The sequence below is a fragment of the Shinella kummerowiae genome, from assembly GCF_009827055.1.
GTDB classification, from domain to species: domain Bacteria; phylum Pseudomonadota; class Alphaproteobacteria; order Rhizobiales; family Rhizobiaceae; genus Shinella; species Shinella kummerowiae.
Map to the genome: position 1 here is coordinate 1 of NZ_WUMK01000009.1, position 110,552 is coordinate 110,552.

Annotated in this window: 113 protein-coding genes and 2 tRNA genes (1 of these 115 running past the window's edge); 58 read left to right on the plus strand and 57 right to left on the minus strand. The window is 64.0% G+C overall.

The window, feature by feature from the left end:
• Positions 1 to 108: 108 nt before the first annotated feature.
• The gene (locus GR138_RS22125) at positions 109 to 993 is read right to left on the minus strand and encodes a branched-chain amino acid aminotransferase (protein WP_160861443.1); all 885 of its coding nucleotides are present in this window, start codon (positions 991 to 993) and stop codon (positions 109 to 111) included.
• Positions 994 to 1,176: 183 nt separating this feature from the next.
• Here GR138_RS22125 and GR138_RS22130 point away from each other — a divergent pair, with 183 nt between their 5' ends.
• From GR138_RS22130 to tam, 3 genes are all read left to right on the plus strand, one after another.
• Positions 1,177 to 2,217, plus strand: coding sequence for a zinc-dependent alcohol dehydrogenase family protein (locus GR138_RS22130; RefSeq protein WP_160861444.1), 1,041 nt, complete (start codon positions 1,177 to 1,179; stop codon positions 2,215 to 2,217).
• An 88-nt stretch (positions 2,218 to 2,305) separates the two neighbouring features.
• Positions 2,306 to 2,956, plus strand: a complete 651-nt coding sequence (locus GR138_RS22135; protein WP_069059459.1) for a haloacid dehalogenase type II — start codon at positions 2,306 to 2,308, stop codon at positions 2,954 to 2,956.
• Positions 2,957 to 2,965: 9 nt separating this feature from the next.
• Positions 2,966 to 3,739, plus strand: coding sequence for a trans-aconitate 2-methyltransferase (gene tam / locus GR138_RS22140; RefSeq protein ID WP_160861445.1), 774 nt, complete (start codon positions 2,966 to 2,968; stop codon positions 3,737 to 3,739).
• A gap of 4 nt (positions 3,740 to 3,743) precedes the next feature.
• Here tam and GR138_RS22145 read toward each other — a convergent pair whose 3' ends face one another.
• Positions 3,744 to 4,637: a LysR family transcriptional regulator gene (locus GR138_RS22145; protein WP_160861446.1), complete on the minus strand. Its 894-nt coding sequence runs from the start codon at positions 4,635 to 4,637 to the stop codon at positions 3,744 to 3,746.
• A gap of 145 nt (positions 4,638 to 4,782) precedes the next feature.
• On the opposite strand from GR138_RS22145, the gene GR138_RS22150 reads away from it, so the two are divergent.
• The 3 genes from GR138_RS22150 to GR138_RS22160 all read left to right on the plus strand — a co-directional run bounded on the left by GR138_RS22150 (position 4,783) and on the right by GR138_RS22160 (position 8,341).
• Positions 4,783 to 5,976: an MFS transporter gene (locus GR138_RS22150; protein ID WP_160861447.1), complete on the plus strand. Its 1,194-nt coding sequence runs from the start codon at positions 4,783 to 4,785 to the stop codon at positions 5,974 to 5,976.
• Between the two features lie 65 nt (positions 5,977 to 6,041).
• Positions 6,042 to 6,875: an aldo/keto reductase gene (locus tag GR138_RS22155; protein WP_160861448.1), complete on the plus strand. Its 834-nt coding sequence runs from the start codon at positions 6,042 to 6,044 to the stop codon at positions 6,873 to 6,875.
• 311 nt (positions 6,876 to 7,186) lie between these two features.
• Positions 7,187 to 8,341, plus strand: coding sequence for an MFS transporter (locus tag GR138_RS22160; RefSeq protein WP_160861449.1), 1,155 nt, complete (start codon positions 7,187 to 7,189; stop codon positions 8,339 to 8,341).
• A gap of 14 nt (positions 8,342 to 8,355) precedes the next feature.
• On the opposite strand, the gene GR138_RS22165 is transcribed toward GR138_RS22160, so the two are convergent.
• Positions 8,356 to 8,748 carry a hypothetical protein gene (locus tag GR138_RS22165; RefSeq protein WP_069061469.1) on the minus strand — a complete coding sequence of 131 codons (393 nt, stop codon included), beginning with the start codon at positions 8,746 to 8,748 and terminating at the stop codon, positions 8,356 to 8,358.
• A gap of 246 nt (positions 8,749 to 8,994) precedes the next feature.
• Between GR138_RS22165 and GR138_RS22170 the strand changes: the two genes are divergently transcribed.
• Entirely contained in the window at positions 8,995 to 10,557 is a 1,563-nt protein-coding gene (locus GR138_RS22170) for a helicase HerA-like domain-containing protein (protein WP_160861723.1), read from the plus strand.
• A 260-nt stretch (positions 10,558 to 10,817) separates the two neighbouring features.
• Here GR138_RS22170 and GR138_RS22175 read toward each other — a convergent pair whose 3' ends face one another.
• A complete protein-coding gene (locus GR138_RS22175; protein WP_160861450.1) occupies positions 10,818 to 10,994 on the minus strand; it encodes a hypothetical protein in 177 nt (58 codons plus the stop codon).
• Positions 10,995 to 11,249: 255 nt separating this feature from the next.
• Here GR138_RS22175 and GR138_RS22180 point away from each other — a divergent pair, with 255 nt between their 5' ends.
• Positions 11,250 to 13,124 carry a HAMP domain-containing methyl-accepting chemotaxis protein gene (locus tag GR138_RS22180; protein WP_160861451.1) on the plus strand — a complete coding sequence of 625 codons (1,875 nt, stop codon included), beginning with the start codon at positions 11,250 to 11,252 and terminating at the stop codon, positions 13,122 to 13,124.
• Positions 13,125 to 13,242: 118 nt separating this feature from the next.
• On the opposite strand, the gene GR138_RS22185 is transcribed toward GR138_RS22180, so the two are convergent.
• Positions 13,243 to 13,665, minus strand: a complete 423-nt coding sequence (locus GR138_RS22185) for an organic hydroperoxide resistance protein (RefSeq protein ID WP_160861452.1) — start codon at positions 13,663 to 13,665, stop codon at positions 13,243 to 13,245.
• A gap of 118 nt (positions 13,666 to 13,783) precedes the next feature.
• Here GR138_RS22185 and GR138_RS22190 point away from each other — a divergent pair, with 118 nt between their 5' ends.
• From GR138_RS22190 to GR138_RS22200, 3 genes are all read left to right on the plus strand, one after another.
• Positions 13,784 to 14,275 carry a MarR family winged helix-turn-helix transcriptional regulator gene (locus GR138_RS22190; RefSeq protein ID WP_160861453.1) on the plus strand — a complete coding sequence of 164 codons (492 nt, stop codon included), beginning with the start codon at positions 13,784 to 13,786 and terminating at the stop codon, positions 14,273 to 14,275.
• A gap of 101 nt (positions 14,276 to 14,376) precedes the next feature.
• A complete protein-coding gene (locus GR138_RS22195; RefSeq protein WP_160861454.1) occupies positions 14,377 to 16,302 on the plus strand; it encodes a sensor histidine kinase in 1,926 nt (641 codons plus the stop codon).
• Positions 16,299 to 16,676, plus strand: coding sequence for a response regulator (locus tag GR138_RS22200; RefSeq protein ID WP_160861455.1), 378 nt, complete (start codon positions 16,299 to 16,301; stop codon positions 16,674 to 16,676). The genes GR138_RS22195 and GR138_RS22200 overlap by 4 nt, the downstream gene beginning before the upstream one ends.
• 8 nt (positions 16,677 to 16,684) lie before the next feature.
• Here the strand turns inward: GR138_RS22200 and GR138_RS22205 are convergent, their stop codons facing one another.
• The gene (locus tag GR138_RS22205; protein WP_202402777.1) at positions 16,685 to 17,461 is read right to left on the minus strand and encodes a L,D-transpeptidase; all 777 of its coding nucleotides are present in this window, start codon (positions 17,459 to 17,461) and stop codon (positions 16,685 to 16,687) included.
• Between the two features lie 237 nt (positions 17,462 to 17,698).
• Between GR138_RS22205 and GR138_RS22210 the strand changes: the two genes are divergently transcribed.
• The 4 genes from GR138_RS22210 to GR138_RS22225 all read left to right on the plus strand — a co-directional run bounded on the left by GR138_RS22210 (position 17,699) and on the right by GR138_RS22225 (position 22,763).
• The gene (locus GR138_RS22210) at positions 17,699 to 19,096 is read left to right on the plus strand and encodes a methylmalonyl-CoA mutase family protein (protein WP_160861456.1); all 1,398 of its coding nucleotides are present in this window, start codon (positions 17,699 to 17,701) and stop codon (positions 19,094 to 19,096) included.
• A gap of 85 nt (positions 19,097 to 19,181) precedes the next feature.
• The gene (gene scpA, locus GR138_RS22215; RefSeq protein ID WP_160861457.1) at positions 19,182 to 21,314 is read left to right on the plus strand and encodes a methylmalonyl-CoA mutase; all 2,133 of its coding nucleotides are present in this window, start codon (positions 19,182 to 19,184) and stop codon (positions 21,312 to 21,314) included.
• A 191-nt stretch (positions 21,315 to 21,505) separates the two neighbouring features.
• Positions 21,506 to 22,465 (plus strand): glutathione S-transferase family protein, encoded by a 960-nt coding sequence (locus GR138_RS22220; RefSeq protein WP_160861458.1) that lies wholly within the window; start codon positions 21,506 to 21,508, stop codon positions 22,463 to 22,465.
• Between the two features lie 46 nt (positions 22,466 to 22,511).
• On the plus strand, positions 22,512 to 22,763 hold the full coding sequence (locus GR138_RS22225; RefSeq protein ID WP_160861459.1) for a hypothetical protein: 252 nt from the start codon (positions 22,512 to 22,514) through the stop codon (positions 22,761 to 22,763).
• A gap of 10 nt (positions 22,764 to 22,773) precedes the next feature.
• On the opposite strand, the gene GR138_RS22230 is transcribed toward GR138_RS22225, so the two are convergent.
• From GR138_RS22230 to GR138_RS22250, 5 genes are all read right to left on the minus strand, one after another.
• A complete protein-coding gene (locus GR138_RS22230) occupies positions 22,774 to 24,399 on the minus strand; it encodes a cisplatin damage response ATP-dependent DNA ligase (protein ID WP_160861460.1) in 1,626 nt (541 codons plus the stop codon).
• Positions 24,396 to 24,650: a hypothetical protein gene (locus GR138_RS22235; protein ID WP_160861461.1), complete on the minus strand. Its 255-nt coding sequence runs from the start codon at positions 24,648 to 24,650 to the stop codon at positions 24,396 to 24,398. The genes GR138_RS22230 and GR138_RS22235 overlap by 4 nt, the downstream gene beginning before the upstream one ends.
• Positions 24,650 to 25,660: a ligase-associated DNA damage response exonuclease gene (locus GR138_RS22240; protein ID WP_160861725.1), complete on the minus strand. Its 1,011-nt coding sequence runs from the start codon at positions 25,658 to 25,660 to the stop codon at positions 24,650 to 24,652. The genes GR138_RS22235 and GR138_RS22240 overlap by 1 nt, the downstream gene beginning before the upstream one ends.
• A 229-nt stretch (positions 25,661 to 25,889) precedes the next feature.
• Entirely contained in the window at positions 25,890 to 26,336 is a 447-nt protein-coding gene (locus tag GR138_RS22245) for a MarR family winged helix-turn-helix transcriptional regulator (protein ID WP_160861462.1), read from the minus strand.
• Positions 26,337 to 26,399: 63 nt separating this feature from the next.
• Positions 26,400 to 28,700: a putative bifunctional diguanylate cyclase/phosphodiesterase gene (locus GR138_RS22250; RefSeq protein ID WP_160861463.1), complete on the minus strand. Its 2,301-nt coding sequence runs from the start codon at positions 28,698 to 28,700 to the stop codon at positions 26,400 to 26,402.
• 233 nt (positions 28,701 to 28,933) lie between these two features.
• Here GR138_RS22250 and GR138_RS22255 point away from each other — a divergent pair, with 233 nt between their 5' ends.
• Positions 28,934 to 30,304, plus strand: a complete 1,371-nt coding sequence (locus tag GR138_RS22255) for a TIGR03808 family TAT-translocated repetitive protein (RefSeq protein WP_160861464.1) — start codon at positions 28,934 to 28,936, stop codon at positions 30,302 to 30,304.
• Between the two features lie 98 nt (positions 30,305 to 30,402).
• On the opposite strand, the gene GR138_RS22260 is transcribed toward GR138_RS22255, so the two are convergent.
• The 3 genes from GR138_RS22260 to GR138_RS22270 all read right to left on the minus strand — a co-directional run bounded on the left by GR138_RS22260 (position 30,403) and on the right by GR138_RS22270 (position 32,750).
• Positions 30,403 to 30,903, minus strand: coding sequence for a copper chaperone PCu(A)C (locus tag GR138_RS22260; RefSeq protein WP_160861465.1), 501 nt, complete (start codon positions 30,901 to 30,903; stop codon positions 30,403 to 30,405).
• Positions 30,904 to 30,925: 22 nt separating this feature from the next.
• Positions 30,926 to 32,305 carry a PepSY-associated TM helix domain-containing protein gene (locus GR138_RS22265; RefSeq protein ID WP_420853709.1) on the minus strand — a complete coding sequence of 460 codons (1,380 nt, stop codon included), beginning with the start codon at positions 32,303 to 32,305 and terminating at the stop codon, positions 30,926 to 30,928.
• A gap of 73 nt (positions 32,306 to 32,378) precedes the next feature.
• Entirely contained in the window at positions 32,379 to 32,750 is a 372-nt protein-coding gene (locus tag GR138_RS22270; protein ID WP_160861467.1) for a hypothetical protein, read from the minus strand.
• 269 nt (positions 32,751 to 33,019) lie between these two features.
• Between GR138_RS22270 and GR138_RS22275 the strand changes: the two genes are divergently transcribed.
• Positions 33,020 to 33,679 (plus strand): glutathione S-transferase family protein, encoded by a 660-nt coding sequence (locus tag GR138_RS22275; protein WP_160861468.1) that lies wholly within the window; start codon positions 33,020 to 33,022, stop codon positions 33,677 to 33,679.
• On the opposite strand, the gene GR138_RS22280 is transcribed toward GR138_RS22275, so the two are convergent.
• A complete protein-coding gene (locus GR138_RS22280) occupies positions 33,663 to 34,580 on the minus strand; it encodes a LysR substrate-binding domain-containing protein (protein WP_160861469.1) in 918 nt (305 codons plus the stop codon). The genes GR138_RS22275 and GR138_RS22280 overlap by 17 nt on opposite strands.
• A gap of 103 nt (positions 34,581 to 34,683) precedes the next feature.
• Here GR138_RS22280 and GR138_RS22285 point away from each other — a divergent pair, with 103 nt between their 5' ends.
• The 3 genes from GR138_RS22285 to GR138_RS22295 all read left to right on the plus strand — a co-directional run bounded on the left by GR138_RS22285 (position 34,684) and on the right by GR138_RS22295 (position 36,128).
• A complete protein-coding gene (locus GR138_RS22285; RefSeq protein WP_160861470.1) occupies positions 34,684 to 34,890 on the plus strand; it encodes a hypothetical protein in 207 nt (68 codons plus the stop codon).
• A gap of 55 nt (positions 34,891 to 34,945) precedes the next feature.
• On the plus strand, positions 34,946 to 35,290 hold the full coding sequence (locus GR138_RS22290; protein WP_338091139.1) for an MmcQ/YjbR family DNA-binding protein: 345 nt from the start codon (positions 34,946 to 34,948) through the stop codon (positions 35,288 to 35,290).
• Positions 35,291 to 35,390: 100 nt separating this feature from the next.
• On the plus strand, positions 35,391 to 36,128 hold the full coding sequence (locus GR138_RS22295) for a DUF4198 domain-containing protein (protein WP_160861471.1): 738 nt from the start codon (positions 35,391 to 35,393) through the stop codon (positions 36,126 to 36,128).
• A gap of 218 nt (positions 36,129 to 36,346) precedes the next feature.
• Here the strand turns inward: GR138_RS22295 and GR138_RS22300 are convergent, their stop codons facing one another.
• Complete coding sequence (locus tag GR138_RS22300) at positions 36,347 to 36,742, minus strand: VOC family protein (RefSeq protein ID WP_160861472.1); 396 nt, start codon at positions 36,740 to 36,742, stop codon at positions 36,347 to 36,349.
• 96 nt (positions 36,743 to 36,838) lie between these two features.
• Positions 36,839 to 37,204: a DUF4406 domain-containing protein gene (locus GR138_RS22305; RefSeq protein ID WP_160861473.1), complete on the minus strand. Its 366-nt coding sequence runs from the start codon at positions 37,202 to 37,204 to the stop codon at positions 36,839 to 36,841.
• Positions 37,205 to 37,302: 98 nt separating this feature from the next.
• Here GR138_RS22305 and GR138_RS22310 point away from each other — a divergent pair, with 98 nt between their 5' ends.
• Positions 37,303 to 38,058 carry a DeoR/GlpR family DNA-binding transcription regulator gene (locus GR138_RS22310; protein ID WP_160861474.1) on the plus strand — a complete coding sequence of 252 codons (756 nt, stop codon included), beginning with the start codon at positions 37,303 to 37,305 and terminating at the stop codon, positions 38,056 to 38,058.
• On the opposite strand, the gene GR138_RS22315 is transcribed toward GR138_RS22310, so the two are convergent.
• The 3 genes from GR138_RS22315 to GR138_RS22325 are packed head-to-tail and all read right to left on the minus strand — an operon-like array spanning position 38,059 to position 39,681.
• Positions 38,059 to 38,379 (minus strand): HigA family addiction module antitoxin, encoded by a 321-nt coding sequence (locus GR138_RS22315; RefSeq protein ID WP_069059493.1) that lies wholly within the window; start codon positions 38,377 to 38,379, stop codon positions 38,059 to 38,061.
• The gene (locus tag GR138_RS22320; RefSeq protein WP_160861475.1) at positions 38,351 to 38,635 is read right to left on the minus strand and encodes a type II toxin-antitoxin system RelE/ParE family toxin; all 285 of its coding nucleotides are present in this window, start codon (positions 38,633 to 38,635) and stop codon (positions 38,351 to 38,353) included. Before GR138_RS22320 ends, GR138_RS22315 begins: the two co-directional genes overlap by 29 nt.
• A gap of 38 nt (positions 38,636 to 38,673) precedes the next feature.
• The gene (locus GR138_RS22325) at positions 38,674 to 39,681 is read right to left on the minus strand and encodes an asparaginase (protein WP_160861476.1); all 1,008 of its coding nucleotides are present in this window, start codon (positions 39,679 to 39,681) and stop codon (positions 38,674 to 38,676) included.
• 83 nt (positions 39,682 to 39,764) lie between these two features.
• Here GR138_RS22325 and GR138_RS22330 point away from each other — a divergent pair, with 83 nt between their 5' ends.
• Together GR138_RS22330 and GR138_RS22335 are read left to right on the plus strand one after the other, a co-directional pair.
• A complete protein-coding gene (locus GR138_RS22330; protein WP_160861477.1) occupies positions 39,765 to 40,502 on the plus strand; it encodes a DUF3750 domain-containing protein in 738 nt (245 codons plus the stop codon).
• Positions 40,503 to 40,608: 106 nt separating this feature from the next.
• Positions 40,609 to 41,034, plus strand: a complete 426-nt coding sequence (locus GR138_RS22335; RefSeq protein ID WP_160861478.1) for a GFA family protein — start codon at positions 40,609 to 40,611, stop codon at positions 41,032 to 41,034.
• Positions 41,035 to 41,055: 21 nt separating this feature from the next.
• Here the strand turns inward: GR138_RS22335 and GR138_RS22340 are convergent, their stop codons facing one another.
• Positions 41,056 to 41,922 (minus strand): sigma-70 family RNA polymerase sigma factor, encoded by an 867-nt coding sequence (locus GR138_RS22340; protein ID WP_160861479.1) that lies wholly within the window; start codon positions 41,920 to 41,922, stop codon positions 41,056 to 41,058.
• A gap of 106 nt (positions 41,923 to 42,028) precedes the next feature.
• Here GR138_RS22340 and GR138_RS22345 point away from each other — a divergent pair, with 106 nt between their 5' ends.
• The 4 genes from GR138_RS22345 (at position 42,029) to GR138_RS30895 (ending at position 45,599) form a co-directional block, all read left to right on the plus strand.
• Entirely contained in the window at positions 42,029 to 42,487 is a 459-nt protein-coding gene (locus GR138_RS22345; protein ID WP_160861480.1) for a carboxymuconolactone decarboxylase family protein, read from the plus strand.
• A 121-nt stretch (positions 42,488 to 42,608) separates the two neighbouring features.
• Complete coding sequence (locus GR138_RS22350; RefSeq protein ID WP_160861481.1) at positions 42,609 to 42,935, plus strand: hypothetical protein; 327 nt, start codon at positions 42,609 to 42,611, stop codon at positions 42,933 to 42,935.
• A gap of 138 nt (positions 42,936 to 43,073) precedes the next feature.
• Positions 43,074 to 44,510, plus strand: coding sequence for an MFS transporter (locus GR138_RS22355; protein ID WP_160861482.1), 1,437 nt, complete (start codon positions 43,074 to 43,076; stop codon positions 44,508 to 44,510).
• Between the two features lie 114 nt (positions 44,511 to 44,624).
• Positions 44,625 to 45,599 carry a diguanylate cyclase gene (locus GR138_RS30895; RefSeq protein WP_160861483.1) on the plus strand — a complete coding sequence of 325 codons (975 nt, stop codon included), beginning with the start codon at positions 44,625 to 44,627 and terminating at the stop codon, positions 45,597 to 45,599.
• A 5-nt stretch (positions 45,600 to 45,604) separates the two neighbouring features.
• On the opposite strand, the gene GR138_RS22365 is transcribed toward GR138_RS30895, so the two are convergent.
• Positions 45,605 to 46,606, minus strand: coding sequence for an NAD(P)H-quinone oxidoreductase (locus GR138_RS22365; RefSeq protein WP_160861484.1), 1,002 nt, complete (start codon positions 46,604 to 46,606; stop codon positions 45,605 to 45,607).
• Positions 46,607 to 46,928: 322 nt separating this feature from the next.
• Between GR138_RS22365 and GR138_RS22370 the strand changes: the two genes are divergently transcribed.
• The gene (locus GR138_RS22370) at positions 46,929 to 47,186 is read left to right on the plus strand and encodes a DUF1344 domain-containing protein (RefSeq protein ID WP_160861485.1); all 258 of its coding nucleotides are present in this window, start codon (positions 46,929 to 46,931) and stop codon (positions 47,184 to 47,186) included.
• A 39-nt stretch (positions 47,187 to 47,225) separates the two neighbouring features.
• On the opposite strand, the gene GR138_RS22375 is transcribed toward GR138_RS22370, so the two are convergent.
• The 4 genes from GR138_RS22375 to GR138_RS22390 all read right to left on the minus strand — a co-directional run bounded on the left by GR138_RS22375 (position 47,226) and on the right by GR138_RS22390 (position 50,544).
• On the minus strand, positions 47,226 to 49,040 hold the full coding sequence (locus GR138_RS22375) for a bifunctional diguanylate cyclase/phosphodiesterase (RefSeq protein ID WP_160861486.1): 1,815 nt from the start codon (positions 49,038 to 49,040) through the stop codon (positions 47,226 to 47,228).
• A 122-nt stretch (positions 49,041 to 49,162) separates the two neighbouring features.
• On the minus strand, positions 49,163 to 49,600 hold the full coding sequence (locus GR138_RS22380) for an EamA family transporter (protein ID WP_160861487.1): 438 nt from the start codon (positions 49,598 to 49,600) through the stop codon (positions 49,163 to 49,165).
• The gene (crcB, locus tag GR138_RS22385; RefSeq protein WP_160861488.1) at positions 49,597 to 49,986 is read right to left on the minus strand and encodes a fluoride efflux transporter CrcB; all 390 of its coding nucleotides are present in this window, start codon (positions 49,984 to 49,986) and stop codon (positions 49,597 to 49,599) included. The genes GR138_RS22380 and crcB overlap by 4 nt, the downstream gene beginning before the upstream one ends.
• 9 nt (positions 49,987 to 49,995) lie before the next feature.
• Complete coding sequence (locus GR138_RS22390) at positions 49,996 to 50,544, minus strand: HdeD family acid-resistance protein (RefSeq protein ID WP_160861489.1); 549 nt, start codon at positions 50,542 to 50,544, stop codon at positions 49,996 to 49,998.
• 149 nt (positions 50,545 to 50,693) lie between these two features.
• On the opposite strand from GR138_RS22390, the gene betI reads away from it, so the two are divergent.
• The 5 genes from betI (at position 50,694) to GR138_RS22415 (ending at position 56,519) form a co-directional block, all read left to right on the plus strand.
• A complete protein-coding gene (gene betI, locus GR138_RS22395) occupies positions 50,694 to 51,317 on the plus strand; it encodes a transcriptional regulator BetI (RefSeq protein WP_160861490.1) in 624 nt (207 codons plus the stop codon).
• Positions 51,318 to 51,372: 55 nt separating this feature from the next.
• Positions 51,373 to 52,902, plus strand: coding sequence for a choline-sulfatase (betC, locus tag GR138_RS22400; RefSeq protein WP_160861491.1), 1,530 nt, complete (start codon positions 51,373 to 51,375; stop codon positions 52,900 to 52,902).
• 1 nt (position 52,903) lies between these two features.
• A complete protein-coding gene (gene betB, locus GR138_RS22405; RefSeq protein WP_160861492.1) occupies positions 52,904 to 54,367 on the plus strand; it encodes a betaine-aldehyde dehydrogenase in 1,464 nt (487 codons plus the stop codon).
• Between the two features lie 159 nt (positions 54,368 to 54,526).
• Entirely contained in the window at positions 54,527 to 56,179 is a 1,653-nt protein-coding gene (betA, locus tag GR138_RS22410) for a choline dehydrogenase (RefSeq protein WP_160861493.1), read from the plus strand.
• A 61-nt stretch (positions 56,180 to 56,240) separates the two neighbouring features.
• Complete coding sequence (locus tag GR138_RS22415; protein ID WP_160861494.1) at positions 56,241 to 56,519, plus strand: hypothetical protein; 279 nt, start codon at positions 56,241 to 56,243, stop codon at positions 56,517 to 56,519.
• A gap of 66 nt (positions 56,520 to 56,585) precedes the next feature.
• On the opposite strand, the gene GR138_RS22420 is transcribed toward GR138_RS22415, so the two are convergent.
• Positions 56,586 to 57,704 carry a calcium-binding protein gene (locus GR138_RS22420; RefSeq protein ID WP_246200628.1) on the minus strand — a complete coding sequence of 373 codons (1,119 nt, stop codon included), beginning with the start codon at positions 57,702 to 57,704 and terminating at the stop codon, positions 56,586 to 56,588.
• 265 nt (positions 57,705 to 57,969) lie between these two features.
• Between GR138_RS22420 and GR138_RS22425 the strand changes: the two genes are divergently transcribed.
• Genes GR138_RS22425 through cysN form a run of 3 tightly spaced genes read left to right on the plus strand, consistent with a single transcriptional unit; the run spans position 57,970 to position 61,200 of the window.
• Positions 57,970 to 58,719, plus strand: a complete 750-nt coding sequence (locus GR138_RS22425) for a phosphoadenylyl-sulfate reductase (RefSeq protein WP_160861495.1) — start codon at positions 57,970 to 57,972, stop codon at positions 58,717 to 58,719.
• A gap of 47 nt (positions 58,720 to 58,766) precedes the next feature.
• A complete protein-coding gene (gene cysD, locus GR138_RS22430) occupies positions 58,767 to 59,720 on the plus strand; it encodes a sulfate adenylyltransferase subunit CysD (RefSeq protein ID WP_160861496.1) in 954 nt (317 codons plus the stop codon).
• Position 59,721: 1 nt separating this feature from the next.
• Complete coding sequence (gene cysN / locus GR138_RS22435) at positions 59,722 to 61,200, plus strand: sulfate adenylyltransferase subunit CysN (protein ID WP_160861497.1); 1,479 nt, start codon at positions 59,722 to 59,724, stop codon at positions 61,198 to 61,200.
• Positions 61,201 to 61,551: 351 nt separating this feature from the next.
• Here cysN and GR138_RS22440 read toward each other — a convergent pair whose 3' ends face one another.
• The 5 genes from GR138_RS22440 to GR138_RS22455 form a co-directional block, all read right to left on the minus strand.
• Entirely contained in the window at positions 61,552 to 64,299 is a 2,748-nt protein-coding gene (locus GR138_RS22440; RefSeq protein WP_160861498.1) for a patatin-like phospholipase family protein, read from the minus strand.
• A 199-nt stretch (positions 64,300 to 64,498) separates the two neighbouring features.
• Positions 64,499 to 64,636 (minus strand): hypothetical protein, encoded by a 138-nt coding sequence (locus GR138_RS30325; RefSeq protein WP_202402779.1) that lies wholly within the window; start codon positions 64,634 to 64,636, stop codon positions 64,499 to 64,501.
• A 66-nt stretch (positions 64,637 to 64,702) separates the two neighbouring features.
• A complete protein-coding gene (locus GR138_RS22445; RefSeq protein ID WP_202402780.1) occupies positions 64,703 to 66,019 on the minus strand; it encodes an HlyD family type I secretion periplasmic adaptor subunit in 1,317 nt (438 codons plus the stop codon).
• Positions 66,020 to 66,031: 12 nt separating this feature from the next.
• Entirely contained in the window at positions 66,032 to 67,768 is a 1,737-nt protein-coding gene (locus GR138_RS22450) for a type I secretion system permease/ATPase (RefSeq protein WP_160861499.1), read from the minus strand.
• A 206-nt stretch (positions 67,769 to 67,974) separates the two neighbouring features.
• Positions 67,975 to 68,496 carry an MgtC/SapB family protein gene (locus GR138_RS22455; protein WP_160861500.1) on the minus strand — a complete coding sequence of 174 codons (522 nt, stop codon included), beginning with the start codon at positions 68,494 to 68,496 and terminating at the stop codon, positions 67,975 to 67,977.
• Positions 68,497 to 68,653: 157 nt separating this feature from the next.
• Here GR138_RS22455 and GR138_RS22460 point away from each other — a divergent pair.
• Positions 68,654 to 68,730: transfer RNA gene (locus GR138_RS22460), tRNA-Pro, on the plus strand.
• 255 nt (positions 68,731 to 68,985) lie between these two features.
• Here the strand turns inward: GR138_RS22460 and GR138_RS22465 are convergent.
• Genes GR138_RS22465 through GR138_RS22485 form a run of 5 tightly spaced genes read right to left on the minus strand, consistent with a single transcriptional unit; the run spans position 68,986 to position 72,965 of the window.
• On the minus strand, positions 68,986 to 69,405 hold the full coding sequence (locus GR138_RS22465) for a nuclear transport factor 2 family protein (protein ID WP_246200630.1): 420 nt from the start codon (positions 69,403 to 69,405) through the stop codon (positions 68,986 to 68,988).
• A gap of 25 nt (positions 69,406 to 69,430) precedes the next feature.
• Positions 69,431 to 70,105, minus strand: coding sequence for a molybdate ABC transporter substrate-binding protein (gene modA / locus GR138_RS22470; protein ID WP_338091140.1), 675 nt, complete (start codon positions 70,103 to 70,105; stop codon positions 69,431 to 69,433).
• On the minus strand, positions 70,098 to 70,886 hold the full coding sequence (locus GR138_RS22475; RefSeq protein WP_160861501.1) for an ABC transporter ATP-binding protein: 789 nt from the start codon (positions 70,884 to 70,886) through the stop codon (positions 70,098 to 70,100). The genes modA and GR138_RS22475 overlap by 8 nt, the downstream gene beginning before the upstream one ends.
• Positions 70,876 to 71,910: a FecCD family ABC transporter permease gene (locus GR138_RS22480; RefSeq protein WP_160861502.1), complete on the minus strand. Its 1,035-nt coding sequence runs from the start codon at positions 71,908 to 71,910 to the stop codon at positions 70,876 to 70,878. The genes GR138_RS22475 and GR138_RS22480 overlap by 11 nt, the downstream gene beginning before the upstream one ends.
• Entirely contained in the window at positions 71,907 to 72,965 is a 1,059-nt protein-coding gene (locus tag GR138_RS22485; protein ID WP_202402781.1) for an ABC transporter substrate-binding protein, read from the minus strand. Before GR138_RS22485 ends, GR138_RS22480 begins: the two co-directional genes overlap by 4 nt.
• A gap of 211 nt (positions 72,966 to 73,176) precedes the next feature.
• On the opposite strand from GR138_RS22485, the gene GR138_RS22490 reads away from it, so the two are divergent.
• Positions 73,177 to 73,386 (plus strand): TOBE domain-containing protein, encoded by a 210-nt coding sequence (locus tag GR138_RS22490; protein WP_160861503.1) that lies wholly within the window; start codon positions 73,177 to 73,179, stop codon positions 73,384 to 73,386.
• A gap of 6 nt (positions 73,387 to 73,392) precedes the next feature.
• On the opposite strand, the gene GR138_RS22495 is transcribed toward GR138_RS22490, so the two are convergent.
• From GR138_RS22495 to GR138_RS22505, 3 genes are all read right to left on the minus strand, one after another.
• Entirely contained in the window at positions 73,393 to 73,884 is a 492-nt protein-coding gene (locus GR138_RS22495; RefSeq protein ID WP_160861504.1) for a GAF domain-containing protein, read from the minus strand.
• A 102-nt stretch (positions 73,885 to 73,986) separates the two neighbouring features.
• A complete protein-coding gene (locus GR138_RS22500; RefSeq protein WP_160861505.1) occupies positions 73,987 to 75,006 on the minus strand; it encodes a FecCD family ABC transporter permease in 1,020 nt (339 codons plus the stop codon).
• Complete coding sequence (locus tag GR138_RS22505) at positions 75,007 to 76,038, minus strand: iron ABC transporter substrate-binding protein (protein WP_160861506.1); 1,032 nt, start codon at positions 76,036 to 76,038, stop codon at positions 75,007 to 75,009. It abuts the gene before it with no gap.
• 236 nt (positions 76,039 to 76,274) lie between these two features.
• On the opposite strand from GR138_RS22505, the gene GR138_RS22510 reads away from it, so the two are divergent.
• Positions 76,275 to 76,742: an NUDIX hydrolase gene (locus GR138_RS22510; protein ID WP_160861507.1), complete on the plus strand. Its 468-nt coding sequence runs from the start codon at positions 76,275 to 76,277 to the stop codon at positions 76,740 to 76,742.
• Positions 76,743 to 76,750: 8 nt separating this feature from the next.
• On the plus strand, positions 76,751 to 77,980 hold the full coding sequence (locus GR138_RS22515) for a DUF2325 domain-containing protein (protein WP_160861508.1): 1,230 nt from the start codon (positions 76,751 to 76,753) through the stop codon (positions 77,978 to 77,980).
• A 6-nt stretch (positions 77,981 to 77,986) separates the two neighbouring features.
• Here the strand turns inward: GR138_RS22515 and GR138_RS22520 are convergent, their stop codons facing one another.
• From GR138_RS22520 to GR138_RS22530, 3 genes are read right to left on the minus strand one after another with little or no spacing between them, the layout of a single operon-like run.
• Positions 77,987 to 79,021, minus strand: a complete 1,035-nt coding sequence (locus GR138_RS22520) for an XdhC family protein (protein WP_160861509.1) — start codon at positions 79,019 to 79,021, stop codon at positions 77,987 to 77,989.
• Positions 79,022 to 79,036: 15 nt separating this feature from the next.
• Positions 79,037 to 81,799 carry a molybdopterin-dependent oxidoreductase gene (locus GR138_RS22525; RefSeq protein ID WP_160861510.1) on the minus strand — a complete coding sequence of 921 codons (2,763 nt, stop codon included), beginning with the start codon at positions 81,797 to 81,799 and terminating at the stop codon, positions 79,037 to 79,039.
• On the minus strand, positions 81,796 to 82,617 hold the full coding sequence (locus GR138_RS22530) for an FAD binding domain-containing protein (protein ID WP_160861511.1): 822 nt from the start codon (positions 82,615 to 82,617) through the stop codon (positions 81,796 to 81,798). Before GR138_RS22530 ends, GR138_RS22525 begins: the two co-directional genes overlap by 4 nt.
• A gap of 116 nt (positions 82,618 to 82,733) precedes the next feature.
• Between GR138_RS22530 and GR138_RS22535 the strand changes: the two genes are divergently transcribed.
• Complete coding sequence (locus tag GR138_RS22535) at positions 82,734 to 83,732, plus strand: LysR family transcriptional regulator (protein ID WP_160861512.1); 999 nt, start codon at positions 82,734 to 82,736, stop codon at positions 83,730 to 83,732.
• Positions 83,733 to 83,753: 21 nt separating this feature from the next.
• Here GR138_RS22535 and GR138_RS22540 read toward each other — a convergent pair whose 3' ends face one another.
• Positions 83,754 to 84,098 carry a gamma-glutamylcyclotransferase family protein gene (locus GR138_RS22540; RefSeq protein ID WP_160861513.1) on the minus strand — a complete coding sequence of 115 codons (345 nt, stop codon included), beginning with the start codon at positions 84,096 to 84,098 and terminating at the stop codon, positions 83,754 to 83,756.
• A 202-nt stretch (positions 84,099 to 84,300) separates the two neighbouring features.
• Here GR138_RS22540 and msrB point away from each other — a divergent pair, with 202 nt between their 5' ends.
• From msrB to GR138_RS22580, 8 genes are all read left to right on the plus strand, one after another.
• Positions 84,301 to 84,795: a peptide-methionine (R)-S-oxide reductase MsrB gene (gene msrB / locus GR138_RS22545; protein ID WP_246200632.1), complete on the plus strand. Its 495-nt coding sequence runs from the start codon at positions 84,301 to 84,303 to the stop codon at positions 84,793 to 84,795.
• Positions 84,796 to 84,844: 49 nt separating this feature from the next.
• Complete coding sequence (gene msrA, locus GR138_RS22550) at positions 84,845 to 85,540, plus strand: peptide-methionine (S)-S-oxide reductase MsrA (RefSeq protein ID WP_160861515.1); 696 nt, start codon at positions 84,845 to 84,847, stop codon at positions 85,538 to 85,540.
• Between the two features lie 257 nt (positions 85,541 to 85,797).
• Positions 85,798 to 87,006, plus strand: coding sequence for an MFS transporter (locus GR138_RS22555; RefSeq protein ID WP_160861516.1), 1,209 nt, complete (start codon positions 85,798 to 85,800; stop codon positions 87,004 to 87,006).
• A gap of 167 nt (positions 87,007 to 87,173) precedes the next feature.
• A complete protein-coding gene (locus GR138_RS22560; RefSeq protein ID WP_160861517.1) occupies positions 87,174 to 87,437 on the plus strand; it encodes a hypothetical protein in 264 nt (87 codons plus the stop codon).
• Positions 87,438 to 87,635: 198 nt separating this feature from the next.
• Positions 87,636 to 87,803, plus strand: coding sequence for a hypothetical protein (locus tag GR138_RS22565; RefSeq protein WP_160861518.1), 168 nt, complete (start codon positions 87,636 to 87,638; stop codon positions 87,801 to 87,803).
• Positions 87,800 to 87,985 (plus strand): hypothetical protein, encoded by a 186-nt coding sequence (locus tag GR138_RS22570; RefSeq protein WP_160861519.1) that lies wholly within the window; start codon positions 87,800 to 87,802, stop codon positions 87,983 to 87,985. The genes GR138_RS22565 and GR138_RS22570 overlap by 4 nt, the downstream gene beginning before the upstream one ends.
• Before the next feature lie 394 nt (positions 87,986 to 88,379).
• Positions 88,380 to 88,715, plus strand: a complete 336-nt coding sequence (locus GR138_RS22575; protein WP_160861520.1) for a hypothetical protein — start codon at positions 88,380 to 88,382, stop codon at positions 88,713 to 88,715.
• A 67-nt stretch (positions 88,716 to 88,782) separates the two neighbouring features.
• Entirely contained in the window at positions 88,783 to 89,529 is a 747-nt protein-coding gene (locus GR138_RS22580; RefSeq protein WP_160861521.1) for a class I SAM-dependent methyltransferase, read from the plus strand.
• A 39-nt stretch (positions 89,530 to 89,568) separates the two neighbouring features.
• On the opposite strand, the gene GR138_RS22585 is transcribed toward GR138_RS22580, so the two are convergent.
• The gene (locus GR138_RS22585; protein WP_160861522.1) at positions 89,569 to 90,273 is read right to left on the minus strand and encodes an SDR family oxidoreductase; all 705 of its coding nucleotides are present in this window, start codon (positions 90,271 to 90,273) and stop codon (positions 89,569 to 89,571) included.
• Positions 90,274 to 90,621: 348 nt separating this feature from the next.
• Between GR138_RS22585 and GR138_RS22590 the strand changes: the two genes are divergently transcribed.
• Positions 90,622 to 91,344, plus strand: a complete 723-nt coding sequence (locus GR138_RS22590) for a hypothetical protein (protein WP_160861523.1) — start codon at positions 90,622 to 90,624, stop codon at positions 91,342 to 91,344.
• Here the strand turns inward: GR138_RS22590 and GR138_RS22595 are convergent.
• Together GR138_RS22595 and GR138_RS22600 are read right to left on the minus strand one after the other, a co-directional pair.
• On the minus strand, positions 91,341 to 92,441 hold the full coding sequence (locus GR138_RS22595; protein ID WP_160861524.1) for a thioesterase domain-containing protein: 1,101 nt from the start codon (positions 92,439 to 92,441) through the stop codon (positions 91,341 to 91,343). The two genes, GR138_RS22590 and GR138_RS22595, sit on opposite strands and share 4 nt — an antisense overlap.
• Positions 92,442 to 92,689: 248 nt before the next feature.
• Positions 92,690 to 93,133 carry a DUF3597 domain-containing protein gene (locus tag GR138_RS22600; RefSeq protein WP_160861525.1) on the minus strand — a complete coding sequence of 148 codons (444 nt, stop codon included), beginning with the start codon at positions 93,131 to 93,133 and terminating at the stop codon, positions 92,690 to 92,692.
• Positions 93,134 to 93,445: 312 nt separating this feature from the next.
• On the opposite strand from GR138_RS22600, the gene GR138_RS30980 reads away from it, so the two are divergent.
• The gene (locus tag GR138_RS30980) at positions 93,446 to 93,661 is read left to right on the plus strand and encodes a DUF6538 domain-containing protein (protein WP_420853698.1); all 216 of its coding nucleotides are present in this window, start codon (positions 93,446 to 93,448) and stop codon (positions 93,659 to 93,661) included.
• Here GR138_RS30980 and GR138_RS22605 read toward each other — a convergent pair.
• From GR138_RS22605 to GR138_RS22615, 3 genes are all read right to left on the minus strand, one after another.
• Complete coding sequence (locus GR138_RS22605) at positions 93,629 to 94,324, minus strand: Abi-alpha family protein (protein ID WP_160861526.1); 696 nt, start codon at positions 94,322 to 94,324, stop codon at positions 93,629 to 93,631. The genes GR138_RS30980 and GR138_RS22605 overlap by 33 nt on opposite strands.
• Positions 94,324 to 94,977, minus strand: coding sequence for a DUF4145 domain-containing protein (locus tag GR138_RS22610; RefSeq protein ID WP_160861527.1), 654 nt, complete (start codon positions 94,975 to 94,977; stop codon positions 94,324 to 94,326). The genes GR138_RS22605 and GR138_RS22610 overlap by 1 nt, the downstream gene beginning before the upstream one ends.
• Positions 94,978 to 95,146: 169 nt before the next feature.
• A tRNA-Gln gene (locus GR138_RS22615) sits at positions 95,147 to 95,221 on the minus strand.
• A 228-nt stretch (positions 95,222 to 95,449) separates the two neighbouring features.
• Here GR138_RS22615 and GR138_RS22620 point away from each other — a divergent pair.
• Both GR138_RS22620 and GR138_RS22625 read left to right on the plus strand, forming a co-directional pair.
• Positions 95,450 to 95,746 carry a cupin domain-containing protein gene (locus GR138_RS22620; protein WP_160861528.1) on the plus strand — a complete coding sequence of 99 codons (297 nt, stop codon included), beginning with the start codon at positions 95,450 to 95,452 and terminating at the stop codon, positions 95,744 to 95,746.
• 5 nt (positions 95,747 to 95,751) lie between these two features.
• Positions 95,752 to 96,699, plus strand: coding sequence for an MBL fold metallo-hydrolase (locus GR138_RS22625; RefSeq protein WP_160861529.1), 948 nt, complete (start codon positions 95,752 to 95,754; stop codon positions 96,697 to 96,699).
• Here GR138_RS22625 and GR138_RS22630 read toward each other — a convergent pair whose 3' ends face one another.
• Positions 96,700 to 97,605: a DUF1499 domain-containing protein gene (locus tag GR138_RS22630; protein WP_160861732.1), complete on the minus strand. Its 906-nt coding sequence runs from the start codon at positions 97,603 to 97,605 to the stop codon at positions 96,700 to 96,702. It abuts the gene before it with no gap.
• Between the two features lie 117 nt (positions 97,606 to 97,722).
• The gene (locus GR138_RS22635) at positions 97,723 to 98,043 is read right to left on the minus strand and encodes a hypothetical protein (protein ID WP_160861530.1); all 321 of its coding nucleotides are present in this window, start codon (positions 98,041 to 98,043) and stop codon (positions 97,723 to 97,725) included.
• A 283-nt stretch (positions 98,044 to 98,326) separates the two neighbouring features.
• Between GR138_RS22635 and GR138_RS22640 the strand changes: the two genes are divergently transcribed.
• The 3 genes from GR138_RS22640 (at position 98,327) to GR138_RS22650 (ending at position 99,898) form a co-directional block, all read left to right on the plus strand.
• On the plus strand, positions 98,327 to 99,025 hold the full coding sequence (locus GR138_RS22640) for a pentapeptide repeat-containing protein (protein ID WP_160861531.1): 699 nt from the start codon (positions 98,327 to 98,329) through the stop codon (positions 99,023 to 99,025).
• A 173-nt stretch (positions 99,026 to 99,198) separates the two neighbouring features.
• Positions 99,199 to 99,579 (plus strand): hypothetical protein, encoded by a 381-nt coding sequence (locus GR138_RS22645; RefSeq protein ID WP_160861532.1) that lies wholly within the window; start codon positions 99,199 to 99,201, stop codon positions 99,577 to 99,579.
• A 61-nt stretch (positions 99,580 to 99,640) separates the two neighbouring features.
• Positions 99,641 to 99,898 carry a hypothetical protein gene (locus GR138_RS22650; protein ID WP_160861533.1) on the plus strand — a complete coding sequence of 86 codons (258 nt, stop codon included), beginning with the start codon at positions 99,641 to 99,643 and terminating at the stop codon, positions 99,896 to 99,898.
• Positions 99,899 to 99,954: 56 nt separating this feature from the next.
• Here GR138_RS22650 and ppdK read toward each other — a convergent pair whose 3' ends face one another.
• Together ppdK and GR138_RS30330 are read right to left on the minus strand one after the other, a co-directional pair.
• Positions 99,955 to 102,624 carry a pyruvate, phosphate dikinase gene (ppdK, locus tag GR138_RS22655; RefSeq protein WP_160861534.1) on the minus strand — a complete coding sequence of 890 codons (2,670 nt, stop codon included), beginning with the start codon at positions 102,622 to 102,624 and terminating at the stop codon, positions 99,955 to 99,957.
• Between the two features lie 179 nt (positions 102,625 to 102,803).
• Positions 102,804 to 102,950 carry a hypothetical protein gene (locus tag GR138_RS30330; RefSeq protein ID WP_202402813.1) on the minus strand — a complete coding sequence of 49 codons (147 nt, stop codon included), beginning with the start codon at positions 102,948 to 102,950 and terminating at the stop codon, positions 102,804 to 102,806.
• Positions 102,951 to 103,331: 381 nt separating this feature from the next.
• Between GR138_RS30330 and GR138_RS22660 the strand changes: the two genes are divergently transcribed.
• Positions 103,332 to 104,099, plus strand: a complete 768-nt coding sequence (locus tag GR138_RS22660; protein ID WP_160861535.1) for an amidase — start codon at positions 103,332 to 103,334, stop codon at positions 104,097 to 104,099.
• 160 nt (positions 104,100 to 104,259) lie between these two features.
• On the opposite strand, the gene smc is transcribed toward GR138_RS22660, so the two are convergent.
• From smc to GR138_RS22675, 3 genes are all read right to left on the minus strand, one after another.
• Complete coding sequence (gene smc, locus GR138_RS22665) at positions 104,260 to 107,724, minus strand: chromosome segregation protein SMC (RefSeq protein WP_160861536.1); 3,465 nt, start codon at positions 107,722 to 107,724, stop codon at positions 104,260 to 104,262.
• Between the two features lie 75 nt (positions 107,725 to 107,799).
• Positions 107,800 to 108,642, minus strand: a complete 843-nt coding sequence (locus GR138_RS22670) for a DsbA family protein (RefSeq protein WP_160861537.1) — start codon at positions 108,640 to 108,642, stop codon at positions 107,800 to 107,802.
• A 174-nt stretch (positions 108,643 to 108,816) separates the two neighbouring features.
• Positions 108,817 to 109,338, minus strand: coding sequence for a DciA family protein (locus GR138_RS22675; protein WP_160861538.1), 522 nt, complete (start codon positions 109,336 to 109,338; stop codon positions 108,817 to 108,819).
• Between the two features lie 163 nt (positions 109,339 to 109,501).
• Here GR138_RS22675 and mutY point away from each other — a divergent pair, with 163 nt between their 5' ends.
• A protein-coding gene (gene mutY / locus GR138_RS22680; RefSeq protein ID WP_420853699.1) for an A/G-specific adenine glycosylase crosses the window boundary here: on the plus strand, positions 109,502 to 110,552 show its 5' portion. The gene runs 44 nt beyond the window's last position; only the first 1,051 of its 1,095 coding nucleotides appear in the window; the start codon lies at positions 109,502 to 109,504; the stop codon falls past the right edge of the window.

Here is a 110,552-nt window from a genome sequence, read left to right on the forward strand (position 1 = left end):
TCCCCGTTGGTTGACGACGGAGAGGTGGTGCGCCAGCCGCACGTCGGAGGTGGTGCCCGTAACGCAAAAGCCGGCCTCTCGGCCGGCTTTTTCATTCATGCGTCGTGTTTACGCATCCCCGTTGGAATGCGCCCAGTCGAAATAGAGGTCGCGCGCCTTGGCGGTGATCGGGCCGGGCTGGAGGTCGCGGTCGTCGAGGCGCGTCACCGGCACAACCTTGGAATAGTTGCCCGAGGTGAAGATCTCGTCGGCGGTCTCGAAATCGGCGACCGTCAGCGTGGTCTCGACCACCTCGAAACCGGCATCCTTCAGCAGGCCGATGACGCGCATGCGGGTGATGCCCGCGAGGAAGGTGCGGTTGGCGGCCGGCGTGAACACGACGCCGTCCTTGACCATGAAGATGTTGGACGAGGCGGTCTCGGCGACATTGCCCAGCATGTCGCGCACCAGCGCATTGTCGAAGCCGCGCTTGCGGGCCTCCACCAGCATGCGGGCATTGTTCGGGTAAAGGCAGCCGGCCTTGGCATCCGTCGGCATGCACTCCACCGTCGGGCGGCGGAAGGGCGAGACGGTGATCGACGAAGCGGCCTTGGGGTCGCCCATCGACGCCTCGAACAGGCAGAGCGCGAAGCGGGTCGATTCCGCGTCCGGCGCGACGACGCTGGTGGGCGAACCATGTTCGGCCCAGTACATCGGCTTGATGTAGATCGCCGTCTTGCCGTCGAATTTTTCGACACCCTCCCAGGCGAGCGCCTCGATCTCTTCCGCCTTCATCGTCGCCTTGAGGCCGAGTGCCTCGGCAGAGCGGTTGACGCGCTGGCAATGCAGGTCGAGATCCGGCGCGATGCCATCGAACCAGCGCGCGCCGTCGAACACGGTCGAGCCAAGCCACATGGCATGCGAGGTGGGGCCGATGAGCGGCGGGTTGCCCGAAATCCATTCGCCGTCCACGAAGGTCCAGGTCGTCGTGCGTGGTGAGGTATCGACTGGCATTTTAAAACTCCTTTTCGCCCATCAAGGCCCGACCGGCCGGGCCGGTCAAGTCGCAAATGCCTTCCAACAGCCGACACCGCTTGTCCATTCAAGATGTTGAATGGGTGTATCAGGCCTAATCATGGGTCGCCCGGTTGAGGGTCCGCAGGGTGCATGCGATACAGATGCAAAGGGAGCAACAGCATGCGCGCGATGTATTACGAAGCCTTCGAAGCGACACCGGACATCCGCACACTGCCCGACCCAACCCCAACGCCGGGCGGCGTGGTGATCAAGCTGGAGGCGACGGGGCTTTGCCGCAGCGACTGGCACGGCTGGATGGGGCACGACCCCGACATTCGCCTGCCGCATGTGCCGGGGCATGAACTGGCCGGCACGGTGCTGGCCGTCGGCAAGGAAGTCCGAAGGTTCCGCGAAGGTGAGCGCGTGACGGTGCCGTTCGTCTCCGGCTGCGGCCATTGCGGCGAATGCCGCTCGGGCAACCAGCAGATCTGCGAGGAACAGTTCCAGCCGGGCTTCACCCATTGGGGTTCCTTTGCAGAGTATGTCGCGATCGACTATGCCGACCACAATCTCGTGCACCTGCCCGACGCGATCGATTCCGCGACCGCCGCCAGCCTCGGCTGCCGCTTCGCCACCTCGTTCCGCGCCGTCGTCGACCAGGCGCGGGTGACCGGCGGCGAGTGGGTCGCGGTGCATGGCTGCGGCGGGGTGGGCCTCTCGGCGATCATGATCGCCGCAGCGCTCGGCGCCAATCCGATCGCCATCGATATTTCCGCGGAAAAGCTGGATTTCGCGAAGAAGATGGGTGCGGTCGCCACCATCAATGCCCGCGCGGTCGCCGATGTGGCGGAGGCTGTGCGCGACATTACCGGCGGCGGGGCACATGCCTCGGTCGACGCGTTGGGCTCGCCGGTCACCTGCTTCAACTCGATCAAGAACCTGCGCCGGCGCGGACGGCACGTGCAGGTCGGGTTGATGCTCGCCGACCATGCGACGCCACAGATTCCGATGGCCCAGGTCATCGGCCACGAACTGGAGATCTACGGCAGCCACGGCATGCAGGCCTGGCGCTACGACGCCATGCTGGCAATGATCGAAAGCGGCAAGCTCGCCCCGCAAAAGCTGATCGGCCGCCATATCAGCCTCGACGAGGCGGTGCCGGCGCTGATGGCGATGGACAAGGCGACCGACCTCGGCATCAGCGTGATCACGCGGTTTTGAGTGTGGCGTTCAACATGCTATGTGATTGACATTGCTTGCGCGATAGCCGTCAATCCCGCTTGACAATGCCCAGGAGGAATCGCCGCTCATGTCCCACGCCGCCTATGTCTTCGACGCCTATGGCACGCTGTTCGACGTGCATGCGGCGGTGCGCCGCCATGCGGGCGATGTCGGGCCGAATTACCAGCTTTTCTCGGAAGTCTGGCGCGCCAAGCAGCTCGAATATTCGTGGACCCGCGCGCTGATGGGCGCCTATGCCGATTTCTGGCAGCTCACCGAACAGGCGCTCGACTTCACCTTCCAGCGCATCGGCGGCGTCGACCCTGCCCTGCGCCAGAAATTGCTCGACGCCTACTGGAAGCTCGACTGCTACCCCGAGGTCCCGGCGGTGCTGAAGGCGTTGAAGCAGCGGGGTGCGCATATCGCCATCCTCTCCAACGGCTCACCCGCCATGCTGGCCTCCGCCGTGAAGAATGCAGCGCTCGACACCGTCATCGACGACATTTTTTCCGTCGACGCGCTGAAGACCTACAAGACGGCGCCTGCCGTCTACGACCTCGTGACGACGAACTACCGGCTCTATCCGAACGCCGTCTCCTTCCAGTCGTCCAACCGGTGGGACATTGCGGGCGCGACAAAATTCGGCTTCCGCACCGTGTGGATCAACCGCAGCAACATGCCGGACGAATATTTCGATCTCGGCCCGGCACTCATCCTGCCCTCGCTCGACAGCCTCTGAGGAAAATCCATGGCCTGGTCTGCCGCGCAATATCTGAAATTCGAAGACGAACGCACGCGCCCTGCCCGTGACCTGCTCGCCCAGGTGCCGGCCGATCTTCCGGCCGGAACGGTCTATGACCTCGGCTGCGGCCCCGGCAACTCGACGGAGCTGCTGGTCGACCGCTTCCCCGGCCGCGGCGTCAAGGGCGTCGACAATGCCGCCGACATGCTGAAGGCCGCGCGCGAACGCCTGCCGGGCGTGGATTTCGTGGAATGCGACCTGGCAAAATGGCAGGCGCCCGAGCCGGCCGCCCTGCTCTACGCCAATGCCGTGTTCCAATGGCTGCCCGAGCACGTGGCGCTGCTCAACAAGCTGATGGACAGCCTGCGTCCCGGCGGCGTGCTCGCCGTGCAGATGCCGGACAATCTGTCCGAACCCTCGCACCTGCTGATGGAGGAAAGCGCGTTCGCCGGGCCGTGGCGCACGGCCTTCGCGGACGGCACGCCGCGCCGCAAACCGCTGCCCGCGCCGGCCGCCTATATGGACGCGCTCGGCCCGAAGGCTGCCCGCGTCGATGTCTGGCACACCGCCTACAACCACCCGATGGCCGATGCGGCGGCGATCGTCGAATGGGTGAAGAGCACGGGCCTGCGTCCCTATATCGAGCGTATCCCGGCCGAACAACGCGACGGCTTCCTCGCCGACTACGAAAGCCGCATCGCCAAGGCCTATGCGCCGATGGCCGACGGACGGCGGCTGTTGCGCTTTCCACGGCTGTTCATCGTGGCGGTGAAGGGCTGACCGCTCAGATCGTCTCGACCAGAAAGTCGATGAACGCCCTGATGCGCGCGGCCAGATGCTCGTGTCCGGCGAAGACGGCGTGCACGACCTCGATGTCGCCCGGGTTGAAGTCCTCCAGAACGGGTACGAGCGTGCCCGCCGCGATATCCGGCTCGACATGGAAGCGCCCGATGCGGCCCAGGCCGAGACCGTCCAGGCAGAGCTGGCGCAGGATCGCACCGCTGGAGACCAGCATGTTGCCGGTGATCTCATGGGCTTCGGCGGTCTGCCCGTCGCCTGCGAGAAACGGCCAGTCGTCCATGCTGCGGCGGAAGTTGAAGCGCAGGCAATTGTGCGCGGCGAGATCGGCTGGGTGCTGCGGCGTGCCGTGCCGTGCGAGATAATCCGGCGATGCGATGACGACCTCGCGGCTTTCCAGCAGCTTTCGCGCCTTCAGCGCGGAATCGCGTAGCGGCCCGGAGCGGATGGCGACGTCGGTGCGTTCGCCGACCACGTCGATGACGCCGTCCGTCAGCGTCAGGTCCAGTTCGACCTCCGGATACAGCGCCAGGAAAGCGGGCACGAGCGGCAGGATATAGCGCTCGCCGAAGCCGACCGACGCGTTGACCCGGAGCGGCCCGCGCGGCACGACGCGCGCACCCTCCGCCACGATCCGCTCCGTTTCCGCAATGTCCGACAGGATTTTTCGCGCCCGGCCGAGATAGAGCTCCCCTTCCGGCGTCAGTTCCAGCCGGCGCGTGGTGCGCACGAGAAGCCGCGCGCCGAGCCGGTCCTCGATGCGGGTGACGAGCTTGCTGACCGCCGACGGTGACAGGCGCAGCTTGCGGCCGGCGGCCGAAAAACTCTTCAGCTCCGCCGCCAGCACGAAGACCTCCATTTCACCGGCCCGGTTGTCCATGCATCACCTTTGAATTCAATTCACATATGCTTATCCACTTCGCCGGATTAACGCGCAAGTGGTCCTGCTCCATATTGCGCTCCGAACCTTCATCGCAACCCAGCCAAGCCGCCCGGATCCCAAGCCGGGAGGCCAAGGATCTGCCATGCCTCTCGCTCTCTTTGCGCTCACCGTCGCGGCCTACGCGATCGGCACCACCGAGTTCGTGATCGTCGGCCTGCTGCCGACCGTCGCGACCGACCTCAACATCACTCTGCCGCTCGCCGGCCTCATCGTCTCCGTCTATGCGCTCGGCGTCACCTTCGGCGCCCCCATCCTGACGGCGCTTACCGGCAAGCTCGGCCGCAAGCCGCTGCTCATCGGCCTGATGGCGCTGTTCATCGCCGGCAATGTGCTGGCAGCACTTGCACCAAGCTACGGCATGCTGCTCGTCGGCCGCGTGCTGTCGGCCTTCGCGCACGGCGTCTTCTTCTCCGTCGGCGCCACCATCGCCGCCGATCTCGTCGCGCCCGATCGCCGGGCCTCCGCCATCGCCATGATGTTCATGGGACTGACCGTCGCCATCGTCACCGGCGTGCCGCTCGGCACCTTCATCGGCCAGACGTTCGGCTGGCGCGCCACCTTCTGGGCCGTTGCCGGCCTCGGCCTCGTCGCCTTCGCCGCCATCGCGCTGCTGCTGCCCGCCAACCTGAAGCGGGAAAAGCCGGCAGGCCTGCTGGAACAGGTGCGCGTGCTTGGCTCCGGCCGGCTGCTCCTCGTCTTCGCCATGACGGCGCTCGGTTATGGCGGCACCTTCGTCACCTTCACCTTCCTCTCGCCGCTGCTGCAGGACATTACCGGCCTCTCCGCCAATACGGTCAGCCTCGTGCTGGTGCTCTATGGCGCGGCGATCGCCTTCGGCAACATCGTCGGCGGCAAGGTGGCGAACCGCGAACCGGTCAAGGCGCTGGCGGTGCTCTTCGCGCTGCAGGCCGCCGTGCTGGTGCTTCTCACCTTCACCGCCCCCTCGCCGGTGCTGGTGCTGGTCACGCTCGCCGCGCTCGGTTTCCTGTCCTTCGCCACCGTGCCGGGCCTCCAGCTCTACGTCGTGGACATCGCCAAGCGGCACCGTCCGGCCGGCGTGGACGTCGCCTCGGCGCTCAACATCGCCGCCTTCAATCTCGGTATCGCCGCCGGCGCCTGGATCGGCGGACTGGTCGTCGCCTCGCCGCTCGGCCTCGGATCCACGCCCTGGGTCGGTGCCATCCTGGTCGCCGGTGCGCTTGGCCTGACGCTGGTGAGCGGCACGCTCGACCGCCGCGAACGCAGTGCGCCGGACGCCGCCTGCCAGCCGGCCTGAACCCTTCGTCCGCCGGAGCGTTACTTCCCAGCTCCGGCGGTCATCCATGCAAAAGGAGACATCCGATGAAAACCATCAACGCCCATGGCGCCCACATTCCCCAGCTCGGCTTCGGCACGTTCCGCATGCCGGAAAAAGACGTGCTCGCCATCCTGCCAAAGGCGCTCGCCCAGGGCTTCAGCCATGTCGACACCGCCCAGATCTATGACAATGAGGCGGCCGTCGGCGCGGCGATCCAGGCCTCCGGTGTGGCCCGCGAAAACATCTTCCTCACCACCAAGGTGTGGGTCGCCAACTATGGCAAGCAAACCTTCGCCGCATCCGTCGAGGAGAGCCTGCGCAAGCTGAAGACCGACCATGTCGACCTCCTCCTGCTGCACTGGCCGAACGACGCGGTGCCGCTCGAGGTGCAGATCGCCCAACTCAACGCCGTGCGCGAGCGTGGCCTTACCAAGAACATCGGCGTCAGCAACTTCAGCACGGCGCTGATGGCCGAGGCGGTGCGCCTCAGCGCCGCGCCGCTCGCCACCAACCAGGTCGAATACCATCCCTATCTCGACCAGATGAAGGTGCTGGAAGCCGCCGAAACCTACGGCATGGCGCTCACCGCCTACTACGCCATGGCCGACGGCAAGGTGCCGAACGACCCGGTGCTGAAGGAGATCGGCGCCGCGCACGGCAAGTCTGCGGCGCAGGTGGCACTACGCTGGCTGATCCAGCAGCCGGACGTGGTGGCGCTGACCAAGACGGCGACGGAACAACGGCTTGCCGAAAACCTCGCCCTCTTCGACTTCGTGCTCAGTGCGGACGAGATGAAGCGCATCCACGGACTTGCCCGCCCGGACGGCCGCATCGTCAGCCCGGACGGCCTTGCCCCGGTCTGGGATCTCGCCGCCTGAACATCCGGCGGGGGCCGTGCGTTTCGCCAACCATGCCGGGGCAATCCCATGGCATGTGGGGGGCGCCTCCTGCCCCTTCTCCCCCACGGGGAGAAGGTCGCGGTAGCGGGATGAGGGGGCGGCGCGGAGGGTAACCGGCGTGCAAGCCCCCTCATCCGGCCCTTCGGGCCACCTTCTCCCCGTGGGGGAGAAGGGGAAAGCGGCGGCGGTGTGCGCCCCGCCGAACACAGCAAACGGTCCGGCCGGCTTCCCAAAAGGGTGCCGGCCGGATATGGTCGCCGCGCCGCCGAAGATGCGGCAGGGAGCCTCTCATGCAGTCCTCGTCGTCAACCGTGCTTTCGCCGGACTGGCCGGCCATTGCCGCCGTGGTTCTTGGCGCGACCGCCTTTTCGGTGGCGCAGGGTCTGACCTATCCGCTGGTCTCGCTGACGCTGGAGGCGCGTGGTTTCTCCTCCTCGATGATCGGTGTGAACGCGATTGCCTATGCCGGCGGCATGGGCGCCTCGACGCTGCTTGTCGGCGCGCTCACCAAGCGCTGGCGCCCGGACCGGCTGATCATCTTCAGCCTCGTCATCTGCTCGCTCTGCCTGGCCACCTTCGCCGCCTCGTCGTCCTTCGCCATCTGGGGCGCGGCGCGCTTCCTGCTCGGCTTCTTTGCCAGCATGATCTTCATGCTCGGCGAAGCCTGGCTGAACGCCGCCTGCCCGGACCGGCTGCGCGGCCGCGTCTCCGGCCTCTACGGCATGGGTATCTGTGCGGGCTTTGCCGCCGGGCCGCTCGCCATTCCGCTGTTCGGCAGCGCCGGCGGGCTGGGCTTTGCGCTGACGGCCGTGTATCTCGCCATCGTCGCCTTCGCGACGGCCATGCTGATGTTCTCGACCAAGACGGTGCCCGAGCCGTCCACGGCGGGCGATGTCTTCCGCTTCTTCAAGGCGGCGCCCATCCTGGTCGGCATGGTCTTCGTCTTCGGCTTCGCCGACATTGCCGCGATTTCCGCCATGCCGGTCTATTTCGTGAAGATGGGCTACAGCGAAGCCTTTGCCGCCATCAGCGTGACGGTGCTCGCCTTGCCGACGGCGCTCGCCCAGCCGTTCATCGGCGTGCTGCTCGACAAGCTGCCGCGTGAGCGCGTGGCGCTCGCCGCTGTCGGCGTTGCTGCCGTGAGCTATCTGATCCTGCCGTCGATGACATCGGAAATCGCGATCCTGGGCATCTTCGCCCTGATGGGCACAGCCGTGTTCTCGCTTTATACCTGCGCGCTCACCATGCTCGGCGAGCGCTATAGCGGGGCCATGCTGGTCGCGGGGTCGGCCGCCTTCGCCCTTGTCTATGCGGCGGGCAGCGCCACCGGTTCGGGCCTGACCGGCGCCATCATGGAAGCCGGCGGTCCGAAGGCCGGGCCGCTCTCGGTCGGCCTTGGCCTTGCCGCTTTCACCGCCGTGCTGGTGTTTGCACGGCGGCGATAGTCTTCAAGGCAATATCAGACGAACTGGCTGAGGCCCGGCACGGAGGCGACGACTTCGTCGACCACGTCGGCACCCGCATGTTCGCGAGCGACCGCCATGGTTTCCTTGGCGAGGCCGGTGATTTCGCCCATGCCAAGGCCCTGGCTCATCAGCTGCTGGCCGAGACCCATGACGCCGCCGCCGCCGATGGCGCTCATCAGGCCGCCCAGCAGACCGCCGCCGCCCTGGCCTTCGCCATTGTACTGGGCAACCAACTCGGAGGCGCCGGGAATGGCTTCGATCATGCGGGCGACGGGGCCGTCAGCGGCTTCGCGCTGCAGGAAGCCGAGCATCATGCCGATAGCCTTTTCAGCGAGAGCCGGTTCGATGCCGACGGCATCGGCAACGCGGGTGACGAGATCGTTCATGGAAAATCCTCCGAAGGAATTGACGTTGACGTCAAGGTAATTGAATTCACCGACAAACTCAAGCCGGCTTAGCGCGTCTTCGACAGCCGGGCCGCAGCCCTTGAAAGCGTGTTGTTCCCGTGCCGGACTATCCTTATAACCTGCCTGAGACGATTCAATGAAAACCGTCGGGACGCGGCGATCCGCCCGCCCGGCGCGAATCGGACGAGGAACCGGCAGTCAGGGAGTTGCAACGTGGCGGATTCCATTCTTCAGGACGGAAAGCTCTATATCGGCACCAGCCGCAAGCCGGACGATACCAACAACAAGCCGGAATATCTCGACTTGAAGTTCGGCAACCGCCACGGCCTCGTGACGGGTGCCACCGGTACCGGCAAGACGGTAACGCTGCAGATCCTTGCCGAAGGATTTTCGAATGCCGGCGTGCCGGTGTTCTGCGCCGACGTGAAGGGCGACCTGTCCGGCATCGGCGCAATGGGCGAGCCGAAAGACTTTCTCCAGAAGCGCGCCGACCAGATCGGCCTCACCCCTTACGAGTTCCAGGAATTCCCGGTCATCTTCTGGGATCTCTACGGCGAGAAGGGCCATCGCGTCCGCACCACCATCTCCGAGATGGGGCCGCTGCTGCTGTCGCGCCTGATGAACGCCACCGACGCGCAGGAAGGCGTCATCAACATCGCCTTCAAGATCGCCGACCAGGGCGGCCTGCCGCTGCTCGACCTGAAGGATTTCCAGGCGCTGCTCAACTATATGGGCGAGAATGCCTCAACGCTGTCCAACCAGTTCGGCTTCATCTCCAAGGCTTCCGTCGGCTCGATCCAGCGTGAACTGCTGATCCTCGAACAGCAGGGCGCCGAACAGTTTTTTGGCGAGCCGGCATTGAAAATCTCCGACATCATGCGCACCACCAATGACGGGCGCGGCGCGATCTCGGTTCTGGCGGCCGACAAGCTGATGATGAACCCGCGCCTCTACGGCACCTTCCTGCTGTGGATGCTTTCCGAACTGTTCGAAGTGCTGCCGGAAGTCGGCGATCCGGAAAAGCCGAAGCTCGTCTTCTTCTTCGACGAAGCGCACCTGCTGTTCAATGACGCGCCGAAGGTGCTGCTCGAGCGCGTCGAGCAGGTCGTGCGCCTCATCCGCTCCAAGGGTGTGGGCGTCTATTTCGTCACGCAGAACCCGCTCGACGTGCCGGAGACGGTGCTCGCCCAGCTCGGCAACCGCGTGCAGCATGCGCTGCGCGCCTATACGCCGCGCGAGCAGAAGGCGGTGAAGACGGCGGCCGACACGTTCCGCCCGAACCCGGATTTCGACTGCGCCACCGTCATCACCAATCTCGGCACGGGGGAAGCGCTGATCTCGACGCTGGAAGGCAAGGGTGCGCCCTCGATGGTGGAGCGCACGCTGGTTCGCCCGCCGGCCTCCCGCCTCGGCCCGGTCACGGAAGCCGAACGCCGGGACATCATGAAGGTCAGCCCCGTCGCCGGGCTTTATGACGAGGATTTCGACCGCGAATCCGCCTACGAAATTCTCATGGCGCGCGCCAAGAAGGCGGCCGATTCGGCAGCCGCGCAGGAACAGGCGGAAGCGGAGACTGCGGAAAAACCCGCCGGCGGCAGCCGCTGGACCTTGCCCGGCTTCGGCGACGAGGAACCGGCCGCCCCACAGGCGCCCAAGCAGCCCAAGGCCCGCTCCGGCTACCAACGCGAGACGGTGGCGGAAGCCGCCATGAAGTCCGTCGCCCGCACCGTCGCCTCCTCGCTCGGCCGCGCGCTGGTGCGCGGCATTCTCGGCAGCCTGCGTCGCTGACGCGGGCTGGCCCGGAAACCGTCATCTGCCGACGGCACAATGGATCCTCGGGTCAAGCCCGAGGATGACGAAAGAAGTGGGGTGAGAAACCGCTCGAGACGACGCCCCCTGCCGCGCCGCTGAATTGATCCACACCATGCCCTCCCCTCCGTCATCCTCGGGCTCGACCCGAGGATCCACGCCGCACGGCATGACCAAAACGGCAAAAGACCCGGATGCAGGGACATCCGGGTCTTTGGGGAGGTCAGCGACGATGCGGCTTACTTGCAGACCTTGATCCGCTTGATGACGACATTGCCGTAGTAGTCGTAGCTCTTGATCTTCTTGATGAAGCAATAGGGCTGGTAGTCGTAGCTGTAATAGCCGGCCTGCGAGGGGGCGGCGAAGGAAACCGCGGCAACGAGGGCAACGGTGGCGGAAACGATGAACTTGCGCATGGGGTCTCTCCTGATCTCTGGTTGGGGATGAGCCTCTCTCATCCGGTGATCAGACTGTCCCACATCGCCCCGCCCCGCGCTGTTCCGCGCGGAACAGGCGCGCAACCGACTGCAAACCCGTGCCGCCACACCGGATGCGTGACTTCTGTTGCGCGTACTCAACCATAATTAGATATTTCTAATTTTAATAAGTACTAAATCAAATTGCAGCACTGTTTGGGCCATCATCCAGGCGTCAGAACAGCAGGGCTTGCCATGAAAATTTCGACGAAACTCGGTGCGGTGACGCTTATCCTGACGCTGCTTCTCTGCGGCGCCATTTCCTCCACATATCTGGTCCTCAACGCCATGTCGGCCTCGATGAGCACCATCGTCGTCGACCGGCTGGTTCCGGCGGCAAGCCTCAAGAAGGTCGGCGACCTCTACGCCGTCAACATCGTCGATACGGCACACAAGGTGCGTAGCGGCGCGCTCTCCTGGGAAGACGGCCACAGGCTGAACACCGAAGCGGTGGCGGCCATCCAAAAACTCTGGGACGCCTATGCCGCGACCAGCCTGACCGACGAGGAACGCGCGCTTTCCAGGCAGATGACCGCCGAGATGCAGACGCAGGCCGGCAGCATCAACGACCTGCTCGCCATCATGCAGGCGAAGGACAAGGCAGCGCTCGATACCTATGTCGAAACAAGGCTCTACCCGACGATCGACCCGATCGGCACCTATGTGGCGGCCCTGATCGATCTGCAGATCCGCGTCGGCCAGGAGGAATTCGCCGCCGCAGAGGCGCACGAACATGATTATCACATCCTGCTTGCCGTTTTCGGCGCCGTCGCGCTCACCCTCGCCAGCCTTTCCTTCTGGATCATTTTCGCCGGCGTCTCGCGCCCGCTGAACGCGATCACGGCTGTGATGCAACGGTTGGCGAGCGGCGTGACCGATCTTTCCGTGCCGTTTCGCGCCCGCAAGGACGAGATCGGCAGCATTGCCGGCGCCGTCGAGATCTTCCGCCAGGCGGCGATCGACAAGCGCACGCTGGAGCAGGACGCGGAAGCCGCACGCCTGCAGGCCGAAGCCGACCGTGTCCGTTTGCAGGAGGAGGCCGAAGCGGCGGCCCAGCAGCGTTTGCAACAGGCCACATCGGGCCTCGCCGCCGGCCTGCGCCGCCTTTCGTCCGGCGATCTCAACTTCGAGCTCAACGAACCCTTCGCGCCGGATTTCGAGCAGTTGCGCAACGACCTCAACTCGGCGGTCAACCAGCTCGGCGAGACATTGCGCGCCGTCGCGCAATCGGTCGACGAGATGGATACGGGCACGCGGGAAATCAGCACCGGCGCGGATGCGCTCTCCAAGCGCACCGAGCAGCAGGCCGCCTCACTGGAGGAAACCGCCGCCGCACTCGACGAAATCACCGCCAACGTGACGAACTCGACGCGCCGGGCCGAGGAAGCCCGCGCGGTGGCGGCCGAGGCCAATGGCTCCACGGTGCATTCCGGCACGGTCGTCGCCAATGCCGTCAACGCCATGCAGCGCATCGAGCAATCGTCGAGCCAGATTTCCAGCATCATCGGCGTGATCGACGAGATCGCCTTCCAGACCAACCTTCTGGCGCTGAATGCCGGCGTCGAGGCCGCCCGCGCCGGTGAGGCGGGCAAGGGCTTTGCCGTCGTGGCGCAGGAGGTGCGTGAACTGGCCCAGCGCTCGGCCCAGGCGGCGCGCGAGATCAAGGAATTGATCCGCAACTCGGAGGCGGAGGTGCGCAACGGCGTGAAGCTGGTCAGCGACACCGGCACGGCGCTGCAAGCGATCGGCGGCCATGTCGCGACGATCAACCAGCACATGGAGGCGATCGCCGTATCCGCCCGCGAACAGTCCGTCGGGCTCTCGGAGATCAACACCGCCGTTAACCAGATGGACCAGACGACCCAGCAAAATGCCGCCATGGTGGAAGAAACCAACGCCGCCTCCGCCACCCTGGTATCGCAGGCCAACCGGTTGCGCACGCTGATCGACCGCTTCACGCTCGGCCAGCCCGCCCGCGCGGCGCAGCCGGCACCACAGCGCATCGCGCAAGCCCGCCCCCGCTTTGCCGGCAACACGGCGCTGAAGACGGACAACTGGGAGGAGTTCTGAACCTCCTCGCAGCAGGCGGACGAGGCCTCCTCATCCACTTTCTGGCCAACAGACCTGATGCAAAAAGGCCGCCCGGAATGGTTCCGGGCGGCCTTTTCGTGTGCGTTAAGCGAAGCGATCAGACGACGGTCGTCTTGACGTCGAGGTTGCCGCGCGTGGCGTTGCTGTAGGGGCAGACGACGTGCGCCTTCTTGGCGAGGTCTTCGACCACGGCCTTGTCGACGCCGGGCACGGAGATTTCCAGCGCGGCTTCGAGGCCGAAACCACCGCCATCCTCACGCGGGCCGATGCCGACCGTTGCGGTGACCTTGGCGTCGTCCGGGATCTTCACCTTTTCCTTGCCGGCGACGAACTTCAGCGCGCCGAGGAAGCAGGCGGAATAACCGACCGCGAAAAGCTTTTCCGGGTTGGCACCGGTTGCGCCGTCGCCGCCGAGTTCCTTCGGAACGGTCAGCGTGACGTCGACGGTGCCGTCTTCGGTGGCGCCATGGCCGGCGCGGCCGCCGGTGGAGGATGCTTTGGTTCTGTAGAGAATGGGCATGGGATGGTTCCTTCCTGGCTGTCGTCGTTGATGATGGAAACTAAGTAGCGTAAAATTAGATTGCGCGCAATATGATTTTGCAAATTGCAATTTTTTCTTTTTCTGCGACAATGCCAGCATGATCGACAAAAGTGACGAAGCCGAGACAGGGGATATTCCACAGGGCATGCTGGCGCTCGGCCAGCAGCTCTGCTTCGCCGTCTATGCGGCGGCGCATGCGCTGAACCGCGCCTACAAGCCCCTGCTCGACCCCTATGGCCTGACCTATCCGCAATATATCGCGCTGATGACGCTTTGGGAGGAGGACGGGCGAACGGTGAAGGCGCTCGGGGAAAAACTCGGGCTCGATTCCGGCACACTCTCCCCTCTCCTCAAGCGCCTCGAGGCGGCCGGCTTCATCCTGCGCGCCCGCGACAAGAACGACGAGCGGCAGGTGCTCATCACGCTCACCGACAAGGGTCGCGCGATGAAACAGGACGCGGTGGCCATCCGCATGGCGATCGGCAAGGCGACGGGCTGTTCGATCGACGCGCTGCAAGCGCTGACCACCGACCTCCACATGCTGACCGAGCAGCTCGAAGCCGACCAGGCACGCGACGACGCCGCCTGAAGCGGCGGATTTTACGGTAAGCTTCCCTTACGAGACCTGTTCGTGATTCAACCTTCGCGCTAAGGTGCGCCCGGCGGAACGGAACCGCCAAGGGGGCACGATTGACACTGCACTGGTCCTGGCAAAAGGCGAACGTCGCGGCGAGCCTTTGGTGCATCGCCGTGGGCGTCGCCATGATGGCGCTCTGGCTTTCGCAACCCGTCGATCTGGCGGAGCGGCATCCGTTCCTGTTCGGCATGAAGTTCAATGCCGCACTCGCCTTTACCGTCATCGGCGCGGCACTCCTGCTTGCCACGCGCGGTTTCCAACACCTGCCGGTACTGATGATGGCGCCGGTCTTCGTCTACGGTGTGCTCGCGCTCAGCCAGCACCTGTTAGGCATCGACGCCGGCATCGACACGCTGCTCCACACGCCCTTCGTCGATATAGGCACCAGCCTGCCGGGACGCATCGCCCCCAACACCGCGCTCTGTTTCATGCTGATGAGCCTCGCCGTCGGGCTGCGCGCCGCGCAGATGAAGAGCAGCGTCGTGCAGGTGGCGCTCGGCTTTGCCACCTTCATCATCGCCGCCGCCGCCCTCATCGGCTATGCGATCGCGCTGGATTTCGCCCATGACTGGATCCGCTTCACGCGCATGTCGTTCCAGAGCGCGAGCTGCTTCGTGGCGCTCAGCATCGCCATCGTCTTCGTCGGCACGGAACAGACCGGTTATCATCGCCTGACGCTCGCCGCGGTGCTGGGCCTGCTGACCTACCTGATCCTGCTCGCGATGAGCTACTATGAGCTGGCGCGCTACGAGGCCGCCTTCGGCATCAGCTTCTCAACCAACAGCAATGACCCGCGGTCCACGCTGTCGTCGCTCGTGCTGATCTCCGGCACGCTCTATGGCGCGCTGATCGTCCATCTCTACGTCTCCTCCCGCCGTGCCCGCCGCATGGCGGCGGACCTCGCGGAAAGCCGCGGCCAGCTCGGCGCGATCATCGACAATGCCGTGGACGGCATCATCACCATCGACGAGCGCGGCACCATCCTTTCGGTCAACCCCGCCTGCATGCGCATCTTCGGCTATACGCCGGAGGAAATGACCGGCCGCAACATCAAGATGCTGATGCCGGAGCCCTATCACAGCGCCCATGACGGCTATCTCAGCAATTACCACCGCACCGGCGAGGCGAAGGTCATCGGCATCGGCCGCGAGGCGGAAGGGCGGCGCAAGGACGGCTCGATCTTTGCGCTCGACCTCGCCATCGCGAGGCTCGAGCTTGCCGGCGGCATCATCTATAGCGGCATCGTGCGCGACATTTCCGAGCGCAAGGCGAACGAACAGGCGCTGATCGAGGCCAATGCGGAACTTGAGGAATTCGCCTACCGCACCTCGCACGACCTGCGCTCGCCGATCGCCTCGTCCATGGGTCTGCTGACGATCTCGCGCGACATGCTGGAGGACGGCGAACTCACCGCGCTCGGCCAGACTCTGCAGCGCATGGAGAAGAATTTCAGCCGGCTCGACCACCTGATCCAGAACATCATCACCATCACGCGCAACCGGCTGATGGACGAGGACGACCAGGCCATCGCCCTGCATGCGCTGGTCTCCGATGCGATCGAGGCGCTGTCGCATCTCGAGGATTTCAAGCGCATTCGCATCGAAAATCACGTGCCGAAAGAATTGACAATCGTCAGCAAGCCGTCGAAATTCCAGGTCATCGTCGGCAACATGCTGTCCAACGCGGTCAAGTATCATGATCCGAAGGAAGCCGCGCCGGCGATCGATGTCCGTGCCTTCCGCTATGCCGGCAGGATGCGGCTGTCGGTGGAAGACAACGGCCTGGGCGTTCCGCCCGCAAGCCGCCATTTGTTGTTCAAGATGTTCAAACGGCTGCACCCGAACCGATCCTTCGGCAGCGGGCTCGGCCTCTACATATTGAGAAAAAGCGTGGAGGCCCTCGGCGGCACCGCACTTTATGAAGCAAGAGATAAGGGCAGCCGGTTCATCATCGAACTGCCCGATGGGGAATTGCCATGAAGATCCATTCGATCCTGATCGTCGACGACGACGAGAACGATCAGTTCATCTGCGAATACACGATCCGCAAATTCGACGCGTCGATCCGCGTCATCAAGGCGTTCGACGGTGCCGAGGCGCTCGACATCCTGCATCGCGAGACGCCGGATGCCATCATCCTCGACATCAACATGCCTGTCATGAACGGGTTCGAGTTCCTCGACCGCTATGCCGAGGAATTCGAGGTGCATGCCCCGGTCGTCGCGATGCTCACGAGTTCCCATCTCGGCAAGGACCGCGAGCGGGCCATGCAGTACAGCTTCGTCAAGAGCTATTTCGAAAAGCCGCTGCAGGCCGACCACCTGCGCACCATGGCGGACCTACTCGGCGCATAGGACCCCGGTCAGATGACCAGGATCGGCGCTTTGCCCTTCACGCGGTCATAGAGATCCATGACGTCCTGGTTGAGCATGCGCACGCAACCGGAGGAGACGGCCTTGCCGATCGACTTCCATTCCGGCGAGCCGTGCAGGCGGTAAAGCGTGTCCTGGCCGTTCTGGAAGATGTACAGCGCGCGCGCGCCGAGCGGGTTGTTGAGGCCGCCCGGCATGCCGCCATTGGCGGCGGAATATTTCACCAGTTCCGGCTGGCGCGCGACCATCTCGTTCGGCGGCGTCCATTTCGGCCAGGCCTGTTTCCACTGGATGACACCACGGCCCGACCAGGCAAAACCCTGCCGGCCGATGCCCACGCCATAACGCATGGCGGTGCCGTTCGGCTGGATGAGATAAAGGAAGCGGTTGCCGGTATCGACGATGATCGTGCCCGGCTGCTCGGCGAACGGGCTCTCGACCTCCTGCCGATAGTAGCGCGCATCGATCTGCTGGTAGGGGATGGCGGGCACCTGGTAGCCGCCGTCGTAAACCTGGCCGTAGATCGAGGCGTAGCGCGACGAATCCGGCAGCAGGCCGGACGGCGGTGTCTGGCCATAGATGCTGATGGGGCCGCGCCCATCAATATATTCCGGCCGGCCTTCCAGCGCAGGATTGCGGAAATAGGGGCGCGTCTCCTCGCGGAAACGGTCGGTGTTCATCGAGGAGGTGCAGCCGGCAAGGCCGCTCGCCATGGCGAGCCCGGAAAACTGCAGGAAGCGGCGGCGGGAAAGCGCGGTATCGGTCATGGGGTGCGTCGAGATCCGTTGGGCGGAAGCCTAGAATGGGGCGAGAGACTGAATCACTAACTAACGAAAGGCCAGTTAGGTCCATAACCCTGCCCCAATTGTGGCAATTGCGGCTGACCCCAGGCTTGCGCGCCACAATTTCCAAAACGCTGTCGCCGATGCGCCACTCTACCAAAGTGGCGCTTTACGCTGTATCCCGGATGGATAGAAATGCCGGAAAACGGAGTACGCGACGGGATGGACGCGAGCATTTTGAAAGACGCCGGCTTTGCGCCCGTCGACGAAGCGGGCTGGCGCAAGCTGGCGGAGAAGGCGCTGAAAGGGGCGGACTTCGACGCGACGCTCGTCTCCCGCAGCGATGACGGCCTGGAAATCCGGCCGATCTACACGCGCCGCGACGGGGCTGTCCCGCTTGCCCACAGCCACGCTGCCACGCCGCATGCCGGCGACGCCTGGACCGTCAACCAGCGCCGTGACGACGCGGACCTTGCCCGCGCCCGCGCCCAGATGGCGGACGATCTGGAAAATGGCGCGACGGGCATCGCGCTGACCTTCCGCGGCAGTGCGGCCGCGCACGGTGCCGGCATCATGGCCGGCGACGAAACCGCCTTCCGCAAGACCGCCGCGTCGTGCGCCGCAGCGCCCTTCTCCCTTCGCCTGGAAGCCGGCTTCGCCGACCGGGTGCTGGCGACGACGCTTGCCCGCGCACTCGCTGAGGCTGGCGCGGAGAAGGCGCCGGTGCATTTCGGGCTTGATCCCTTCACCTCTGCCCTCGCTGGCGCTTACAGTGAAACAAGAGAGTCCGTCGCGCTCGCCAAAACCTTGATCGGCTTCGGTTTTTCCGGAACGGTGTTGAATGCGGACGGGCGGCTGGCCCACAATGCCGGGGCCGGCGAAGCGCTGGAACTTGCCGTGGTCGCCGCCGCACTTGCGGAAAACCTCCGCCTGTTCGACGCCGCCGGCATGGCGCCGGAGGCGGTTTTCGCCATGACGTCGCTGTCGCTTGCCGCCGATCAGGACCAGTTCCTCACCATCGCGAAATGCCGGGCCGCGCGGCTGATCCATGCGAAGATGCAGGCGGCGTGCGGCATCTCGGAGCCGAAACCGGCGCACCTGCACGTCGAGACGAGCTGGCGCATGCTGACGAAACGCGACCCGGAAACCAACATCCTGCGCAACACCATCGCCGTCTTTTCCGCCGGCACCGCCGGCGCCGACGAGATCACCGTGCTGCCGCACACGCTGGCGCTCGGCCTGCCGGATCCCCTCGCCCGCCGCATCGCCCGCAACACACAGATCGTGCTGATCACCGAAAGCAACCTCGCCCATGTCGCCGACCCCGCCGCCGGTGCCGGCGGCATCGAGGCGCTGACGGAGGCGCTGGCGGAAAAGGCCTGGGAGATTTTTGCCGGCATCGAGAAGACGGGCGGGCTTTCGGCCGCCATCGCCTCGGGTGACATCAAGGCCATGGTGGAGGCGGCCCGCGCCGCTCGCACGCGGAAGCCGATCGTCGGCACGACGCTGTTTCCGCTGAAGACCGAACGGCCGCTGACAGTGCTCGGGCCGCTTGCCGAGGCGGCGGCGCCTGGCGGGCTTCGTGCGGTTTTGCTTGCTGATCTGGCGGAGGTGGTATGATGGGAATGGTTCACCATCGTGGGCACTTCGGGCGTGGATGCCACCGTCTCACGCGGCGCGCCACAACAACCGCAGGAGCCGCCGCATGAGCCGGATCCCCGACTTCTCCGCCATCGCCTGGTCGACGCCGGCCGCCGCCACCGCCCAGACCGGCGAGGCCGCGTGGCTCACCCCGGAGGGCATTGCCGTCAGCGGCGCCTATGGCGCGGCGGATCTGGCCGGCCTGTCCTATCTCGACACCTGGCCGGGTGCGGCGCCCTATCTGCGCGGCCCCTACCCCACTATGTACGTCCAGCAGCCCTGGACGATCCGGCAATATGCCGGTTTCTCGACGGCGGAAGAATCGAACGCCTTCTACCGGCGCAACCTCGCCTCCGGCCAGAAGGGCCTGTCCGTCGCCTTCGACCTTGCCACCCATCGCGGTTATGACAGCGACCATCCGCGCGTGGCGGGCGATGTCGGCATGGCGGGCGTGGCGATCGATTCCATCCTCGACATGCAGCAGCTCTTCGACGGCATACCGCTCGACGAAATGAGTGTCTCCATGACCATGAACGGCGCGGTACTGCCGATCATGGCGCTGTTCATCGTCGCGGCAGAGGAACAGGGCGTTTCCGAGGACAAGCTGTCCGGGACCATCCAGAACGACATCCTCAAGGAGTTCATGGTCCGCAACACCTACATCTACCCGCCGCAGCCCTCGATGCGGATCATCTCCGACATTTTCAGCTATACCAGCCGGCGCATGCCGAAGTTCAACTCGATCTCGATTTCCGGCTACCACATGCAGGAAGCCGGTGCCACGGCGGACCTGGAGCTTGCCTACACCATCGCCGACGGCATCGAATATGCGCGCGCCGGTGTCGCCGCCGGGCTCGATATCGACACCTTCGCCCCCCGCCTCTCCTTCTTCTGGGCGATCGGCATGAATTTCTTCATGGAAGTGGCCAAGATGCGCGCCGCGCGCCTTATCTGGGCAGCGCTGATGAAAACGAACTTTTCCCCGAAGGACGCCCGGTCGCTGGCGCTACGCACCCATTGCCAGACCTCCGGCTGGTCGCTGACCGCGCAGGACCCGATGAACAACGTCATGCGCACCATGGTGGAGGCGATGGCGGCGACGCAGGGGCATACCCAGTCGCTGCACACCAATTCCTTCGACGAGGCCCTGGCGCTGCCGACCGACCATTCCGCGCGCATCGCCCGCAACACGCAGATCCTGTTACAGAAGGAAAGCGGCACGGCGCGCATCATCGATCCGTGGGGCGGTTCGGCCTATGTCGAGCGGCTGACGCATGATCTCGCCGCACGCGCTCTGTCACATATCGAGGAGGTGGAAGCGCTCGGCGGCATGGCGAAGGCCATCGAGAAGGGCATTCCCAAGCTCCGGATCGAGGAGGCCGCGGCCCGCACGCAGGCGCGCATCGACAGCGGCCAGCAGACCGTCGTCGGCGTCAACTTCTCACGGCCGGAGCGCGACATCGAGGTGGACGTGCTGAAGGTCGACAATTCGGAGGTGCGCGCCCGGCAGCTCTCGAAACTCCAGCAGCTGAAGGGCACGCGCGACACGGCCGCGGCCGAAAGCGCGCTGGATGCCCTGACGGATGTGGCGAAGAGCGGCGACGGCAACCTGCTCGAATTCGCCGTGAAGGCCGCCCGCGCCCGGGCGACGGTTGGCGAGATCGCCTATGCGCTGGAAAAGGCCTTCGGCCGCCATGTCGCGGAAATCCGCACGATCTCCGGCGTCTACCGCAAGGAGATGGGCGCCAACGACCGCGCCTTCAACCGGGCGGTCGACAAGGTCGCCGCCTTCGAAAAGCTCCGGCGCGAGAAACCTTCGATCCTCGTCGCCAAGATGGGGCAGGACGGGCACGACCGCGGGCAGAAAGTCATCGCCACCGCCTTTGCCGACCTCGGCTTCAATGTCGTCGTCGGCGCCATGTTCCAGACGCCGGACGAGGTGGCGGAGCTGGCGATCCGCGAGGGCGCGCATATCGTCGGGGCCTCTTCGCTCGCCGCCGGCCACCTGACGCTGGTGCCGGAGCTGAAGGCGGCGCTCGTCAAACGCGGCGCGCGCGACGTGCTGATCGCCGTCGGCGGCGTCATCCCCTCGCAGGATTTCCCGGCCCTGGAACAGGCCGGCGCCGACGCGATCTTTCCGCCCGGCACGGTGATTGCCGACGCTGCCGCCGCGCTGATCGACCGGTTGATGGGGTGAGCGGCGACGGCCCGGCAGAAAATACGGCCGTCCCCTCACCCTAACCCTCTCCCCGCAAGCGGGGAGAAGGTGGCCGGCAGGCCGGATGAGGGGCAGTCTTCTGTGAACACTGTGTCAATTGCCGCACGAATTGCCGTTTGCGCGCGCGGGCGCTAGGTCGGGATCACAATCAACCGATGTGAGGTGACGCGATGCTGGTCAATGGCAAATGGACGGAAGACTGGCAGCCGGTTCAGGCAACGGACGCCAAGGGCGGGTTCGTGCGCCAGGTCTCGAGCTTTCGCAACTGGGTGACGCCAGATGGCAGCGCCGGCCCGACGGGCGAAAGCGGTTTCCAGGCCGAGGCCGGCCGCTACCACCTCTATGTCGCGCTGATCTGCCCCTGGGCCTCTCGCACGCTGATCACCCGCAAGCTGAAGACGCTCGACGACGTCATCTCCGTCTCGGTGGTCGAGCCGGCGCTGTCCGACCAGGGCTGGCGCTTCGGCGACTTTCCCGGCGCCAACCGCGACGATCTCAACGGCGCGAGCTATGTGCACGAAATCTACACCCGCGCCGACGCCACCTTCACCGGCCGCGCCACGGTGCCGGTGCTGTGGGACAAGGAACGCAAGACGATCGTCAACAACGAATCCGCCGATATCGTGCGCATGCTGAACAGCGGGTTCGGCGCTTTGGCCGATGAAAGCGTCGATCTCTATCCGGAAGCGCTGCGCAACGATATCGACGCGCTTAATGAGCGCATCTATCCGTCGCTCAACAATGGCGTCTACCGCACCGGCTTCGCCACCACGCAGGTCGCCTATGAAGAGGCCTTCCACGGCGTGTTTGCCATGCTGGACGAACTGGAAACGCGCCTTGCCGCCAGCGGGCCGTTCCTCACGGGCGGCACCTTCACGGAAGCCGATATCCGCCTCTTCGTCACCCTCATCCGCTTCGACGCCGCCTATTACGGCCTGTTCAAGTGCAACCGGCAGCGGCTGGCCGACTATCCGGCGCTTTCGGCCTATACCAAGCGCGTTCTCGACCTGCCGGGCGTGCGCGACACGGTCAGCATCGACCATATCAAACACGGCTATTATTCGATCAAGTCGCTCAACCCGCACCGCATCGTGCCGGTCGGGCCGGATCTTTCGGCGCTGGGACTGTAGTGTCCCGCGCCCGTCTTGACGGCCGGAACGGGATACGGAATGGTCGGTGCCGATGCGTGCCCGGTCCTTTCCCTCGATCAGTATCGCCATGACGGTCGCCTCGGCGGCCGTTCTCGCCACATCCAGCACGATATCCGGGCGCCATTGCGCCTTCGGCTTCGGCGGCTTCCAGTGCAACAGCCCGTTCTCCGGCTATGGCGACATGTTGCTCACGGGCACCTTAGGCGCGCTTGCCGTGCTTATCATCACCGTGCCGATCGCGGCATGGCGGCTGATTGCCTGGCTGCGCGCCCGATAGCTCGACTGCCTCAAGCCTCCTTCGCCTCCACCATCGCCATCAGCGTTTCCAGCCGGTCGGCATCGGCCGGCAGCTTGTCCTGCCTGAGCCGCGCGATGCGGGGGAAGCGCATGGCGACGCCGGATTTGTGGCGGGTGGAGCGGTTGATGCCCTCGAAGGCGACTTCCAGCACGAAACCATAGGCGGGTTCCGCCCGCACGGCGCGGACCGGGCCGAAGCGTTCCGTTGTGTTGTTGCGGACGAACCGGTCGAGCACTTCGAGCTCGGCATCGGTGAAGCCGAAATAGGCTTTTCCCACCGGCACCAGCATGTCGCCGTCCGGGCCCTCCGTCCACACACCGAAGGTGAAGTCCGAATAGTAGCTCGAGCGTTTGCCGTGGCCGCGCTGGGCATACATCATCACGGCATCGACATTGTAGGGATCGCGCTTCCACTTGAACCACGGGCCTTTCATGCGGCCGGCCTGGTAGGGGCTGTCGAGGCGCTTGATCATGACGCCTTCGATCACCGGGTCCGGCGGTTCGCGGCGGATCGTTTCCAGTTCCTGCCAGCTGGCGAAGGGCACCAGCGGCGAAAGGTCGAACCGGTCGTGCGGCGCCGTCTCGATGAGGTGGCCAAGGCGGGCGCGACGCGCCACGAAGCTTTCCGGCCGCACATCCTCCTCGCCGTCAAACAACACGTCATAGGCGCGCACGAAGGCGGGGTATTCGTCCAGCATCTTCGCATTGACCGTCTTGCGGTTCAGGCGCTGCTGGAGATCGGAGAAGGTGCGCGTCGGGCTGTTGGTGCGGGCGGTGCCGCCGACGAGCAGCTCGCCATCGACCACGCCCTCGAAATTGATCGCCTCGAGCACATCCGGGAAAGCGGCGGAAATGTCGTCGCCGGAGCGGGAATAGAGCCGGCGCGTCGCGCCTGCCGAGGACATCTGCACACGAATGCCGTCCCATTTCCATTCGGCGGCGAAATCGGCGGGGTCGAGCGTGTCGAGATCGCCCTCGCCCACCGGGTTGGCGAGCATGACAGAATGGAAGATCGCCGGTGTCGCCAGCACCGGCCGCTCGGTGCGTCCTTCCAGCCAGGCGAAGAGCGGCTCGTAGGGCGGCGCCAACCCGTGCCACAGCGTCTCGATCTCGGTGACATCCATGCCGGAGAATTCGGCGAGCGCCTGCTTGGCGAGGCGGGCCGACACGCCGATGCGCAGCCCGCCGGTCGCAAGCTTGATGAAGGCGAAGCGGGCGGATGGGTCCAGTCGATCCAGCAAATCGCGCACGGCGCTGCGCACCTCGGTGCGGCCGAGCGCGTTCATGCGGGTGACGACGCTGCTCAGCCGCGGCTGCGCCTCGTCCGGCACGCGCTCCTTGCGCTCCTGATCCCACACCAGCGCGATCGTCTCGGCCAGGTCGCCGACATAGTCGTAGGAATAGCGGAACAGCACCTCGTCCATGCGCTCCAGCACAAGCTCGCGCAGCAGCGCCGGCTTGACGCTCTTCAGGTCCAGCGTGCCGGCGATGGCGGCAAGGCCGTAACCCCGATCGGGATCGGGCGTGTCACGGAAATAGTCGGCGAGCAGTTTGAGCTTGCCGTTGCGCGCGGGGGTGAGGACCAGGCGATCGAGGAGGGTGGCGAAGGCTCTCATGACAGCCCTGCCCCTTGCAGCGAAACCCGCGGCTTCCCACCTCCTTGTTCATGGGAAAAGTTCACAACATCATCACGACCATCCTCAGTATACTCGGCCTGCTCCTTGGCGCGTGGGGTGGCTATGAGCTTGCGGGTATACTGGGGGCGATTACGTTCGCGCCCATCGGCGCGCTCGTAGGCCTCGTCGTGGGCGCCCTGCACATCCGGCTTTTGTACCCTTGACATCAGAGCGTGCAACGTCTCGCGCATCAGTCCCCCTCGTCCTCATAACCGACCAGATGCAGCGGGCGAGCCGGCACGCCGGCGAGTTCGCACCAGCGCACCAGCGCCTCCTCACGCCCATGCGTCACCCAGACCTCGCTCGGCGCCAGTTCGCGGATCGTTTCGGTCACTTCTGGCCAGTCGCAATGGTCGGAGATGACGAGCGGCAGTTCGACACCGCCCTGCTTGGCGCGCTGGCGCACCATCATCCAGCCGGAGGCAAAGGCGATGAGCGGTTCGTTGAAGCGGCGCGCCCAGCGGTCGGCGAAGGCCGACGGCGGACCGACGATGACGGCGCCGCGGAAATCGGTCGGGTCGCCCTTTTCCAGCGTGGCGGGGCGTAGGTCGCCGAGGTCGATGCCGCGGCTGACATAATAGTCGCAGAGCCGCGCCAGCGAACCGTGGATATAGATCGGCGCGTCATAGCCGCAATCTCGCAGCAGCCGGATGACGCGCTGCGACTTGCCGAGCGAATAGGCGCCAACGAGGTGGCTACGCTCGGGAAATTGCCGGAGCGAGGTGAGCAGCTTGCCCATCTCGGCCTTCGGCTCCGGGTGATGGAAGACGGGCAGGCCGAAGGTCGCCTCGGTGATGAAGACGTCGCAGGGCACCGGCTCGTAGGCGGTGCAGGTCGGGTCGGCGCCACGCTTGTAATCGCCCGAGGCGACGATGCGCAGGCCATCCTTCTCCACCGCGATCTGCGCCGAGCCCAGCACATGGCCTGCCGGGTGGAAGGACACGGTGACGCCGTTGAGATCGATGCGCTCGCCGAAGTCCGCCGCCTGCATGGACCCGCAAAAATCCTCGCCATAGCGGATGCCCATGATGTCGAGCGTCTCGCGCGTCGCCAGCACCGCGCCATGGCCGGCCCGGGCATGGTCGGAATGGCCGTGCGTGATCAGCGCCCTTGCCACGGGGCGGACGGGATCAATGTAGAAATCGCCAGCGGGACAATAGAGGCCGGCGGGCATCGGGCGGAGCAGTTGATCGGGCTTCATGGCGGGAAAGATAGGCGTTTTCACGCACTCTGCCAGTGGGTTGCTTCAGACGGTTGCGACGTGCCGTAGGGATGGATTCTCGGGTCGAGCCCGAGGATGACGGTGGGGAGGAGATGGTTCCATCCCCTTGAGCGATGCGGCATAGGCGACGCTTGCATGGCTTCGTCGGACTTGGCTTCTTTCGTCATGCTCGGGCTCGACCCGAGGATCCACCCAGACGGCAGGCCCTTCAGGCAAGCGCCATCATGCCGGCGCGCAGCGCGTTCATGTCGACGGCGGAAAGCTGCGCGTCGACCTTCTCGTGGGTTTCCTTCCAGATCGGGAAGGCCTGCGTCAGCAGGCGGCGGCCCTCCTCCGTCAGGCGCAGGAGACGGCCGCGGCGGTCCCGGGGGTCGGCCTCGATGCGCACGAGGCCCCGGCGTTCGAGCGGCTTCAGGGCGGCCGTCAGCGTGGTGCGGTCCATGGCAAGCAGGTTGGCGACCGGTCCCATCGGCGGCGGCGCGGGGCGGTTCAACGACATCAGCAGCGAGAACTGACCATTGGTGAGGCCGACGGGACGCAACGCATCGTCGAAACGACGCGCCAGGGCACGGGCCGCGCGCTGGGCCTGCAGACACAGGCAATGGTCCCGCACGTAAAGCGTCGTTTCATAGGGAATCAGCACATCATCAGACATGCTCTTTACTGTTGATATCAACGTAAGAATGTCAAGAGAGCCGACCGCGAGTCTCGGGAATTATTAGAGATTCGGAATGCAGAGGATCGCCTGGAGGGCGCGGGCATCGATCGGCCTGGAGAGGTAGTAGCCCTGGATTTCGTCACAGCCGGCCTCGCGCAGGAAGTCGATCTGGTCGCGCGTCTCCACGCCTTCGGCGATGACACGGAGCTGCAGCGAATGAGCGAGCGAAATGACGGCGCGGGCGATCGCCGCGTCGTCCTCGTCAGCCGGCAGGTCCTGCACGAAGGAGCGGTCGATCTTCAGGCGGCCGACCGGGAAACGTTTCAGCGAGGCAAGGCTGGAATAGCCGGTGCCGAAGTCGTCGATGGCGAGGTGCACGCCGAGCTTTTCCAGCCGGTGCATGGTCTCCACCGCCTGCTGCACATCCTGCATGATCATGCTCTCGGTCAGTTCCAGCTCGAGATAACAGGCGTCAAGCCCGCTCTCCTCAAGCGCCGCCGCCACGCGCTCGACCCAGTCCTTTTCCTGGAACTGGCGGGCCGAGACATTGACGCTGACGACGATCGACGGCAGGCCGGAGACCTGCCAGGCCTTGTTCTGCCGACAGGCGGCGCGCAGCGTCCAGTCGCCGATCGGGCCGATCAGGCCGGTCTCTTCGGCCAGCGGTATGAAATCGCCCGGCGCCACCAGCCCGCGCTCGGGATGGCGCCAGCGGATCAGTGCCTCGACCGCGAAGATGCGGCCGGTCGAAAGGTCCATCTGCGGCTGGTATTGCAGGAAAAGTTCCTGCTGGGCGAGCGCACGGCGCAACTCCTCCTGCCGCTCCAGCTTCTCGGACGCGCGGTTGGCCATTTCCGCGGTGAAGATCTGCATGGCGTCACGGCCGATCTCCTTGGCGCGGTACATGGCGACGTCGGCGCGGGCGAGCAGTTCGGTGACGTTGCGGCCGTGTTCCGGATAGGCGGCGACCCCCATGCTGCAGGTGACCTGGAAGGAACGGCCCTCGATTTCCACCGGCTCGGCGATCGCTTCACGCACGGCGCGCAGCCGGTCGTCCACCGTCTCGCCCCGGCGCATCGCGCCGTTGATGAGCACGACGAATTCATCGCCGCCAAGGCGCACGATGCTGTCGGAGGCGCGCACGCAGCGCAGCATGCGGGCCGCGACGATCTTCAGCAGTTCGTCGCCCGCATGGTGGCCGAGACTGTCATTGACCAGCTTGAAATTGTCGAGGTCGATGAAGGCGAGCGTCATCGTGCCGCCGCGGTCGTCGGCCGACTCGATGGCGGAAGCGACGCGCTCGTCGAGCATGCTGCGGTTCGGCAAACCGGTCAGCGCATCATGGTGCGCCATATACTGGATGCTGTCCTCCGCCTCCTTGCGCTCGATGGCGATGCCGGCAATGTGCGTCGCCATGCCGACGAGCTTCATGCATTCGGCGGAGGGCTCGCCGCGGTTGCGGGAATAGAGGGCGAAGGAACCCAGCACCTTGCCCTGATAGGAGGCGATGGGCGAGGACCAGCAGGCTCGGAAGCCGTAGGGCAGGACGAGCGCCTTGTAGTCCGCCCAGAGCGGGTCGGTCTCGATATCGGATACGATGACCGGCTCGCCGCGCCACATGGCGGTGCCGCAGGAGCCCATAGACGGACCGATCTCGGCGCCCTCGATCAGCTTGCAATAGGCGGGATCAAGGTTTGGAGCGGCACCGTTGACGATATGCTTGCCATCGTGCGCCAGCATCAAGATCGAGCCGGTGACATCCGGCACATGCGCCTCGATCAGCAGGATGAGCGAGGAGAAGACCTCGACCAGCGGCGCGCCGAGCGCGATCATCTTGAGGAGATGCGCCTGGCCGAGATGCAGGCTCTCGGAGCGCTTGCGCTCGGTGATGTCGCGGGCGATGCCGACAAGGCCGATCACCTCGCCGGACCCGTTACGCACCGGCAGTTTCGAGGTGAGCAGCCATTTGAGGTTGCCCCTGGAATCGCGGATCAGCTCTTCCATGTCGAGCATCGGCCGGCCGGTGCGGATGATATCCTGCTCCGTCTCGAAGAAGCCGCGGGCGACGGGCTCGGGGTGGATGTCGAAATCCGAGAGGCCTTCCAGACTGTCCAGGCCCTCGCGCCGGTTGTCGCTGACGATCGCCCGGTTGGCGACGACGAAACGGCTGTTCCTGTCCTTGAAATAGAGGTAGTCCGGCACCTCGTCGATCATCGCTTCGAGCCAGATCGTGCGCTCGTTCTGCGCGGCGGCCAGCGGAAACAGCCGCGCCGCCTCGCTCATCAGGCGCTCGCTTGCGGACATCAGACGCGCCGTCGCATCGGCGTCGTCATTGCCAAGGTGAGACAAGTGCGTCGACATGAACCCCTGCAATTTTCTAGGGCAAGGAAGCACACCGCGAACCGCCGCCTCTTCCGAACGCCCGAAGGTACACCTAGAGTCGTTATCCAACCCTAAAGGAAACCGGCGAAATGCCGCCAATCCGGCCTTTGAGGCGCAGGATCAACAACCGCAGCGGGCATCACCCAAAACGTTCCGTTTCGGCACAGGACCGGTTGGCACGGTTCCTGCTCCTTGGCCGGCAAGGAGTTTTCATGGTTAGCAGACGGTTATTTCTCTCCGGTCTCGGTCTTGGCGCGGCAGGCACCACCTCCGTAGCGCTTGCACAGACGCCGCGCCTGCCGATCATCGATGTCGATTTACGGGGCAGTATCGATGCTTCGGCCCATGGCATCCGGCCCGGTGCCGGCGACCGCAAGAGCAAGGCCTTCGCCAAGCTCCTCAAGGAGGCGGCCGCGAAGAACCTACCGGTCTTCCTGCCGCCGGGCGATTACGTCATCTCCAACATGACGCTGCCCGACAATGCGCGTATCACCGGTGTAGCGGGCGCCACCCGCATCGTCTATGGCGGCGACGGCCATCTCTTTGCCGGCGATGGGCTTGCCCGCGTCGAGCTTGCCAATCTCGTCATCGACGGAGCGAACCGCTGGCTCGACGATACCGTCCAGGGCCTCGTCCATCTCAGCAATGTCGCCAATGTGACGATCGAGAACTGCGAGATCCAGGGGTCTTCGAAGACCGCGGTCAGCCTGGAGCGCTCCGGCGGGCGCATTGAGCGCAACCGGCTGTCGGGTGCCGCCGAATACGCGCTTTACGCCGTCGACAGCCACACGCTTTCCGTCACCGGCAACCTGGTCTTCGATTGCGGCAATGGCGGCATCCTGATCCATCGCTGGCAGAAGGGTCGCGACGGCACCATCGTCTCCGGCAACCGCATCGCGCGCATTGGCGCCACGAATGGCGGCACCGGCCAGTACGGCAACGGCATCAACATCTTCCGCGCCGACGACGTGATGATTTCCAACAACCACGTCTCGGGTTGTGCCTTCTCCGCCATCCGCTCCAATGCCGGCTCGAACGTACAGATATCAGGCAATACCTGCCTCGACAGCGGCGAGACGGCGATCTACTCGGAATTCGGCTTCGAGGGCGCGATCGTCAACGGCAACCTGATCGACGGGGCCGCCAACGGCATCCTCATCGTCAATTTCAACGAGGGCGGCAGGCTCGCCACCGTCACCGGCAATGTCGTGCGCAACCTCAAGCTCGAAGGCCCCTATGTGCATGACGGCGCCGGCTTCGGCTTCGGCATCGCCGTGGAGGCCGACACCGTCGTCTCCGGCAACACGATCGAGAACGCGCCGCAATGGGGGTTGGCGCTCGGCTGGGGACCCTTCATGCGCGGCCTCGTCGTCAGCGGCAATCTGGTGCGCAAGAGCCCGGTCGGCTGCATGGTGACGGTGGTCGAAGAGGCAGGATCGGCGCTGATTACCGGCAACATCTTCGAAGACACGCCGGAGGCCGCCATTGCCGGCTACCGCTGGAAGGAACGCACGACAGGCGACCTCGCCAGGGAGTCTTCCGACTACGCGCACCTGACGATCGAACGGAACCGGGCGGGCTAACCCCCTGCCCCTTGCATGCGTCTCTTCTTCTTGCCCGAACGGAGAGGCGCCATGGTGGATGAGGGAGCAGCCTTCCGCACGCTCCCTCATCTGCTTTCTTAGCCGCCGTGCCCCTCGTGGTTGCCCGAAGCGCCCTCGCCCTGGTTTGCACCGGGCTTTGCGCTTTCGATCTTGAAGTCCACGTCGAGCGTGCCGGCCTTTTCGAAGTTCAGCGTCGCCTTGAATTTTTCCCCCTCCTTGAAGGGGTGCTTGATGCGCATGAACATGATGTGCAGGCCGCCGGACTTGAGTTCGACCTTGGCGCCGGCGGGGATTTCGATGCCGTCCGGTAGCTGGCGCATCTTCATCACGTCGTTCTCCACGGCCATTTCGTGGATCTGCACGTCGTCGGAGACATCCGGCGCGGTGATCGAGACGAGCCGGTCGGCCTCCCTGCCCTTGTTGGTGATGGTCATGAAGCCGCCGCCGACGGGCTGGCCGGGCAAGGTCGCCTTGGAGGCCGGGTGGTGGACTTCGAGATTGCCGACCGTGAAGTCGTGGGCAAAGGCGGCGGAGGCGGAAAGCGCCAGCGCGAGGGCAGTTGCGAGGATGCGGTTCATGGAGATGTCCTTTCGGCTGTGATCAGGAAAAGATGCGCCGCAGCGGCGGCACGAAGCGGATGACGCCCTGATCGAGGACGATCATGGCAAGGATGGTGAGGCCGGTCAGCGGGAACAGCACGCCGAACACCGCAGCGATTGCCCACAGGCCGAGATAGATGCGCGTTTCACGCGGCGCCGGCGGCACGCCGATGCGCCCCTTCGGCCGGCGCTTCCACCACATGACGACGGCCGAGACGCTCATGGCGATGACGACGAAACAGGTGGACAGCATGAGGAGCTGGTTGAACAGCCCCCATTCCTGCCCCTTGTGCACGTTGATGCTCCATTCGATCAGCTTGCCCGTCGCCGGATAGTCGGCAAAGGCGGTATCGACGAGGCGCTCGCCGGTATACTGGTCGATGTGGAGCGTGCGCTCGTATTGCAGATCGGCGGGAAAGATCGCCGCGGTATAGACACCGGTCTCGCCTGAGGGCGGCGACAGGTCGTAGCCCGGCAGCATGCCGGCGGCATTGGCGATCGTCACGGCATTGTCGAGGCCGATCGGCGGCAGCGCGGTCTGGCCATCGCTCGGGACGGTCGATTCCGGCACCGGGGCATTTTCCATCAGCCAGGAGGCCTTCGGCAGCACGTCCGTCGTCACCAGCATGGAATGCGGCACGCGGTCCCACAGTTCGACCGGATAGCCCATGCCGTTCGCCGTCAGGGTGGCGTTGACCTTGGAACCCCAGAAGCCGGACCACAACAGGCCGCTGAAGGCCATGAACAGGATGACGACGCTGGCAAAAATGCCGGTGACGGCGTGGATGTCACGCCAGAAGACGCGCCGTGCCGGCGTGCCGCGCACGCTGACCACGCCGCCCGTCTGGCTGCGTGGCCACCAGAGATAGATGCCGGTCAGCGTCAGCACGATGGCGAAACCGGCAACCACTTCGATGATGCGCTCCCAGGACGTGCCGAAATAATCGAGGCTGTGCAGGTCCTCGACGACCTGGTTGAATTCTTCCGCAGCCCCCACTGTGTCGAGCACGTTTCCGGTGTAGGGATCGACGAAGACGAGTACCTTGCCGGCCTCCGTCGAGACCGTCACACGCGCGGACCGGTCGGCACCGGCCGGCGTGCGGTAGGTGGAGAGGCTTGCGCCCGGCACGGCGCTCACCGCCTTCTCCGCGATAGCGGAGGGGGCAAGCTCCGTGCTGCCGACCGTCACATAGTTGCGGTAGCGAAAGAGGCTGGCGTCGATCTCGTCGTTGAAGAGGTAGAGCCCGCCGGTGATGGCGAGGCTGATCATGAAGGGCACGGCGAGCAGGCCGGCGAAGAAGTGCCAGCGCCAGATGGCGCGGTAGAGGCGCTGGGCAACTGCGGATGGTTCGGCGGCGGCAGCGACCGGCGCGTCGGAAATTACGGACATGCAAAAATCCCGTCAGGCTGGATTTCAGGCGCGCGACGGCAAGCCGCCGCGCAGGCTCAAAACATCAGACGGACAGGAAGGGGGGTGCGCGCGGCGGCGCACCGGGGCGCTCGCGCCTGGAATGCAACGCCTCTTCGACGAGCGGAGAGGTGGCGACATGGCGGAAGGCAAGAACGGCACCGGCGAGATCGGCCGGCTCCGGCATCAGCATGGCACTGCCGATGCGGCAGGCCTCGCACTTCACCGGCATGACATGCTTGACCTTGCCGTCGACCACGTCGTTCAGGCAGATGTCGGCGATGGTGCCATCCGGCAGGACATATTGCGCGAGTTCGAAAACGCTCGGCTGGCTGGCTGCGGCCGGTTGATGGGCAAAACCGACGAACAGCAGGGCGACCGCGCAGAGAATGCGCAGGCAGGCGGCCCAGCGTGTCATGCCTTGTTTCATCGATCATCCCCATCCGCCTTTGCGGATATTTCGGCCTTACTCCCAAAGGCGGGGCGCGGTCAATGCGACAAAGCGGGTCGGCGGCGGCGCTGCCCCCTCATCCGCGTGCCGGCACCTTCTCCTCGGTGGGGAGAAGGTGACCCGAAGGGTCGGGGCCGGTTTGACGGACATCACGACAATTCATCGATCGATCAAGTGCTTGCTCTACCCTTCCCGCGCGCCGCCGCTTAATCTGGCGCGCAAAATCAGGAGGATCCATGCTCACCATCTACGGCGTCTACCGCTCGCGTGCATCGCGCAATTACTGGCTCGCCGGCGAACTTGGCCTGCCCTTCGTCTCGGTGCCGATCGTGCAGGCGCGCCGCATCGACGATCCGCAGGCGGCCGATGCGCCCATCAACACCCAATCGCCGGAATTTCTCGCCGTCAACCCGACCGGGCTTATCCCCTGCATCGACGACGGCGGTTTCGTGATGACGGAATCGCTCGCCATCAACCTCTATCTCGCCCGGAAGCATGGCGGCCCGCTCGCCGGCCAGACGGTGACGGAAGAGGCGGAAATGCTGCAATGGACGATGTGGGCGGCGACCGAGGTGGAGCCGCACGCGGTGAAGATCATCCTGGCGCTCGACACGCGTGCCTCCGAGACCGAACAGGGGCGGCTGACGATCCGCGCGGCGGCAAAGGCGCTGAAGAAGTGCTTCAAGCGCTTCGATCAGCATCTCGCCGCGACCGGCCATGTCGTCGGCAACCGCTTCACCGTCGCCGACCTCAATGTTGCGGAGGTTTTCCGCTATGCGATGAGCCAGCCGGAGCTGTTCGACGCGGCGCCGAACGTCAAGGCGTGGCTTGACGCCTGCCAGTCGCGCCCGGCCTTCAAGGCGATGATGGCGACGCGCCTTACCGAGCTTGAATGACCGCGCCGGCAAAACCATCCTCATCCTCGGCGATGGCCGCGCGCAGCCAGCGCTTGAACAGCGAGACCTTGCGCGGCTCCGGCATGCCCGGGGCCGTGACGAAATAATAGCCCATGCCGGTCTCCACGCGGATGGGGAACGGCGCGACCAGCCGCCCCTCCTTCAGCGCCCAGGAGGCCAGCACCGGCCAGGCGAGCAGCACGCCCTGCCCGGCCAGCGCCGCATCCAGGCAGAGCGAGGCGTCGGAAAACACATGCCGCGCCTTCGGCGGCGCAATCGGCAGGCCCGCCGCCTTCAGCCAGCGCTCCCAGGTGAAGGCATCGTTGCCATCGACCACCGCCGGCTGCCGGGCGAGATCCTGCGGCGTCCTGATCTTGTCCGCAAGTGCCGGCGCGCAGACCGGGAACATGACCTGCGGCAGCAAAAACTCCGCCGTGACATCCGGCCAGGTGCCGGGGCCGACGCGAATGCCGAGATCGACATCGGAGCGCGCGAGATCGACCAGCGTCGTCGTCGCCTCGATGCGCAGGCTGATATCGGGATGGGCGGCGGCAAAACGATCGATGCGGTGGATGAGCCAGCGCGAGGCGAAGATGGGTGCTACGGAAATCGTCAGGATCGCATCGTCGCGGCGCTGCGTGGTCGCGACCGCCTCGGAGAGTTGACGAAAGGCGGCGGACAGGCGCGCGAGGAACGGCGTGCCGAAGGCCGTCTGCTGCAGGCCGCGGGCGGTGCGGTCGAAGATCGACCGGCCAAGCTGCTCCTCCGCCTTGATGACCTGCTGGCTGACCGCGCCGACCGTGACGCCGAGTTCTTCCGCCGCCGCCTGGAGCGAGCCGAGCCGCCCCACCGTCTCCAGCGCACGCAGACCGTTGAGATGGACGCGGTTGAGGTTCTTCATATAGCTTTTCTATAATCCTGTCTTGAACTACTCGATTGCGAAATTTGCCCTTCGGCGCGATTATCAGGCATCGACAATGGTAACGCACCGCAAGGAGAAGGCAATGCTCAAGATTTTCTCCAGGCTCGCCGAAGCTCTCAGGGCCGAGGCCGACGCTGCGGACACGCCCGTCTGGATGCGCGATCCGCTCTCCCATCCCGATATCGAGACGATGGACGCCCGCGCGCTGGGCGACCTGCCCTTCGGCCTCTTCCGGGCGCCGCGTCTCTCCCCCGACAATACATCCCAATCCTGCATCCATCCGGCCTGATCCTCCCTCGCAGTCGGCGCCTCCCCGGTGTAAGTTTCACCGGGGAGGTTTTGGCATGCCGGACGATGAGACCCAGATGCTGCTGGCGCGCCTCCAGCGCCTTGCCGAGGATTTGCCGGGCGTCGAGACCGGCACGTCCTATGGCACGCCGGCGCTGAAGGTGGCCGGGAAACTCTTCCTACGCATCAAGGATGCCCAGACATTGGTGTTGATGGCGCCAATGGACGAGAAGGAGCGCCTGATCGAGATGGCGCCCGGGATCTACTACGAAACCGACCATTACAAGGGTTGGCCCGCCTTGCTCGTGCGGGCCGCGGCGATCGACGATGCGGAACTGCGCCACCGCATGGCTGAGGCCTGGCGCTTCAAGGCGCCGGCAAAGCTGCGCAAGCTCACCTGAACCGCATATCCCCTTTCAACCTTACCACGCTTGACAGCCCGCCCGGGCGAAGGTTAAACCAGTTTCGTAACGTAATAACATTACTACTCTGGAGACAAAAATGCTGAGGCAGATCATCGCTGTTTCGGGTGCGCTTTCGCTCGCCCTTCTTCTTCCCGTCACCGCCAGCGCGCATGGCGCCTGGGTGGCGGAGCGCTGGGGCGAACTCGGCGTCATCTATGGCCACGGCGCTGGCGACGATGCCTATGACCCGGCGCGCATCAGCACGGCCGTTGCGATTGGCGAGGATGGAGCGGCAATGCCGGTTTCCGTCGAAAAGCGGGAAAAACACGCAGTCCTGAAGCCCGAAGGCGAGCCTGCCGCCATCGCACTGACCTTCGACAACGGCTACTGGACGGAAAAGACCGACGGCAAGTGGGTGAACGAGGCGAAAGACAAGGTCGCTGACGCCAAGGCCACGGGCCATTATATCAAGAACAGCCTCTCGCTTCTGCACGTGCACGACGCGCTGCCTGCCTTCCCGAAGCAGGACCTGCAGATCGTGCCGCTCGACAACCCCATTGGCCGCAAGGCCGGTGACCCGATCCGCCTGCGCGTGCTCTATGACGGCAAGCCGCTTGCCGGCGCGGTCGTGACGCTCGACTACATCAATCAGGCGACGCTCAAGAGCGATCCGACGGATGCGGATGGCGAGGTCGTCGTGGCGATCCGCAATGACGGGCTGAACGTGCTGGCGGTCGACCATAGCGTGCCGCTGGAAAACGACCCGAAGGCGGACACGATCGGCTACACGGCAACGCTGAGTTTTGTCGCCGAAGCGCATAGCCACGACGACTAAAAAGGCCCGCGCTGGAAAGCGCCGGCCCTGGACTACTGACAAGGCCCCGATAACCCCTCCTCCGTCATGCTCGGGCTCGACCCGAGCATCCATAAGCCGTTGAGAAGAATGGATCCTCGGCTCAAGGCCGAGGATGACGGCAGCGGGCGGGGCGCGATTTGTCGACATCGCGAGACCTGCGCCGGAGGGCGCAGGCCCTTACTTCGAAAACAAGCCGATCAACCGCCCGACTGGTCCATATGCATGAACTCCCAGACGTTGCCGTTGACGTCCTGGAAGGAGCAGCCGTACATCGGGCCGAACTCCATGTTCGGCTTCCATTCGCGCCCGCCGGCGGCGAGCGCCTTGGCCTTGAAATCGTCGACCTCCTGGCGGCTCGACGCGGACAGGCAGGTCAGCACCTGCGTCTGCTGTTCCGGATCGCCGACCTTGCCCGTCACGAACTGCGAAAACTTCTCCTCGGTGAGGTGCATGACGAAGATGTTTTCGTCCACCACCATGCAGGCGGCGGTGTCGTCGCTGAAGTCCTCGTTGAACGAAAAGCCGAGCGCGTTGAAGAAGCGGCGGGTTGCGGGCAGGTCCTTGACGGGCAGGTTGACGAAAATCATGCGCATGAACGTTCTCCTGGTTTTGTTTGCGATGCGGGCTGGCGACCCGTCATGCCACAAGGACGTAACGGGCCGCCCCTTCCCGACAAGGCCTGCGAAAAATTATTCGGCCGCAGCGCAGCCCGGCACGTCCTCCAGCCGATGCCAGACCGGAATGCCGCGTTCGCGGGCGATGCGCACGTCGTTGTCCGCCCCTTTCGAGTCCCCCGGCAACCGCAGCACGCCGTCGCACAGCGCCAGCAGGCGGTGTGCCACCGGATAAAAGATCTCCTCATGCAGCGCATCGCCGATCGTCTCGCCGCCGGCGGCATTCCAGACGGGCAGCGCCACCCATTCGCCGATCATCGGCACATGGCCGGCCTTGAACAGCGCATAGGACGGCGCTTCCAGCCGCTTCAGGTTTTCCGCCATCTTGTGCGGGTCGTCCCCGGTGCCCGAGCGATAGGGGCCGGCGATCAGGATCAGCATGTCAAACTCCTTACATTTTGCACGAAATATCCGGTTTATTCTGGATATTTCCCATAACTCCGTGTAATTTCGTGCAGAGTCAAGATGGAGCGTGCAGCATGCTGACCAGCCAGAGAAAAAACCTGATCGCCCAGCGCCTAGGCCGCGACGGCGAGATCGTAGCCAAAACGCTCGCCATGGAACTCGCGCTTTCTGAAGACACGATTCGGCGCGACCTGCGGGAAATGGCGGCCGAAGGGCTCTTGAAACGGGTGCATGGCGGCGCGCTGCCGCTTGCGCCGCCTTTGCCGGATTTCGCCGCGCGCCTGTCGGTCGCGGCCGACGAGAAGGCGGCGCTCGGCGCCTGCGCGGCGGAGATCATCGAGCCCGGCCACGTGATCTTCCTCGACGGCGGCACAACGACGGCGGCCCTTGCCCGCGTGTTGCCGCGCACGTTCGCCTTCACCGTCGTCACGCACAGCCCGACGATCGCCTGCGAGCTGGAGCGGCACCCCACCGCAGATGTCGTGCTCATCGGCGGCCGGCTCTACAAACATTCGATGGTGACGACCGGCGCGGCGGCGCTCGACGCCATCCGAGGCCTGAGGGCGGATATCTACTTCATGGGCGTCACGGCGGTGCATCCGACCCACGGCCTGACCACCGGCGACATGGAGGAGGCCGCAACAAAGCGCGCCATCGCGGAAAATGCCGCAGTGACGCAGGTGCTGCTGACCCGCGAGAAACTCGGACGCGCCTCGCCCTGGAAGATCATGCCGCTCGCGCGCCCCACCGGCCTCATCGTCCCGGCCGGCCTGCCGCCGGAGCTTCTCGCGCCCTACCGGGACCTCGACGTGGAAATCACCGAGGCCTGATCAGGCGGCATCCCGCGGCGTGATGCGTTGGAGATCATGACCAATCTCGCGGCGCTTCTGCATGAGGTCGAATTCCGCCTGAAGGCGCAGGAAATAGCCTTCCGACAGGCCGAAATAGCGCGTGAGCCTCAGATCCGTATCGGCGGTCACCTGTCGTTTGCCGAGGACAATCTCATTGATACGGCGCGGCGGAACATGCACCGCGCGCGCCAGCGCATTCTGGCTGATTTCCATCGGCTGAAGGAACTCCTCCAGCAGGATATCGCCGGGATGCGGGTTGGGCAGCAGGTCGTCAGTCATGATAGTCGATGATGCGGACATGGACGGCGTCTCCTTGCGACCAGCCGAAGCAGATACGCCACTGGTCATTGATCCGGATCGAGTAAAGCCCGGCCAGATTTCCCTTCAACAGCTCCAGCCGATTACCGGGCGGCACCCGAAGGTCGGTTATCGCCCGCGCCGCGTGAAGCATGCGCAGCTTGCGCAACGCAATGGCCTGCATGTCGGCCGGAAGCCGCCGGCTTCGACGGCCCGACCAGATCAGTTCGGTCTCGCGGTCGGCGAAGCTTTTGATCATGCACAATCATAACGCATGACGTTACAGGGTGTCAATTTTCAGGCAGCAAAAGCGTCCGTCACGCGGATATCGCCGACATGGATGCCGTTCCAATTGGACATGGAGCGGTTGGCCTGGGCCATCAGGGCGGCGTGGATGGCCGGCTCGTCCTTGAAGAAGCGGGCGAGCGTGGCGGCGACCATGCTTTCGGCGGCGCGGGTGGTGCCGTCCTCGCATTTCAGCGCAATCGCGATGCCCTGTTCGGGGATGGCGGCGCAGAAGACGCCTTCGGCACCGGTCTTGGCGAAGATCCGGCCGGGCGCGGTTTCCATCAGGCGGGTGCAGGCGCGCTTGGTGCCGGCGACGTAGAAGGGTTCGGCCATGCAGGCCTCGATCAGCCGGCGGGAGGCTTTGGCCCGCTCGGGCGCGAGGCCCGTGCCGGTCGCCATTTTCGCAAAGCCATGCGCGAGGCCCTTCAGCGACACGGCATAGGTCGGGATCGAGCAACCGTCGACGCCGCAATTGTCGGTGGCAAGCGCCGCACCCGTCAGGTTTTCCATGACGCCGCGGATCTCGGCCTGCACCGGATGTTCGTAGCGCACGTACCCCTTGAGGTCCTTGCCGGTGTGGCAGGCGGCGCAGATGAAGCCGGCATGTTTGCCGGAGCAATTGTTGTGCAGCGCGGTCGGGTGATCCAGTCCACGCGCCTGACCGATCAGCACCGGCTGCTCGAACGACCAGTGGGCGCCGCATTCCAGCACGCTCTCATCGACGCCGGCGGCGGCGAGCATGGCGCCGGCAAGGGCGGCGTGTTCCGGTTCGCCATTGTGCGAGGAGCAGGCGAGCGCCAGTTCCTTGTTGCCGAAACCGTAGACGTCGGCCGCGCCGCTTTCGACAAGGGGCAGGCCCTGCATGGCCTTGCAGGCCGAACGCGGGAATACGCCGGCCTCGATCTCGCCCTGCGAAAACACCACCTTGCCATCGCCATCGACCACGACGACCAGGCCGCGATGGCGGCTTTCGACGAGATTGCCACGGGTGACTTCGACAAGGACGGGGTTTGCCATGATTATGCCCTCAAAATTCCGGTTTCGGCTGCGGTATTATCCGAAATTCCTGATCCTGCCCACTCGGTTTCGGAGCGCCGCGCATGAAATTGCTGAGGAACGTCCTCGTCCTCTTTCTCGTGATCTACCTCATGCCGGCGCTCGCCGCGGCGGGGTTCTGGTACGTTAAGGATCGCCCGCAGAGCTGGCGGGAGGCGAACTGGAAATCGGCAGGCGTCCTGCCCAGGGCGGAAGACACGCCGCGGGCGACGATCCATATCTTCTCGGCAGCAACAGGCGGCATGAAGGGAGCCATCGCCAGCCATGCCTGGATCGTCACCAAGGAGGCGAATGCGAAAACCTACAACCGCTATGACAAGGTCGGCTGGGGCACGCCGGTGCGCAAGAACGGCTATGCGCCGGATGCCTACTGGTACTCCAACACGCCGCGCGTGGTGGTGAGCGTCAGCGGCGACGAGGCGGCGCGGCTGATCCCGAAGATCGAGAAGGCGATCGCCGCCTATCCCTATTCCAAGCCCGGCGGCTACCGCATCTGGCCGGGACCGAACTCCAACACCTTCGTCGCCCATGTGCTGCGCTCCGTGCCGGAACTCGGCGTCGTGCTGCCGCCGGATGCGGTGGGGCGCGACTATCTGCCGGAAGGCAGGCTTTTCGCCATCGACCCGGACGGCAAGGACGTGCATGCGACGCTCTACGGCCTGCTCGGCGTGTCGGCCGGCCTGCGCAGCGGGCTGGAACTGCACATAATGGGCCTCGTCGCCGGCGTGGATTTCTCCCGCCCGGCGATTAAGATCCCGGCAATCGGGCGCATCGGGATCTAGCGGAAAACGGCAGCTGGACATCCCAGTGTCATCAACGGATCGTAAGCGGCAATGGACCGGCAACGCGTGCACCCCCGCGTGCTGTTGTCGGGAGCGGAGAGCGGCCATGAGCGACGATAGAAAACAATACGCGGCAGCCTGCCATTGCGGCACCGTGCGGTTCCATGTGCGGCTGACAAACGAATTCAACACGATCCGCCGCTGCACCTGCTCCTATTGCCGCATGCGCGGGGCCATCGCCGCCTCCGCAGCGCTTTCGGATATCGAATTTGAGGCGGGCGAAGGCAATCTGACGCTCTACCAATTCAACACGGGCACGGCGAAGCACTATTTCTGCAAGACCTGCGGCATCTACACCCACCACCAGCGCCGTTCCAATCCAAACCAGTTCGGCATCAACGTCGCCTGCATCAACGGTGTCAGCCCCTTCGATTTCGCGGCGGTGGAGGTCATGGACGGCGTTTCCCATCCCGCCGATTCCGGCGCCGGCCCCCGGATCGCCGGAATCCTCCGGTTCGAGCCGGCGAGCTGACGCCGAAGCCGTCTTGCTGCATCAGAGATAGACCACCTCGAAGGCCGCGATGCGGGCGGGGTCGGCGATGGAGTCGATTGCGACGATCTGGTCGCCGTCCACGTCCATGCGCACGACGATCCTGAGTTCGCCGCCAAGGATGACGGCGAGGCCGAGATTGCCGTCGATGAGGGCGAGCCGTGCTGCGGTTGCCTTGCCCTTGAAGGTCGTGGCGACGGCCTGCGCGCCGTGGATTTCGGCAAGTGAACCGAGCCGCACCGCATCGGCATCCGCGTGAAAGACGACCTCGGGATCGAGCACGGCGAGCAGGCCTGAAAAATCGCCGTCGCGCGAGGCCGTGAGGAAGGCGGCGACCACGCGCTTGCGGCGCTCGTAATCCGCCGACGGCGTCTCCGGCAGGCCCTGCACGCGGCGGCGGGCGCGGCTCGCGAGCTGGCGGGCAGCAACCGGCGTGCGGCCGACGATACGGCCGATCTCCTCGAAGGGCACATCGAACATGTCGTGCAGCACGAAGGCAAGGCGTTCGGCCGGCGCCAGACGCTCCAGCACGACGAGCAGCGCCAGGCCGACGGAATCGGCGAGCGCCGACTGTTCATCCGCCGCGGCACGCGGATCGACATGCTGCATCTCGCCATCCTCGCCATCGATCGGGTCTTCGCGACGCTTGGTGCGGGCGCGCAGCATGTCGAGGCAGATGCGGCCGACGACCGTCGTCAACCAGCCAGCCGGATTGTCGATGCCATCGCCGCCCGCGCGCTCCAGCCGCAGCCAGGCCTCCTGCACTGCATCCTCCGCCTCCGCGCGCGAGCCCAGCATGCGGAAGGCCACGGCGCTGAGACGCCCGCGCTCAGCCTCGAAACGATCCGTCAGAAAATTTTTTTCGCCCATCGGTCACACTCCTTCGTTCAGCGGCGTCATGGCCATGACGAACGAAGCCGCACCGATGTGACAGGGTTCGCAGTCGAAGCGCTAAATCATTGCAAGGAGTGTCAAAATGCAATCCCGTATGAACAATATCGTCGCCGTTCTCCCGAAGGTCATGACCGCCATGCAGTCGCTGCAGGCAGCCGCGCAGGAGCACGGCCTGCCGGAAAAGACCGCGCATCTCGTGCATCTGCGCGCCAGCCAGATCAATGGCTGCGGCTTCTGCGTCGACCTGCATCCGCGCATCATGAAGAAGGCGGGCGAGACCGACCGGCGCATCCTCTCGGTCGCCGCCTGGCGCGAGGCGCCGTTCTACACCGACGCGGAGCGTGCGGCCCTTGCGCTCACCGAGGCGCTGACCCGCATCGCCGACCGCGAGGAGCCGGTGCCGGACACGATCTGGAACGAGGCCGCCCGCCACTATGACGAAAAGGCACTCGCCGCCCTCGTCGTCGAGATCGCCTCGATCAATGTGTGGAACCGCTTCAACGTCGCGACCCGGCAGGTCGCGGGCGAGTGGAACCCGTAAGCCCTCCCTCGCCCATTCGTCGGCCCCTTGCCCGAAGGGGCCGACGAGCGCCACCGCCGCGATTGCCGTTTCTGCAACGCCGTGCTTTCATGCCGACACCTCTTTCAAAGGCGGGCAACGCATGGCCGAGCACGGTTCTCAATCCAGGGCAGCAGTCGCTCTTGCGTTTGTTTCCGGCTTTTTGATCGTCCGTTGCCTCTGGCGCGTGTTTATCCCGGGCATGGAATACGCCCTGCCACCCTGGCCCCTCGTCTCGGTCATCTCCGACATTCTGGTGATGATCGCGCTTTTCATAATAAAGCCGATGGTGCCGGCCGCCACGGCGGATTCACCGGCCCTTGTCCGGCACGCCACGACGCTGTTCATTGGTGGGATCATCGCAACGGCGATCATGGTCCTGATCAGGGTGTCCAGCGATCGTGGCTGGTGGACCGGGCATCTGATGTAGGGCGCACCCGTCTGCTCAGCCCGGGCAGCTTTGTCCACCTGACCGCCCCTCTTCACACCCAAAAGTCACCGCTTGCGGTCGCTTCGCCGGCGTGCGACGTCTGCTCCATACTCTTTTCGCATACCAAGGTACCTTTTCATGTCCGACAGCGTCATCATCCCGAAGGAGGCCGCGCCGCGGCTTTCCAGCCTGTTTTCCCGCGCCTATCTGTTCGGCACGCTGATGCTCGGCAGCGGGATCATGCTGCATGCGGTGGAGACGTATATTACGGCGACATTGATGCCCTCGATCGTGCGCGATATCGGCGGTCTTTCGCTGTTTGCCTGGGCGACGACGATCTATGTTGCGGCCTCCGTGCTCGGCTCGACCTTCGTCGCGGTCAGGCCGGAACGCGTGACGCTTAACCGTTGCTACGTGTTCGGCGCGGTGCTGTTCGGCATCGGCAGCCTCGTCTGCGCCATCGCGCCGACCATGGAGACGGTGCTGATCGGCCGGGCGATCCAGGGGCTTGGCGCGGGTTTTCTCGTGGCGCTCGGCTATGCCTTCATCCGTTTCGTCTATCCGGAGCCGCTGTGGAGCACGGCATCGACGCTCTATGCCGCCGTCTGGGGCATCGCGACCTTCCTCGGCCCGACGATCGGCGGCATCTTTGCGGCCGGCAGCGCCTGGCGCGAGGCCTTTGCGCTGCTCGTTCCGCTCTCGATCCTCATGGCATTTTCCGCACCGAAGCTGCTGCCGTCCGGCGAAGGCGAACGGGTGACGACAAAGACGCCCTTCCCGCAAATCGTGCTGCTGGTGGCGGCTGTCGTGCTGCTTTCCTTCGCAAGCTCCGTGACGGCACCGGTCCTGCGCGGCGCCCTGGCTGTAGCTGCCGTCGTCGGCATCCTCGTCACGATCACCATCGAGCGCCATGCGCAGGCCCGCCTGCTGCCGGCCGGCACGATCAGCCTCTCCTCGCCGCTTGCGCGCGTCTACCTCACCATGCTGCTGTTGCTGGTGACGATCTGCTCGGACGTCTACATCCCCTATTTCCTTCAGGTGCTGCACGCCGTGACGCCGCTCGTTTCCGGCTATCTCGTAGCGCTGCTGGCGCTCGGCTGGACGGCGGCGGCCTTCACCACGGCAAGCCTCAAGGGCCGGCGTGCCAACCAGGTCATCCTTGTCGGCGCGGCGATCGAGGCGGTGGCGACGGCGCTGCTCGTCATCACGCTCGCCCGGTACAATCCGCAAAGCAATGTCCTGTTGCTGGCCATCGCCACCGTCTTCATCTTCCTGATGGGCTTTGGCATCGGCATGGGCTGGGCCCATCTCGTCACGCATGTGCTGCATCTCGCGCCTGCCGGCGAGACGGACAAGGCCTCGGCGGCGATCACCACCATGCAGGCGCTCGGTTCGGCCTTCGGCGCAGCGCTCGCGGGCATCATCGTCAATACCACAGGGCTCGTCGAACCGGGCGGCACCGAGGGGGCGCTGACGGCGGCGCGCTGGCTCTACTCGCTGCTTGCGCTGCCGGCGGCACTGGCCATCCTGCTGACGCTCAAACTCCCCGTCGGCAAAACGGCAGCGTCGCATTGAGGATTTGTTAACGGCTTCCGGCGGTCTCGATTGCGACGCCGCCGCCTTCTGCCACAAAGGGCACCTGTCGTCGGGCGTGTCTCGGTGATTCTGTCGTGGGAAGGGATGCCGTCGGTGAGACGCAGCAACAGGCAGAGACTGCCGGGTGAAAGCGGCATGGCGCAGAATGAGGCGATCCTGCCGCTCACGCTGATCCGCGACCGGGCCACGACCGACCTCATCCTCTCCGGCCTCGATGCCTCCGGCGTCGCCTTCGCGCTGTTTTCGCCGGAAGACGAGCTTTGTTATGGATCCGCGGCGTTCAAGGCGCTGTTCGACGTGCGGCCCGGCGTGCGCACCTTCGCCGAGATCATGCGCAACTGCCACATGAGCAGCACCGGCCCGAAGGTCAACACGCCGATCGAGGATTTTCTCGACATGGCGCGCAAGAAACGGCGCAGCAGGCCGCAGCGCACCTTCGAGATCGACACCAGCGACGACCGCTGGTTCCTGGTGAACGAGACGCTCCTGCCCGGCGGCTGGCTGTGGCACGTCTTCACCGACATCACCATGCTGAAGTCGAACGAACAGGTGTTGCAGCTTGCCCGCGACGCCGCCCAGCGTGCGGCCGACACGGACCCTCTCACCGGCCTGCTCAACCGCCGTGCCGGCATGGAGCGGCTCGCGGCGGAAATGCGCAGTGCCGCGCGCGACGGCACGCCGCTGTCGCTTGCCCTGATCGACCTCGACCATTTCAAGTCGGTCAACGACCGTTACGGCCACAGCAAAGGCGACCAGGTGCTCCAGCATTTTGCGGCGGCCGGGCACCAGCAACTGCGCGGCGGCGATATCTTTGCCCGCATCGGCGGCGAGGAGTTCATGGTGCTGATGCCGGGAACGGGCATCGAGGAAGCGGTGAATGCCACCGAGCGGCTGCGGCGCCACCTCGCCCGCGAGGAGAACCGCGCGGATCTCAACTGCGCCTACACCATGTCGGCCGGTGTTGCGGAATATTGTGGCACGGCGGCGGAGGATCTTTTCGAGCGGGCCGACCGGGCGCTTTACTGCGCCAAACGTCACGGCCGCGACCGCATCGAGCGGGCGGACTGAGGACTTCAGTCGAAGGTCAGCATGATCTTCCCGATATGATCGCCATGCTCCATCATGCGGTGGCCGGCGGCGGCTTCGGTGTAGGGCATGACCGCGTGGATGACCGGCGCGATGCGCCCCTCCTCCAGCAGCGGCCAGACTTTCTCCAGCAACTCGTCGCGGATCGCCTGCTTTTCCGTCGCGGTGCGCGGCCGCATAGCGGAGCCCATGAGATGCAGGCGCTTTTGCAGGATGGGCGCGAGGCTGACCTTTTCGGCAAAGGTGCCGCCGAGAAAGGCGATGATCGACAGGCGTCCGTCGCGGGCGAGTGATTTCAGGTTCCGCTCGAAATAGGCGGCACCGATCATGTCGAGGATGACGTCGACGCCCGCCTTGCCGGTCTCCTCGGCGATGACGGTGCAGAAATCCTCGCTGCGGTAGTTGATGGTGCGGCTGGCCCCGAGGCCGAGGCAGGCATCGCATTTCTCCGCCGTGCCGGCCGTGGCGAAGACGCGCGAGCCAAAGGCGCTGGCGAGCTGGATCGCCGTGGTGCCGATGCCGCTCGACCCGCCGTGGATCAGCACGCTTTCGCCGGACTTCAGGCCCGCCATCATGAAGAGATTGGCCCAGACGGTGAAAAAGGTCTCCGGCAGCGCCGCCGCCTTCACGGCATCATAGCCCTTGGGAACTGGCAGCGCCTGCGTCGCGGGCACCACGCAATATTGCGCATAGCCGCCGCCATTCGCCAGCGCGCAGACCTTGTCGCCAAGCGCGTAGCCCGTGACGTCGTCGCCGATTTCCACCACCTCGCCGGCAATCTCCAGGCCGAGGATGGGGCTGGCATCCGGCGGCGGCGGGTAGTCGCCCTTGCGCTGCAGCACGTCCGGCCGGTTGATGCCGGCCGCTTCGACGCGCACCAGGAGTTCTCCGCTGCGGGGATGCGGCGTCCTGCCCTCGGTGACCACCAGATTGTCCGGGCCACCGTGCTCGCTGAGCCCGACATAGGACATGGACGATGGAACTGTCATGGATATGGCCTCCCGGGCGCATGTGGACGCGCAATCTCTTTCGATGATTCTAGCCTAAAGCGCGAACCATTTGAATCGGTTCCGACCACGTCTGCGACATTTGCAGCCATGCAAAAGCCGCCCCCTTTTTGCCGCAAACCGCTGAAATTCCGCCCGTTTCAGGACAGCCAGAATTAAATCTTGTTAATTTGAAAACGGATTTTTCCGGGCCTAGCTTTCATTCCGAAGCCGGGGAGCGCCGGCGGTCATCCCCCAGACCGCGACGCGACGTCTCCCGGACGGCTTCCAGAGCCCCGCCCGGGGCCAATCTAGGACGACACAGATGCGTGTTCTTCTTTCCAATCTTGCCATCGTCACCGTTCTCACCACACCGGCTTTCGCGCTGGCTGCGCAGACGGCGACCGGGACGGTCAAGGATTACAACAAGGCGTCGATGTCTCTGACGCTCAATGACGGCACCACCTTCCAGCTTCCCAAGGGTTTCCACGATCCCGGACTGAAGGCTGGCGAGAAGGTGTCCGTCTCCTTCGACATGTCCGGCAAGAACCACGAGGCGAAGACCGTAAAAATCCTTCGCTGACGTGGCTGGGGGCGGGTTTCGACGAGCCCGCCTCTTTGACTAGAGCGCAACCGCAAGCTGCGCTTCGGCGGATGTCGAGGACAGCACGAGCCCCCCGTCGCTTCCCTTGGCATCCGCCTTCAAGGCGGCGATCCGGCTGCTGATCTGCCCCGCCTCGCCGATCACCTCGCCTTCCGGCACGACCAGCACCACCGCCGAGCAGCGCATCAGCGGAAACGCCATGGTATGGCCAGCGCGGTCGCGGCCGCGGATTTCCCCGGCAAGCTGGTCTTCCGGCGAATAGAGCAAGCGCACCTCGCGGCTGAAATCGCCGAGCAGGCGCTCCAGGATATCGCGCACGGCCGCGACCGGACGACCGGACACGCCGGCAAAAAAATCATCCCCACCGACGTGACCGATGAAGACATCCTCACCGATGAACTCGCGCCGCATCAGCGAGGCGAAGAGCGAAAGGGCAAGGTCACCTTTCTGGAAGCCGTAGTGATCGTTGAACGGCTTGAAATTGTCGAAGTCGAAATAACACAGGCAGCGTAGCTGGTCGCCATCGAGCGCCTTGTCCTGCAGGTAGTCGCGGATCGAGCGGTTGCCGGGAAGGCCGGTCAGCGGGTTCTGGTCTTCCGCCGTCTTCAGCCGTTTTTCGTTGATGATCTTCAGGAGCGACGAGGCGGAGAGAATGCCGGCATAACGCAGGTTCTCCGTCAGGATCACGCATTCATTGCCGCCCATGCCGGTAAAGACGTCGAGCAACTGTTCGGCCGGCGTGTCGAGATCGGCGATCGGCGCGGTCGTGACGAAATGCGACAGGGTCTTCTGGTAGAGCTTGTTCTTCAGGAGGTCGCGGCCGAACGGGTGATAGCTCAGCTCCTTCACATGGTATTCGTGCAGGATGCCGCGCGGCTCGTCATTGGCGTTGAGCACCGGAAAGAAGGTGCGTTTGGGATCGCGGCGGAAGAACTCGAAGACCGATTCCAGGCTCTCGTTTTCGCGCAGCACCGCGACCTGCTCGATCTCGCGACGGATGAGGATGCTGTCGAGCGTGCGGGAATTGCGGCGAATGCCGCCGGCGCGGGCGACCTGCGGATAGACCGGGCTCAGGGTGGAAAAATCGGTGACGGGCCGGGAAACGAACCAGCCCTGCACGAGGTCGCAGCCCGCCTCGCGGCAGGCGACGAACTCCGCCTCGCTCTCCACGCCCTCCGCGATGACGCGGATGCCGAGCACATGGGCGGCGTTGACCGTGTTGCGCACCAGATGGCGTTTTCGCGCATCGGCCTCCATGCCGGAGATGAAATGGCGATCGATCTTGAGATAATCGACCTGGTGATCACAGAGCAGTTTCAAGCCGTTATGGCCGACACCGAAATCGTCGATGGCAAGCTTGAAGCCGGCAAGACGCAGCTTGCGCACCAGGATGGCGAAGTCCGGCAGCGTATCATTGTCGAAGCGCTCGGAAATCTCGAAGCAGATCGACGAGGCCGGAATGCCGGCGCGGCTCAGATGGCCGGCGAGCCGCTCGACGAGGTCGGCGCCTTCCGGGACCAGGCGGGAATCGAGGTTGATGAACAGCGTGCGCGAGCGGAAATCCGGCAGTGCGGCGAAGGCGGCGATGGCGCGGGAGTTGACCATGTGCTCCAGCGCCAGAAGCTGGCCCGCCTCGTGCGCCCGGTCGATCAGGTCGAGCGGCGAGCGGAAGCCGAGGCGGTCAAAACCGCGCATCAGCGATTCGTAGCCGAAGACCGCGCCGGTGGCCGTCTCGACGATCGGCTGAAAGGCCGTTTCGATCACCAGCTTGGCGAGGGTGACGATCTCGCCATCTCCAAAACGGCGAAGGGCCAGCAATTCGGCGGCGGACATAGGGAACTCCGGGGCGTGAACGTTGCCGCGAAGTCTCTCCCGCCAGCCCTGAAAAAACCGTTTCCGTACTGTGACAGTTCGATGAAACTTCAATGACTACAAAGAGTTGAAAAAGAAACGCCTCATATAGGCAAAGCCAGCAGCAGGGCGCCGCCGCCAATCATCATCACCGCCAGCCAGTGAGCCGTCGAAAGCTGCTCGCCGAGAAACAGAACGGCGAAGACCGCGACGAGCACGACGCTGAGCTTGTCGACCGGTGCGACCTGCGCGGCCTTGCCGATCTGCAAGGCGCGAAAATAGCAGAGCCAGGACGCGCCGGTCGCCAAACCTGAGAGAACGAGGAAAATCCAGCTCCGGGCCGGCACGGAACCCGGTGCCTGCCAGTTGCCGGCAAGCGTCAGCATCAGGGCCAGCGCCAGCAGGATCACCACGGTGCGCACGAAGGTCGCGAAGTCGGAATTGACCTCGGCGATGCCGATCTTGGCGAAGATTGCCGTCAGCGCCGCGAAGACGGCGGAGCCGAGCGCCCAGACCTGCCAGGACGCCAAAAGCGTTTTCACACTGCACCTCCTGCGAGCATAAGCCGCGACAATGCAAGCCCGGCCGCGACGGCGGCCAGCGAAAAGATAACCGAGGCACCGACATAAAGGGCGGCAAGTCCGACCTCGCCGCGCTCCCAGAGCAGCGCCGCATCGAGCGAAAAGGCGGAGAAGGTGGTGAATCCGCCGAGGATGCCGGTCGTCAGGAAAAGCCGTGCTTCCTGCGGCAGGTGCCCGCGAAAGGCGAAGAAACCGGCGACCAGCCCCATCAGCAGGCAGCCGAGAATGTTGATGACGAGCGTGCCGACGGGAAAGGCCGGGCCGAACAGCCGCATGGCCAACACGTTCACACCATGGCGACCGGCACCGCCGATGCCGGCGCCGAGAAAGACGATCAGGTAGCTCATGTCCGCCGTCTACTTGCGCAGTGCCAGGCCAAAAGCGATCAGCGCCCAGCCCTGCATGGCGAGATCGAAGGCGAGGAACAGGCCGAGCAGCCACAAACTATTGACCGGCCAGCCGATAAGGAACACCACGCCGGCGAGCGTGGTGACGATGCCGCCCGCCATCAGCCAGCCCCAGCCCTTTTCCGGCCGGACGCGCCAGGCGGCAAAGATGCGGAAGACACCGGCGACGAGCAGTGCGGCGGCCATCAGCAGGGTGAGCACGGCCGATGTCAGAACCGGATTGACGAAGGCCAGCACGCCGGCGGCGAGATAGAGCAGCGCGCTCAGCGCCCAGGCGATGGTCTCCCGCCATGCCTTGACCTGGAAGGCATGCGCCAGATGCACCGCGCCGCCGACGATCATCAGCATGCCGACATAATAGACCGAGGCGACCGTCGCGATGAACAGGTTGGTCGCGGCGATACCGCCGAAGACGAGCAGGACAACACCCAGGGCGACGAACCAGCCCCATTTGGCGCGAACTTCCGAGAGAGGGTTCATTCCGGGAGTAAAGACCATGACGGACCTCGAAAATTGAATGAAAACAGGGTGACGCTAACACGAAAACTATCGCCTTCGCGACATCCGATTGCATTGCGCCAGGTCAAAGATTTTTATTGATTGATCACTCAATTAAAAATACGCTGAGCAAAGAGTGAGGGAACGACATGCCGAAGGTTGGAATGGAGCCGGTGCGCCGCAAGGCGCTGGTGGACGCGACGCTACGGGCGGTCGGCGACCGCGGCTCGCTGACCGTCACCATGTCGGAGATCGCCCGCCATGCCGGCGTCTCCCCCGCGCTCGCCCACCACTATTTCGGCTCGAAAGAGCAACTCGTCATCGAGACGATCCGTAGCCTGTTGCGCCAGTTGCGCGCCGATGCGGTTGCGGCCCTCAAGGCAGCCACGACGCCGCGCGACCGCTTGTCGGCGGTCATCCGCGTCAATTTCCAGGCACATCAATATGCGCCGGAGACGGTGGCCGCCTGGCTTGCCTTCTATTCGGAGGCGCAACGCTCCGAGGAAGTGCGCCGCCTGCTCGTCGTCTATGCGCGGCGGCTGAATTCCAACCTGTTGTCGAGCCTCAAGCAGCTCTGCCCGGCCGGCGCCGCGTCGGACATCGCCGACGGTGCCGCCGCGATGATCGACGGGCTGTATTTGCGGCAGGGCTTGAAGTCCGCACCCGTCAGCATCGAGTCATCGATCGCGCTGACGGAAGGATATGTGCAGGCGCAGCTTGCTGCTGTCGCGGGATCGCGCACGCCCGACGCTGCAAAGCAACCGCCTGCCTGAACGGAAAGATAGAACTGCCAAACGCCAAGTCTGCATTCGCGCCAAGGACCAGCCCGTGACCGCCAGCAAGCCGAATATTCTGATCATCATGGTCGACCAGCTCAACGGAAAACTCTTTCCGGATGGCCCGGCGGACTGGCTGCATGCGCCGCACATGAAGGCGCTCGCTGCGCGCTCGGCGCGCTTCCGCAACAACTACACCTCCTCGCCGCTCTGTGCGCCGGCCCGCGCTTCCTTCATGGCCGGGCAATTGCCGAGCCGCACGCGGGTCTATGACAATGCGGCGGAATACGTCTCCTCCATCCCGACCTTCGCGCATCACCTGCGCCGCGCCGGCTATTACACGGCGCTGTCCGGGAAAATGCATTTTGTCGGGCCGGACCAGTTGCATGGTTTCGAGGAGCGGCTGACGACGGACATCTATCCCGCCGACTTCGGCTGGACGCCGGACTACCGCAAGCCGGGCGAGCGCATTGACTGGTGGTACCACAATATGGGGTCGGTGACGGGCGCCGGCGTGGCCGAGATCACCAACCAGATGGAATATGACGACGAGGTCGCCTTCCTCGCCAACCAGAAGCTCTACCAGCTGTCACGCGACAATGACGACATCTACCGCCGCCCCTGGTGCCTCACGGTTTCCTTCACCCACCCGCACGACCCCTATGTGGCGCGCAAGAAGTTCTGGGACCTCTACGAGGACTGCGAGCACCTGATGCCGGAGGTCAGCATGCTGGACGAACAGGATCCGCATTCCGCGCGCATCCTGCATTCCTGCGACTATGCCAGCTTCGCCATCAGCGGCGAGGACGTGCGCCGCTCTCGGCAGGCCTATTTCGCCAACATCTCCTATCTCGACGAGAAGGTCGGCGAACTCGTCGATACGCTGACGCGCACGCGCATGCTGGACGAGACGCTGATCCTGTTCTGCTCGGACCATGGCGACATGCTCGGCGAGCGCGGCCTGTGGTTCAAGATGAACTTTTTCGAGGGCTCGGCCCGCGTGCCGTTGATGATATCAGGCCCCGGCGTCACCCCCGGCCTGCACCTCGCCCCCTCCTCCAATCTCGACGTGACGCCGACGCTGTGCGACCTCGCCGGCATCTCGATGGAAGACGTCATGCCGTGGACGGATGGCGAGAGCCTGCTGCCGGTCATCAACGGCGCGGAGCGTATTTCGCCGGTGCTGATGGAATATGCGGCCGAGGCCTCCTATGCGCCGATCGTCGGCATTCGCGAGGGCAAGTGGAAATACATCCACTGCGAACTCGACCCGGAGCAGCTCTACGACCTCGATGCCGACCCGCTGGAGCTGACCAACCTCGCAACCTCCGGGGATTCAGTCATCAAGGCGACGCTGGAGGCCTTTAGACAAATGCGCGAGGCGCGCTGGGACATGGCCCAATTCGACGCCGCCGTGCGCGAAAGCCAGGCGCGGCGCTGGGTGGTCTATGAGGCGCTGCGCAACGGTGCCTATTATCCTTGGGACCACCAGCCGCTGCAGAAGGCTTCCGAACGCTACATGCGCAACCACATGAACCTCGACAATCTCGAGGAATCCAAACGCTACCCGCGGGGAGAATAAGATGAGAGCCCAACCCAAAGCCTCGCATTTCATCGATGGCGAATATGTCGAAGACACAGCCGGCACACCCTTCGAGAGCGTCTACCCCGCCACCGGCGAGGTAATCGCCCGCCTGCATGCGGCAACACCTGATATCGTCGAGAAGGCCATCGCATCGGCCAAGCACGCGCAGAAGGAGTGGGCGGCGATGAGCCCGACGGCGCGCGGGCGTATCCTCAAGCGCGCGGCGGACATCATGCGTGAGCGCAACCGCGAGCTTTCGGAACTCGAAACACTCGACACCGGCAAGCCGATCCAGGAGACGATCATTGCCGACCCGACCTCGGGTGCCGATGCCTTCGAATTCTTCGGTGGCATCGCGGCCGCCGGCCTCAACGGCGACTACATCCCGCTCGGCCAGGATTTCGCCTTCACCAAGCGCGTACCGCTCGGCGTCTGCGTCGGCATCGGCGCCTGGAACTATCCGCAGCAGATCGCCTGCTGGAAGGGTGCGCCAGCCCTCATCTGCGGCAATGCCATGGTGTTCAAGCCGTCGGAAAACACACCGCTCGGTGCGTTGAAGATCGCCGAGATTCTCGTCGAGGCCGGCCTGCCGAAGGGGCTCTACAACGTCATCCAGGGGGACCGGACGACCGGGCCGCTGCTCGTCAACCATCCGGATGTCGCCAAGGTCTCGCTGACCGGCTCCGTGCCGACGGGCAAGAAGGTGGCGGGCGCTGCCGCTTCCGATCTCAAGCATGTCACGATGGAACTCGGCGGCAAATCGCCGCTCATCGTCTTCGACGACGCCGACCTCGAAAGCTCCATCGGCGGCGCCATGCTCGGCAATTTCTACTCGACCGGCCAGGTCTGCTCGAACGGCACCCGCGTCTTCGTGCAGAAGGGCATCAGGGACAGGTTCCTCACCCGCCTCAAGGCGCGCACGGAAAAGATCCTGATCGGCGATCCGCTCGATGACGCGACGCAGCTTGGCCCGATGGTTTCAAAAGCCCAGCGCGACAAGGTCATGGACTATATCGAGAAGGGCAAGGCCGAGGGCGCGGCGCTCATCACCGGCGGCGGCATTCCGAACGACGTTTCAGGCGATGGTTTTTACATCCAGCCGACGGTCTTTGCCGATGTCACCGACGACATGACCATCGCCCGCGAAGAAATCTTCGGCCCGGTCATGTGCGTGCTCGATTTCGACCACGAGGACGAGGTGATCGCCCGCGGCAACGCCACGGAATTCGGCCTCTCCGGGGGCGTCTTCACATCGGATATCACCCGCGCCCACCGCGTCGTCGACCAACTCGAGGCCGGTACGCTGTGGATCAACACCTACAACCTCGCCCCCGTGGAAATCCCCTTCGGCGGCTCCAAACAATCCGGTTTCGGGCGTGAAAATTCGCTTGCCGCGCTGGAGCATTATTCGGAGCTGAAGACGGTCTACGTGTCCATGGGCAAGGTCGAGGCGCCGTATTGAGGTAGGTTTCATCCCCCTCATCCGCCCTTCGGGCACCTTCTCCCCGCTGGGGAGAAGGGGAAACGAAGCGGCGCGGCATACCCTTCTCCCCTCGTGGGGAGAAGGTGGCGGCAGCCGGATGAGGGGGCTTGCCGAGGCGGAAATTCAAGGGGCAGCATCATGCAGAACGCAGACTACATCATCATCGGCTCCGGCTCGGCCGGCTCGGCGATTGCCTATCGGTTGTCGGAAGACGGCAAGCATTCTGTCATGGTGCTGGAATATGGCGGGTCGGATATCGGGCCGTTCATCCAGATGCCGGCGGCGCTTGCCTGGCCGATGAGCATGAAGCGTTATAACTGGGGCTATCTCTCCGAGCCCGAACCGCACCTCAACAACCGGCGCATCACCGCGCCGCGCGGCAAGGTGATCGGCGGGTCATCGTCGATCAACGGGCTCGTCTATGTGCGCGGGCACGCAGAGGACTTCAACCGCTGGGAGGCGCTTGGCGCGCAGGGCTGGGCCTATGCGGATGTGCTGCCCTATTACAAGCGCATGGAGACCTCGCATGGCGGGGAAGCGGGCTGGCGTGGCACGGACGGGCCGCTGCATGTGCGGCGCGGCCCCGTGACCAATCCGCTCTTCCACGCCTTCCTCCAGGCCGGCAAGCAGGCGGGTTTCGAACTGACGGACGACTACAACGGTTCCAAGCAGGAAGGCTTCGGCCTGATGGAGCAGACGATCCACAACGGCCGGCGCTGGTCGGCGGCCAATGCCTATCTGAGGCCGGCCATGAAGCGGCCGAACGTCTCGCTGGTGCATTGCTTCGCGCGCAAGATCGTCATCGAAAACGGCCGGGCGGTCGGCGTTGAGATCGAGCGCAACGGTGTCGTCGAGGTGGTGAAGGCCAACAAGGAAGTCATCGTATCGGCCTCCTCCTTCAACTCGCCGAAGCTGCTGATGCTGTCCGGCATCGGCCCGGCCGCGCATCTGAAGGAGATGGGGATCGACGTGAAGGTCGACCGGCCGGGCGTCGGCGCCAATCTGCAGGATCATATGGAATTCTACTTCCAGCAGGTCTCCACCAAGCCGGTGTCGCTCTATTCCTGGCTGCCGTGGTTCTGGCAGGGCGTGGCGGGCGCGCAATGGCTGCTCTCCAAGGGTGGGCTCGGCGCCTCCAACCAGTTCGAGGCCTGCGCCTTCCTGCGTTCGGCGCCCGGCGTCAGACAGCCGGACATCCAGTATCACTTCCTGCCCGTCGCCATTTCCTATGACGGCAAGGCGGCGGCCAAAAGCCATGGTTTCCAGGCCCATGTCGGCTACAACCTGTCGAAGTCGCGCGGCAGCGTGACGCTGCGCTCCGCCGATCCTGCCGCTGATCCGTTGATCCGCTTCAATTACATGAGCCATGAGGAAGACTGGATCAAGTTCCGCCACTGCGTGCGCCTCACCCGCGAAATCTTCGGCCAGCAGGCCTTCGATGAGTTCCGCGGGCCAGAAATCCAGCCGGGCGCCGGCATCGAGACGGACGACGAGATCGACGCCTTCCTGCGCGAGCACCTGGAAAGCGCCTATCACCCCTGCGGCACCTGCCGCATGGGAGCCGCGGGCGATCCGATGGCGGTGGTCGATCCGCAGACCCGCGTCATCGGCGTGGATGGCCTGCGGGTTGCCGACAGCTCGATCTTCCCACATGTGACCTACGGCAACCTCAACGCGCCGTCGATCATGACCGGCGAGAAGGCCGCCGACCACATCCTGGGCAGGCAACCGCTCGCACGCTCCAACCAGGAGCCGTGGACGAACCCGCGGGCCGCATTGAGCGATCGGTAAAATTTCGGAACCATAATGGTTGCAAGGGGTTGAGGCGGGCAACTGCCTCGAAGGAAACCCCATGACCACCTACAAGAAGGTCTCTCACCACGCCATCAGCAAGGAGACCGACCTCGTCGTCACCGTGATCCACGGTGTCACCGGCCCCTGCGCCTTCATCACCGACCCGGCGCTGGCACGCGACACCATCCCCCTTCCCGTCGAGGAGGCGCTCATCAGCGCCCAGCAGTTGATCCGGGAAGGTGTCACCCCGCGAGACCTCGTCATCGTCGACGAAGATGGCCTTTGGGACACGCACTGGGGCAGGCTCGTGCCACATCCTGAGCGCAGCACGGCCTAGAGGTTTCCAGCAAAAAAGAAGCCGGGCTTTCGCCCGGCTCCAGAAGCGTCCGCAGGTGTGGACAGCTTAAACGAAGAGGAAGTCGCTGGTATGCAGGTCGGCCTTCGCGATGCCCTCGAGGGTGATCGTGTCGGCACCGTACTTGATGACCAGATCGCCCGCCCGTGTCTCCGTGGCGTGGCTGAGAACGTCAGCGAAGTTCTTCAGGACGGCCTTGTTGAGTTGAATGACATCCAGGCCGGCCTTGCCAGCTTCGAAGTCCGTGATCCGGTCGGAACCCTGGCCCGACTTGATGATGAAGGTATCTGCGCCAACGCCGCCGGAAAGGATGTCATTCCCCAGACCGCCGTCGAGCGTATCGTTGCCTGCACCGCCTTCCAGCCTGTCATTCCCGGCATCGCCATAGAGCTTGTCATTGCCAGCATAGCCGAAAAGGAAGTCATCGTCATTGCCGCCACGCAGCGTATCGATGCCGGCGCCGCCGTTCAACGTATCCTTGCCATCGCCACCGACGAGCGTGTCGTCGCCGGCGCCGCCATACAGCTTGTCGTTGCCCGCATCGCCATAGAGCTTGTCGTTGCCGGCGTCGCCATAAAGCACGTCGTTGCCATTGCCACCGCGCAACGTATCGTTGCCGCCATTGCCGTAGAGAGCGTCATTGCCGTTGCCGCCCGACAACGTATCGTCCTTGGCATAGCCGCTAAAGGAATCAGAACCGGTGCTACCGTTGAAGACGATCGAGTTGGCGTTCAAGATCTTCACAAGTCCAGCCGTTGCGCCTGCCACGGTCGACTTGCCGCCCATGATGTCGCTGAGGAGCTGGCCGCCAAGCGTCGTGTCGGTCACGCCGAGACCCGTGATCTTCACGTCGGATGTCATCTTGAACGTATTGGTCTTGCTGTCGAGCGCAATCGAACTGCCGAACTCCACCGTATTGAGCGAGCCGGTGACCTTATGCGTCATCATATTGTAGTTCCAAGCCGTCTTGCCCGACGTCAGAACCACACCATACTTGCTCGCGTCGTTCGAATAGTACTGCGTGCCGCTCATCGCCATCGGGTCCGAGCTGTTGAAGCCGCCATAGCCGGCGCGGGTGAAGGTCTTGTTGTAGTTTGCCAGGTAGGCGGCGAAGTTGATGCCCTTGCCGTCCTTGTTGGCGTCGTTTGCGCTGATTGTAATGGCCATCTGCCCAATCCTTCCCCTGTGAACCGCAGCTCACGCTTAAACTTGAATGCAATGCTCAGCTATTAAATCTGATTTTTTCTGTCAAGTTTTTTCGGCGGCTCGCGCGGAGTTTTTTGGGATGGCATCGGGCGGCAGGATTTCTGCCCAAACGGCAAGTTGGAGAGATATTTGCTCCCCATCCTTGCGCTTTGGAAATCGGTTTTGCTGTCCGCGACCGGACAAGACTGCGATAATTGAACCAATTCTCGCAAAGGCATGGAACGGAATGACTGCTCTTACCGGAAACGGGACCTCGCAGGCCCTCAATGACCAACTCGCCAGCCTCGGGCTTGCCGAGCGCCTGGCGCTCGTGGCCGAACTTGGCGGACGCGCCGTCTTTACCACAAGCCTCGGCATCGAGGACCAGGTCATCACCGCGGCGATCGGCACCGAGCGTCTGGCGATCGACGTCGTCACGCTGGAGACCGGCCGGCTCTTCAAGGAGACCGTCGATCTCATCGACGAGACCGAAAGCCAGTACGGCATGACCATCACCCGCTACGTGCCGGTGCAGGACGATATCGACGCCTATGCGGCGAAATATGGCCTCAACGGCTTCTATGAGAGTGTCGAAGCGCGCCACGCCTGTTGCAGCGTGCGCAAGCTGAAGCCGCTTGCGCGCGCACTCGAAGGGGCATCCTTCTGGATCACCGGCCTGCGCCGCGGCCAGTCCGGCAACCGTGCCGACACGCCGTTCGCGGAGTTCGATGCGGAGCGCAACCTCATCAAGATCAACCCGCTGGCCGACTGGGACATTGGCCGCATCAAGGCCTATGTTGCCGACCATGCCGTGCCGGTGAACCCGATGCATGCGCGGGGCTATCCTTCGATCGGCTGCGAACCCTGTACGCGGGCCATCAAGCCGGGCGAGCCAGAGCGCGCCGGCCGCTGGTGGTGGGAAAACGACGACAAGCGCGAATGCGGCTTGCATGTGCCCGAGGCGGCGCTGCCATCCCTCGAGTCGAGCGCCCTTTGATAATCCTTCGCCCTAACCAGGCACATCAATCCGGAGATTACCCTTTTATGTCCGATATCCGTCACGAAGCGGAAGCGAAGCAGAACGCACCGCACAAGCCACCGCTCGATCCGCATCTGAAGGCGCTGGAAAACGAAGCCATCCACATTTTCCGCGAGGTCGCCGCCGAGTTCGAACGGCCGGTGATGCTCTATTCGGTGGGCAAGGACTCCTCCGTCCTGCTGCACCTTGCGCGCAAGGCTTTCTATCCCGGCCGCGTGCCCTTCCCGTTGCTGCATGTCAACACGGGCTGGAAGTTCCGCGAAATGATCGCCTTCCGCGACAAGGTCGTCGCTGATTACGATCTCGACCTCATCGAATACGTCAATCCGCGCGGCGCGAGCGAGAACGTCACCCCGTTCACGCACGGTTCGTCGCGCTACACCGACATCATGAAGACAGAGGCACTGCGCAACGCGCTCGACGCCGGCAAGTATGATGCGGCCTTCGGCGGCGCACGCCGCGACGAGGAAGCCTCGCGCGCCAAGGAGCGCATCTACTCCTTCCGCACGCCGGACCACCGCTGGGACCCGCGCAACCAGCGCCCGGAACTGTGGAACGTCTATAACGGCATGATCCGTCAGGGCGAAAGCGTGCGCGCCTTCCCGCTCTCCAACTGGACCGAAGTCGATATCTGGCGCTACATCCAGGCCGAAGACATCCCGATCGTGCCGCTCTATTTCGCGGAAAAGCGCCCCTTCGTCGAGCGCGACGGCATGATGATCCTCGCCGAGGACCCGCGCCTCGAACTGCTGCCCGGCGAAGTCCGCCAGGAAGGCATCATCCGCTTCCGCACGCTCGGCTGCTTCCCGCTGACCGGCGCCATCCGGTCTGAAGCAACGACGCTCGACGACATCATCGCCGAGCTGGAGACCGCCACCGTCTCCGAACGTCAGGGCCGCGCGATTGACCGCGATCAGTCCGGCTCCATGGAAAAGAAGAAACGCGAAGGGTATTTCTGAGATGACCGTTTCCGCCACTGCAATCGCCGAAGTGCTTCCGCTGGAAGAACCGGCACGCGCGATCCGCGATTCCCGCCCGCTTCGCCTCATCACCTGCGGCTCGGTCGACGACGGCAAGTCGACGCTGATCGGCCGCCTGCTCTGGGACACCAAGGCCGTCAAGGAAGACCAGGCCGCGACGCTCCAGCGCGACAGTTCCGGCAAGCAGAACGATCTCGGCCTGCCCGACTTCGCGCTGCTGCTCGACGGCCTGCAGGCCGAGCGCGAACAGGGCATCACCATCGACGTCGCCTACCGCTACTTCTCGACGGACCGTCGCTCGTTCATCGTCGCCGATACGCCCGGCCACGAGCAGTATACCCGCAACATGGCGACCGGCGCTTCGACGGCAGACCTCGCCGTGCTGCTGGTCGATGCGCGCGCCGGCATTCTCGAACAGACCCGCCGCCATGCGACCATCGCCTCGCTGATGGGCATCCGGCAGTTCGTGCTCGCCGTCAACAAGATCGACCTGACGGATTACGACCGCGCCCGCTTCGAGCAGATCACGCACGAGTTCAAGGAATTCGCGCTGACGCTTGGCGTCAAGCAGATCACGGCGATCCCGATGTCGGCGCTGAAGGGCGAAAACGTCGTCTATGACGGCCGCGCCGCCATGCCCTGGTATGAAGGCCCCACACTCGTCGAGACGCTGGAAAAGGCCACGACCCGCTCCAACCAGACGGTTGGCTTCCGCCTGCCGGTGCAGCGTGTATCGCGTCCGGGCGAAAGCTTTCGCGGCTATCAGGGCACGGTTGCCGGCGGTTCGGTAAAGCCGGGCGACTCGGTCGTCATCCTGCCCTCCGGCATGGTCGCCAACGTCACCAAGATCGTCACCTTCGACCTCGTGCGCAACGCCGCCGTCGCGGGCGATGCCATCACGCTGGTGCTCGACCGTCAGGTGGACGTGTCACGCGGCGACATGATCGTCGCGATCGACAGCCAGCCGATGACCGGCCGCGGCTTCGACGCGCAGCTCGTCGCCCTCCAGGCGGAAGGCATCGAGCCGGGCAAGCGCTACTGGCTGAAGAGCGGTTCACGCCGCCAGCGCGTCAGCATCGACCCGATCAGCCAGCTCGACCTGAAGACCTCGAAGTGGAATGCGGCCGACAGGCTCGGCATGAACGCCATCGGCAAGGTGCATCTCACCTTCGACGAGCAGGCGATCTTCGACACCTACGAGCAGAACCGCACGACCGGCGCCTTCATCCTGATCGATCCGGACACCAACAACACGGTGGCCGGCGGCATGATCACCGGTCGCCGCTCGGAACTCGGCGGCATCCACAAGGACGACCAGCGCGTGCTCTTGTCGCTGCCGGCCGATCTCGCCGAAAAGCTCATGGCGACCGAACTGTTCGCCAACCGCCGCCAGGACGTGGAGGTGCGCCACACCAGCGCCGGCCGCGCCGCGGAGATCCTTGCCGATCTCGACGAGTAGTCGGCGACGGGGGCCCTCGCCAGGGTGGAGGAGTATGGGAACGGATTTCCCCTTTTGCGGCGCCCGATGGGCGCCGCAATCGTTTTGGCCGGCGACCCAACTGCGTATGCTATGCGATATCGCTGTCTAGCCCCACGGCAACTCCTGTGGGCTGCGGCCTCGCCATTTTCCCTTCTCCCCCTGGGGGAGAAGGGAATGGGGTTGACGGCTTCCCTCCACAGGCGGGTTTCATCAGATCGCTTCGCTTCCTTTGAATCACGAAATCGCTCTATCTCTTTGTGTCTGCGCAATTTCCGACGCAAAACCACTCCGTACCTTCGCCGAAACTGCTCTGGCCAATTGCCCCCGGCGTCACGCTATCCCTGGCATCGCTCCGCCATCGTCCACCACCACGGCCGCAGGTGGGGCGATGCCGAGCCGCGTCTTCAGGTCGGCCAGCAGCCGGGCGATGTCGTCCGGGCGTGGCGCGGACGGTTTTTTCGGATCCGGTTCGGCAAGCGCGCGCCAGGCTGCATGAAAACCGAGGGCCCGATAGGCCTCCATCTGCTCTTCGGAAAAGAACTGGTCGCCGGTGGTCTCGTGCGGGAAGGCTGGGAAGCGGCGCTCGTAGTCGAGAACATAGTCCGGCTCGTCGCCCGTGGCGATCGCCTTGATGTAGAGCAGGACGCCCTTCTCGCCCGCGCCATAGTCGATTTCGCCGATCGCAAAATGGCAATCGTGGGCAGGCGACGCCTCCGGGATATATTGCTCGCGGCTTGCATTGCGGCTGAGGGCGGCGACGCGCACCGGCTGCCATTTGATATCGATGCGCACGCCGAGATCGATGCGCGCAAAACGCTCGGCATCGACAAGGGCACCGAAGGTCATCGCCGGATCGGCCTCGGCGTCAGCCACGATGATGACACGGCACTTGCGTTTCAGGAGCTGATAGAGACCGATATTGTCGATATGCCCGCCGTCGGTGAGATAGACCTTGGCCGCATCACCCGACAGCAGCCCGAAGGATTCCGCCACCAGATAGGCGCGGAAGAAATCGTACCAGCGCCGGTATTTCAGCCCAAGCCCTCCTTGGATGTTCTGCTGCGGCTGGGTCTCTATGAAGCGAGGATTGAGCATCCAGTAGCCGAGACGCAGGTTCAGCAGCGCCAGCGTAGGGCGTAGCAAACCAATCTGCACCCGCCCCATGCTGGACGATACCGCCGCGCCGGAAATCGCAACAGCCGTCGCCAGATCGAATTTTTGCGGCTTGTCCGGCAGTGAACTGGTAGGGACGTAGCCGGTCAGGTCGCTGCCGACAAAGTTGCGGGAGAAAAGGAAGAACTCCGCATTGCGCCCGCGCTTGGCCGGATCCGGCCTGCGAGGGTTCCGGCCAGTTTTCTTGGTGTCAACAATGCCGGCAGCCGATGCCCCGGGTTGCACATTCCTCTTCTGGTCAAGCTGAAAGATGGTGCGTTGCCGTGCATTCAAGGTCGTGTTGATCAGCAGATAGGGTGCTTTTTCCTCGTTGAGATCGGCAAGAGGAAGCGGTTTTGTGCGCTCAAGATCCGCCCCCAGCCGAAAGGCAACGCTGAGCCGCTCACGGTAGAGCCGGTGAAGGCCGTTGGCGTTCTCGGAAAAATTGATCGTCAGCATCAGCACGATCGCGGTTGCGAGCAGGTAGACCTCCACGAGGTCGTACCCCTTGCCATTCTGCCTGGTTACAATAGCGGCCGCGATCAGGAAGGCGATGGCCACGACGAGGCTGATAGCGCCCCTTGCAGTCTTGCGCTTGTTCGCAGCCATCAAGTCGAAAAAGACCCGCAGCGTGTCGCGCCCTTCCTTGCGCAGGACGAAGACGAAAAACTCCCAGAGAAGCAGCACACCGACCGCGACCCACAAGGTGCTGGCCAGGGAATCGTCCGCCAGAAAGCCCGGCCTAAGAGAGTAATGGCCTTTTGTCGTCCCGAACCAGTCCGCAATGCCCCACAGCGACAGCGCCAGATAAGCGGCGTAGATCAACAAGGGCACGATCAGGCCGGCAGCCATGAAAGCGCCTTTCGAGGCGACGGCCCGTAGCTTGACGGCGATGTTCGCATCCTTCAGCGCCTTCTGAATCCAGTCCACCAGCGTCGTCCGCAATCCGGCCGTCATCACGGCGAAGGCGCCGAGAACGGCCGCGATGGTGGGCACCGTGGTTTGGTGCACCGCGCTCCGGGTCAGATAGTCGTGCAGCAGCGCAAGGACCGGGCCTTGCGCCTCTGCCACAAAGGTGGCGATGGTGACCCCGATGAGCCTTGCGGACCATTTCGTGCCGCGTGAGCGGACCTCACGGTCGCTCATCTCCCCCTTGATGCCGTGCCGTTCCGGCAAGGATCGCCAGAGCCCCCAAAGCAGAAGATAGAGGAACGTCATGACCGCCAGGAGCAGCGTCGCGACGAAAGGAAACTCACACCAAGACGACGAAGCGCATGTCATGCTGCCGAAAGACAATGGTGGTGCAAGGACCTGGAAGAAAATGCTGCGCTGAAGGTCCTGCGTGACGGGATTGGCGATCACGGTGACCGCAGCGAGCGGCATGATCAGCGCAAGCACGAGAAAGGCATTGACGGCAATACCCCGCAGGATGATCGCCAACGAGGGCAATATGTCGGCCATACCGCGGGGAATGAGATAGCGGCTATGGTCCCTTATGTGGCTGACCGGCTCACTGTCACGCACATCGTCGCTGCTGGCTGGCGTCGTGGCGAGGTTGCCGCCCTGCTCATGCGCGTCGGTTGTCTTGGAAAACGGGAACTGCCCCTCGGTTCCGGCACGACTCATGGCGGCGACCATGCTGGCGCCGATATAGCCACCGCCGGATACCGTCGAAAGATAGTCGATGCGACGAATGAGGCCCCGCGCATTCAGCGCTTGCAGAACACCAAGGCAGAAACTCGCCGAGCGGATACCACCCCCGGAAAGAGCGACACCGAAGAGGTGTTCCGGGACCCCATATGTGTCCAGCTTCCCCTCACCGCTGCCCCAATCGCCGTTGCGGCGTTTCAGGATGATGTCGTATTCGGCCGCCTTGACGCCATCGAACTTGTTTTGATCCGACAGTTCATCGCTCACGCCCTGCATGATCGCCCCACTCCTTATCGCCCCTAGATTGCAAGAATACCGCATGAGAAGCGCGTTGAGTATAGGGAATTAAGGAATACCTAAAATCCGGGCGGCCAGCCGACAGGTGGCGACCTGGCGGTGGGGCATCTCCTCGCATGAGACGCAAAAAGGGGCCGTGTGACGGCCCCTTTCAGACATCGGTCATTCCAAATGCCACTCAGAAAAAGAAATACCAGAGCAGCAGCACGACGAAGAGCGGTACGCCCATCAGCCAAAGAATCAAAGCCCGAGCCATTGAAATTTCCTTTCGTTGCTTGTCGAAAAGGAGAATGTCGAGGCGGGTGATTTGTTCCATCAGCACGTCATGATGGAGGGCGCCGCGGCGCCCTCCATGCTTACAGGATGCGAGAACGCCAGTGGCCTAGCGCTCGCGAAACGCCTTGTTGAAGTAGTCGGCGAGCGGCTTTACCAAATATTCGAGCGGCGAGCGCTCCGCGGTCTGGATGAAGGTCTCGACCGGCATGCCGGGCATGACGTGTTTGTCGCCAAGCTTGACCATTTCGCCGGCATCCGGCTTGATTTCGGCCTTGTAGTAGGTCGCGCCGGTGCGCTGGTCGGCGAGCACGTCGGCGGCGACCTTCGTCACATGGCCGAAAATCTCCGGCGTGTTGCGATGGTCGAAGGCGCCGAAGCGGATATGCGCGACCTGGCCGACATGCACCTGGTCGATCTGCGTCGGCGAGATCTGCGTCGAGATGACGAGGTTCTGCTCCTGCGGGATGATGTAGAGTAGCGGATCGGCGGGGCGGATGACCGAGCGCAGCGCGTGGACCTGCATGCCGAGCACGATGCCGGACATGGGCGCGGTGATGTCCATGCGGCTCAGCGTCTCGAGCTTGGCGTTGCGGCGCTCCTTGAGCTCGGCTACCTTCGCCTCGATCTCGCGCAGCGTCGTCGTCGCCTCTTCGCGCACCGTCGAGTGGATGTTGAGGATGGCGATCTCGATTTCGGCGACACGGCCGGTATTTTCGGCGATATTGGAGCGGGCCTGGCTGATCGTGCCGCGGATTTCCGCTTCCTCGCGCTGAAGCGCCAGCACGCGGCTGGCATTGGTCAGCGACTGGGCGAGCAGCTTGTTCTGGGCGTCCAGCTCCTTGCCGATCAGCTTTAGCTGCGTTTCCAGCGCGGTGATGCGGCTTTCGAGACCCTCGTTTTGCTTGGCGATCTGCGCCTTCTTTTCGCGCAGCTGGCCGGCCTGCTTCTCGCGCGTTTCCGCGCGCGCCGCCATCAGCCGCTTCTGGCCGGTGACGATTTCGGCGGCTTCCGGATTGGTGGCCACGGCCTTCAGCAGGTCGGGATCGAAGCTGATCTCGCTCTTGTCGTCCTGTTCGGCTTGAAGCCGCGCCTCGGTGCCGAGCAGGCTGAAGAGCTGGCCCTCGATGACGGTCAGCTCGGAACGGTCGAACGTATCGTCGAGCCGCATCAGCACGTCGCCGGCCTTGACCGTATCGCCTTCCTTCATGCGGATTTCGCCGACGACGCCGCCCGTCAGGTGCTGCACGACCTGGCGGTTGCTGGCGACTTCGATGACGCCGGCGGAGACGACCGCGCCATTGATGCGCGTCAACGCCGCCCAGGCGCCCATGCCGCCGAGCAGCACGAAGACCGTCGCATAGCCGGCAATCGCGTAGCCGCTATTGGTCCACTTCTTTTCCATCTTACCCGTTTCGCGGTTCATTGGGCGAAAACCTTACTTGTTGCTGCTGCCAGCGCCGGTGCCGGCAACGACCTGCGTGTGGTTGCGCAGGTGGGCGCGCAACACGTCGTCGCGCGGGCCGAAAGCGAGGCGCTGGCCGTTTTCCATGATCAGGATGAGTTCGCATTCCTCGATTGCCGCCGGGCGATGGGCCATGATGACGATGGACTTGCCCTCGGTCTTCATGTTGCGGATCGCCTGGTTGAGGGCCATGGAGCCCTCTGCGTCGAGGTTCGAGTTCGGCTCGTCGAGCACCAGCAGCACCGGGTCGCCATAGAGCGCGCGGGCAAGGCCGACACGCTGCTTCTGGCCGCCGGAAAGCCGCCCGCCCATGGCCGGCAGCCGGGTGTCGTAGCCTTCGGGCAGGCGCAGGATCATGTCATGCGCCCCCGCCTTCTTCGCCGCCTCGACGACCTTTACCGGATCGGGCTCGAGCGTCATGCGGGCAATGTTTTCGGCAATCGTACCTTCGAACAGCACAACGTCCTGCGGCAGGTAGCCGACATGGTCGGCCAGGCCGTCCGTGCCGTATTGTTCGAGCGATGCGCCGTCGAGCCGCACCTTGCCGCCGGCAGGCGGCCAGATGCCGGTAAGGATGCGTGCGAGCGTCGACTTGCCCGACGCGCTCTGGCCGATGACACCGAGCGCCTGGCCGGGCTTCAGCTCGAAGGACAGCATGCGCACCGTCGCGACCTTCTCGCCGGGCGGCACCACTGTGACCTGCTCGACTTCCACGAGCGCGCGCGGCTTCGGCAATGCGGTGCGGGCATCCTCTTCCGGCACGCGCGACAGCAGGTCGGACAGCTGGCGCCAGCCCTGCATGGCGCGCTGGATGAGCGCCCAATGGCCGATCGCCCCTTCGATCGGCGCCAGCGCGCGACCGATGATGATGGAGCTTGCGATCATCGCGCCGGCGGTGATCTCGTTTTTCAGCACCAGCCAGGCGCCGAGTGCGAGGATTGCCGATTGCAGGAAGACGCGGAAGGTCTTCGAGGTGATGGAATAGAAGCCGTTGCTGTCGGAATAGCGGATGTTGGCTTCGAGCGCCTTGTCGCGCAGAAGCTGCCAGCGGCTGGCGACGGCGCGGCGCATGCCGAGCGCACGCACCGTGTCGCTTTCCTTCTGCAGCGTCTGGGTCATCTCGTCGCTCTGGCGGCCGGCGATCATCGCCCGCTCCTGATCTTCCTTCGTGCCGTTCTGGTTGAGCCAGGTGAGTGCAACAAGGATCAGCCCGCCGGCGAGGCCGAGCACGCCCATCCAGGGATGGAAGGTGAAGATGATGAAGATGAAGAACGGCGTCCACGGAATGTCGAAAACGGTGAAGACCGCGGGCGAGGACAGCACCTTCTGGATCGCGTCGAGATCGCGCATGCCGGTGACCGTCGAAATGCCCTGCGCATGCAGGGCCGTGCGGTCGAGCACGGCATTGAACACGCGCTTGTCGAAGCGGGCCTGGAAACGGGCGCCGATGCGCGCAGCGACGCGGCTGCGGATGTGGTCCAGCACGCCCATGATCAGGTAGAGCCCGATGATGAGGCCGGTCAGCGCCACCAGCGTCGCCTCCGAACGGGAGGCCAGCACCCGGTCGTAGATCTGCAGCATGAAGAGCGGCCCGGTGAGCACGAGCAGGTTCACGAAGAAACTGAAAAGGCCGATGGCGAGGAAACCCGCAGCGCTCGACTTCAGCACGGCTCTCAATTCGTCCACACCGGTCTTGCCCGATGAACGCATGACAATGTCTCTTTAAAGATCGACGCCGGAGGCGCAGCCACTGAAGGCCGTTCTCCGGGCGGCGAAGGCCACTCGACCGCTCCGCCGCGGCCGGCCGGATGCGGGAGCCGTGTGCAGGTTTGCGCACGGCCTCGTTGGAAGACGGTATAGGGCGTGATTTATTCGTAAATCAACAGAATTTCGATGAACTAATCCTAAACACAACCTCAGCGGTCATCTTTGGCCGGTATTTTGCCGGCCTTGTCGGCCTTTCCGGCCGCGTCCACCTTCGCCTGCAGCTTGCCGAGGATGAAGAGCACCACGAAACAGGCAAATGTCGCGACGACGGCGACGAACCAGAAGCCGAGCCCGATCGAAAGACCCACGGCACCGGCCAGCCACATGCCGGCGCCCGTCGTCAAACCGCGCACCTCGCCGCGCGAGAAGACGATCATGCCCGCGGCCAGGAACGCGACGCCCGAGGTGACGGCCTCGATGACGCGCAACGGATCGATGCGCACCTGCTCGTCGGTAAAGCCGGCCATATGCACGCTCTCGATCGACAGAATGGAGAAGACGCAGGCCGAGAGCGCAACAAGGATATGCGTGCGCAGGCCTGCCGGATGGTCCTGGTACTCCCGCTCCGCCCCGATCACCGCGCCGAGCAGGATCGACCCCACCATGCGGGCCAGGATGACCGGATAGGGCACTTCGGTCTTGGGAAAGAGGTCGGCAAGGATCTGTTCCATGGCGGCGGAAACGGATGAGGCGTGAGCCGGTTCCCTCGCACAGCGCCGAAACGAAAATTTCCCGGCACCGCAGCACTTTCCCCAAGCCAGCGAATTTTTTTGATATTTTGCGCTTGTCGAACCCAAAAGCCTGGTCTATAGGAGGCGCCGCTGGTCACGGAGTGTAGCGCAGTCTGGTAGCGCACCACGTTCGGGACGTGGGGGTCGAGTGTTCGAATCACTCCACTCCGACCAGCTTGAAACGCTGACAATGAAGCGTTTCAAAACCCTCCCGAAAAGCCTCCCAAGAATCACGGCAATGAATGGCGCGCCACTCGCGCTGCCCTTTCCGTGTGAAGGCGTCTCAGGATCCCGCTTGACGATCAGGATAGCTTTTTCCCGCGTCTCCAGGGTCATCTCCAGACAACCGGAAACCTTCCGCTTGCCCCGCAGGGCCTGCATGAGCCGAGTGGCCGCAGCTCTATCAGCGTCGCCAATCCGGCCGCACCATCATCCATCCCAAGCCTGCACGATCGTTTGCCGGACGATCTGCCTGCCGCCGAACTCAATGAAGGCGGCGCAGAATACGCGGGCGCCGTCAGGGTACTGGCAGTTCTGCGTGAAGGCGAGCCGGTCGCCCTCGGTGAGGATGACGTCGACCTTGTGAACCATGTCGCGACCGCACACATCCGCGAAGTATTCTGATATCGCCTGCCGGCCACGAATCTCCCGTGGCTTGCTGGGTGGGTTGTTGCGGTCGATAACACGCACGACCGCATCGTCTGCATAGAAGGTCGGCAGGCGCGTGCCGTCGCGTCCTTCGATGGCCTGCTTTATGGCCGCGCCATCAACAGCATTTGCTGTATTCATGTTGCCCTCCCATGGCTTCACCTTGAAGCCGATCGCTGCCGCCCCCCTGGGCAGCAGCATCAGGTCTTATTAGTATATACTAACATCAGGAAAGCTGCGACATCTGGCGTGTTGGGGCGGCGGGCCATGAGGCCCGGCCAAGCGCCATACCATAGGCGATATCCGGGGATAGATATGCGGGCAACTGCGTGACGCTGAATCTGGGATCGCTCTCATGCAGACGGGCATTGGACGCGTAGCTCAGGAACAGGTCGACCGTACCATCCGCGATGAGCTCGGTCGCGCTTCTTCCCGGCGGCGAATGGCGGCCGCCGACCAGTTGCAGGGCGCGGGCCTTGAAGCCTTTGCCCAGACCCGGATGGCCCGCGTCCAGAAGATCGAACATCGCGAACGCATAGTCGCCGGATGGGTCGTCTCCCGGTGTCGAGGTTCCGATGCGGATCCAGGGCTTCGACAGCACGTCCGCAATGGTCTCCGCCGTCAATCCCAGATCGGCGCGCGCGATGATCGCGAGGCGGTTGCGCGCAAAACACGTGGCCTCTCTAGCAAGACCGAGGGAAACGAGACGTTCTGGGTGCGCCATGTTGGCGGAGGCGAAGAGATCGAACGGCTCTCCCGCCTCGATGCGTTCCCGCAGCAGACCGGCAGGGCCGAGTTCAAGCGAAACAGCAATGCCCGTTTCCTCTTCGAAGGCGGCCGCGATCTCGGGCATGGCATACCGCAGGCTGCCGGCGGAAAACACGCGCACGACGTCACGCACGGGACGTCTCCTTTCGCGCCCTCTGGCGGAAAAGCGGCACGAAGGCCGTTTCCTCCGCTTCGCCGCGCAGCCGGGCCGCGCGGACCGGCACGCCGTAGAGTGTTTCCAGGTTGGCCTCCGTCATCACGTCAGCGGTCGTGCCGAACAGCGTTTGCGTATCGGGCAGCATCAGCAGGACCTTGTCCGCAACGGCGGTCGCGTGGTTCGGCTGGTGGGTCGTGAAGGCGATGGCCAGTTTCTGCGTGTCGGCCAGCGCGCCGAGCAGCGACAATACGGTGTCCTGGTTCTTGAGATCGAGTGCGGAGGCGGGCTCGTCGAGCAGCAGCACGTCATTCTCGCCGGCCAGCGCGCGGGCGATCAGCACGAGCTGGCGTTCACCGCCCGAGAGCGAGCCGATGCTGCGGGCCGCGTAGGCGGCCATGCCGGTGGCCTCCAGCGCCTCCATCGCCTTCGCCACGTCGGCCGCGCAGGGCGTGCCGAAGAGCGCGATATGACGGGCCCGCCCCATCAGCACCACGTCGAGCACCGAATAGGGAAAGGAGCCGGAAAATTCCTGCGGCACGACACCGGTGCGCGGATTGCACGTGACAAAGCCGGATGTCGGCTTCAAGAGCCCGGCGAGCACGCGCAGCAAGGTGGACTTGCCACGGCCATTCGGGCCGAGGATCGCGGTGATCTCGCCGGCATGCAGGCCGATGTCGAGGTCGCGGAACTGCCAGCGCTCGCCGTCATAGGAATGGCCGGCCTTGTCGAGATGCAGCATGACAGGGTCAGAGACCATGGGCGCCTCGCTGTGTCTGCCGCAGCACCAGGGCGAAGACCGGCGTGCCGATCAGTGCAGTGAGGATGCCAAGCGGGATTTCCGTGCTGGTCGCCGTTCGCGCGACAGTGTCGATGACGAGAAGGTAGAGCGCACCGAGGATCAGGGACGCGGGCATCATCAGCCGGTGATCCGGGCCGACGAGCATGCGGGCGATATGCGGCACGACGAGGCCGACCCAGCCGATAATGCCGCTGACGGCCACCTGCGCGGCCACCACGCAGGAGACGAGCACGAGGACGAGCCAGCGCAGCGGCTCGACATTGACGCCGAGCGTCCTGGCATCCTCGTCGCCCATCGACAGGAGGTTGATGCGCCAGCGCAGCCCGAGCAGCAGCACGCTGCCGACGATTACCGGTGCTGCGACCAGCAGGAGCTTGTCCTGGTTGGCCGTGGCGAAGCTGCCGAGCAGCCAGAACACCATGGCCGGCAGCTTGTCCTCGGTATCGGCGAGATATTGCAGGAGGCTCACCAGCGCGCCGAAGAAGCCGGTGACGACCACACCGGCCAGCACCAGCGCCAGAATGTTGCGGCGCGCGACAATGCCGTTCAGCGCGTAGACGAGCACCAGCGCGGAGAGGCCAAAAGCGAAGGATGATGCCAGCAGACCATACCGCGGCAGGCTGAGGAGGATGGCCAGCGTGCCGCCGAAGGCGGCTCCGGACGATACGCCGACGACCTGCGGCCCGACCAGCGGATTGCGAAAGACGCCCTGCAGAGCCGCACCTGACAGGGCAAGCCCCGCCCCCGTCAGGATGGCAAGCAGGATGCGGGGCATGCGCACGGTGAACACGACATTCGCCTCCGTCGGCATCACGGCAACCTCCGGCGCGCTGATCGGCGCGATAAGAATAGCGACGACACGCGCGAAGGGAATATCGTAGCGCCCCATGCCAAGGGAGGCGACCGCAGCAACCGCCAGAAGGACCAGCAGGCACAGGATGACGGCCCGGGCCGGCCGCTGCGAAACGCCGTCAGGTCTCATTGGCCGGCGCTATAGTCCGTGCGGTAGAATTCCTTGTAGTAGGCATCCGCCTCTTTCTGCATGTCGATATCCTCGAAGCGCTCCGGATAAAGCGCCTTGGCCATCCAGAGTTCGCCAAGCGCCATGGCTTCCGGCATCGGATAGCCCCAGGCCTTGGCATATTCCGGCATCAGGTAGATTCGGCCGTTCTTGACGGCGTCGATCGTCTGCCAGGATGCCGTCGTCTTGATCTCATCGACCACGGCCGGGTAGCGCTCCTGCACGAAGATGACGGAAGGGTTCCATTTCAGGACATCTTCCATCGACACCTGCTTGAAGCCGGCGATTTCATTGGCGACATTGCGGGCGCCGGCGCGTTCCATCATCAGGCCGGTATATTTGCCGCGGCCATAGGTGGAGAGTTCGGGGTTCGCCATGTAGACGGCGACGCGCTTGTCTTCCGGGATATCGGCGAGGCGATCGGCGACGATCTTTCGGGTCTTCTTGGTGACCGCGATCATCTCCTCGCCCTTGTCCTTGCGATCGAGGATATCGGCGATCAGCCGAACGCCCGTCGCAAAGCCGGCATCGATGGCCGCCGGCTCGTCCTTGACGGCCGGGTTCATCTTCACGGCCTCTTCCGGCGGCACATCCAGCAGCGAGATGGCGACGACGGCAAGCCCGGCATCCTCGATCTGCTTGACCATGTCGGCAGGCGCGTAGTTCGTGACGAAGACCACGTCCGGCTTCAGCGTCAGAAGCTCCTCGATATTGACCTTGGTCAGCCCGCCCGGCATCGCCAGTTCGGGAAGCTTCGGCGCGAGCCGCACATATTTCGCGCCGAGCTGCTTCTTCCATTCGTCGAGCACGCCGACCACCTTGTCCATCGCATCGAGCTGCACCGTGATGTTGAGGGTCTGGTGCTGCAAAATGACGACCCGGTTCACCTGGTCGGGAACATGCACCTCACGGCCGATCTGGTCGGTGACGACCCGGTCCGCCCAGGCGGGCGAAGCAAACAACAGGCCGCCGATGGCGAGCGCGATTTTCGGTGCAGATGCGAGGCGTGCGAGCATGAAGAGGGTCCTCCGATATGAGCCGAGGGATAGCAGGTATCACCGCCGGGCAGCAACGTTATATTTCTAAAAATATGTCGCTTGCTGCGCGATGATACGCAGTCGCGTTTTCGCGAAAACGCCTGATAATCTGCAGCTGTTTTCTCTGCCTGGACCGTAGTAGCCTTGCGGCCCCGCATGCTAGGCGCACACGGTAAAACAGGAGAATCCCATGAAGATCAGCGCACGCAACCGCCTCAAGGGCAAGATCGTCGAAGTGACCAAGGGCGCGACCACGGCCCATGTGCGCATCGAGATTGCCGGCGGCGCCATCGTCACCGCATCCATCACCAATGAATCCGTCGACGAGCTGGGCCTTGTTGCCGGCGGCGAAGCCTATGCCGTCGTCAAGGCGTCCGACGTGATGGTCGCCGTCGACTGAACCGCGTCAAAGATCGCTTGCCGCAACATAGAGCGCGGCAAGCGCTTCGAACCCGGCCTGATCCTCCGCTGTAAAGCGACCGGGCAGCGGGCTATCAAGATCGAGCACGCCGAAGACCGTATCATCCCGCATGAGTGGCACGACGAGCTCCGAGCGCGAGGCGGCATCGCAGGCGATATGGCCTGGAAATGCATGCACATCGGGCACCAGCTGGCTGCGCCTTTGCGCGACCGCGCTGCCGCACACGCCCTTGCCGACCGGAATGCGCACGCAGGCGACTTTGCCCTGGAAAGGGCCAAGCACCAGTTCGTCGGATCGCTTCAGGAAATAGAACCCCGCCCAGTTGAGATCGGCAACCGCGCCATAGATGAGCGCGGAGAGGTTGGCGGCGTTGGCGATGGCGTCGCGCTCGCCGTGAAAGAGGCCTTCCGCCTGGGCGAAGAGTTCGCGGTAGAAGCCCGGCTTGTCCGTGGCCTCGATTGTCCCGACGTCGTGCATGGCATGTCCTCACTGGCGATGGCGCATGGATAGGCCTGCCCAGCCCGTCTTGCAAGAAGGCCTGTCTTGCAAGGATGCCGGATTGCGCCCGACGAAAGCGCGTCACGACCAGCTTCGCTTTCCGGCCACCAGCAGCCACAGGAAGAACGGCGCGCCAACCGTGGCCGTGAGGATGCCGAGCGGCACTTCGATCGCCGCTATGGAGCGTGCCAGCATGTCGACGATGAGGAGATAGGCGGCACCGAGCATCATGGCGGCCGGCAGCAGGCGGCGAAAATCCGGGCCGACCAGCATGCGCGCGATATGCGGGATGACAAGGCCGATCCAGCCGATGATGCCGGTGACCGAGACGGTCGCGGCCGTCACCAGTGTCGCGCCGGCGATGAGCACGATGCGTGTCTTGACCGTATCGACGCCAAGCGTTCGCGCCTCCTCGTCACCGAGCGTCATGACATTCATGCGCCAGCGCAGCAGCACGAGCGGCACGAGGCCGAGGATGACGGCGGGCAGGATGGAGAGCACGTCGAAGCGGGTGATCGCCGTCATGCTGCCGAGCAGCCAATAGGTGATGGCCGGGAGCTGGTCATAGGGATCGGCGAGCACCTTGATCAGCGAGATGCCGGCGCCGATCAGCGCCTGGATGGCGATGCCGGCAAGCACCAGCGTCAGGACGGGATCGCGCTGGCGCACCAGCGCGCCAATGGCGGTGACGGCGAGAACCGCGGCAAGCCCGCCGGCAAAGGCGGCAAGCTGGATGAGAAGCAGGGGCAGCGACAGGAAGATGCCGAGCACCGCCCCGAGGCTCGCGCCGACCGACACGCCCAGCAGGTCCGGCGAGACCAGCGGGTTGCGGAAGAGCCCCTGATAGGTCGCGCCCGCCGCCGCAAGGGCCGCCCCGACAACAACAGCGGCCAAAACGCGCGGCAGGCGGACATTCCACAGCACGGTGGCGAGCAGCGGGTCGGTTGTCTCGCCGGTCACCCATTGGTGCAGGGCCGCAAACAGCGGACCCGGCCCGCCGCCATATTTACCGACCATCATGGACAGGACGGCGAGGACCAGCAGGCCTGCCAGCCCGAGGATCATCACCGATCGGCCAGCGATGGCAGCGCGTACCCGCATCTATTTCTTCACGCTCTTTCCGAGTAGGGTTTCAAGCTGCGCGTCGCTCAATTCGACCTGATAGAACAGCTTGAAGAAGGTTCGCACCTCCGCATCGAGCGCTGCCGGAAAGGCCTCGGGATAGAGCGTGTGTTCAAGCCACGCCACGCCGATCAGGCGGTTGAGACCGGGGGGAGAGTCGATCCAGCCGAAGGGAAGGCTTGGCGCGGCGTGGATATGCCCGGCCTTCACGGCATCAAGCTCCGCCCAGAGCGGATCGTCCTTTACAGCCCTGGCAAATTTCGGCGACGCGGCGAGGATGACATCCGGCTTCCAGGACAGGATCTGTTCGAGCGAGACCTGGGTCAGGCCGCCCTTGCCGGCGGTGGCGGCAACATTACGGGCACCGACGGCTTCCAGCAATTCCATGTTGATCGAGCCGGCAAGGCCCGTCTCCAGCCCTTCGGCACCGCGTCCGTAATAGACAGCGGGGCGCTTGTCCTGCGGGATGCCGGCAAGGCCATTCTCAAGCGCTGCCAGCTTTTCGTCGGCATAGGCGGCCAGCATCTCCGCCCGCGCCTCGACGCCGAGCATGGCGCCCGTCTCGCGCAGCATCGCGCCGCTCTTCGCAAAGGCACCGTCGATCAAGATATAGGGAATGCCGGTCTGCGCCTGCACCTTGTCGGCAAGCGAGGCATAGGTGGGGCTCACCGTGCCGACATCGATGATGATATCCGGCTTGGCGGTCAGCACGGCCTCGATATTGGCCGTACCGCCCTTGCCGGTAAGCTGTCCGAAGACCGGAAGACTGGCGACGGAGGGCAGCAGGAAGGCCTTCTCCTCCGCCTTCGGCTCCCTTACCCAGCCTGCGAGTTTTTCCGGTGCAAGCACGTAGACGAGCACCGAGGCCGGCGGGCCTGCCGCCAGCACGCGCTCCACCTTGTCGGGAATCTCCACCATCCGCCCTGCGGCATCCGTGATCGTGCGCGCCGCGGCCGGCAGCAACGATATGAGCAGAGCGACGAGAACGACGAAAGCGCGCAAGGCCGGCATGAATTTCTCCCACGATATGTTTGTACGAATATATCCTTTGTTCGCGACCGCATGACAACACCCGCTTTCCCGATTGGGTGTTCGTCAGCGTGTCCGCGCCGAGAAGCGGCGACCAATAAGTCAACTTCCGCTCTTTCCAAAGCGTTATGTTTTGATAGATATAACGAAGACGACGTTTGGGTGCGTTTCAAGCGCCCCGACACGATCCGAAAATTCAGAGGGGTGCTTTGGACATCATGCAGCGAGAAATCCGGATCGCGGTCGCACTGATCGTTCGGGAGAACGGCGACACGCTTCTCGTGCGCAAGCGCGGCATGCCGATGTACATGCAGGCCGGCGGCAACATCGCGGGAGGCGAAGCGCCGAAGGCAGCCCTTGCGCGCCATTTGCACGACGAGCTCGGCTTGTTGGTTTCGGCCGCGCGCATGGCGCCCTTCGGCTGCTTCGAGGCGGAAGCGGCAGACGCGCCCGACCATCTGCTGATCGCCTATGTGTTCCTGATCAAGCTTCACAACGAAGACATCGCCCCGACCGCCGGTATCGACGAGGCCGTCTGGACGCCGATCGACAAGGCGCCCGCGCTGCCGCTCGCCCCGCTCACGCGCAACCACATTCTCACCCTGTTCTGGCAGATGCAGTTCGGTGCCGACCTCTCATACCAGCCGGAAAAAGCCGTCCTTCAAGCAAGCCACGCCCGGAATTAGGACCCGCTATGCCAACGTTACCTCGCCTCACGCTGCCCGGTTTGAGCAATCCAACACCCATCTTCACGACCAATACCCAGGCGCAGGAGCGCGCCAACTCACAGCGGTTGCGGACGTGGGACATCGCCTCCACCTTCCATTGCTCGATCATCGGCACCTGCCTGACCACGGGCGAACTGCGCCAAATTCTCTTGAAGTCCGGGCAGGACGATGCGCGCACCACAAGCGACCACGCCCTGCATGGCCGTGGCGTGCGTCTGGCAGGTCAGCGTGACCAGGGCGCGAAAATGCTGAACAAGGCCCTCGATAAACGCCACGAGACGAGCATCAAGCGCATTTCGAGGAACGCGACCGAGCAGGAATTGCGAGAAATTTGGCGGGAATCCTTCGACAGAGGCGATATTGCCGGCCCCTACTGGGCGCTGATGAGCCATCCGGGCAGTTCGGCCGGCCTGATCCGCGACATTTTTGGCGAGGTCCATATGCTGTCGCACCTCGTCGGCAGCGCAAGCCGCCTCGATATCGCCCGGCTGACGCAACTCGAAAAGGCCCTGGAACAGGCACACGAAAAAGCGGCGCGGCAGGAACAGCGCCTGAAAGCGGCGGCCGACGAGCGCATCGATCAGCAGCACTATATCCGGCAGCTCGAAGAGCGGCTGATCCGCGCCGAAGCGGCTGCGTCCGCCATACAGCAGGCGTCGACGAAGCGGCGGCCTGCCCCGGAGCGCGCGGAGGCGGAAGACACACGCGCGCCGCATCTGGGAAAACAGCTGGCCGAGATGGAGGAGAAACATTCCGTCCTTCAACATGCCTTCGACCAGTTGCAGGATCTCAATCACGCCGTGCTCAGGGAAAACAAGGCGCTGGAAACGGCCATCGCCGCGCATCTCCAGACACATGCTGAGAGCGTGAAAGTACCCGCGAACGGCCCGGTGCTTTACGTCGGCGGGCGCCGCAATCTTTTCGACCACCTGCGTGCCTATGCAGAAAGCCGCAATGTCGACCTTCTTCTCCATGACGGTGGAATGGAGGACAGCACCACCTTGCTTCCCGCGCTCATCGGACAGGCGCAGACGGTCCTCTTCCCGGTCGATCACATCAGCCATTCGGCGGTCGGCATCCTGAAGCGCCATTGCCGCGAACAGGGCAAATCCTACCTGCCGCTGCGCTCGGCCGGGCTTGCGAGTTTCCTCGCCGCCCTCACGGGCGCCGGCGGCGCCTACGGCAAACCGACATAAAGCACGTCAACGGATGGCCGCGGCGTTGCTGGAAAGACAGCCGGCCGCCAGCGGTTGGCGGGCCGGTTCCCAGAGCGGCAGGGGAGACAGCGCGCTACCATCGGGCAGGAGCCCCACGCCGGCACTTGCGCCCACATTTGCCTGCATGATCTCCGCCAGGATGGAAAGCGCGATGGAGGATGCGCTCTTGCCGCTTTCGAACAGCCCGGCCGGCCCGCGGATCCGCCCGAGTTTTTCCTTCTCCACGCCAAAGCGCGCAAGGGTATCGAGCCGGCGCTGGTGGGTCTTCCGGCTGCCCATGGCGCCGACATAAAAGGCATCCGTCTCCAGGATCAGCGGCAGCAGGTTCGTTTCCCATTCATGATCGTGGAACATCACCGCGACCGCCGTATGGCGGTCGGCGTGAACGATCGGCAGGCTTGCCGCGCTCGGGATCGGCACCACCTCGACACCGGGCGTTTTCAGGATCTCATCGCGGGTTTCCCCATCCGGCGAATAAAGCACCACCTCGAAACCGGTGACCAGGCCAAGCCTGGAGAGCTGTACCGCGGACGGACCAATGCCAGCGACAATGATGCGCGTACGCGGGGCATAGATCCTAGTCAGCGTCTCGCTCTCGTCGCCGGCAAGCGAAGGCACATGCATCATGGCCGGCAGACGGCGGTGCAGGCGCGCGTCGATTGCGACGAGATCGTCATCGGCAATGTTGACATCGAAGACGAGCTCGATCGCGCTGCCGCAGGGAAGCTGGATGTCGAAATATTTCGATCCGCGACCATAGCGCACACGCCGGTTTTCACCGTCCTGGATGGCGGCAATAGCTTCGCTCACCACGGCGCGCTCGATACAGCCTCCCGAAAGATAGCCCGTCCAGTGCCCGCTTTCCGAGACGGCCATCTGCGCGCCCAGCGGACGCGGCGACGACCCCTCGATCTGGACGAGCGTGACGATGGCGATCCGCTCGCCGCGGCGTTTTCGGTCAATGGCAAAATCGATGACATAGTCGTCGAACTGGTCCCATGATCCGGCCGGCATCTTCATCGCGCACTCCTCTTCTCAGGCAGGTTCACAGTCAGCCGCCGGCACGTTCGGCCGCGAGGGCCGCGCCTCGGCCACAAGCTTGTAAAGCCGGTCCGCCTTGAAGGGCGTCGCGTGGAGCCGCACGCCGATAGCGTCGCGAATGGCGTTGCCAAGCGCGGCGGCGACCGGGTTGTAGGGGCTTTCGCTCATCGACTTTGCGCCGAGCGGGCCGATGCGGTCGTAGGTGTCGGCAAAATAGACCTCGGCGCGGGGAATGTCGGCGAAGGCCGGGATGTGGTAGCCGCGGAACGTCGGGTTGGTGACCTTTCCCTCTCCGTCAATGTTCAGGTCTTCATAGAGGGCCGCACCGATCGCCTGCGCGACGCCGCCTTCCACCTGCCCGCGGCACTGCATCGGGTTCATCACCGTTCCGGCGTCCGCCGCGTGGATCGAGCGCAGGATACGGATCTCGCCGTAACGACGATGGATTGCCACCTCGAAACCCTGGACGTTGAAGGCGACCGAGCGCGGGGTGCCACCGCTGCGCCCCTGCCCCGACAGCTTTACACCCGCCTCGGCGGCGGCAGCAGCTAGGGCGGCGAGAGCAATCCGGCGGCCGCCGGCCGTGACGTACCCCTCGCCGAGCGCGCACTCGGACCGCCGGACATTGGCGAGCGAGGCCGCGAAATCCAAGATGAGGCCGGCGAGGTCCTCCGCTGCTTCCCGGGTCGCCGATCCCGCAACCACCGTTCCGGTGCTGCCGAAGGCGCCGGTATCGTGCGAAATATGGTCCGTATCCGATTGCTTGATACGCACATGGGACAGCGTCGTTCCCAGCAGGGAGGCGACGATCTGGCCGTGCACCGTCGTGGTGCCATTGCCGAATTCGGCCGTGCCGGTCTTCAATTCGTAGCGACCGTCAGGCAGCAGCGTGACCCGGCTCTCGGCCCGGTGCCCGCGCGGCGGGATCGTGTCGATCATGCCGGCAGCGACACCACGCCCGACGAGCCAGTCGTCGGAAAGACCGTGGTCCGGCCCGCGCGCCAGGGCGGCTTCCACCATATCGAGACATTGGTCGAGGCCGTAGCTGCCGTATTCGACATCATGCGGCCCGTCGTCTGCCGATGTCATCGGGTCGCCGGGCACCACCACATTTCGCCTGCGGAAAGCGACCGGGTCCATGCCGATCCGTCGCGCCATTTCATCCATCGCCGATTCGACCGCGAAATTGCTCTGGCTCAGGCCGTAACCACGAAAGGCGCCGCTCGGCATTTCGTTGGTGTAGACCGCGACGGAATCGACTTTCTTGTTCGGGCAGCGGTAGAGCGCGATGCATTCGCCCGAGCCGTGATACATCACGCCAGGCCCATGATTGCCATAGGCGCCGGTGTTCGACAGCAGGCGCATGGAAATGGCCGTCAGCAGACCGTCTTTCGTCGCGCCGAGCTTTACCGTGATCGTCATGGGGTGGCGGCTGGTGGAGGCGGAGAACTGCTCCGTTCGCGTGTATTCGAGCTTCACCGGGCGGCCGGTCTTGAACACGGCAAGCGCCACGATGTCCTCGATGATCATCTCCTGCTTGCCGCCGAACCCCCCGCCGACGCGCTCCGCGAAGACACGGACCTTGTCGCGGGGAAGGTCGAACAGCGTGCACAGGGCGTCGCGTGTCAGGAACGGCACCTGCGTGCTGGTTCGCATGTTGAGCCGCCCGTCACCATCGAGCCAGCCGATCGCTCCATGCGTTTCGAGATGGGCGTGCTGCACCCGCTGGATGCGAAACGTGCCTTCATAGATGGCGTCCGCTTCCGCGAAGCCCTTGTCGACATCGCCCAGATGCCCGTGCAGCTCGGCGACGATGTTGCGCTGTGGATTGGCGATGCGCGAGGAGAGCGGCTTGTCATGCACGACATGCGCGCCCGGCCGCATCGCCTCTTCCGGATCGAAGACCGCCGGCAGCAATGCGTATTCGACGGCGATCAGCCTGCTAGCCGCCTCCGCGATGCCCTCGCTGTCGGCGACGACCGCCGCGACACGTTGCCCGATATGGCGAATGACCTGGTCAAGCACCAGCGTGTCGTCGGGATCATCGGTGTACATCTCGTGGCGGGCCGTCGAGAAATAGTGGCCCGGCGCGTCCGCGTGGGTCAGCACCGCAACGACACCCGGCAGGGCAAGTGCCGCGCGCATGTCGATCGAGACGATGCGGGCGGAGGGGTGCGGCGAGCGCAGGATTTTCATATGTGTGAGGCCGGCAAGATCGCCAACGGGCGCGACATCCATCGTATAACGCACACGGCCTGTTACGACGCCTGGCCCGGCGGGCGCGGCAAGGTTTCGCCCGCACGCCTCGCCAGCCCCGACACGTTCGACATGTTTGACGCCCTCGATGGCATCGGCGATCGCGCGGTAACCCGTGCAGCGGCACAGATTGCCCTTCAGCGCTGCCGGAAGGTTGCGGCGCTGGGCCTGGTCGAGCGCCGCCGCGGTCATGATCGCGCCTGCAGTGCAGAAGCCGCACTGGAAGCCCTGCGCGTCGAGGAAGGATTGCTGAACCGGGTGAAGGTTGTCCGGCGCGCCCAGCCCCTCGATCGTCGTGACCTCCTGGCCCTCCGCGCGAAACGCCGGGACGAGGCAACTGTGCACGGGTCGCCCGTCGATATGAACCGTGCAGGCGCCGCAATCGCCGGCGTCGCAGCCCTTCTTCACACCGAAACAGCCGAGATCGCGCAGGAAGGTGCGCAGGCATTGGCCCGGCCGCGGTGTCGCATCATGCGTCTTGCCATTGACGAGATAGGTCATGTCCATCCTCCCAGTTCTTCGCGGATTTCCTCCGCGAAAAGATGCGTCATGTGCTGGCGCCAATCGGGCAGGCCATGGATGTCGTCATAATAGAGCGCGTCCGGGACATCCCTTTCAAGACGGTGCGCCAGGTCGCCGGCGCCTGGGCAGTGCGGAAAAGCGAGTTGCACCGGTCGGCGCGTCGAGGCGGTGACGGTGAGCACGAAGCCGCCTTTGGCCGAAAGCGTGCCGATGAGAAGCACGCCCGAGCGGCCGAGCGGCGTCAGGCTCGCCCGGCGAAATGCCGTCCGCCGCGACAGCGCCTCCCACGGCAGGCTGATGCTGCGCAGGATTTCGCCCGGCCGCAGATCGTTGCTCAACGGCCCCTTCACGAAGTCGACGACCGGGACTTTTCGCTCCGAACCATCCGGCGCCCATACAGTGCACACACCGTCGAGCGCTGCGGTCAGCGAGATCATCGGGCCGGCCGGCAGCGACATGCAGAGATTACCGCCGACGGTGGCCATGTTCCAGATCTTGAAGGAGGCGAGGAACGAGCGGCAGCATGTGCCGATCAGCCGCGCTGCGGGCCAAACAACCGGCGGCTCGAAGGCATCGAGCGTCGCCACCTTGCAGGTCGCGCTGATCGAGAGGCCGGCATCGTTTACCGTCAGAGGCTGCCAGTCGAGCAACGACAGGTCGACAAGTTTCTGAAGTTTGGGTTGCGGCTCGGAGAACAGCCATGTCCCGCCGCCAAGCCATGCGTCGCCCTCCTGAAACGGCCACAGTTCGGCACGGCTGCGCGGCCTGCTGACGGCGTTGATCGTGTTGATGTCCAAGGTGAAGACCTCCGGAGGGTGTTATCGCCGCGACTGTCCTTCATCCGGATTGATCTTGCTATTTCCAATTCAAGAGCGAATTGTTGCCGAAAAGGCATCAACAAAGGGAACAGACCATGCGCACGCCAAAAGCCGCCCCCCTTCGGTCATCGCCACCCCGGGAGCGCGCGCTGTCTCCCGCGCTGCTGGCGCGCATGTTTCACCAGCCGGCGATGATCTATTTCCAGACCGTTGCGGAACTGCTGTCCATCCGGGAATGCGCGCGCCGCCTCAACGTCGCCTCGTCGGCCGTGTCTCGGCAGATCAGCCAGCTCGAGGACGCGTTGGGCATGGCGCTGTTCCAGCGCGAAGGCCGCCGCATCAAGATGACCGCGGCCGGCGAAATCCTCTACCGGCATGTCCGCCGGGTGGCCTCGCCGCTCGAGGCGGCGGTGTCGGAACTCGACATGCTGCGTGGGCTCAAGACGGGCTCCGTCCGCATCGCCACGGTCGAAAGCGTCGGGCTGTCCTTCCTGCCACCCCTTCTGACCGCATTTTCACAGCGTCATCCGACCTTGCATCTGAACGTCGAAGTCACGTCCTCGGCCGACGTGGTCTCCCGTCTCATCGACGAAACGATCGACGTCGGTTTCGGCTTCGTGACGGCACCGCCGCGCGAGATCGAGATGGCGGTGCGCCGCGACGTGCGTGTCGGCGCGCTGATGCGGCCGGACCATCCGCTTGCCTCCCGGCATAGCCTCAGCCTTGCGGACTGTTTCGCCCACCCCGTTGCCATCGGAACGCGCGAACTCTCCATCCGCCGGGCGATCCAGCCCAATCTGGAAGCGGCGGCAACCGCTCGGCCGCCCTTGCTGGAGGTCGGCTCGATCCGCATGCTCGTGGAGCTGGCACAGGCCGGACACCACATTTCCATCATGACGCCGATCGGCGCGCATCACGAGATCGGCAGCGGCGCCTTGGTGTTCCGTCCCCTCAGCGATCCCGGCCTGTCGACCAACCGTTTCGGGCTGATGGTCCGAACCGGCGCGGGCCTGCACTTCGCCCCGGCCGTCTTTTATGACCATGCGAAGGAGCATTTCCGCAGCCTGGAGCTGCCGGGCACGGTGTTATCCTAGCTACCGGCATGCCGAATGGTATCACGCCTTGACATAGACCCAGGCGACAAGCCCGGAGGCAAGCCGGGTCTCGATGCGGGTATAGTCGGAGACCTCGTAGGCATCGGCGGCGGCGAGCTCGCGGGCGGTGATCCTGAACACCATTCCGGCAACGCTGTCGGCCGGGTTTTGCGATGGCATGACGATGGGATGAAACCGCTTTCCGCTCTTCGCCAAAACGGCCGGATCGGTAATTTCCACCTGTTCGGTGCGGAAGCCGACCATGGCATCCTCCTGCCCCTCCAGAAGCCGGCCGAACGAGGAGAGCTGCACGTCCTTCTGCTGGAGCGTGCCATAGGAAAAGAGATTGATGTCAGCGGTTTCCATTCGTTCCCCTGTCGACTTGAATGCGCCGTTCACGAAGCTCTGAACGCGCGCGATCGAGACGTGGATTGCAACATCCCGGATGAGGATCGATATATTTCCTCGCCCATATCGATGGCAACAGACGTACGATGCGCATTGCCATCTGTAACAATCACGCGGCGCGCCGCGTATTCATCGACAGGACACGATCAAAGGGGTGCTTTTGATGAACAGACGCAGTCTTCTGACAGCGGGCGTTGCGGTCTTTGCAGCCGATTTCCTTGCAAGAGGTACGCGGCCGCTGTTTGCCGCCGCCCGGAAAACATTCGCCGTCTCGCACAGCGAGGAGGAATGGCGCAAGCTGCTGACCGCGGAGCAGTTCAGCATCTTGCGCGAAGAGGGCACGGAACGGCCGGGTTCAAGCGCGCTTCTGAACGAGCACAGGAAGGGCACCTTCTCTTGCGCCGGCTGCAGCCAGGCCCTCTTTGCATCGGATACCAAATTCGAGAGCGGGACCGGGTGGCCGAGCTTCTGGGCGCCGCTCGACAATGCGGTCGGCACGACAGAGGATACCTCCCACGGCATGGTGCGCGTCGAGGCGCATTGCAGTCGCTGCGGCGGCCATCTCGGCCATGTCTTCAACGACGGCCCGCAGCCGACAGGCCTGCGCTACTGCATGAATGGCTTCGCGATGACCTTCGCCCCCTCAACGGCCTGACGGAGGCTGAGAGAAGCCTACGCATTCACTTTCAGTTGAGGAGACCGCCATGAAACATCGCGTCACATTCCTTTCCTTCGCCGTCGCCGCTTCGGCCTTCATCGCACCGAACGCTCTCGCGCAAGAGGGCCTGGCGATTCCCGCACCAGCGCTCGACGAGACCGCAACGACGGGCAAGGAAACGGCCGTCTTCGCCGGTGGTTGTTTCTGGGGCGTGCAGGGTGTCTTCCAGCGGGTGGATGGCGTCTCCAACGCCGTTTCCGGCTACGCCGGCGGCGCGCGGAACACGGCCCATTACGAGATGGTCGGCAATGGCAATACCGGCCACGCGGAGGCCGTGCGCGTCACCTTCGATCCGGCCAGGGTGAGCTATGGCAAGCTGCTGCAGATCTATTTCTCGGTCGCCCATGATCCGACCGAGCTCAACCGCCAGGGCCCCGACGTCGGCCCGCAATATCGCTCGACCGTCTTCCCGGCCAGCGACGAACAGGCGCGCATCGCCAAGGCCTATATCGACCAGTTGAACAAGGCCCACCTCTACGAGGCCGCCATCGTCACGACCATCGAACCGGGCAAGGCCTTCTACCCCGCCGAGGATTATCACCAGGATTTCCTGACCAACAACCCCACCTACCCCTACATCGTCTACAACGACATGCCGAAGATCGAGAACCTCAAACGGCTCTTCCCGGCAAGCTTCAGGGCAAACCCGGTTCTCGTCGCCAAGGCGGGCATTGACGAGTAGAACTGCTGTGGTTTCGGATGTTGCCGGGTGGCCGCTTTTCGCGCTGGAGCATGCTTGCAGGGCGAAAACGCGCCGTTGGGCCTCCTTTGGTCGATGCTTTCCTTTCTCCATGAAAAGGGCGCATCGCCAACCGGGCACCGTGGGCCAATCCACCGCTTTTTGAGGTGACCAATGGCCATCGCGCGGTATATTTGAAACGCGGTTTTCCTTTTCGAGACCGGCGACCACCCGCAGCCACCAAAATATCGAAAGCACACATGACAGCCGCCGTTTCCCCGCCTGCGCGTTCCAGAACCTACCTTGCCGTGCTTGTCGTTCTGGGACTGACCCATCTTCTCAACGACCTCATGCAATCTCTCATCCCGGCGGCCTACCCCATTCTGAAGGACGCCTATGCACTTGATTTCGTGCAGATCGGCATGATCACCATGACGTTCCAGATCGCCGGCTCGCTGCTGCAGCCGGCCATCGGCATGGTGACGGACAAACACCCTGCCCCCTATTCGCCCGTCGTGGGAATGATGTTCACGCTGTCGGGCCTGGTCAGCCTCGCCTTCGCACACAGCTATGCGGTGATTCTCGTCTCCGTCGCGCTGATCGGCATCGGCTCCTCCATCTTCCACCCGGAGGCGACGCGCATGGCCCGTTATGCCGCAGGCGGCCGGCAAGGATTGGCTCAGGGGCTCTTCCAGGTCGGTGGCCAGGCTGGCGGCGCGCTCGGCCCGGTCTTCGCGGCCTTCATCATCGTGCCCTTCGGACAGCCGAGCCTCTCCTGGTTCGCGGCCCTCGCCCTGCTGGCCATGATGCTGCTGGTGTGGATCGGCGGTAAGCAGCGGGAAATCAGTGCCGAGTTCGCGGCAATGCGCGCGAACGGCAAGAAGACGGGCAGCGCAGTACGGCACGCCCCGGCAACGATCGCCGTCGCCCTCACCGTCCTGACACTGCTGATGTTCACCAAGAACGCCTATGGCGAAAGTTTCCGCTCGTTCTACACGTTCTATCTCATCGAGCGGTTCGGCCTCTCGATCCCGTCGGCCCAGATGATGCTCTTCATCTTCCTCCTGGCCTCGGCCGCCGGTGCACTGATCGGCGGAATCGTCGGCGACCGGATCGGCCGCTACCGCATCATCTGGATCTCCGTCCTCGGACCGCTTCCCCTGACCCTCATCCTGCCGCATGTCGATCTCTTCTGGACCGGCGTGCTGACGGTAATGATCAACCTGATCATGGCGAGCGCCTTCGCCTCCATCCTGATCTACGCAATCGAACTCCTGCCCAACCGGATCGGCCTGATCGGCGGCCTGTTCTATGGCCTGAATTTCGGGCTGGGCGGCATCGCCGCGGCCATTCTCGGCGTGCTGGCCGACAGCTACGGGGTCGAGACCGTCTACAAGATCTGCTCGGTGCTGCCACTTGCAGGCCTGCTCGCATGGTTCCTGCCGAAGATCGAGGAAAGAGGCAGTTAGGCCCAGCCGACGACGGCCTATCAACCCGGTTTCTCAAACGGACGCCCCTGGCACGGCTGAACGCGGCTTTGGATTGCAAGCGATTGATCCGTGGACGTGCCCAGACCACTTCCCACAGGCACCGACGAGCCTGTATAAGCGGCAGGTAAGGTTAAGTGGGATGACGAATGACGAAGAAACCGAAACTGGAACATTCCGAACTGTCCGGAGAATTCACCGAGGACGATGTGACCGTGCTCGTCGACATCTACCGCCCGGCAGGCACCCAGCAGGACTGGAAGATGGAGGTCGTCACGCAGAACGAGGACCTCTTCGAATGGGATGAGCCGTTCCCGACCGATCGGGAAGCGTTCGACGAATTCCTCGCGACCGTGGCACGTGACGGGATTCATTCCTTCCTCGACGAGGACGACGTGCCGACGACCCATTGATCGACGGACCCGGCGATCATCGCGGTTTCCACCGGATCTGTGATCCCAACCATCAATCGTACCTGTTTCGAGCCTTCATACCTGACCGCGTGTGACGGGCGGATTCGCGCTTTTTTGCCGGTGCCGGAAGCCCTTGGCGGAGGCGCTTGACTTCCTTGATCCACAATGAGAACATACCAAGAACAAATGGAGGTTCTCATGCAGATGGATGCGGTCGAACGTGCGCGTGAAATCATCGCCTCTGGCCAGTCGCTTCGCGAAAAACAGCTCGCCAATCGCGCCGAGATCCAGCGCAAGGTCGAGGCGGCGGCCAAACCGCTCTATGTCCTCAAGAGCAAGAAGCAGCTGGAGCTGCGCCTGCAATGATCCGCGCACCGCAACGCCGGGACGACGCCGTTCCCGATGAAGCCAGGGAAATCCTCGACCTTCACAAGGGCGATGCGCTCGAAGCGCTTCGCACGCTGATCGCCGAGCGCGATGCGGTGGAGGAGCGGCTGGCCTTCGCACGGCTCGCGGGCCGGATGCAGATACGCGGCCGGCGGATATGATCGCACAGGGAGTGGACGCAGGCCGCGCCTTCTGGCAAAAGCGCCGCAGGACGCGACTGCCGATAGTTTTAGATCGGGGTCGGGTGACCGATTGACGTCACGTCGCTGCCGCGAGATCACGCTGGCCGTCCTTATAGCCATGTGAACCGTGCGTTCACGCTCGTCTTGTTCCCCACTTCGCCGGCCGCATACAGCCGATCTCGCCAGCCTGCAAAGGGCAGCCGTGGCGCGAACTGTTGCAAATCCGCAAGGTTCACGGGCCTTCGACAGGGATAGAAACAAAGTTTGCTGGCGGTGATTCCCCTTTGCCACGCGCTGCGCTATGGCGAAATTGAGGCTCGATTTCCGAGTCGCCCGTTTTCCGGCCGCACCGAAGTCCAAGGACATGGCACAAATGAACTCCCGCATTGCAATTCTTGCAGGCCTGACGCTTGCTCTCGCAGGATGCACCACCGTCGCCGTCGCTTCAAACCCGCTCCAGGCCCGCTGGAACGGCAAGACCGCCGGCAGTTTCTTTGCCGCCTACGGCCCGCCGATCTCCGACATTGACGGGCCGGGCGGCACGACGCTCTACAAGTGGCGCGGCGGCTTCTCCAAGGGACGGTCCTGCACGGTCGAGCTGACGGTGAACGAGGCCTACAAGATCGACAATATCCGCGCCATCGGCGATCGCGTCGATCCCAAGGGCGGCCCGACGCACTGCGAAAAGGCTCTCGACGCCGCGAAGTAAACGCAGCGTTCGATCAATCCTTTCAAGGCCGTGCGGAAACGCGCGGCCTTTTCATTTGGAGGACGGAATGGACGAAGACCGCCTGTACCACGACCCTGAGCTTGCCGATTTTTATGACCTCGAAAACGGCTGGGAGCGGTCGCCCGACTTCGCCTATTGCCTGACCTTCGCCGAGGCGGCCGAAAGCGTGCTGGATTTGGGCTGCGGCACCGGCGCGCTTGCCGTCGCGCTGTCTGGCGGCCGCAGGGTCGTGGGCGTCGATCCGGCGCCGGCGATGCTTGCCATCGCGCGGGAAAAACCCGGCGCGGATGGCGTGGATTTCATCGAAGGCGACGCGCGCACGCTGCGGCTTGGCCGTCGCTTCGAGCGTATCGTACTGACCGGCCATGCCTTCCAGGTGTTTCTCACGCCGGATGATCGGCGCGCAGCCCTTGCCACCATCGCCGCGCATCTGGCACCCGGCGGCCGCTTCATCTTCGACAGCCGCAACCCCGCCTGCCGGGAATGGGAGGAATGGGGGCCGGAGGATTCGATGCGTATCGTCGAGCATCCCCGCTTCGGCGCCGTCGCGGCATGGAACGACGTGGCCCACGATGCGCAAACCGGCATCGTCACCTACGGCACGCATTACGAGATCCACGCGACGGGCAAGCGGCTTTCCGCCGCCTCCCGCATCGCTTTTCCCGAGAAGGCGGAACTGGAGACGCTGATCGCCGAGGCCGGCCTCTCGGTGGAGCGATGGCTCGCCGACTGGGAGGGCAAGCCATGGCAGCCCGGCGCAGCGGAGTTGATCCCGATCGGCACGCTCGCCTGAGCGGGCACCGCGTTCGGCGCGGCGCCCTGCCCTCCTTGCTCAGACGGAGCGGGTCAGACCACCATCGACGCGGATGTTCTGGCCGGTAATGTAGCCCGCCCCTTCGGAGGCAAGGAAGGAGACGGTGGCGGCGATTTCCTCGCTGGTGCCGTAGCGCTTCATCGGCACGCTATCGCGCCGCTCCTCGGTGCCCGGCAGGCTGTCGATCCAGCCCGGAAGCACGTTGTTGATGCGGACATTGTCGCCCGCATAGGTGTCGGCAAAAATCTTCGTATAGGCGGCAAGGCCGGCGCGGAAGACGGCGGATGTGGGGAACATCGCCGACGGCTCGAAGGCCCAGGCGGTGGAGATGTTGACGATCGACCCGGATTTCTGCGCCTGCATGATCGGCGCCACCAGCCGCACGGGACGGATGACGTTCATCAGGTAAGTGTCCATGCCCTTGTGCCAGTCCTCGTCGCTGATCTCGATGATCTGCGCACGCGGGCCGTGGCCGGCGCTGTTGACGAGCACGTCGATGCGCCCCCAGGTCGAGACCGCAAGGTCGACAAGCGCCTTCAGGTCATCGGCCGACTGGTTCGAACCCGTCACGCCGACGCCGCCGAGTTCCCTGGCCAGCGCCTCGCCCTTGCCGGAGGAAGACAGCACCGCCACCTTGAACCCATCCGCCGCAAGCCGCCGCACCGCTGCCGCCCCCATCCCGCTGCCGCCCGCTGTGATCACGGCTACCTTGTTCGTACTCATACTGTGTTCTCCCGTCTGTGTCAGGCGACGGTGATAACACTTTCCATGGGCAAGGACGAACGGGTTTACGGAGGATTATCCACTAGCAATCTGCGGAGATCGCCTTCCTACAACCCTCCATATCAAACGCGTGGTGGAAATGACCGAAAGCCTCACGGGCTAGTTCGATGATCGGGGAAATGAGTGGGCCGAGCGGCAAAGAACACAACCATATACACAATATAGTTGCATTACGCGTATTCTTCCCGCATCCTGCCGCCACAATGAAACACGTGTGAAGCATGTCAAATCCGCCGCCGGGGATCCGGCGCGCGATCGGCTGATTGCTGCCTGCCGGAAGACACGAGCATGAAGAAACGCCTGCCTTTTCACACCTTTCTCGACGAATTTCTGGTCGCCTGTGCGGCCAGTGTCGACAAGAAGACAGACACGTTGATCGATGCCGTCTTTGCCGCGCGCTACATCAAGGCCCCCTTCGATGAGAGCTGGCCGGACAGCGCCATGAAGCTGCTTTGCAACAACGGGCTGCTGCGCGGCTCCTATACCCTTGGCAAACCCACCCTTTACAACCTGACGGGGGAAGGCTTGCTGCGTGCCGAGATGCTCGCGGCAGAGCGGGGCGAGGATCTCGATGAGCTGATCGAGGCGCATGCCCGGCCGGTCGCTCGCAAGCAGACGACGGGCGAGATCGTTCCGTTCCCGATCCTGCGGCAGTTGGATAGCCCCGTGCTCAGCGTGCAGGAAGACGGCCTGCCGGCGACCCTGACGCTCGGGTCTCTCATTGCCTTGCGCGGCACGGCTAAGGCGGTCAGCCGGGATGTAAAGGCGGTCGTCGCGGCCATTCAGACGAAACGTCTCTTGCCGGAGGCGGATCAGCCGGAATGGTCTGAACATCTTCCCCGCATCGAGATGGGCCGAAACCTGCTCAAGGCGGCGCAAGTCTACGAGGGCATGCTGCATTTCTGCCTGCTGGCACCGCTGCAATGGGTCTTGCCGAGGGTGACGCAGAACTCGACACGGGAAGAGGTTGAGCGCCTTGTTGCGGCCATGGAGAGGCTGCGTGAAACCTAACGGCCGATTTCGCCAAGCCGCCGGGATATATCGCGGGCGAGGATTTCGGCGTTTCGGCCGACGATGACGCTTTGATGGTTGCCGCGCATATCCACCCATTCGGCGCGGGGTAGGAAGCGCGGCCAGATCGCCTTTGGATCACAGTCAACCGGTGAGCCACCGATCGCACGATAGTAGGTGAGCGTGCCCGTATAGCGTTCGGGCCGGTAGAGGCCCTTCATGCGCAGGAGCTGACGCGCGGCCGCATCGTATCGCGGCGGATAGTTGCCGACCCATTGCGGCGCCAGGCCCGGATAGTGCTCTGCGCGCGGATCGGCGAAACGAAGCGCAAGCGGCTTCAGCGTCCGCCGCACGGCCGACAGCAGCGTGGCCCGCCCCCTTCGCTCCGGCGTGCCCCGTTCGGACGCGCCCTCGGGGTTCGCCCGGCTTTGTTTGTTGGTCGCCCATCGGCGTGCGGCGCGTTTTGCCATGAAGCGCAACCAGACGGGCAGCGGCCAGCAATGCTCGCCCTGCGGCGCGTCGATCACGCCGAGAAAGGCGATGTCGTCGCCGCGTGCCGCCAGCGCCCGCGCCAGCTCGAGGGCAAAAATGCCGCCGAACGAATAGCCGAGCAGGCGGTAGGGCCCGCGAATGCCGGCGGCATCGAGCCCGCGCAGCGATTCGGCAATCTCGTCGGCCACCAGGGCGGGATCACGATTGCCGCGCCCGAACTGCGTCAGCACCATGCCCAAGACCTGGCCGGGAAAATCCAGCCGGTCGATAAGATCCTGTATTTCCAGAAAGCAGCTGAGACCGCCGGCGAAGACCACGAGCGTCTCGTCCGGGGCGCCCGGGCGCACGTCGATGAGCTTGCGCAAGCTGTGCATGCCGTCTTGAGGCGCCGATTCGACGAAGGCACCGACCGTCGCATAGGCATAGAAGCAGTTCACATCCAGCTCTATGCCCGTCTCGCTCCAGAAACGGGCGATGACACGCAGCGCGCGGTTGATCGTCAGGCCGCTGCCGAGCAGCCGATCATCCAGCGCGACGGGCTTTTTCAGTTCTTCCTGTAAAATCTCGAGAAGCCGGCCGGAAAGTCCCTGTGCCGCACTATCCATGCCAACTCCAAGTTCCATTCCTCTTGGAGACAAGCCGACCCCCGGAACTGCCCCAACGTTTTGTCAAATCACATTACACGCGACAGCCCGCCCGGCAACCCATGAGCGAGCCCGCACAATCTTATCCAACGATTTGAAGATGAAACCGTCAAGCACCCCTCCCCGTCATGCAGCCGAGAGGACCCGGCCACTGCGGGGAGCACGAGGCGAGAAGCCCGCCGAAGCACTTTCGGCGGGCTGCCACATGTTTAATCCAGCAGGTCGGCCGGAACCTTCCCGCCATTGTCGGCGAGCGCCTTCATCAGGGCCTTGTGCAGCCAGATGTTCATGGTGGCGGAATCGCTCTTGTCGCCGGTATAGCCCAGCTCGTCGGCAAGCTCCTTGCGCTCCTGAAGGCTGGCATCCATGCCGAGCGCCTTCATCATGTCGACGATGGAGCGGCGCCAGTCGAGCTTCTGGCCATTCTTGGCAACAGCCGCATCGAGGATCGCGGCAACATCGACCGGTTGGCTCGGTGTCGTCGTCGCCGGGCGGTTTTCCACGGGGGTCACGACCGCATCCTTGCCGGCCGTCGGCGTCGCGGCCATATCGGCCGTCGCCGGCTTCACGGCGTCCGCCGTGATCGTTTCGGCCGCCTGCTTGTCTTCCGCCTTGCCGAAGAGCTTTTCCTTGATGGAACTGAAAATACCCATAGTAGACTCCCTGTTGCTTCGCGCCCGCTTTCGCGCGGCGTGACGAAACAATAGGGTCGCGGCCTGTCATTTCAATGAATGCTTTTTAAACGGCGCGGCATCATGGGTCGATTTAGCGATACAGCGCACGATGCATTGGTCCGGAGCAGGCTGTCGGCGGATTTCATGAAACAAACCACGGCTGGGGCGCCAGGACGAAAAGCCAGCCTACTTTTTAAGCGTTAAATTAAACAACTATCTGTCTTTATTGACTATTTTTCACAAAGATTGTAGCATCAGACTGTAACGTTCGGAGGCTATACGAGGAAAAATATGGCACGGGTGAGCCACCTTCTGCGACGTGTTGCAAGCTACTATGCGTGCTTAAAAGTGCCGACCCAGCTTGCAGGCATCATCGGCAAGAAGGAATTGGTGAAGGCCCTCGGCACCAAAGACGAGACCGTAATAGCGCCGACCGCACGTTGCAAGAGGTGCCACCGCTCACCCAAACGCGATCTACGCCCGCACGACCGACTGCTTAAACATTAGCAAAAGGGGAAGAGCCTGAAACCAGCCTACCGATGAATAGACGGTGAGATTGCAGGGCATTTTGTGCTCTTCATGAGCGGCGTAACCAACGCTTCCAGAGTTGTCACACGAGAACAGGCCAAGCGCGACAAAACGAGTAAGCGAGAAATTTAGAGCTTGCTCATCGACGTTGAAGTCCGTTGCCCTTAGTCGCAGCGACTCACGCCGCATCTCTGCAAGATCGATCTCAAAAAGACGGTCAAGAACTCGCTTGTCTTCAGGTTCAAGTTTACTAATAACATTCGTAACAATCGCGGTTATCCCAATCGAACCTTTACTTGGATCGACGGCGTTCGCGATGTAGTTCGCCCACATTTCCTGTAATCCATCGTCACTTTCTAATGAAACTGCCTCGATTAGCGGGATACTTGCACGTTCCTCCACGCGCAGGACGCTTGAATCCATTCCCAATGACTTCAGATGTTTTTCGGTTTTGATCGCGACCGAAGCACGATTACGTATGCGGAATCCTCTTGCGGAGTCTGCTAGCGCGCCTGCGTAAGCCGCTATCGCCTCTTGAAATGTTTCGGCGAGATACCGACCGCCCTTTTCGCCCGCCTCGATAGCCTTTCCTGTCGTCTTCGCAACTTCAGCAGCAGCCTTGAACCCCTCGTCGCCGATCATTAATCCTTCCTTTGTCCAGATTCGACCTGCTTGGCTTTAACGCGTGCTATGCGAGCCGGCTTTACAAAGAGACGATCCAGAAGATCGTCGGTCAAATCTTGGAGCGCTTCCGCTTCACCGGAAGTGTATGGATCAGTATCATGAGCGGCGTCGTTGCCGTCCATCAGAGCAACATCCGCGAGTTCTACGATTTCCTCATCCAAGATTTTGAGCTGGCCGAGAGCAGCAACGCGCGCGCGAGGCGCGTCCGCAGGTTTCTTTCCAGCTAGACGAGAATCGGTCGCGTAGATTTCTTTTGTTGCCACATCAATCGTTTTACGAAACATCGCTCCGGCGGCGTCGAAAAGAGACAACTGACGACAACGCGCTGCTTGTCGAAATAGCTCCTGCACTCGATTCGGCACATCGGCCGATAAAATCGGATCATCGGGCAGTGCGATAATCGCTTGTTGAGAAAAATAACGCCCCTTATCTAACGCTCCGGTCACGTTCGAGATGTGAGACTGCAGCTGACCTTCATAGATACTGCCGTGGCCGCAAGCTTTACATACGAAGAATACCTCCGCATTTAGGCCATCTGTGCTTGTCATCGCCACCGCATCTAACTGCGAGACAACGCTGCAACGAATGCACTTCCTAATCAGGTGGGCCATTTTCTTAATACCGAATCGACGCAGTTCCAGTAGCGTATTGCATCAATGGGCTTTGTGGGAGAGTAGGACTACTATTTGCAGTTGACCGGTGTGGATCATCCGCAAGCGTGTAACACTTAGAGGCTCCTAATTAAACCTAATAGACTGAATTTATTGAGAAATTATGCCATGGCTGGGGCGCCAGGATTCGAACCTGGGAATGCCGGTACCAAAAACCGGTGCCTTACCGCTTGGCGACGCCCCAACACGGCGGGAGCCTGATAGCAAAGGGCGGGCGGGCGGACAATGGTTAAGTTCCGGTTTGTGCGATTATTCTCGCCAGGACACGCTCGATTCATCGGCGACCGGCAGGCTTCGTGCTTGGCAGGCGGGCATGGCGAGGCTAGGGTCCGGCCGATAGATCGTACTTCCGGCGGCAGGTCACCCGTTCAGCCGGGGTTGTGAGCCTGCCGTTCTTTCACGAGGAACCGCCATGTCCAAGTTCCGCGCCCGCCCGCCGGCCGTGCCGACCATTCTCCTCGACGATGCGGTGGTGCGCGTCACGCGCTGGGATTTTGAGCCGGGCGCCGATACCGGCCACCATGTGCATGGGCTCGGCTATGTGGTGGTGCCGATGACGGATTGCGACTTCCTGATCGAGGAGGAAACGGGCGAGCGGCGGGTGCACAGCAAGGCCGGCGCGGTCTATCGGCGCGAGGCCGGCGTGGCGCACAATGTCGTCAATGGCGGCGACAGCCCGATGAGCTTCATCGAAATCGAATACAAGTGAAGACCGTGGCGACCTCCAAACAAGACGACAGCCGGGAACCCCCGCATTTCAATCTCGACTTCAAGCCCGCCTATGGCGAGGCGGTGCCGGTCGCGGCGCGCGTCCAGCGCATCACCGTCAACAATCCGAGCCCCTTCACCTTTCACGGCACGAACAGCTACATCGTCGGTGACCGCTCGGTGGCGGTGATCGATCCCGGCCCGGAGGACGAGGCGCATTTCCAGGCGCTGATGGCCGCACTTGCCGGCCGCGAGGTGACGCATATCGCCGTCAGCCACACCCACCGCGACCATTCTCCCCTCGCCCGCCGGCTGAAAGCTGCGACCGGCGCGATTATCGTCGCGGAGGGGCCGCACCGAGCCGCGCGGCCGCTGCATGCCGGCGAGAGCAACCCCTTCGCCGAGAGTTCGGATATCGACTTCGTGCCGGACATTGCGCTTGCCCATGGCGACAGGGTGGAGGGCGACGGCTGGGCGCTGACGGCGCTGCTGACGCCCGGCCATACCGCCAATCACGCCGCCTTCGCCCTCGACGGGCCGGACGGCATCGTCTTTTCCGCCGACCATGTCATGGCATGGGCGACCAGCATCGTCGCGCCGCCGGACGGCGCCATGGCGGACTATATGGCCTCGCTTGAGCGCCTGCTGGAGCGGGACGACCGCCTCTACTTTCCCGGCCATGGCGGGCCGGTCACCGAGCCGGCGGCGTTCCTGCGCGGGCTGCGCACACACCGGCGCATGCGCGAGCGGGCGGTGCGCGAACGCATCCGCGCCGGAGACCGGCTGATCGCCGACATGGTGAAGATAATCTACCGCGAGACGGATCCCCGCCTGCATGGCGCGGCGGCCCTTTCGGTGCTGGCGCATCTGGAGGATCTGGTCGCGCGCGGCGAGGTGGTGACCGAGGGGCCGCCCTCGCTGACGGGACTGTATTTTCCCGCCCCCGGCCTCTGATCAATCGCCGGCGATGCCGAGCAATTCAGCGTCGAGCGCCTTCAGATAACCTTCCACAAGGGACGCGCCGATGCCGAGATCGTGCGGCCCGTAGCGCGAGGCCGCGCGCATATCGACCAGAGACGTTTCCGCCTCTTCGCGCAGGCGGATGACCACATCGAAGCGGAAGCCGAACACCGGCGAGCGCCATTCGCCCTGCAGGAGAACGTCACCGGCACCCCCGACAGGCGGGATCAGTGGTGTCTCAAGCGGGCGGGCCTCGGGGATCGGCACGTCACCGAGCGCCTCGGCGCCCTGCGTTACCTTCTTCGGGTCGATCACGAGGTCTTCGAGATCGGTGAGGATGTTGTCGAGCCCGCCCTCGGCGGTAACCGTGATGCCATAGGCCGTCGCGACCTTGCGCACGCCCTGGTAGACACGGTCGAGCGCTCCCTCGTAGCGCCGGCCGGAGAGGCCGGGATAGGCATCGAGCTGCACCTCGCGGTCCCGCGGCGTGACCGTGCCGAGACGCGGCAGCCAGTCCTGCGCGGCAGACGGCTCGGCAAGCCAAGGCGGCGGCGATACCGTATCGGTCGTCACGTCGTAAAGCGCCGGCTTGTAGAAATAGGCATAGGCCGCGGCCCCCGTCACTCCGAGCGGCAGCAGCGCAAACAGCAGCGCAGCAAGGGCGGCCTTGCCGCCGCGCGCGCCAACATGCCAGAGGCGGGCAAGCCCCGTCGTCGCCAGCAGCACGGCCACCCCGGCCATCGCCGCGGCAAACCCTGCCAGCGCAAGGAAATGCGGCGTCGTCAGTGGGCCGAAGCGGTGCGACAGCACGACGGCGATGAACAGCACGCAGGACAACAGCGCCAGGCGCCGCGCCCAATAGGCCGCATGCGAAACAGGCCGTTCATACTGGATCGTGATCGCCATGGCCTCACCGGATGCGTCTGCCGTTTCCTTTCCCTAACGCAGGACGGCGGGTTTTTCCATGGGCGTTGCGTGCTCACCACTCGGCAGAAGCTCGTAGCGATGGCGAGACCACTACGCTTTCCTCGGTCGGAGGAACGCCGAAACCAAGCAAGCGATAAGCGCCGGGCCGGCCACGAACAACATCTGGAATACAAGGTAGGCGAAGTATATGTCACTACCGGTGGCAACCACGCCGACCAGCAGCAGCCCGCCAATGATCGCGAGGAAACCCATGCTCATCCGCCAGAGGAAATTTGACAACGCGTAGTCCGGAGGCGATTTCCCGAACCTGGCGTAAAGCAAAATCACAGTTGCCAACGGGAATCCGATCCACAGGGCGTATCGGACGATATCCAGCGCACCGACCACAATGAAAAAGAGCGACGTGAACATCTCCATATCGGCGTGGTCGCCCCTGGCCCCAATTTTTTCAAGTCACTTTCTACTAGTCGACATCTATCGGCGACAAAGGAGGGGCCGCGCAATGCCGTCTCATATGCAAAGGGGTTCTACCGTGATTGGAGCACTTATCGCGTAAACTCGCCTTTAAGCAGGTATCAACAGTTCAAGGCGAGGCGCGGTTCTTCGCCATTCGCGTTCCGCTTGTACTCGCAGGGCATAACGTCGAGATTGCCTTGGAAGCTATGGGATACGTCTGCATAAAAGGAATTGACGAATGCAATCTGAAAGCCCGCCGAACAGCTTCATCGTCACAGATCAAACGCTCGACAGAGAGGCGGCCTCGGCACTGGTTGCCCGCAAGATCCCGGTAACGCTGCAGCGTTGCAATCTCGACGGGGCCGATCTGTCGCGCCTGTCCTTCGCGGGGTGGAATTTCGATGCATGCCGGTTGTCGCGAGCGACATTCACCGGGGCGAAGCTGACCGAGACCCGGTGGTCGAGCTGCCACGGGCCTTTTGCCGATTTCACCGGGGCGGATCTGTCGGAGTCCGAAATCACGGGATGCGACTTCAACAATGGCGGTTTTCGCGGCGTGGCATTGACCTCCTCGTCTTTGAAGCGTTGCAAGCTGACCGGCGCAAATTTCGCGGAAGCCCGCACGCTTGGCTGCGACTTCGAGGAAATCATCTTCGCCGATGCACGCTTGCCGGGTTTTTCCTTCCGCAAGCTGCACCTGAAACAACTCGACTTCAGCGGCGCCGATGTTTCCCGTTGTGATTTCCGCGAGGCCGTTTTCGAGGCTTGCAGCCTTCGTGAAGCGCATCTCGTCGACAGCCGGTTCGATGGCGCCGACCTGCGTGGTGCTGACCTCGGAGGCGTGCGCCTGAACAATGCCAAACAGTTCAAGGGCGCGGTCATTTCGCGGGCACAGGCGGCCGACTTGCTCTCCGAGCTTGGCTTGAAAGTTCTCTAGTCAAAAGGGCGGGCGTCGAAAAAAGTCGATATGGTATGAGACGCCGCCCTCAGATCAAATCATGGTGAACGGCTCCGTTTCTCCAGTCTTCGGCACGAAATTGCTTGCGTGCCGCAAATTTGCCACGCTCGTTAACGAACGTTCACCAACGGGGGTTGAGTAAGGAGAATACGATGTTGCCGACGCAGACGGTCGATGAGACACCTGCCGCCATTTCGGCTGGCGAACCCGCTCTTCCCCTAGAGCTTCTGGAACTCGAACTCTCGCTCGACGGCTTTTCCGGCGACGATGCCGATTTTGCCGAGGCCGTGAGAACGGCCGCCGCGCAGGTTGGCGGCGATTTCCTGTTCGACCTGCCGGCCTCGGGCCTCGCAGATGACTGCCGGCGCATCGCGGCGCTGCGCGTGCCGAAGGGCGACGACGGTGCGCTTGCCGTGGTTTTTGCACTGCTCGATGCGGAGGGCGCGTCCATCCGGGTGGAAAATCCGGAAGAGAAGACAAAGGACCTGACGCGTTTCGCGGACGCGTTCATCGACGTTCTGCAGCGCATCTGAGCACTTGCGGCGCGGCGCGGACAGGCCTATCCAAGGCACGCAACAGTTTGCCGGAGTTCGCATGTCCAAGATGCTGATTCGCCTCGCCATCCTCGCCACCACCGCTCTCCTTCTCGCTGGCTGCCAGACGGCGGCGGAAGTGCGTGCCAACGACGAGAACAAGTGCCGCTCCTACGGTTTTCGCGCGGGCACGGATGCGTTTGCCGAATGCCTGCAGCGCATCGATCTCGACCGTCGCGCGGATTTCCGCGCAACCCGGGTGAACGATCCCTTCTGGGGTGGGCCAACCTACATCTACGTTCGCGACCGACGCCGCTGAGCGCGGCGCCTATCTTCCAGTAGGCCTGGGCGCCGCCAAACGCGACGCCTGATTCCCTATGCCTTGACGCCCTTGAAAGCCGCCTGAGCCGCGGCGAGCCGCGCGATCGGCACGCGGAAGGGTGAACACGACACGTAGTCGAGCCCCGCCTCTTCGCAGAAATGGATCGAGGCCGGGTCACCACCATGCTCGCCGCAGATACCGAGCTTCAGGTCGTCGCGCGTGCGCCGGCCGCGTTCGGCAGCGATGCGGATGAGTTCTCCCACCCCGTCGAAATCGAGCTGGACGAACGGGTCCTGCTCGACGATGCCCTTCTGGATATAGGTCGACAGGAAGGCGGAGGCATCGTCACGCGAGATGCCGAAGGTCGTCTGCGTCAGGTCGTTGGTGCCGAAGGAGAAGAATTCCGCCGATTCGGCAATGACATGGGCGCGAAGCGCCGCACGCGGCAGTTCGATCATCGTGCCGACGAGATAGTCGATGGGAACACCGCTTTCGGCGATGACCGCCTTTGCGACATCCTCGATGCGGGCCTTCACATAATCCAGCTCGGCCTTCAGGCCGACGAGCGGCACCATGATTTCCGGCACGACGGCAGCCCCCGTCGCGCGTGCGGCTTCCGCCGCCGCCTCGAAGATGGCCCGGGCCTGCATTTCGGCGATTTCCGGATAGGAGATCGCCAGGCGGCAGCCGCGATGGCCAAGCATCGGGTTGAACTCGTGCAGCGTATCGACACGCAGGCGCAGCACCGCCTCGTCGATCGACAAAGCGGTCGCCACTTCGGCGATCTCCTCGTCCGTCTTCGGCAGGAATTCGTGCAGCGGCGGGTCGAGCAGGCGGATGGTCACCGGCAGGCCATGCATGATCTCGAACAATTCGACGAAATCCGAGCGCTGCATGGGCAGCAGCTTTGCCAGCGATGCGCGGCGGCCGGCCTCATCCTCGGCAAGGATCATCTCGCGCATCACATTGATGCGGCTGCCCTCGAAGAACATGTGTTCCGTGCGGCAGAGGCCGATGCCTTCCGCGCCGAAGGAGCGGGCCGCGCGGGCATCCGCCGGCGTTTCGGCATTGGTGCGCACCTTCATGCGTCGCGTGCGATCGGCCCATTCCATGATGCGGCCGAAATCGCCCGAAAGCTCCGGCTGGAGCATGGGGATCTCGCCCTTCAGCACCTGGCCGGACGACCCGTCGATGGTGATGATCTCGCCACGCTTCAGCGTCACACCCTGGGCGACGAGCAGTTCGTTGCGCAGGTCAACGCGCAGCGTGCCGGCGCCGGAGACGCAGGGCGTGCCCATGCCGCGGGCGACGACCGCCGCATGGCTGGTCATGCCGCCGCGGGTGGTCAGGATACCCTCGGCGGCGTGCATGCCGTGAATGTCTTCCGGGCTCGTCTCGATGCGCACGAGGATGACCTTGCGGCCCTCTTCCTGCGCCTGCACGGCATCTTCAGAGGTGAAGACGATCGCGCCCGTCGCGGCCCCCGGCGAGGCCGGCAGGCCGGAGCCGATGACGTCCCGGCGCGCACGCGGATCGATGGTGGGATGCAGCAGCTGGTCGAGCGAGGCGGGATCGATGCGCGCAACGGCCTCGCCTTCGCTGATCAGCCCTTCCGTCGCCATGTCGACGGCGGCCTTCAGCGCCGCCTTGGCGGTGCGTTTGCCCGAGCGGGTCTGGAGCATCCAGAGTTTTCCCCGCTCGATGGTGAATTCGAGGTCCTGCATGTCGCGGTAATGCCGCTCCAGCCGGTCGCAGATGGCTCGGAATTCGGCGAAGGCCTCCGGCATCAGCTTTTCCAGCGACGGCCGGTCGGAGCCCGACGCGATGCGCGCCTCTTCCGTGATGTTCTGCGGCGTGCGGATGCCGGCAACGACATCCTCGCCCTGCGCATTGACGAGGAACTCGCCGTAGAGCTTGTTCTCCCCCGTCGAGGGATTGCGCGTGAAGGCAACGCCGGTGGCCGACGAATTGCCGAGATTGCCGAAGACCATGGCCTGCACGTTGACCGCCGTGCCCCAGACAGCCGGAATATTGTGCAATGTCCGGTAGGTGATGGCGCGGGCATTCATCCAGCTTGCGAAAACGGCGCCGATGGCACCCCAGAGCTGGACTTCCGGATCCTGCGGGAACTCCTCGCCCAGTTCTTCCCGGATCGCGTCCTTGTAGCGAGCAATGACATGCTGCCACTCGACGGCGGAAAGCTCGGTATCCTGCTCGTGGCCGAGCCGCCCCTTCTCGTCCTCCAGAATTTCCTCGAAGGCCTCGTGGTCGAGGCCCATGACGACATCGCCATACATCTGGATGAAGCGGCGGTAGCTGTCCCAGGCAAAACGCGCGTCACCCGCATCGTGGCCAAGCGCCTGCACCGTGCGATCATTGAGGCCGAGGTTGAGCACCGTGTCCATCATGCCCGGCATGGAGGCGCGCGCGCCCGAACGCACGGAGAGCAGCAGCGGCTTCGTCGTATCGCCGAAGACGCGCCCGGTGATCGCCTCCATGTGGCGGATACCGGCGCGGACCTGATCCTTCAGGCCTTCCGGCAGCATGCGGCCATTGTCGTAATAGTGGTTACAGGCGGAGGTAACGATGGTGAGGCCGGGCGGCACCGGCAGGCCGAGATTGCACATCTCGGCAAGGTTTGCGCCCTTGCCGCCGAGCAGATTGCGATCGCCCGCACTCCCCTCGGCACGACCATCCCCAAAGGTGTAGACCCACTTCTCCATCGACGCCTCCCCAAATGCGTTTTCTCAATCTACATGAACAGCATGTCTTTGAAAACGCGACATGATGAGTTTTTTGCTGCATTGCATCAAAATTACGACGGCGACGCAAAATTATAAAAACCAAATATAAAGCCGCGCTCCGGCAGGAACACGGCTTGTCTCTCTGGCAACACCGGGGCTCAGTTTCCCTCGATGGAAAGCCCCTGGTCATTGAGCTTGATCTCGACGCCATCCGGCTGTTTTTCCTCCTGGTAGGCATAGTAGGAAAATCCGGCCACCACGACGATGAGTGCGCCGATGATCATGTAAAGTGCATTTCTATCCACGTTTCGTCCCCAGTTGTATCAGGCACCTGCAAGGCGCAGGTGCCTGTCAATGCACAAGGCGGGACTTTGTTCCGCGAGAATGGCGTGAAACCAGTCTGCGCATCGCCCGGGCCTCACAAAAAACATCGCGGCGAACATCACGAACACCTTGTGCAAGCCAAGGTGGAAATGGTACTTTTCAATCACCATAATCGAGCATGCAAAACAATAGAGACCACCTGGACGAGGAAATGTCATTTCCTGCCCGGAGGGGTGAAGCTCTGCGTTCTTCCGAAGCAAAACACCGCGTGGCGCGCGTAATTCCGGCCTCATGGTGAGCATGCCGCTGCGATACTTATCGATGAAAATGGAGCAATCCTACTAAAACAGAGGGAGAGGATCATGCCGACAAGTATCCCCAGTTCATGGATGCCGGATGCCGCCATGAAACGTGTCCATGTACACTGGACCGCTGGCGCTCACACGGCCAATAGCACGGACAAGAACTCCTACCATATTCTTGTCGAGGGCGATGGAAACCTCGTCCGGGGTGACAAATCGATTGCCGCGAATGCTGCGGGCTCGGGAATGACACCCGCCTCCCACACGAAGAACGCCAATACGGGAGCAATCGGCATATCGATGTGCTCGATGACCGGCGCGCAAGAGAGTCCATTTTCCAGCGGGAGCCATCCGCTCCAGGAAGTACAGTGGGACACCATGATCAAAGCGGTTGCCCAATTGGCGAAGCGCTACGACATCCCTGTAACCAGACAAACCATACTGACCCATGCCGAGGTTCAGCCAAATCTCGGCATATTGCAGAATGGCAAGTGGGATATAACCCGTCTGTCTTTTACGAATTCATTCGTCGGTCACCGCCCCATTGGCGATGAGATGCGTCGCCGGATTGCCATCGAACTCGACGGCCTGAACCCTTCGATGGGTGGCGGCCTGTCATCCGATCTCAAGCTTCCCCGTTTTCGCGTGAAGGGCGTGGCTCCTTCCACATTGAATTTCAGGTCGAGCCCCGGCGGAGACAAGGTTGGGGAACTGCCGGAGAACACTCTGGTCGAGCGTATCGCGATGCAGCAGGCCTGGTGGCAGGTTCGAACGCCGAAGGGCCATGTCGGATGGGTTTCGTCGGACTTCCTTGTCGCGGTAGCTTGAAGTCTAACCGGTAGGGATCACACGCGACGCGCACCAGGCGCGGCGCGGATGCCATGTGCGTGCTTCGGAATGGTCGAGAGTGTGTTCCCAAACCCGGCAGGATGACCTTTGAATCCGGCGACAGGGGGCTGTTTGACGATGCCGTCCGGGCCGGACTGGCCTACGACGCCTCGCGCAGTTGCTCGGCCGTCTGCAGGTCCACCGACACCAGTTGCGACACGCCCTGCTCGGCCATGGTGACGCCGAAGAGGCGGTTCATGCGGGCCATGGTGATGGGGTTGTGGGTGATGATGACGAAACGGGTCTCGGTGGAGGCCGCCATCTCGTCCATCAGGTTGCAGTAGCGCTCGACATTGTGGTCGTCGAGCGGCGCGTCCACCTCGTCCAACACGCAGATCGGCGCCGGGTTGGTGAGGAAGACGGCGAAGATCAGCGCCATCGCGGTCAAGGCCTGCTCGCCACCGGACAGCAGCGTCATGGTCTGCGGCTTCTTGCCGGGCGGACGAGCGAGAATTTCAAGGCCGGCATCGAGCGGATCGTCGCTCTCGATCAGTTGCAGCTCCGCCGTGCCGCCGCCGAACAGGTGGGTGAACAGGCGCTGGAACTGCACATTGACCACGTCGAAGGCGGCAAGCAGGCGTTCGCGGCCTTCGCGGTTGAGGCTCTGGATGGCCGAACGCAGCTTGCGGATCGCCTCGATGATATCCTCGCGCTCGGCGACGATGGCATCGAGCCTTTCCGTCAGTTCCTTCTGCTCCTCCTCCGCGCGCAGGTTGACGGCGCCGAGGCGTTCGCGCTCGATCCTCAAGCGATCGAGATCCCGTTCGCGGTCGCGCGGATCCGGCAGCGGTGCATCCGCCGGATGCCCGGCGAGTTTCAGTGCCTCGTGCGGCGCGCAGGAGAGCGCCTCGCGGATACGCACCTCGCCCTCCACGCGGCGCTCGCGGGCCGAGACGAGGCGTTCCTCCACACGGCCGCGCGTTTCGCGCGATTCGGCGAGTTGCGACAGGGCGGTGGTGGCGGTGCGGTCGGCCTCGCGCTGGTGGTTTTCCGCCGCCTGCAAGGCGTCGGCCGCTTCCCGGCGCGCAGCTTCGGCATTGCTCAAGCCGGTCAGAAGTTCGCGGCGCTTCTCCTCGATCTCGTCGGGCGCCTCGACCAGCTCTTCCACTTCCTCGCGCGCCTCGCCTTCGCGGTCTCGCAGCGTGGCGATATGTTCCTGCGCGTTGGCGGCGCGGCTCTTCCACGTTTCGCGCTCGGCGGAAATCGCCATCAGCCGGCGGCGGCGGTCGGCCATTTCGCGCGCAAGGCCGTCATGGGCAGCGCGTGCCTCGGCAAGCATCGCCCGGTCGGTTGCGACCTCCATCGTGTGGGTACGCAGGCGAAGGTCGAGATCGGCAAGGTCAGGAGCGCCTTCCAGCGCAGCGCGCGCGTCCTCCAGCGATTGCGCGGCTTCCTCGGCCTGCGCCTCGATCTGCACGCGCGTCTCGGCGAGCACGGCACGGCGGCGAATGAGATCGCCGGAGGCGCGCTCGGCGGCTTCCAGGGCATCACGCGCTTCGGCAAGCGCACGGCCGGCATTGCGCTGCGCCTCGCGGGCCTGCTGCTGGCGCTGCATCTCGGCGCGGATCACCTCGCCGGCACGGGCGAGATCGGCTTCAGCATCCGTCAGCGCCGCGCGCGCGTCCTCCAACGCGGCTTCGAGTTCCGCAAGGCGGTTCTTTTGCTCGAGACGCAGTGCGGCGGCACTCGGCGCGTCGGCGCCGGTGACGTGGCCGTCCCAGCGGAAGACGGCGCCTTCGCGGGTGACGAGCCGCTGGCCGGCCCGGAGGTGCGGCAGGAGGGAAAGCGCCTCATCGACGCTTGCGACGATGCCGATCTGGGCAAGCCGGCGGTGCAGCACCTTTGGCGCACGGACATGGCTGGTGAGCGCGGTCACGCCGGCCGGCAGATGCGGATCGTCCGACGTCGTGCCGGTCAGGCGCCAATGCACCGGAGCGGCGCTATCGGCAGGCGAATCGAGATCATCGCCAAGGGCCGCACCGAGCGCTGTTTCATAACCGCGATCGACATGCACATCATCGACGACCGGCGTAAAGGAACCGTCCGCGCGACCAGCCTCCAGCATGCGGCGGATGGTGCGGGCCTCCGTCTCGATACCGGCAAGGCGCGCACGCGCCGTATCGACGGGACCGCGCAGGGCGGATTCGCTGAAACGGGCTTCCTCCAGCGCCTCCTCCACGGCAACCAACATCTCGCCGGCCGCTTCCAGCACCTCTTCGGCCGATTGCACGGCAGCGCGGCGCTCTTCCGGATCGGGCAGATCGGCGATGCGGGCATCCATCTCGGTAAGGTCGCGCGCCTGCGCGTCAAGCTGCTGGCCGAGCCGCAGGTGGCGTTCGGACAGGTCGCGGATCGCCTTTTCAAGCTGGTTGCGCGCGGCCTGCGCCTCGGCGCGCTCGGCGGTGACGGTAGCGAGGGCCTCTTCGCTCTCGGAAAGCTTGGCGGCAGCTTCCTTCATCGTCTCGCGGGCGGCCCCGGCGCGCTCATCGGCCTCGGCGAGGATTTCGCCGATTTCTTCCTCTTCCGCCGTCAGGCGCTCCAGCACGGCAGCGTTGTCGGCCACCATGCGCTCCTCGCGAACGATATCCTCGCCAAGCTGCGCAAGGCGGCGGGTCAGTTCGTCGCGGCGGCGCAGCAGCCGGGCGGAATCTTCCTCCAGCTGCGCACGGGCGATCTGCAGACGCTGCAGCACGGCGGCGAGTTTCGCCTCGTTGTCGCGCAGTTCCGGCAGCTTCAGGCTGGCGACGGCCTGGTCCTTGGCGGCCTGCATCTGCGCATTCGCCCGCTCGGCGACGAGCGAGGTCGCCTGGTTGAGCTGGCTTTCCGCCTCGCCTTCCGCCTCCTTCGCCTGCACCCAGCGAATGTGCAGCAGCATGGCCTCGTGGCGGCGGATATCGGCCGACAGCGCCTTGAAGCGGTTCGCCTGGCGCGACTGGCGCTTCAGGCTCTCTATCTGGCTTTCGAGCTGCGAGGTGACGTCGTCGAGCCGTTCGAGATTGGTTTCGGCGGCGCGCAGGCGCAGTTCCGCCTCGTGGCGGCGGGAATGCAGGCCGGAAATGCCGGCGGCCTCTTCGAGCAGCTGGCGGCGGGCCTGCGGCTTTGCCTGGATGAGCTCGCCGATACGGCCCTGCCCGACCATGGACGGCGAGCGCGCGCCGGTGGAGGCATCGGCGAAAAGCAGCTGCACATCCTTGGCGCGCGCTTCCTTGCCGTTGATGCGGTAGACCGAACCGTTCTCGCGCTCGATGCGGCGCGTGACCTGTATTTCGTCCTGGTCGTTGAAGGCGGCGGGCGCGGTGCGATCGGAATTGTCGAGATAGAGGCCGACTTCGGCGGTGTTGCGCGCCGGGCGCTGGCCGGAGCCGGAGAAGATGACGTCGTCCATGCCGGACGCCCGCATGTTCTTGTAGGAATTCTCCCCCATCACCCAGCGCAACGCCTCGACGAGGTTCGACTTGCCGCAGCCGTTCGGCCCGACAATGCCGGTGAGGCCGCGCTCGATGACGAATTCGATGGGTTCGACGAAGGACTTGAAACCGAGCACGCGGAGCTTGGTGAACTTCATGCGTTCACCCGTGCCGCAAAACAAAAAGCGGGCGCACGGCTTTCGCCGTCGCCCGCCGGAAATCCGGTCGAAGGATCAGAGAAGGCTGTCGATGAGGGCCGACATGGAGTCAACCGACATGTCTCCCGAATAGCGCTTGCCGTTGATCAGGAAGGTCGGGGTCGCCGCGACGCCGAATTCCTTGGCACCGCGTTCCCGTACCGCGTTCACATCATCCAGAAGCTTCTGGTTCGTCAAGCAGGCCTGGAAGCTCTCCTGTGTAAAACCGGCGAGTTTCGACATCTGAAGCAGTGCTTCGCGGCCATCCTGCGCGGCGGCCCAGGTTTCCTGCTGCTTCATGAGCATCGAGATCATCGGGTAATACTGCGCAGCTTCGGTGAGCTTCGTGGAATCCTGCGGCTGGCAGCGGGCCAGCATGAAGGCAGCCGCGGCGCGCGGATCGAACGGGAATTCGCGCACGATGAAACGCGCCTTGCCGCTATCGACATACTTCGCCTTGATCGCGTCGAAGGTGTTGTTGTGGAAGGCCGCGCAGTGCGGGCAGGTCGTCGACATGTATTCGACGATGGTGACGGGGGCGTTCGCCTCGCCCAGAATCATGTCCGGCAGCGCGCCCGGCTTCAGCACTTCCGCCATGTCGACATCGCCTTCGGCGGACGGAACCTCTGCCGCAGGCTTCTGAGCCGTCTCGGCCGGGGTCGTGGTGGTGGTCGTCGTCGTGGCGGTTTCGGTCGTCGTGCCGGTAGACGTCGCCGGCGTCGAGCTTGCGCTTTCGCCGGTGGTCGTCTGGCTGGTCTCGGGAGCCTTGGCGGTCTCCTCCTTCTTCTCGTCGGAGCAGGCAGCCAGCGTCACGGCGAGCGCCGCAACGGCAGCGCCGGTCAAGAGGCGCTTCATCAGGCTCATTTCGGAAAGGGACATGGTCTCTCCTGTCGGAAGGAATAGGGAATTCTTTGGTCCATCGATGCAAGTCCGAACGGAAAACCACTTCGCATGCGGAATTGCTCTCGGCACTCCCGTTATACCTGCTTTGGGGCAGGAACAAGCGGAGTTGACGCCAGTAACTTCAAAGAATTGTGACCGTTCGATGGTTGCTCACGGTGCTTTGCGCGGCATTCCAAGCACCGCCGTGCCGAGGCGCTTCAGCGCCGCCTTCAGCGCCTCGCCCTCGATGCCCTCGACAAGATCGTCGAGATGGCGGGCCGCTGCACCGGTCAGCGGGCGCGGCTTGGGCTTGCGACGCGGCTGTGCCGCCACCGGTTTCTGCACGATCCTGACCTGGCTGATCGCCGGGAAACCGAAGAAGCCGTTGATGCGCTGGATGATCTCGCCCTGCTGGTGGCTGAGGAACAGGGCGCGCGCCCCCTCGCAGGCGATCGTCAGCACGCCCGGCTGGTAGCCGCCGCTCTCGCCCGCCATCTCGGAAGCGCGGCGCGGCCAGGAAATGCGCTCCGGCCGCGTGCAATCGGCAAACTGGCTGCCGGCGATCTCGTCCCACGAGCCAAGCAGCATCGTATTGATGCCGGCGCGTTTCGCCAGCACCGGATCAATCAGCGCGTTCGCCACTTCGCTGATCTGGACGATGCCGCGTCTCGCTTCCTTGGCCTTGGTGTTCACGCTTTACCTTGACTCTCTGTTACGCAATTCGCCACAGGCCAAACCGCGTTCCACGCCTTTGCCGGACTTGCCGGCAGGGAAAATATTCCTGTTTTTACCGCGAAGCACTTGAAGATCGCGGATCACTCCGCCAGTTATAGGCGCTCCGACCCTATTCAGGCAAATGATGACCCAAGCCCACCGGACAGCGGCGCCCGCCGACCTGCTTCTTGCCTGGTACGACCGGCATCATCGGGACCTGCCCTGGCGGGTGAGCCCGCCGATGGCGGCGCGCGGCGTGACGCCGGATCCCTACCGCATCTGGCTTTCGGAAGTCATGCTGCAGCAGACAACGGTGCAGGCGGTCAAATCCTATTTTGCCCTGTTCACCTCCCGCTGGCCGACGGTGAGCGATCTCGCCAGGGCCGACAACGAAGACGTGATGAAGTCCTGGGCGGGGCTCGGCTATTACGCGCGCGCCCGCAATCTGAAGAAATGCGCCGAAGTGGTGGCCTTCGAGCACGATGGCATCTTTCCCGATACCGAGGATGGGCTGAAGGCGCTGCCCGGCATCGGCGATTATACGGCGGCGGCGATCGCGGCCATCGCCTTCAACCGGAAAAGCGCCGTGCTCGACGGCAATGTCGAGCGCGTCATTTCGCGCCTGCACGCCATCACGACGCCGCTTCCCGCGGCAAAGCCGGAAATGCGGGCACTGGTGGCCGCCATGACGCCGCCGGACCGGCCGGGGGATTTCGCCCAGGCGATGATGGATCTCGGTGCGACGATCTGCACGCCGCGGCGGCCCGCCTGCGCGCTCTGTCCGCTGAATGCGAGCTGTCGCGTGCTCGGGCGCGAAGACCCGGAATTGTTTCCGCGCAAGGCGGCGAAGAAGGAGAAGCCGGTGCGACTGGGTGCCGCCTTCATCGCCGAAGACGAGACGGGTGCGGTTTTCCTGCGCAAGCGGATCGAGAGCGGCCTGCTCGGCGGCATGACGGAAGTGCCGGGCAGCGCATGGACGGCGCGCGTCGATGGCGAGACGGGAACCGAGGCCGCACCCTTTCAGGCCGAGTGGCAGGCCTGCGGCACCGTCACCCATGTCTTCACGCATTTCGAGTTGCGCCTCTCCATCTACCGTTCCAAGGTGCCGCGCAATGCCGGCGCCGGCGGAGGCTGGTGGCAGGCAAAGGACACGCTCGACGGCGAGGCACTGCCGACCGTCATGAAGAAGGCAA

Excerpts from the sequence above, each read along its gene's own strand:
- GR138_RS22125 (WP_160861443.1), bottom strand. The coding sequence starts at position 993 with ATGCCAGTCGATACCTCACCACGCACGACGACCTGGACCTTCGTGGAC.
- GR138_RS22130 (WP_160861444.1), top strand. The coding sequence starts at position 1,177 with ATGCGCGCGATGTATTACGAAGCCTTCGAAGCGACACCGGACATCCGC.
- GR138_RS22135 (WP_069059459.1), top strand. The coding sequence starts at position 2,306 with ATGTCCCACGCCGCCTATGTCTTCGACGCCTATGGCACGCTGTTCGAC.
- tam (WP_160861445.1), top strand. The coding sequence starts at position 2,966 with ATGGCCTGGTCTGCCGCGCAATATCTGAAATTCGAAGACGAACGCACG.
- GR138_RS22145 (WP_160861446.1), bottom strand. The coding sequence starts at position 4,637 with ATGGACAACCGGGCCGGTGAAATGGAGGTCTTCGTGCTGGCGGCGGAG.
- GR138_RS22150 (WP_160861447.1), top strand. The coding sequence starts at position 4,783 with ATGCCTCTCGCTCTCTTTGCGCTCACCGTCGCGGCCTACGCGATCGGC.
- GR138_RS22155 (WP_160861448.1), top strand. The coding sequence starts at position 6,042 with ATGAAAACCATCAACGCCCATGGCGCCCACATTCCCCAGCTCGGCTTC.
- GR138_RS22160 (WP_160861449.1), top strand. The coding sequence starts at position 7,187 with ATGCAGTCCTCGTCGTCAACCGTGCTTTCGCCGGACTGGCCGGCCATT.
- GR138_RS22165 (WP_069061469.1), bottom strand. The coding sequence starts at position 8,748 with ATGAACGATCTCGTCACCCGCGTTGCCGATGCCGTCGGCATCGAACCG.
- GR138_RS22175 (WP_160861450.1), bottom strand. The coding sequence starts at position 10,994 with ATGCGCAAGTTCATCGTTTCCGCCACCGTTGCCCTCGTTGCCGCGGTT.
- GR138_RS22180 (WP_160861451.1), top strand. The coding sequence starts at position 11,250 with ATGAAAATTTCGACGAAACTCGGTGCGGTGACGCTTATCCTGACGCTG.
- GR138_RS22185 (WP_160861452.1), bottom strand. The coding sequence starts at position 13,665 with ATGCCCATTCTCTACAGAACCAAAGCATCCTCCACCGGCGGCCGCGCC.
- GR138_RS22190 (WP_160861453.1), top strand. The coding sequence starts at position 13,784 with ATGATCGACAAAAGTGACGAAGCCGAGACAGGGGATATTCCACAGGGC.
- GR138_RS22200 (WP_160861455.1), top strand. The coding sequence starts at position 16,299 with ATGAAGATCCATTCGATCCTGATCGTCGACGACGACGAGAACGATCAG.
- GR138_RS22205 (WP_202402777.1), bottom strand. The coding sequence starts at position 17,461 with ATGACCGATACCGCGCTTTCCCGCCGCCGCTTCCTGCAGTTTTCCGGG.
- GR138_RS22210 (WP_160861456.1), top strand. The coding sequence starts at position 17,699 with ATGGACGCGAGCATTTTGAAAGACGCCGGCTTTGCGCCCGTCGACGAA.
- scpA (WP_160861457.1), top strand. The coding sequence starts at position 19,182 with ATGAGCCGGATCCCCGACTTCTCCGCCATCGCCTGGTCGACGCCGGCC.
- GR138_RS22220 (WP_160861458.1), top strand. The coding sequence starts at position 21,506 with ATGCTGGTCAATGGCAAATGGACGGAAGACTGGCAGCCGGTTCAGGCA.
- GR138_RS22230 (WP_160861460.1), bottom strand. The coding sequence starts at position 24,399 with ATGAGAGCCTTCGCCACCCTCCTCGATCGCCTGGTCCTCACCCCCGCG.
- GR138_RS22235 (WP_160861461.1), bottom strand. The coding sequence starts at position 24,650 with ATGCGCGAGACGTTGCACGCTCTGATGTCAAGGGTACAAAAGCCGGAT.
- GR138_RS22240 (WP_160861725.1), bottom strand. The coding sequence starts at position 25,660 with ATGAAGCCCGATCAACTGCTCCGCCCGATGCCCGCCGGCCTCTATTGT.
- GR138_RS22245 (WP_160861462.1), bottom strand. The coding sequence starts at position 26,336 with ATGTCTGATGATGTGCTGATTCCCTATGAAACGACGCTTTACGTGCGG.
- GR138_RS22250 (WP_160861463.1), bottom strand. The coding sequence starts at position 28,700 with ATGTCGACGCACTTGTCTCACCTTGGCAATGACGACGCCGATGCGACG.
- GR138_RS22255 (WP_160861464.1), top strand. The coding sequence starts at position 28,934 with ATGGTTAGCAGACGGTTATTTCTCTCCGGTCTCGGTCTTGGCGCGGCA.
- GR138_RS22260 (WP_160861465.1), bottom strand. The coding sequence starts at position 30,903 with ATGAACCGCATCCTCGCAACTGCCCTCGCGCTGGCGCTTTCCGCCTCC.
- GR138_RS22270 (WP_160861467.1), bottom strand. The coding sequence starts at position 32,750 with ATGACACGCTGGGCCGCCTGCCTGCGCATTCTCTGCGCGGTCGCCCTG.
- GR138_RS22275 (WP_160861468.1), top strand. The coding sequence starts at position 33,020 with ATGCTCACCATCTACGGCGTCTACCGCTCGCGTGCATCGCGCAATTAC.
- GR138_RS22280 (WP_160861469.1), bottom strand. The coding sequence starts at position 34,580 with ATGAAGAACCTCAACCGCGTCCATCTCAACGGTCTGCGTGCGCTGGAG.
- GR138_RS22285 (WP_160861470.1), top strand. The coding sequence starts at position 34,684 with ATGCTCAAGATTTTCTCCAGGCTCGCCGAAGCTCTCAGGGCCGAGGCC.
- GR138_RS22290 (WP_338091139.1), top strand. The coding sequence starts at position 34,946 with ATGCCGGACGATGAGACCCAGATGCTGCTGGCGCGCCTCCAGCGCCTT.
- GR138_RS22295 (WP_160861471.1), top strand. The coding sequence starts at position 35,391 with ATGCTGAGGCAGATCATCGCTGTTTCGGGTGCGCTTTCGCTCGCCCTT.
- GR138_RS22300 (WP_160861472.1), bottom strand. The coding sequence starts at position 36,742 with ATGCGCATGATTTTCGTCAACCTGCCCGTCAAGGACCTGCCCGCAACC.
- GR138_RS22305 (WP_160861473.1), bottom strand. The coding sequence starts at position 37,204 with ATGCTGATCCTGATCGCCGGCCCCTATCGCTCGGGCACCGGGGACGAC.
- GR138_RS22310 (WP_160861474.1), top strand. The coding sequence starts at position 37,303 with ATGCTGACCAGCCAGAGAAAAAACCTGATCGCCCAGCGCCTAGGCCGC.
- GR138_RS22315 (WP_069059493.1), bottom strand. The coding sequence starts at position 38,379 with ATGTCCGCATCATCGACTATCATGACTGACGACCTGCTGCCCAACCCG.
- GR138_RS22320 (WP_160861475.1), bottom strand. The coding sequence starts at position 38,635 with ATGATCAAAAGCTTCGCCGACCGCGAGACCGAACTGATCTGGTCGGGC.
- GR138_RS22325 (WP_160861476.1), bottom strand. The coding sequence starts at position 39,681 with ATGGCAAACCCCGTCCTTGTCGAAGTCACCCGTGGCAATCTCGTCGAA.
- GR138_RS22330 (WP_160861477.1), top strand. The coding sequence starts at position 39,765 with ATGAAATTGCTGAGGAACGTCCTCGTCCTCTTTCTCGTGATCTACCTC.
- GR138_RS22335 (WP_160861478.1), top strand. The coding sequence starts at position 40,609 with ATGAGCGACGATAGAAAACAATACGCGGCAGCCTGCCATTGCGGCACC.
- GR138_RS22340 (WP_160861479.1), bottom strand. The coding sequence starts at position 41,922 with ATGGGCGAAAAAAATTTTCTGACGGATCGTTTCGAGGCTGAGCGCGGG.
- GR138_RS22345 (WP_160861480.1), top strand. The coding sequence starts at position 42,029 with ATGCAATCCCGTATGAACAATATCGTCGCCGTTCTCCCGAAGGTCATG.
- GR138_RS22350 (WP_160861481.1), top strand. The coding sequence starts at position 42,609 with ATGGCCGAGCACGGTTCTCAATCCAGGGCAGCAGTCGCTCTTGCGTTT.
- GR138_RS22355 (WP_160861482.1), top strand. The coding sequence starts at position 43,074 with ATGTCCGACAGCGTCATCATCCCGAAGGAGGCCGCGCCGCGGCTTTCC.
- GR138_RS22365 (WP_160861484.1), bottom strand. The coding sequence starts at position 46,606 with ATGACAGTTCCATCGTCCATGTCCTATGTCGGGCTCAGCGAGCACGGT.
- GR138_RS22370 (WP_160861485.1), top strand. The coding sequence starts at position 46,929 with ATGCGTGTTCTTCTTTCCAATCTTGCCATCGTCACCGTTCTCACCACA.
- GR138_RS22375 (WP_160861486.1), bottom strand. The coding sequence starts at position 49,040 with ATGTCCGCCGCCGAATTGCTGGCCCTTCGCCGTTTTGGAGATGGCGAG.
- crcB (WP_160861488.1), bottom strand. The coding sequence starts at position 49,986 with ATGAGCTACCTGATCGTCTTTCTCGGCGCCGGCATCGGCGGTGCCGGT.
- GR138_RS22390 (WP_160861489.1), bottom strand. The coding sequence starts at position 50,544 with ATGGTCTTTACTCCCGGAATGAACCCTCTCTCGGAAGTTCGCGCCAAA.
- betI (WP_160861490.1), top strand. The coding sequence starts at position 50,694 with ATGCCGAAGGTTGGAATGGAGCCGGTGCGCCGCAAGGCGCTGGTGGAC.
- betB (WP_160861492.1), top strand. The coding sequence starts at position 52,904 with ATGAGAGCCCAACCCAAAGCCTCGCATTTCATCGATGGCGAATATGTC.
- betA (WP_160861493.1), top strand. The coding sequence starts at position 54,527 with ATGCAGAACGCAGACTACATCATCATCGGCTCCGGCTCGGCCGGCTCG.
- GR138_RS22415 (WP_160861494.1), top strand. The coding sequence starts at position 56,241 with ATGACCACCTACAAGAAGGTCTCTCACCACGCCATCAGCAAGGAGACC.
- GR138_RS22420 (WP_246200628.1), bottom strand. The coding sequence starts at position 57,704 with ATGGCCATTACAATCAGCGCAAACGACGCCAACAAGGACGGCAAGGGC.
- GR138_RS22425 (WP_160861495.1), top strand. The coding sequence starts at position 57,970 with ATGACTGCTCTTACCGGAAACGGGACCTCGCAGGCCCTCAATGACCAA.
- cysD (WP_160861496.1), top strand. The coding sequence starts at position 58,767 with ATGTCCGATATCCGTCACGAAGCGGAAGCGAAGCAGAACGCACCGCAC.
- cysN (WP_160861497.1), top strand. The coding sequence starts at position 59,722 with ATGACCGTTTCCGCCACTGCAATCGCCGAAGTGCTTCCGCTGGAAGAA.
- GR138_RS22440 (WP_160861498.1), bottom strand. The coding sequence starts at position 64,299 with ATGCAGGGCGTGAGCGATGAACTGTCGGATCAAAACAAGTTCGATGGC.
- GR138_RS30325 (WP_202402779.1), bottom strand. The coding sequence starts at position 64,636 with ATGGAACAAATCACCCGCCTCGACATTCTCCTTTTCGACAAGCAACGA.
- GR138_RS22445 (WP_202402780.1), bottom strand. The coding sequence starts at position 66,019 with ATGAACCGCGAAACGGGTAAGATGGAAAAGAAGTGGACCAATAGCGGC.
- GR138_RS22450 (WP_160861499.1), bottom strand. The coding sequence starts at position 67,768 with ATGCGTTCATCGGGCAAGACCGGTGTGGACGAATTGAGAGCCGTGCTG.
- GR138_RS22455 (WP_160861500.1), bottom strand. The coding sequence starts at position 68,496 with ATGGAACAGATCCTTGCCGACCTCTTTCCCAAGACCGAAGTGCCCTAT.
- GR138_RS22465 (WP_246200630.1), bottom strand. The coding sequence starts at position 69,405 with ATGCTGCTGCCCAGGGGGGCGGCAGCGATCGGCTTCAAGGTGAAGCCA.
- GR138_RS22475 (WP_160861501.1), bottom strand. The coding sequence starts at position 70,886 with ATGGTCTCTGACCCTGTCATGCTGCATCTCGACAAGGCCGGCCATTCC.
- GR138_RS22480 (WP_160861502.1), bottom strand. The coding sequence starts at position 71,910 with ATGAGACCTGACGGCGTTTCGCAGCGGCCGGCCCGGGCCGTCATCCTG.
- GR138_RS22485 (WP_202402781.1), bottom strand. The coding sequence starts at position 72,965 with ATGCTCGCACGCCTCGCATCTGCACCGAAAATCGCGCTCGCCATCGGC.
- GR138_RS22490 (WP_160861503.1), top strand. The coding sequence starts at position 73,177 with ATGAAGATCAGCGCACGCAACCGCCTCAAGGGCAAGATCGTCGAAGTG.
- GR138_RS22495 (WP_160861504.1), bottom strand. The coding sequence starts at position 73,884 with ATGCACGACGTCGGGACAATCGAGGCCACGGACAAGCCGGGCTTCTAC.
- GR138_RS22500 (WP_160861505.1), bottom strand. The coding sequence starts at position 75,006 with ATGCGGGTACGCGCTGCCATCGCTGGCCGATCGGTGATGATCCTCGGG.
- GR138_RS22505 (WP_160861506.1), bottom strand. The coding sequence starts at position 76,038 with ATGCCGGCCTTGCGCGCTTTCGTCGTTCTCGTCGCTCTGCTCATATCG.
- GR138_RS22510 (WP_160861507.1), top strand. The coding sequence starts at position 76,275 with ATGCAGCGAGAAATCCGGATCGCGGTCGCACTGATCGTTCGGGAGAAC.
- GR138_RS22515 (WP_160861508.1), top strand. The coding sequence starts at position 76,751 with ATGCCAACGTTACCTCGCCTCACGCTGCCCGGTTTGAGCAATCCAACA.
- GR138_RS22520 (WP_160861509.1), bottom strand. The coding sequence starts at position 79,021 with ATGAAGATGCCGGCCGGATCATGGGACCAGTTCGACGACTATGTCATC.
- GR138_RS22525 (WP_160861510.1), bottom strand. The coding sequence starts at position 81,799 with ATGACCTATCTCGTCAATGGCAAGACGCATGATGCGACACCGCGGCCG.
- GR138_RS22535 (WP_160861512.1), top strand. The coding sequence starts at position 82,734 with ATGCGCACGCCAAAAGCCGCCCCCCTTCGGTCATCGCCACCCCGGGAG.
- GR138_RS22540 (WP_160861513.1), bottom strand. The coding sequence starts at position 84,098 with ATGGAAACCGCTGACATCAATCTCTTTTCCTATGGCACGCTCCAGCAG.
- msrA (WP_160861515.1), top strand. The coding sequence starts at position 84,845 with ATGAAACATCGCGTCACATTCCTTTCCTTCGCCGTCGCCGCTTCGGCC.
- GR138_RS22555 (WP_160861516.1), top strand. The coding sequence starts at position 85,798 with ATGACAGCCGCCGTTTCCCCGCCTGCGCGTTCCAGAACCTACCTTGCC.
- GR138_RS22560 (WP_160861517.1), top strand. The coding sequence starts at position 87,174 with ATGACGAAGAAACCGAAACTGGAACATTCCGAACTGTCCGGAGAATTC.
- GR138_RS22565 (WP_160861518.1), top strand. The coding sequence starts at position 87,636 with ATGCAGATGGATGCGGTCGAACGTGCGCGTGAAATCATCGCCTCTGGC.
- GR138_RS22570 (WP_160861519.1), top strand. The coding sequence starts at position 87,800 with ATGATCCGCGCACCGCAACGCCGGGACGACGCCGTTCCCGATGAAGCC.
- GR138_RS22575 (WP_160861520.1), top strand. The coding sequence starts at position 88,380 with ATGAACTCCCGCATTGCAATTCTTGCAGGCCTGACGCTTGCTCTCGCA.
- GR138_RS22580 (WP_160861521.1), top strand. The coding sequence starts at position 88,783 with ATGGACGAAGACCGCCTGTACCACGACCCTGAGCTTGCCGATTTTTAT.
- GR138_RS22585 (WP_160861522.1), bottom strand. The coding sequence starts at position 90,273 with ATGAGTACGAACAAGGTAGCCGTGATCACAGCGGGCGGCAGCGGGATG.
- GR138_RS22590 (WP_160861523.1), top strand. The coding sequence starts at position 90,622 with ATGAAGAAACGCCTGCCTTTTCACACCTTTCTCGACGAATTTCTGGTC.
- GR138_RS22595 (WP_160861524.1), bottom strand. The coding sequence starts at position 92,441 with ATGGATAGTGCGGCACAGGGACTTTCCGGCCGGCTTCTCGAGATTTTA.
- GR138_RS22600 (WP_160861525.1), bottom strand. The coding sequence starts at position 93,133 with ATGGGTATTTTCAGTTCCATCAAGGAAAAGCTCTTCGGCAAGGCGGAA.
- GR138_RS30980 (WP_420853698.1), top strand. The coding sequence starts at position 93,446 with ATGGCACGGGTGAGCCACCTTCTGCGACGTGTTGCAAGCTACTATGCG.
- GR138_RS22605 (WP_160861526.1), bottom strand. The coding sequence starts at position 94,324 with ATGATCGGCGACGAGGGGTTCAAGGCTGCTGCTGAAGTTGCGAAGACG.
- GR138_RS22610 (WP_160861527.1), bottom strand. The coding sequence starts at position 94,977 with ATGGCCCACCTGATTAGGAAGTGCATTCGTTGCAGCGTTGTCTCGCAG.
- GR138_RS22620 (WP_160861528.1), top strand. The coding sequence starts at position 95,450 with ATGTCCAAGTTCCGCGCCCGCCCGCCGGCCGTGCCGACCATTCTCCTC.
- GR138_RS22635 (WP_160861530.1), bottom strand. The coding sequence starts at position 98,043 with ATGTTCACGTCGCTCTTTTTCATTGTGGTCGGTGCGCTGGATATCGTC.
- GR138_RS22640 (WP_160861531.1), top strand. The coding sequence starts at position 98,327 with ATGCAATCTGAAAGCCCGCCGAACAGCTTCATCGTCACAGATCAAACG.
- GR138_RS22645 (WP_160861532.1), top strand. The coding sequence starts at position 99,199 with ATGTTGCCGACGCAGACGGTCGATGAGACACCTGCCGCCATTTCGGCT.
- GR138_RS22650 (WP_160861533.1), top strand. The coding sequence starts at position 99,641 with ATGTCCAAGATGCTGATTCGCCTCGCCATCCTCGCCACCACCGCTCTC.
- ppdK (WP_160861534.1), bottom strand. The coding sequence starts at position 102,624 with ATGGAGAAGTGGGTCTACACCTTTGGGGATGGTCGTGCCGAGGGGAGT.
- GR138_RS22660 (WP_160861535.1), top strand. The coding sequence starts at position 103,332 with ATGCCGACAAGTATCCCCAGTTCATGGATGCCGGATGCCGCCATGAAA.
- smc (WP_160861536.1), bottom strand. The coding sequence starts at position 107,724 with ATGAAGTTCACCAAGCTCCGCGTGCTCGGTTTCAAGTCCTTCGTCGAA.
- GR138_RS22670 (WP_160861537.1), bottom strand. The coding sequence starts at position 108,642 with ATGTCCCTTTCCGAAATGAGCCTGATGAAGCGCCTCTTGACCGGCGCT.